This is a genomic window from Streptomyces caatingaensis, from assembly GCF_001187435.1.
Lineage (GTDB): Bacteria > Actinomycetota > Actinomycetes > Streptomycetales > Streptomycetaceae > Streptomyces > Streptomyces caatingaensis.
The window spans coordinates 288358-402907 of record NZ_LFXA01000017.1; the positions used below are offsets into that span (position 1 = coordinate 288358).

Genomic DNA, 114550 nt, shown 5'->3' on the forward strand with positions numbered 1-114550 from the left:
CGGGACTACGCGATGACGCGGGACAAGGCCATCGCCTTCTGCGAGGCGAAGGGCCTGCCGATCGCCACCACCAAGAAGTCGCCGTACTCGATCGACCAGAACGTCTTCGGCCGCGCCGTCGAGACCGGCTTCCTGGAGGACATCTGGAACGCCCCGATCGAGGACGTCTACGACTACACGGCCGACCCGGCCACCCCCCGCGACCCCGACGAGGTGGTCGTCACCTTCGAGAAGGGCGTCCCCGTCGCGATCGACGGCCGGGCCGTCACCGTCCTCCAGGCGATCCAGCAGCTCAACGAGCGGGCCGGTGCCCAGGGCGTGGGCCGGATCGACATGGTCGAGGACCGGCTGGTGGGCATCAAGTCCCGCGAGGTGTACGAGGCGCCGGGCGCCATCGCGCTGATCACCGCCCACCAGGAGCTGGAGAACGTCACCGTCGAGCGCGAACTCGCGCGCTACAAGCGGCAGGTGGAGCAGCGCTGGGGCGAACTCGTCTACGACGGCCTGTGGTTCTCCCCGCTCAAGCGGGCGCTGGACGGCTTCGTCGCCGAGGCCAACGAGCACGTCAGCGGCGACATCCGCATGACCCTGCACGGTGGCCGGGCCGTCGTCACCGGCCGGAAGTCCGCCAGTTCGCTCTACGACTTCAACCTCGCCACCTATGACACGGGTGACTCGTTCGACCAGTCGGCGGCGAAGGGCTTCATCGACATCTTCAGCCTGTCGTCGAAGATCGCCGCCAAGCGGGACCTGGCCTGACGGATCGCCCGTAGCGGCACCCCACCCACAAGGAGCACGCAAGTGAGCAACGGCACCACCGACGACGTCCGGCTCTGGGGCGGCCGCTTCGCCGACGGCCCGGCCGAGGCGCTGGCCAGGCTGTCCGCGTCCGTCCACTTCGACTGGCGCCTGGCCCCCTACGACATCGCCGGCTCCCGCGCCCACGCCCGCGTGCTCCACACGGCGGACCTGCTGACCGCCGACGAGCTGGAGCGCATGCTCGACGGCCTCGACCGGCTGGAGAAGGACGTCGCGGACGGCACCTTCACCGGCACCGTCGCCGACGAGGACGTCCACACCGCCCTGGAACGCGGCCTGCTGGAGCGCCTCGGCCCCGAGCTCGGCGGCAAGCTGCGCGCCGGCCGCTCCCGCAACGACCAGGTGGCCACGCTCTTCCGGATGTACCTGCGCGACCACGCGCGGATCATCGGCGGGCTGCTCACCGACCTCCAGGAGGCGCTGGTCGGCCTCGCCGAGGCGCACGCCGACGTGGCGATGCCCGGCCGCACCCACCTCCAGCACGCCCAGCCGGTGCTCTTCGCGCACCACGTCCTCGCGCACGTCCAGGCGCTGTCGCGGGACGCGGAGCGGCTGCGGCAGTGGGACGAGCGGACGGCCGTCTCCCCGTACGGCTCGGGCGCCCTGGCCGGCAGCAGCCTCGGCCTCGACCCCGAGGCGGTCGCCGCCGACCTCGGCTTCGAGCGCGGCTCGGCGGCCAACTCCATCGACGGCACGGCCGCGCGGGACTTCGTGGCCGAGTTCGCCTTCATCACCGCGATGATCGGCGTCGACCTGTCGAGGATCGCCGAGGAAGTGATCATCTGGAACACGAAGGAGTTCTCCTTCGTGACCCTCCACGACGCCTTCTCCACCGGCTCGTCGATCATGCCGCAGAAGAAGAACCCCGACATCGCCGAGCTGGCGCGCGGCAAGTCCGGCCGGCTGATCGGCAACCTCACCGGGCTGCTGGCCACCCTCAAGGCCCTGCCGCTCGCCTACAACCGCGACCTCCAGGAGGACAAGGAGCCCGTCTTCGACTCCTGCGACCAGCTGGAGGTCCTGCTCCCGGCCTTCACCGGGATGATGGCGACCCTCACCGTCCACCGCGAGCGCATGGAGGAGCTGGCCCCGGCCGGGTTCTCGCTGGCCACGGACGTGGCCGAGTGGCTGGTGCGGCGCGGCGTGCCGTTCCGCGTCGCCCACGAGGTGGCGGGGGAGTGCGTCAAGGAGTGCGAGCGGCACGGCATCGAGCTCGACGAGCTCACCGACGCGCAGTTCGCCGCGATCTCCCCGCACCTGGCCCCCGAGGTGCGCGGCGTCCTGGACGTGCCCGGCGCGCTCGCCTCCCGCTGCGGCCGCGGCGGCACCGCCCCCTCGGCGGTCGCGGCGCAGCTCACGGAGGTCAAGGCGGACCTGGCCGTCCAGCGGGAGTGGGCCGGGGCGCGACGGGGCTGACGCGTACGTGACATGGATGCCCCGGATGAGACATCATCGTCTCATCCGGGTTATCGTCGTCTCATGAGCCTCGACCGTGAACATGTACTGAGGGCGGCCGCGGCCCTGCTCACCCGCAAGGCGACGGCTTCCATGGACGAGATCGCGAGGGCGGCCGGCGTCAGCCGTGCCACCCTCCACCGGCACTTCGCCGGCCGGGACGCCCTGGTGCGCGCCCTGGAGGACCACGGCATCGCCGAGTTCGGGCGGGCCCTGGACGAGGCGCGCACCGAGGAGGGCGACGCGGCCGAGGCCGTGCGCCGGCTGATCGCGTGCTCCGAGCCCGTCGCCGGCTTCCTCGCCTTCCTCTTCACCGAGAACCAGCTCTACGAGGCCGGCGTCAACGAGGGCTGGAACCGCCTGGACGTCCGCGTCCAGGCGCTCTTCCGGCGCGGCCAGGAGGAGGGCGTCTTCCGGCTCGACCTGACGCCCGCCTGGCTCACCGAGGCCCTCTACGGGCTGATCGGCGCCGGCGCCTGGGCCGTGCAGGACGGCCGGGTGGCCGCCAAGGACCACACCCGGATGGTGTCCGAGCTGCTGCTCGGCGGCGCGCAACGGAGGATGGAGCGGTGAGCAGCGAGACGATCGCACCGCGGCAGGGGGCCAAGGGCCCGGGCACGCCGGGACGGGGGCGCTGGCTGGCGCTGGCCGTCCTGGTGCTGGCCGTGCTGCTGGTGGCGGTGGACGCCACCGTCCTCGGCCTGGCGACGCCGTTCCTCAGCGAGGACCTGCGCCCGTCGGGCACCCAGCTGCTGTGGATCGGTGACGTCTACTCCTTCGTCATCGCCGGCCTGCTGGTCTCGATGGGCAGCCTGGGCGACCGCATCGGGCGCAAGAAGCTGCTGCTGAGCGGCGCGGTGGCGTTCGGCGCGGTGTCGGTGCTCAACGCCTACGCCACCAGCCCGGAGATGATGATCGCGGCCCGGGCACTGCTGGGCGTGGCGGGCGCGACGCTGATGCCCTCGACGCTGGCGCTGATCCGCAACCTCTTCCACGACCCGCGCGAGCGCAGCCTCGCCATCGGCATCTGGGGTGCCATGGCGTCGGCGGGCGCGGCGGTGGGCCCGGTGGTGGGCGGGTTCCTGCTGGAGAACTTCTGGTGGGGCTCGGTCTTCCTGATCAACCTGCCGGTGATGGCCGTCCTGGTGCTGGTGGGCGCCAGGCTGCTGCCCGAGTCGCGCGACCCGGCGCCCGGCCCCTGGGACCTGCTGAGCGTCGCGCTGTCGATGGCCGGCATCGTGGCCGTCGTCTACGCGATCAAGGAGGGCGCGACGACGGGCGCCGGCCCGGACGTGGGCATCGCGGCGGCCATCGGTGTGGTGGCCCTCTTCTGGTTCGTCCGGCGCCAGCTGCGGCTGCCCGCGCCGCTGCTGAACATGCGGCTGTTCCGCAACCGGGGCTTCTCGGGGGCGGTGCTGGCCGATCTGCTGACCGTCCTGGGCCTGTCGGGGCTGGTCTTCTTCCTCTCCCAGTTCCTCCAACTGGTGCAGGACCGCACCCCGTTGGAGGCGGGGCTGGCCGAACTGCCCGCCGCCATCGGCGCGGTCACGGCCGGACTGCTCGCCGGACAGGCCGCCCGCCGCTGGTCGGTGCGGGGCGTGGTGGCCGGCGGGCTCGGGGCGATCGGCACCGCGCTGGCCGTCCTCGGCTGGCTCTCCACCGGCACGGCCTACCCGCTGCTGGGCGCGGTGCTGCTGGTCGTCGGCGTGGGCGCGGGCTTCTCCTTCACCGTCACGGCCGACGTCATCCTCTCCAGTGTGCCCAAGGAGCAGGCGGGCGCCGCCTCGGCGGTCTCCGAGACGGCGTACGAACTGGGGGCCGCGCTCGGCATCGCGCTCCTCGGCTCGATCGTCACCGGCGTCTACCGCGGCTTCGCGGTGCCGGCGGGCGTCCCGCCGGAGCAGGCGTCCGCGGCCCACGAGTCGCTGGGCGGCGCGGTCAAGGCGGCCGTGACGCTGCCGGCCGACACGGGCGCGACCCTGCTCTCCTCGGCGCAGCACGCCTTCGTGGACGGGCTGCGGATCGCCGCCGGGGTGGGCGCGGCGGTGCTGCTGAGCACGGCGGTGGCGGCGTGGTTCCTGCTGCGCGGACAGCGGCTGGAGGAGGGCGCGGCCGACCGCGCACCCGACGCCGGCGAGCAGTGAGCGGCGCGGGGCTCACATGAGCTAACCCCTCAGGGGCCGGGGCGGCAAGCCCCGGCCCCTGTGATGTTTCCCGGAAGGCCGTGCCCTTGACGGCATCCTTATGCGGACGCAAATATCGCGACTGCCGGTCGGTAATGCCGAACACGGTTCGAATTCCTCGTGCGGAAGGAACCCCCCATGCGTCTGCGCGCCAGAGTCAGGCTGCTGCTCGCCGCCGCGGCCACCGCCGCCCTCACCTTCACCGGCATGTCGGCGGCACCGGCGTCCGCCTCGATCCTCGACATCCCGCCGAAGGGCGCCAACGACTGGTCCTGCAAGCCGGATTCGGCCCACCCCGAGCCGGTCGTCCTGGTCAACGGCACCTTCAAGCTGATGGCCGAGAACTGGGCCAAGCTCTCCCCGAAGCTGAAGGAGAAGGGGTACTGCGTCTTCGCCTTCAACTACGGGCACATGGAGACGGACCCCGTCCCGCAGTCGGCGGCCGAACTGCGCGACTTCGTCGAGGCGGTGCGCGGCGCGACCGGCGCGGCCAAGGTCGACATCGTCGGCCACAGCCAGGGCGGCATGATGCCCCGCTACTACGTCAAGTTCCTCGGCGGCGCCGACAAGGTGGACGACCTCATCGGCATCGTCCCCTCCAACCACGGCACCAAGAACCCCCTCGCGATCCCGGCCGGTTACACCTTCTGCCCGTCCTGCCTGGACCAGCGGGCCGGTTCCGACCTGCTGAAGAAGCTCAACGAGGGCGAGGAGACCCCGGCCGGCCCCGACTACACCGTCGTCACGACCCGGCACGACGAGGTCGTCATCCCCTACACCAGCGCCCTGCTGTCCGGCCCGAAGGAGCGCCTGACCAACGTCGTGCTCCAGGACAAGTGCCCGCTCGACCCGTTCATGCACGACCAGGCCACCAAGGACCCGGTCGTCCACCAGTGGGTGCTGAACGCCCTGGCGCGCAAGGGCCCCGCCGACCCGGGCTTCCAGCCGCGGTGCCTCGGCGGGGCGTGACGGGCGGAACGCCGGGTCAGGCGGCCTTCGAGGCGCGCGCCTTGGTGGCGTACACGTCCACGTACTCCTGGCCCGACAGCCGCATCACGTGGCTCATCACCTCGTCGGTGACGGCGCGCAGGACGTAGCGGTCGCGGTCCATCCCCTCGTAGCGGGAGAAGTCCAGCCGCTCGCCGAAGCGCACCGTCACCGGCGCGACGCGGGGCAGGCCCTTGCCGCTCGGCTGCACCTTGTCGGTGCCGACCATGCCGAACGGGACGACCGGCGCGCCGGTCATCAGGGCGAGCCGGGCGACGCCGGTGCGGCCGCGGTAGAGGCGGCCGTCGGGGGAGCGGGTGCCCTCCGGGTAGATCGCGAAGATGTTGCCCTCGTCCAGCACCCGGCGGCCCGTCATCAGGGCCGCGACACCGCCGTGACCGCCGTCCCGGTCCACCGGGATCATCCCCGACGCGCCGAAGAACCACGCCATGAGGCGGCCCTTGAGACCCCTGCCCGTCACGTACTCGTCCTTGCCGATGAAGAACACCTGGCGCTTGACCACGAGCGCGAGGAAGAGCGAGTCGATGAACGTGACGTGGTTCCCGGCGAGGATGACGGGCCCGCTGCCGGGGATGCGCTCCATGCCCTCGACCGTGGGGCGGTACAGGACACGCATGAGCAGTCCGAGGAACGCCTTGAGCAGGATGCGGGACAACGGATCCTCCGGGTCGGTGTCAGGGTCGGGCCGGCGGCCGCTCGGGCCGGTGGCGGTCAGGACGATACTCGCGGGTACGAGAGCCTCGCACATCGGGTTAACCGAGTCGATACGCAGTGTTGACGTGAGTTTTCACTCCGTTTCGGCGCAGGTCTTCTGTACGAAAGACGGACGCCCCTACGATCTGCGCGTCCGAACAGGAGCCGGACGGACCGGTTCCGGATATTGAGGAGCACATCACATGCAGCAGGAGCAGCGGCCGGGCAGGCGGAAGGTCCTGGGGGCCGCGGCGGCCCTCGGCGCGGGAGCCGTCGCCCTCGGCGGCGGCGCCGGCACCGCGGCGGCGGCCCCCGCGGCCCCCGCCGCCGCGCGCGGACGCGGACACGGCGGTCACTTCCGCGACCTGCCGGTGCCCACCGTCGTCGGACACCGCGGCGCCAGCGGCTACCGCCCCGAACACACCCTCGGCTCCTACCAGTTCGCCCTCGACAACGGCGCGGACGTCATCGAGCAGGACGTCGTCCCCACCAAGGACGGCCACCTCGTCTGCCGCCACGAGAACGACATCACCGGCACCACCGACGTCGCCTCCCGCCCCGAGTTCGCCTCCCGCAGGACCACCAAGACGGTGGACGGCGAGGCCCACACCGGCTGGTTCACCGAGGACTTCACCCTCGCCGAGCTGAAGACCCTGCGCGCCAAGGAGCGCCTGCCGCAGGTCCGCCAGCACAACACCCTGTACGACGGCCGCTGGTCCGTGCCCACCTTCGAGGAGGTCCTCAAGTGGGCGGACGAGCAGGGCCGCAAGCGCGGACGGCGGATCTGGCTGCACGTCGAGACCAAGCACCCCACCTACTTCCGCAAGCTGGGCCTCGGCCTGGAGGAGCGGCTCGCCAAGCTGCTGCGCCGCTACGGGCGGGCCGGCCGCGACGGACACACCTTCCTCCAGTCCTTCGAGCCGAGCAGCCTCCAGCGGCTGGGCCGCCTCGGCGTCGCCGGGCCCAAGATCCTGCTCCTGGACGATCTGCCCGTCCGCCCCTGGGACTTCGTCGAGGCCAAGGACCCGCGCACCGTCCGCGACCTCATCACCCCCAAGGGCCTCGCCTGGATCGCCGGCTTCGCCGACGGCATCGGCCCCTGGCTCGACACGATCATCCCCCGGGACAAGGACGGCCGGCTCACCAAGCCCACCTCGCTGGTGCGCGACGCCCACGCCGCCGGGCTGATCCTGCACCCCTACACCATGCGCAACGAGAACAACTTCCTGCCCGCCGACTTCCGGCGCGGCACCGACCCGGCCGCGTACGGCGACGCGTTCGCCGCCTTCACGACCTACTTCGCCACCGGGATCGACGGCATCTTCTCGGACAACTGCGACACCGCGGTGCTGGCCAGGGACGCGTTCCGCGCGGGACGCAAGGGCTGACGAGTCAGCCCGCGCCGGGTGCCGACACGGAAGGGTGATGCCCCTCCGCGTCGGCAACCGGCGGATCACAGGCCCTCGTCCCGCCGGACATGACACCGAACGACCTCCTCACCTCGCTGCGCCCGCTGCTGGCCGCGGAGTGCGCCGCGGAGGCGCCGGCCGCCGGCGTGGACCCGGCCGACCTCGAACAGGCCGTCTGGGTCCGGCTGCTGAGCGAGGGCCGCGCCACCGCCCCGGTGGAGCGGGACCGGGGGCGGCGGCTGCGCGCCGCGGTGCGGGCCGAGGCCCGCGCCGCGCGCCGGCACACCCGGCGCGAGGTGCCCTACGACCCGGTCGCCGACGAGCCGGCCGATCCGCTGGACTCCGGGGTCGAACGGGCCGTGCTGGCCGCCGAGTCGGGCCGCGAACTGCGCGCCGCGGTGCGGCGGCTGCCCGGCCGCTGCCCCGGCCTGATGCGGGCCCTGCTGTCGTCCGGCGACCCGACGTACCGGGAAATCGCAGGGGAGTTGGGTATCTCACAAGGATCTCTGGGGCCCATCCGTTCCCGTTGCCTGGGATGCCTGCGCAGAATGCTCACGGCGGCGATTGCGGCTCCTGACCCCGGGGGAAAGGAGCGGTAGGCCCGTCGGGCCGGTTGGGCCGTTGGGTCGGTTGGCAACAGGCGCCACGGAAGGCGACCAGGGGAGGCATGCGCACATGGGCATGAGCGTGACCATCGCGACGGCGGGCGAGGACGACGCCGAACAGATCCTCAAGCTCCAGTACCTCTGCTACCAGGGGGAGGCGGAGCTCTACGGCGACTACTCCATCGCGCCGCTGACCCAGCCCCTGGCCGCGCTCCGGGCCGAACTGGCCGACGGCTGCGCGCTGGTGGCCCGGCTCGGGGACGAGGTCGTCGGCTCCGTCCGTGCCTCCGTCGACGCGTCCGGCGTCGCCGTCCTCGCCGCGCTCATCGTGCATCCGCGGATGCGGCGCCACGGCCTGGGCGGGCGCCTGCTCGCCGCCCTCGAGGAGCGCCTCGCGGCCGACCACGCGGCGCGGCGCTTCCGCGTCTCGGTCGGACGCCGCAGCGAGGTCGCCCTGCGCCTGTGCGCGGGCCGCGGCTACGCCCCTCTCGCGGGCGCGTCCGCCGCCCAGATCACCCTGGAGAAGCCCGCCCCGCTCCCGGCCTGCGCGACGACGGCCTGACGGCCGGGGGTTGTGCCCCGGACCGCCCTCCGGACGACATCTCGCGGCGGAGCCGCGCGAGAAACGGTGAAAGGGGGGTGCCCCTCTGGGGAAGGGTCCGGGGGGCACAACCCCCGGCGCGCCCTACCGCGCCCCCGCCCTCCGCAACCACACCATCGCCGTCACCGGCAGGATCACGGGAATGAACAGATACCCCATCCCGTAGTCCGACCACACGGTCGCGTCGGGGAACGCGGCCCGGTCCACAAGCGTCCACGTACCCACGGTCACCACCCCGGCCAACTCCAGCACGCAGCACACCAGCGCCGCCCGCCGAGCCGTCTCCCCACCCCGCACCAGCGAGTACGTGATGAAGGCGTAGACGACGGCGGCGACCGCCGACAGCACGTACGCCAGCGGCGCGTGCCCGAAGTGCAGGGCCATCTGCACGATCGACCGCGACGCCGCGGCCACCGTGAACACCCCGTACACCCACACCAGCAGCCGCCCCGGCCCCCGCCCCAGACCACTCCGCACCGACTCCGTCACGGTCACCCTCCCCAGATGTCGTAGAGCCGCACCTGCAGCACCCCGAGGACGACCGCCCCGGCCGCGACCGTGGCCGAACCCCAGCGGGTCCGCTCGGTCAGCGACACGAAGCCGGCGCCGGGGATGCAGGCCGCCGCCCCCAGCAGGTAGGCGACGAAGATGGCCGTGCCCTTGGCCGGCCGCTCGCCACGGCTCAGCTGGACGACACCGATGACGAGCTGCACGAGGGCGAGTACGGTGACGACGGCCATGCCGATGAAGTGCCAGTCCTTGGTGGACTGGTCGCGGTAGAAGGCGTGGCCGCACCAGACGGCGAGCGCGAGGGCGGCCAGACCGACCACGAGCGTCAGGACGTCGATCACCACGCCCCCCGGACACCGAGGGCGGCACGCGCGGACAAGACAGGCATGCGAAGACTCTAGACCGCCCCTCCGACACCCCCGCGCCCGGCCCGCGGCGTCCACATTCCAGCCACCGATGTCCAACATTCGGACAACCTTTACTCATTCGCTCACGCGTCTGTTTTACTTGCCCGCATGACCACGACGAGCATCCGCATCCTTGCGACCGAGGCGATGACCACGCCCGGTGCTCGTTGCATGTGTCGAATGTGTGACCGCTGAGGGCCCCCGTTCTGAGCCTCGCGCCCCGAAGCGAGACCCGAAGAGCCCGCGTCCGACGAAGGACGGCGCGCTCTCCACCCCTCCGCGACACCGGAACCCCCGAGCCGCGCCGCGACCGGCGCCCGCCGGGGCTCCCCCTGCCGCGTTTCCGCAATGAATTCCCGTGCGCCGGCACCCCACTGCCGCGCACTCGACAGTGACGGAATCCCCTGTGATCACCACAAAGGGCCTGACAAAGGTCTACCGCTCACGCGGCCGCGAGGTCACCGCCCTCGACGGCGTCGATCTGCACGTACGCGAAGGCGAGGTGTACGGCGTCGTCGGACAGAGCGGCGCCGGCAAATCGACCCTCATCCGCTGCGTGAACCTCCTGGAGCGCCCCACCTCCGGCACGGTCACCATCGCCGGCCAGGACCTCACGGCGCTCGCCGGACGCGGACCGCGCGCCGGCGCCGAACTCCGCCGGGCACGCAGCCGCATCGGCATGATCTTCCAGCACTTCAACCTGCTGTCCTCGCGGACCGTCCAGGACAACGTCGAACTGCCGCTGGAGATCCTCGGCGTCTCCGGCAAGGAACGTTCCCGCAAGGCGCGGGAGCTCCTCGACCTCGTCGGCCTCGCCGACAAGGCCACCGCCTACCCGGGCCAGCTCTCCGGCGGCCAGAAGCAGCGCGTCGGCATCGCCCGCGCCCTGGCCGGCGACCCCAAGGTGCTGCTCTCCGACGAGTCGACCTCCGCGCTCGACCCGGAGACCACCCGCTCGATCCTCCAGCTGCTGCGCGACCTCAACCGGCAGCTCGGCCTGACCGTCCTCCTCATCACGCACCAGATGGAGGTCGTCAAGACCATCTGCGACTCCGCGGCCCTGATGAAGGGCGGCCGCGTCGTCGAGTCCGGCACCGTCGCCGAGCTCCTCGCCCAGCCCGGCTCCGAGCTGGCCGCCGAACTCTTCCCCGTCGGCGGCGAGCCCTCCGGCCCCGACCGCACCGTCGTGGACGTCACCTTCCACGGCGACGCGGCCACCCAGCCGGTCATCTCGCAGCTGTCGCGCACGTACAACATCGACATCTCGATCCTGGGCGCCGCCATGGACACCGTCGCCGGCCGCCAGGTCGGCCGGATGCGCATCGAGCTGCCCGGCCGCTTCGAGGAGAACGTCGTCCCCATCGGCTTCCTGCGCGAGCAGGGCCTCCAGGTCGAGGTGGCGCCCGTGCACACCGGCGAGGCGGCCACCGCCGACGCCCTCCTGAAGGAAGGTGCCCAGTGAGCTGGAACGAGATGCAGCCCCTGCTGCGCGACGGCTGTCTCGACACCCTCTTCATGGTGTGGTGGTCGGCCGTGTGGACCGTCGTCGGCGGCCTGCCGCTCGGCGTCCTGCTCTACCTCACCGACCGCGGCGGCCTGCTGCGCAACATCGTCGTCAACAAGGTCGTCGGCACCGTCGTCAACATCGCCCGGTCCGTACCCTTCATCATCCTGATCGTCTGGCTGATCCCCTTCAGCCGCCTGGTCATCGGCACCTCCATCGGCCCCAGCGCCGCCGTGGTCGCCCTGACCGTCGGCGCGATCCCGTTCTTCGCCCGCCTGGTGGAGACCTCCCTGCGCGAGGTCGACCACGGGCTGATCGAGGCCGTGCAGGCGATGGGCGGCGGCACCTGGACCGTGATCTTCAAGGTGCTGCTCCCGCAGGCCCTGGCCTCCCTGGTCGCCGGCCTCACCACCACCGTCATCGCCCTCATCGGCTACTCCGCGATGGCCGGCGCCGTCGGCGGCGGCGGACTCGGCCAGGTCGCCATCAACTACGGCTACCAGCGCCAGGAGCACGGGCTGATGAACATCACCATCGTGCTGCTCGTCGTCATCGTCTCCGTCGTCCAGATCGCCGGCGACCTGACCGTACGCCGCCTCGCCCGCCGCACCGGCCGCCAGGCCGCGCCCGTCGGACTGCGGCGCCTGCGCCCCGCGAAGCCGGCCGCCGTGCCCGCGCAGCGGAGCGCCGACGAGCCGAAGGCGGCCGTCGAAACCCCCTGAACCCGCCGGGGCCCATGAGGTCCCGAGGAAACACCACGAGCCCGGACCCTTTGCCGGGTGGCAACACCTCGTGAGAACAAGAAAGGCACTCTTCGTGCGTACCACCGTCAAGCTCTCCGCCGCCCTCGCGGCCGCCGCCGCGCTCACCCTCGGCCTGAGCGCCTGCAGCGCCCCCTCCGACTCCTCCGCGTCCTCCACCACGAAGGGCAAGGACGCCGACCCCTCCGCCAAGCTCGTCATCGCGGCCAGCCCCACCCCGCACGCCCAGATCCTCAACTTCGTCCGCGACCAGCTCGCGGCGAAGAACGGCCTGAAGCTGGAGGTGAAGGTGCTCGACGACTACAACGTGCCCAACACCGCCACCCAGAGCGGCGAGGTCGACGGCAACTTCTTCCAGCACAAGCCGTACCTCGACGAGTTCAACAAGAAGAACAAGACCGACATCGTCCCGGTCGTCAACGTCGAGATCGAGCCGCTCGGCCTGTACTCGAAGAAGGTCACGAAGATCTCTGACCTCGGCGAGGGCTCCACGATCGCTGTGCCCAACGACGTCACCAACGAGGGCCGTGCCCTCAAGCTGCTCGCCGACAACAAGATCATCGAGCTCAAGGACGGCGTCGGCTCGTCCGCCACGCTGAAGGACGTCAAGGACGCCAAGGGCGTGAAGTTCACGGAGCTGGAGCCGGCCCAGATCCCCCCGCGCCTCGGTGACGTGGATGCCGCGATCATCAACGGCAACTACGCCATCGGCGCCAAGCTCAACCCCGCCAAGGACTCCCTCGCCCTGGAGAAGGCCGAGGGCAACCCCTACGCCAACTTCCTCGCCGTGAAGAAGGGCAACGAGCAGGACCCGCGCATCGTCAAGCTCGCCAAGCTCCTCAACTCCGACGAGGTCAAGAAGTTCATCGAGGAGAAGTTCAGCAACGGCGCCGTCATCCCGGCGTTCGGTGCCGTCAAGAGCTGACACCTTGTAACCTCAGCCGTCTCGGCGGCCGCAGGCCCCGCACTCGCCACGCGCGGTGCGGGGCCGCCGCGCTCAGACATCCATCAGTTCATACGGCATGCTGGGTGCCCGAGACGGATCCGAGCCCACCCCGCCCCCGGCGTTGGAGCAGCGCATGACTTCCACCTTTCCGGACATTTCCATCAGTACGGACCGGCTGGTGCTGCGCCCGTTCGACGCGACGGACGTCCCCGCGCTCACGGAGATGATGAACGACGAACTCATCACCGCCTGGACGTCCGCCCCCCACCCCTTCACCACCGCCGACGCCCGCGACTGGGCCCTGCGCGCCGCCCCCGCGGAGCGCCTCTCGGGACGCGGAATCGTCTTTGCGGTCACCGAGTTCCTCACCCACCGCCTCGTCGGCACCGTCCGCCTCCACAACACCGACTGGCGCACCCTCTCCACCGAGGTCGCCTACCTCACCGCCCCCTGGGCCCGCGGCGAGGGCTACGCCTGCGAATCCGTCCTGGCCGTCGCCCGCTGGCTGTTCCGCGACCAGAAGTTCGAACGCCTCGAACTGCGCACCGCCGCCGACAACACCGCCTCCCAGCAGGTCGCCCAGAAGATCGGCTGCATCAGCGAGGGGGTCCTGCGCAACGCCTGGATAGCCCGCAGCCGTACGGAGGACGGCGGCTGGACGGACATCCGCAGCGACCTCATCGTCTGGAGCCTCCTCCCCGAGGACCTCGACGAGGTGCGCGCCCCGCGGACCGACGGCAGCGGCTACGCCGCCGCGTTCCCCGGCTGGCGCTGACCACCCTCCGCGCGCCCGTGCGCCCCGCGGCCGGACGGTGGTCCGGACCTGCCGGGGTACGCTCACCATGCCCGCCGACCGGAGGGCACCACGGAGCCGGGGCACGCCCGCCCCGGGGCAGCCGGCAGACAAGCCCCTGAGAGACACCCAGGAGACAGACGACGATGGCCGACCGGGTCACGGTGATCGGATGGGACGGCTCACCGCTGACGGACGCGGCCCGCTCCGCCGTGGGCGCCGCCACCCTCGTCGCCGGAGCCGCGCACCACCTGGCACTGCCCGAGATCCCGCCCGCCGCCGAACGCATCCGGCTCGGCAGCGTCGACCTCGCCGCCCGCCGCATCGCGCGGCACCGCGGCACCGCCGTCGTCCTCGCCGACGGCGACCCCGGCTTCTTCGGCGTCGTCCGCACCCTGCGCGCCCCCGAACACGGCCTGGAGGTAGAGGTGGTGCCCGCCGTCTCCTCCGTCGCCACCGCCTTCGCCCGCGCCGGCATGCCCTGGGACGACGCCCAGGTCGTCGTCGCCCACAGCCGCGACCTGCGCCGCGCCGTCAACGTCTGCCGCGCCCACCCCAAGGTCTGCGTCCTCACCTCGCCCGGCGCCGGCCCCGCCGAACTGGCCCTGCTGCTCGGCCCCGTGCACCGCACCTTCGTCATCTGCGAGCAGCTCGGCACCGCCCGCGAACGCGTCACCGTGCTGACCTCCGACAAGGTCGCCGACCACACCTGGAACGACCCCAACGTCGTCATCGTCATCGGCGGCACCAGCCTGGACGACACGGCCGCCGTGCCCGGCCAGCGCACCGGCGGCTGGATCGCCGGCCGCGACCCCGGCCGCCTCCCCGGCCCGCGCGGCTGGGCCCTGCCCGCCGCCGCCTACGGCAGCGCCCCCGGCGAGGGCGAGGGCACCGAGCTGCGCGCCGCCCAACTCGCCCGCCTCGGGCCCCGCGTCGGCGACCTCGTCTGGGACATCGGTTCCGGCAGCGGAGCCGCCGCGGTCGAGGCCGCCCGCTTCGGCGCGGCCGTCATCGCCGTCGACCGCGACGCGGACGCCTGTGCGCGCGCCACCGCCGTCGCCCGCCACTACGGCGTCCAGCTCCAGGTCGTCCACGGCACCGCCCCCATCGTCCTGGAGGACCTCCCGCAGCCCGACGTCGTCCGCGTCGGCGGCGGCGGTGCCCCCGTCGTCGCCGCCTGCGCCGACCGCCGGCCCGAGGCGATCGTCGCGCACGCCGCCACCCGGGACGAGGCCGAGGCCGTCGGCCGCGTCCTCGCCGAGCGCGGATACGCCGTCGAATGCGCCCTGATCCAGGCCGTCGAACTCGACACCGCGGCCTGGGCGGAGCGCGAACGGTCCGTCGCCTTCCTGCTGAGCGGCCGCCGGCCGCAGCCCTGACCCGCGCCTCCGACCCGCACCCGTGATCCCGGCCGGCCGGGCGGACGGTAGGCTGGCGGATCGTTGTGCGGCGGCCCGGTGTCGGACACCACAGGCACCAATGTCCCGGACGCGCCACCTTTTTGGCGGCGCGCACGGCAGGGTGGCACCGGGACGGTACGCCAACGTGCCGCGAGACATGGACGCTCGTTCTTTTCTATGGGCGTGAGCGGTTGGAAGGAGCACTACCGATGGGCGAGGGGTACGCATGACCGACACCGGCCGGTTCCCGGGTGAGGGACAGCCGGAGAACGCAGGCGCACAACCCGGGCACCCGCTCACCGCGGACGCCGCGGCTCCTGCCGACACCGGAGTTCCGACGGTCCCGACCGTCCCGCCGCCGCCGGCGGCACCGATGACGGGGCCCTCCACCTACGCCTTCCTCGCCGACGGGGACGGCACCGACGAGGACGACCTGCTGCTGATGCCGGGCGCCCAGGGCGCCTGGATGGAGCAGCCCGCCGCGCAGAGCGGCACCCACGAGACGGGCGGCCGGGACACCGGCGCGGCCGTCTTCGAGGAGGTCCGCACCCCGCCGCCGGCCGCGCCCGTCGCGCCCCGCCGGCCCCTCCACATGGGTCCGCCCGACCCGTCCTCCAGCGGCCTCGTGCGCTCGCTCGCCGACCGCGGCCCGGCCGCGCCGCAGCAGCCCGTGGGCTCCCAGGTCCCGCAGCCGCCGACGGCCGTCCCCGGCCCCGAGTACCTCGACGCGCCGCGCGCCGAGGAGGCGCCGCGCCCCGAGACGCCGACGGACCGGCCGGGCATATGGGACGCCCAGCCGGAGACCCCCGCCGCGCCCGCGGAGGCGCCGGCCGCCGAGCCCGTCGTGGCGTTCGTCCCGCCGCAGAGCACCGGCACGCCGCCGGCCGCGACGGCCCCGGCCGACGGCGCGTCAGCCGGTACGGCGGAGGCCCCGGCCGGCGGCCCGTCGGACACGCCGCCCGCCGCCGAACCGGCGCCCGCCGTGCCGGCCCAGCTCGCCCCCCTGGACGTCGCCGCCCCGGAGGCCCCCGCCGCGCCGCAGCCGGAGACGGTGCCGCCGGCGCGTACGCCCGCGCCCGAGGAGACGCCGGCGCCCGCCGCGGTGGAGCCGGTGGCACCGGTTCCGGCGGAGGCGGCTGCCGCTGTGGCCGAGGCGGCCGTCGCCCCGGCTCCGGAGCAGGCCGCTCCGGCGGCTCCCGTCGCGGCGGGGCCTGCTGAGCCTGCTGAGCCTGCCGCCCCGGATGCTCCCGGGGCCGGGGTTCCGGCCGCTGAGGCGGTAGTTGAGCCCGCGGCGGAGGCCGGGGGAGAGGCCGGGACCGGGAGTGCGGTACCCGCGGCACCGACGGCGGCCGCGCAGGCCGCGCCGGTCGCGGCCGTCCCTGCCCCCGCCGACCCCGCCGCTGCTGTGGCCGTTGAGGCCGCCGAGGTTGCCGAGGCAGCCGTCCCGGTCGTGGCGGAGCCCCCGGCTCCGGTCGTGGCCGAGGCCGCCGTGGCCGAGCCGGTCGCCCCGGCGCCGGTGGCACAGCCCGAGGCTGCGCCCACGGCGGTGGACGCGCAGCCGTCGGCGGCGCCCGTGGACGCGCCCGTGGCTCAGGACGCGGTGGCCCCTGCTGCCGTGACCCTTGAGGCCGTTGCCCCTGAGGCCGCTGCCCCCGAGGCGGTCGCTCCCGCGCAGGCCGCCGCCGCCCCGGAGGCCGCCACTCAGACGGAGGCTGTGGTTCCGCCCGCCGAGGCCGCCGCGCCCGCCGTGGCCCAGTCGGCACCCGCCGCCGCCCCCACCGCACCCGCCCAACCCGCCCCGGCCGCGGCGCCGGCTGACGCGGTGGCAGCCGCGGACGCCGCACCGTCCGCCCCGGTGGCCGAGGCACCGGCCCCCGCGCCGGAGGCCCAGGCGGCCGCCGGCGTCGAGACCGAGACCGAGGCCACCCCTGCCGTGGAGACCCCCGTCGCCGCCGACGCGGCGCCCGCCGCCGGGCAGCAGGAGCAGTCCGTCCAGGCGCCGGCGCCGACACCGGCCCCGCAGCCGCAGGACCGGGCTCCCGAGCCGCCGGCGGTCGCGCCCGGGGCCCCCGTCGTCGAACCGGCGCCCCAGCAGGCCCCGGTGGTCGAGGCGGCGCCCGTGACGGAGGCACAGCCGCAGGCTCCGGCGCCCGCCGCGCCGGAGCAGCCGACGGCCGCGCAGCCCGCCCCGGAAACCCCCGTGGTTCCTGAGGCGCCCGAGGCCCCCGTGGCCCCGGAGACCGCCGCCGCGCCCGCCGCGGAGGCGGCCCCGCACCTCACCCTCGTCGAGGACGAGCCCCCGGCCGCCGAGCCGGAGGCCCCGGCCGAGCCCGTCGCCCCCCTGGGCCCGCCCGCCGACGGTTACGCGGCCGCCGAGCGGGAGGCCGTGCACCGGGTCATGCGCGAACGCCGCGACATCCGCAACGGCTTCCGCCCGGACCCCATCCCGCACGACGTCCTGCTGCGCGTCCTGGAGGCCGCGCACACGGCGCCGAGCGTCGGGCACTCCCAGCCCTGGGACTTCGTCGTCATCCGCTCCGCCGAGACGCGGCGGACGATGCACGAACTGGCCGAGCGTCAGCGCATCGCGTACGCGGACTCGCTGCCGAAGGGCCGGGCCAAGCAGTTCAAGGAAATGAAGATCGAGGCCATCCTCGACACGCCCGTCAACATCGTCGTCACCGCCGACCCCACGCGCGGCGGCCGGCACACGCTCGGCCGGCACACCCAGCCGCAGATGGCGCCGTACTCGTCGGCCCTCGCCGTCGAGAACCTGTGGCTCGCCGCCCGCGCCGAGGGCCTCGGCGTCGGCTGGGTCAGCTTCTTCGACGAGCGCGAGATGGTGCGTGAACTCGGCCTGCCCGAGCACCTGGACGTCGTCGCCTACCTGTGCATCGGGTACGTGGACGAGTTCCCGGACGAGCCGGAGCTGATGCAGGCCGGCTGGTCCAAGCGCCGTCCGCTGTCGTGGGTGGTCCACGAGGAGACGTACGGGCGTCGCGCGCTGCCGGGCGAGGACCCGCACGACCTCCTCGCCGAGACGCTGCGCGGCATCCGCCCGCTGGACGCCAAGGCGCTCGGCGAGGCGTGGGAGCGGCAGAAGCGGATGACCAAGCCGTCGGGCGCGCTGGGCATGCTGGAGATCATCTCCGCCCAGCTGTGCGGCCTGTCGCGCAAGTGCCCGCCGCCGATCCCCGAGCCGGCCGCCGTCGCGATCTTCGCGGGTGACCACGGGGTGCACGCCCAGGGCGTCACCGCGTGGCCCCAGGAGGTCACGTCGCAGATGGTCGCCAACTTCCTGGGCGGCGGGGCGGTGTGCAACGCGTTCGCCAACCAGGTCGGCGCGGAGGTCTGCGTCGTGGACGTGGGCGTGGCCGGCGACCTGCCGACGCGTCCCGGTCTGCTGCCGCGCAAGGTCCGCCCGGGCACGGGCGACTTCACGACCGGCCCCGCGATGACCCGCGAGGAGGCGCTGCGCGCCGTCGAGGTGGGCATCGAGACGGTCCGCGACCTCGTGACCGCCGGCAACAGGGCGCTGCTGACGGGTGAGATGGGCATCGCCAACACCACGGTGTCGGCCGCTCTCGTCTCCGTCTACACGGGCGCGGACCCGGCCGAGGTCACCGGGCGGGGCACGGGCATCAACGACGAGATGCACGCGCGGAAGGTCGACGTGGTGCGGCGGGCGCTGGAGCTGCACCGCCCGGACCCCGAGGACCCGATCGGCGTCCTCGCCGCCGTCGGCGGGCTCGAACACGCCGCGCTCGTCGGGCTGATCCTGGGCGGCGCGTCGTTGCGCACGCCGGTGATCCTGGACGGCGTGAGCGCCGGGGCCGCGGCTCTGGTGGCCCGCGCCATCGCCCCGGAGGCCCTGGCGGCGTGCATCGCCGGCCACCGCAGTGCCGAGCCCGGCCATGTCGCCGCCCTGACCAAGCTGGGCCTCCGCCCGCTCGTGGACCTCGACCTGCGCCTCGGCGAGGGCACCGGCGCGCTGCTCGCCCTGCCGGTCGTCCAGAGCGCGGCCCGGGCCATGCACGAGGTCGCCACGTTCGACACCGCGGGCGTCGCAGAGAAGGGCTAGCGTTCCCCCGGCCCCGGGCGCCGGCTGGGGATCGCCCCCCCCGGCGCCCGGCCGCCTCCGTGCGCCCCCGACTTCTCGCCCCCGCCCCGCCCTTTCACCGTTTCCCCGGGGCAAGCCCCGGCACCCCGCGCCCACGCTCCGGCGCGGGGCTGGGCGGGCTGCGCCGCGCGGGCCCGGCGGGGCTGCGCCCCTGCACTCGGTGTGGGGCGCCCGCTGCCCCCCGCTACGGGGCGCACACCTGCCTTCCGGGCAGTGGCTGCCCGCACTTCGGCAAGCCTTCGCCCTCCCGCGCTTGAACTGCCCACCCTGGCGTGCAATCCAGCCCGTCCGGCGTTTGAGGACAGCGCCCGGAGGGCGCCTCACACCGCGCACCCTTCGCACGCCGTGCGGCCCAACCGCCCGGCAGCGCCCGCGGCGCCCACCGCCCGGCAGCGCCCGCGGCGCCCACCGCCCGGCAGCGCCCGCGCCCCCGCCCGCAGCGCAATCCCCCACGACACCCGCGCCCCACGCTCACCCCCCGCGCCCCTAAGCACGGCCCAAGCACCCCCCCAAGGAGGCGCCCCGCCCCCAAGGAGGCGCCCCGCCCCCAAGGAGGCGCCCCGCCCCCAAGGCGCGCCCCCGCCCCCCGGCCGCGCCGGGTTGCGAAGGGGCGCGAGCCCCTGCGGAAACGGTGAAAGGGCGGGGCGGGGGCACAATCCCCCTACCCCCCACCGGGCACGTAGGGTATGACCAACCCCCTGACCAGCAAGGAGAAGCCGCATCCATGGCCGAGCCCCAAGCCCTCGCCGCCTACCCCGTCGGACTGCGGCTCGCCGGCCGCCGCGTCGTCGTCCTCGGCGGCGGCCAGGTCGCCCAGCGCCGCCTCCCGGCGCTGCTCGCCGCCGGTGCCGACGTCGTCCTCGTCTCGCCCTCCGCCACGCCCTCCGTCGAGGCGATGGCCGAGGCCGGCGAACTGCGCTGGGAGCGCCGCCCCTACCGCCAGGGCGACCTGGAGGGCGCCTGGTACGCCCTGATCTCGACCGACGACCCGGAGGCGAACCGCATCGCCTCCGCCGAGGCGGAGTCCCGCCGTGTCTGGGCGGTCCGCAGCGACGACGCCGAGGCCGCGACCGCGTGGACCCCGGCCACCGGCCGCAGCGAGGGCGTGACGGTCGCCGTGCTCACCGGCCAGGACCCGCGCCGCTCCGCCGCCGTGCGCGACGCGGTCGTCGAGGGCCTGCGCGACGGCACGATCGCCGCCCCGCACCACCGCGACCCCGCCGTGCGCCCCGGCAGCGTCGCCCTCGTCGGCGGCGGCCCCGGCGACCCCGACCTGATCACCGTGCGCGGCCGCAGGCTCCTCGCCGAGGCCGACGTCGTCGTCGCCGACCGGCTCGGCCCGCGCGACCTGCTCGACGAACTCCCGCCGCACGTCGAGGTCATCGACGCGGCGAAGATCCCGTACGGCCGCTTCATGGCCCAGGAGGCGATCAACGCGGCGCTGATCGAGCACGCCAAGGCCGGCAAGGCCGTGGTCCGCCTCAAGGGCGGCGACCCGTTCGTCTTCGGCCGCGGCAAGGAGGAGGCCGAGGCGCTCGCCGAGCACGGCATCCCCGTCACCGTCGTCCCCGGCGTCTCCAGCTCCATCAGCGTCCCGGCCGTCGCCGGAATCCCCGTCACCCACCGCGGCGTCGCCCACGAGTTCACCGTCCTCAGCGGCCACGTCGCCCCCGACGACCCCCGCTCCCTGGTCGACTGGGAGGCCGTCGCCCGGCTCCGCGGCACCCTCGTGCTGCTCATGGCCGTGGAGAAGATCGGCGCGATCGCCGAGGCCCTGATCCGCCACGGTCGCGACGCCGGCACCCCCGTCGCCGTGATCCAGGAAGGCACGACCGCGACCCAGCGCCGCACGGACGCCACCCTCGCGACGGTGGGGGAGCGGATACGGGAGGAGGGCATACGCCCGCCCGCCGTCATCGTCGTCGGCGACGTCGTGACCGTCGGCCGCTGACCCCACACCCCACCCCACGAGCAAGGCAGTTCACCCCATGGCCCCCCTGGCTGAGACGATCACCATCGACGACCCCGACGACCCGCGGCTGACCGACTACACCGGCCTGACCGACGTCGAGCTGCGCCGCCGCCGCGAGCCCGCCGAGGGGCTGTTCATCGCCGAGGGCGAGAAGGTGATCCGCCGCGCTCTGCAGGCCGGTTACACGATGCGCTCGATGCTGCTCACCCCCAAGTGGGCCGATGTCATGCGCGACGTCATCGACACCTCCGAGGCGCCCGTCTACGTCGTCAGCCCCGAGCTCGCCGAGCGGGTGACGGGCTATCACGTGCACCGCGGCGCCCTCGCCTCCCTGCACCGCTCCCCGCTGCCCGACGCCGCCGGCCTGCTGCGCACCGCGCGCCGCGTAGCGATCATGGAATCGGTGAACGACCACACCAACATCGGCGCCATCTTCCGCAGCGCCGCCGCTCTGGGCATGGACGCCGTCCTGCTCTCCCCGGACTGCGCCGACCCGCTGTACCGCCGCTCGGTGAAGGTGTCCATGGGCGCCGTCTTCTCCGTCCCCTACGCCCGCCTGGAGAGCTGGCCGCAGGACCTGGAGACGCTCCGGGCCGCGGGCTTCCGGGTGCTGGCCCTGACCCCGGACGAGAAGGCCGTCCCCCTGGACGAGGCCGCTCCGCACCGCATGGAACGCGTCGCGCTGATGCTCGGCGCGGAGGGCACCGGGCTGTCCGCCAAGGCCCTGCGGGCGGCGGACGAATGGGTGCGCATCCCCATGGCCCACGGCGTGGACTCGCTCAACGTCGGCGCGGCGGCCGCCGTCGCGTTCTACGCGGTGGCGTCGGGACGTCCGCAGGGCTGAGGCGCCGCCGCGGCGGCCGCGGCACAGGCCCGCGGCGTCCCCTCGGACTTCTTGGGTCCGTCGCAGCCCTGCGCCGCCGCGATGCCCAGTGCCACCAGCAGCGTCACCACGACGAAGACGATGAGCCGCTGGCGCAGCAGCCGGGGGTCGGGGCGCCGCACGCCGGTGCCCTGCCCGGGCCGGGTCCCCGGCCGTGCCGGGCCCCGCGCGGAACGCTTCCGCGCGACGGGCCGCTTGGGCCCCGCCGGGCGCGGCGGCGCGGGCTGACGGGCCGTCGGCGCCGTCCCGGCGGCGGGACGCGGCTCGGTGGACTGCTGCGCGTACTCCGCGGGACGGCGGGAGGGGGGCCGCTCCGGCTCGCGGCGCGGCGGCACCCGGCGGACGGCACCGTCCGTCCCGTGCGCCTCGCGCGCCGCGATCTCCTTGAGCCGCAGCGAGAGCTGGAGCGTGCTGGGCCGCTCCTCCGGGTCCTTGGCCAGACAGGCCAGGATCAGCGGGGCGAGCGCGTCCGGAACGCCCGTCAGCTGCGGCTCCTCGTGCACCACCCGGTAGAGCATGATCTCCGAACTGCCCTGCCCGAAGGGGGAGTCCGCGGTACAGGCGTACGAGAGGGTCGCGCCCAGCGAGAAGACGTCCGTCGCGGGCGTCACGGCCGCGCCCCGCACCTGCTCCGGCGCGAGGAACCCCGGCGAGCCGACGGCCGTGCCGACGTGCGTGAGGGTGCTCGCCCCGGTCGCCCAGGCGATGCCGAAGTCGATGATCCGCGGGCCCTTGGGGGAGAGCAGGATGTTCGAGGGCTTCAGGTCGCGGTGGACCACCCCCGCGTCGTGCACCGCCAGCAGCCCCTCGGCCAACGCCGCCCCGATGGAGGCGGTCTGAGCGGCCGACAGGGGGCCCTCCTCGGTCACCTTGTCGTGCAGGGACGGCCCGGGGACGTACTGCGTCGCGAACCACGGCCGCTCGGCCTCCAGGTCCGCGGCCACCAGCCGGGCCGTACAGCCGCCGCGGATGCGCCGGGCCGCCGACACCTCGCGGGCGAAGCGCGAGCGGAACTCCTCGTCCTCGGCGAGGTCCGGCCGGATCACCTTCAGCGCCACCCGCTGGCCGCGCTTGTCCGACCCGAGGTACACCACGCCCATGCCACCCGCGCCCAGCCGGCGGTGGAGCCGGAACGAGCCGACGACACGCGGGTCCTCGCGCCGGAGCCGCATCATCGTCATCTTCATCCCCGCTGCCGGTCCTGCTGACGAGCCACAGCTTACGGATAGACGGGCGGCCGCGCTGCGAGGCCGCGCATGCGTCGGCGAGACGGCCGCGGGCGCGGGGAGCGGCCCGGGGCGTCCCGTCGCGCACGGGCGCCGGTCCCGCGCCTCGTCCCGCGCCCGCCCCCAACGGGCGCCCGCCACAGGGGGATTGGGGGCATGGCGGGCCCCCGCACCGGAACGATCAAGCACCCGGGGCGCCGGCCCCCGGCACCTGACGCGGCGTCCGGCGGGTCCCGCCGGGGGAGTGCGGGGAGGGTGCGCGGTCCCGCGCCCGGAGTGATCGAAGTCACCCCCGGGATCCCCTCGGGGAAGTCCCCGGGATCCGGCGGGCGCTTCTCCACCCAGGGGAGTACCCGCCCCCTCCCGCCTCCTCCTGGGGAAGGCGGCCCAAGGGGTCCGCGGGCATGACGCCCGGGGGCGGCCCCGCCGCCTACCGTTGAGGACGAGCGGCGGGCGCATCACTCGTCCCCCGAGGTCGCACGCCCGCCGCCACCGGCATCGCGGCACCGGCCGGGCGGCCGGGGACGGGCGGGAGAAGGACGATGGGGCGGACGGGACGACGGACGGTCCGGGAGCGGGGCCACCGCACCACCGGCGTCTTCGGCGACCGCCCCTCCGGCACCCGCCACCCCCTGGTCGCCCTGGCCATGGTGCTGCCCGTCGCGGCCGTGCTGGCCGTGGCCTTCGGCGGTTGGGACACCGTCGTCGCACAAGCGTCGTCCGTGGCCGGAATGCTGGGGCGCTAGCGCCCCCGGAACCGGGAGAGCGGCCCGGGCCGGGGACCAGCCGGTCAACAGCCCCGTGGGGACGGGGGTGCGGCGGACGGCAGCGCGGGCCGGGCACCTGGGGAGGTGCCCGGCCCGCCGTACTGCATGCCCTGGTGAACGGCGAAGGGGCCGGAGCCGAAGCCCCGACCCCTCGGCCGAACGTGTGCGCGATACTGGGATTGAACCAGTGACCTCTTCCGTGTCAGGGAAGCGCTCTCCCGCTGAGCTAATCGCGCGGGCGAGACCTGTGAAGATCTCGAGTGGACGATACTGGGATTGAACCAGTGACCTCTTCCGTGTCAGGGAAGCGCTCTCCCGCTGAGCTAATCGTCCGGGAAGGTGCGAACACCCCGTGCGCGATACTGGGATTGAACCAGTGACCTCTTCCGTGTCAGGGAAGCGCTCTCCCGCTGAGCTAATCGCGCGGGCGAGACCTGTGAAGATCTCGAGTGGACGATACTGGGATTGAACCAGTGACCTCTTCCGTGTCAGGGAAGCGCTCTCCCGCTGAGCTAATCGTCCTTGGAGGTGGAGACGGGATTTGAACCCGTGTAGACGGCTTTGCAGGCCGTTGCCTCGCCTCTCGGCCACTCCACCAGGAGTGCGGGGGTCGGGAAGATCCCCCACTCGAGCGGACGACGAGATTCGAACTCGCGACCCTCACCTTGGCAAGGTGATGCTCTACCAACTGAGCCACGTCCGCATGCCCCCTCCGGACCGTGATCCGGAAGTTGCCCCGCCGTTTCGCTTCCGCGTCCCGGCGACGTGTTGAACTCTAGCGGATTCCGGCGCCAGCTCAAATTCCGTTTCCGCAGCGTGCTGCGCTGATCCTCCCCGCCCTCCGGCCCCGGAGCCCCCTCGCCGACCTCGCCATAGACTCGTTGACGTGCATCACCTCCCCCCGATGGCCCGCTTCGGCGGCCTCCTCGCCACCGATCTGCGCGACGTGACCAGCGACCCCGCGGCACTGGACTCCACGGGGTGGTGGGCGGTCGTCGCGGACTTCGAGGGAGGCGTCCGCTGCGCCCGCTTCGGCGACGTCCGGCCCGCCCCCGCCCCGGCCCCCGCCCGGTGGCACGGACCCGCCCCCGAGGACTGGACCACCTCCCTCGACCGCGCCGGCTACCTCGCGGGCGTCGCACGCGTCCGCGAACACATCGCCGCCGGCACCGTCTACCAGGTCAACCTCTGCCGCGTCCTGAGCGCCCGGCTCCCCGACCCGGACGCGGCGGACGTCGACGCCCTCACCGCCCGCCTCGCCGAGGGCAACCCCGCCCCCTACGCCGGCACCGTCCGCCTGCCCGCCCACGGCGTCGAGGTCGCCACCGCCTCCCCCGAGCTCTTCCTGCGCCGCCGCGGCCGCACCGTGGAGTCCGGCCCCATCAAGGGCACCGGCCGCACCACCGCCGACCTCACCGCGAAGGACCACGCCGAGAACGTGATGATCGTGGACCTGGTCCGCAACGACCTCGGCCGCGTCTGCACCACCGGCTCCGTGACCGTCCCCGGCCTCTGCGTCACCGAGGAGCACCCCGGCCTCGTCCACCTCGTCTCCACCGTCCGCGGCGACCTCGCCCCCGGCGCCGGCTGGCCCGAGCTGTTCGCCGCCACCTTCCCGCCCGGCTCCGTCACCGGCGCTCCCAAGGGCAGCGCCCTGCGCATCATCGACGAGCTGGAACGGGCGCCCCGCGGCCCGTACTGCGGCGGCATCGGCTGGGTCGACGCCGACCGCGGCACCGGCGAACTCGCCGTCGGCATCCGCACCTTCTGGATCGACCGGGCCGCCCCCGGCGGCCCCGCCCTGAAGTTCGGCACCGGCGCCGGCATCACCTGGGGCTCCGACGCCGACGACGAGTGGGCCGAGACCGAACTCAAGGCCGCCCGCCTGCTCGCGATAGCGTCGGGCACCCGCCCGCTCACCGGGAGGCAACAGTGACGATCTGGATCGACGGTTCCCTGCACGCGGACCCGGACGCCCGCGTCTCCGCGCTCGACCACGGACTCACGGTCGGCGACGGCGTCTTCGAGACCCTCAAGGCCGAGCACGGCCGCCCCTTCGCCCTCACCCGCCACCTCGACCGGCTCACCGCCTCCGCCCGCGGCCTGGGCCTGCCCGAACCCGACCACGACGAGATCCGCCGGGCCTGCGCCGCCGTCCTCGCCGACGCCCCCGCGCCCCTCGCCCTCCTGCGGATCACCTGGACCGCCGGCGTCTCCCCGCTCGGCTCCGCGCGCGGCGACGGCCGGCCCACCCTCGTCGTCGCCCTCGCCGAGGCCGCACGCCGGCCCGACGCCACCGCCGCCGTCACCGTCCCCTGGACCCGCAACGAACGCGGCGCTCTCGCCGGCCTCAAGACCACCTCGTACGCCGAGAACGTCGTCGCCCTGGCCCGCGCCCGCCGGCAGGGCGCCACCGAGGCCCTGTTCGCCAACACCACCGGCGCCCTCTGCGAGGGCACAGGCTCCAACGTCTTCGTCGTCCTGGACGGCCGGCTCCACACCCCGCCCCTCGCCTCCGGCTGCCTCGCCGGCATCACCCGCGCCCTCGTCCTCGAATGGACCGGCGCCGAGGAGACCGACCTGCCCCTGGACGTCCTCGACCGGGCCGAGGAGGTCTTCCTGACCTCCACCCTCCGCGACGTCCAGGCCCTGCACACCGTCGACGGCCGCGCCCTGCCCGGCGCGCCCGGCCCGGTCACCGCCAAGGCCATGCGGATCTTCGACGAGCGCGCCGCGGCGGACATCGACCCCTGAACCACGCGACACGCCGGGCCGGGGACGGGTAGAACACCCCCGTGACCACCACCCTGCGGCCCACCGCGCCCGAGCGGCGCGCCCACGACGGCGCCCGGTCCCGCACCTACGACATCTGCGTCAACGGCCGGCCCGTCGGCAGAGTCCTCCTCAGCACGGACCCCGGCGCCAAGGGCCCCGCCGGCCGCATAGACCGGCTGGAGGTCGACCCCCCGGACCGGCACCGCGGGCGCGGCACCGTCGCCGCGCTCGCCGCCGAGGAGGTGCTCCGCGCCTGGGGGTGCCGCTGGGTGGAGGCCGCCGTCCCGGCCGACGCCCGCCCCGCCCTCGGCCTCGCGACCGCCCTCGGCTACACCGAGCACGCCCGCTCCCTGGCCAAGCGCCTCACGCACCCGCCCGCCCTGCCGGCGGACGACTCCCCCCGCCCCCTGGACGCCACCGCCTTCCCCGCCTGGCTCGCGGCCCGGCAGGCGGCCCACGCCGAGACCTGGACCGCCCGCGGCCTCACCCCCGGCGAAGCCGCCGCCCTCAGCGCCCGCGTCCACGCCAGGGCCTTCCCGCACGGCCACGCCACCCCCGGCCCCGTCGTCCGCGTCCTCGCCCACCGGGGCACCGACGTCGGCACCCTCTGGCTCGAACGGCGCGGCGAGTCGGGCTACGTCGTCGACGTGCACGTGGCACCCGAACACCGCGGACGCGGACACGGGCGCACCCTCATGCTCACCGCCGAGCGCGAAACCCTCGCCCTCGGCCTGGGCGGGCTCGCCCTCTCCGTGGCCGCCGGCAACACCCCCGCCCGCCGGCTCCACGCCTCCCTGGGCTACCGGCCCTACGCCATCGGCCTCTCCAAACCCCTGCTCTAGGCGCCCAGCAGCCGGTCCGCGATCTCCTCGACCCGCTCCCGCAGCCCCTCCCGGGACTCCCCGCCGTCCAGCCGCTCACCACCGATCACATATGTCGGCGTGCCCGTCACCCCGATCGCCTTGCCCTCGGCCTGGTCGGCGTCCACGACCAGCATGTGCCGCCCGTCGATCAGCGCGGTGTCCACCTCCCCGGCGTCCACCCCCAGCTCCTCCGCCACCGCGACCAGCAGCTTCTCGCCGCGCCCGGCCAGCTCCTCGGCCCGGGCCAGCACGGCCTCCGCGTACGGCCAGCCCAGGCCCTGCACGGCCGCCTCCTCGGCGGCCTGCGCCGCGGCGTACGCGTGCGGATGCTTCGCCAGCGGGAAGTGCCGCAGCCGGATCTCCATCCGGTCGCCGTAACGGGCGCGCAGCGCCCGCAGGTCCTCCAGGGCGGCACGGCAGTCGGTGCACGCCAGGTCGCACCACACGTCCAGGACCACGGACGACGGGGCGGCGGCGGTGTTGGTCTCGCTCATGCGACCAGTCTCCCAGCCCGCCGGGCGGGAGGGGATCTCGGTCCCGGGGAGGAGACGCACCCCGGGACGACCCGGAGTTCTCCCCGATCCGCCGGCCCGGCCGTGGCACCCGCGCACGCCGCCGGTGCAGGATGGACGCAGAACCCACCACCGCAGGAGGACCGGATGCTGACCTCGACCGTATGCGCCGCGGTGTCCGCGGGCGGCCTGGGGATCGCCCTGCTGACGGCCTACCGCAAGCGCTTCCTCGCCGCCGCCCGCATCGCCGCCTACGCGCTGATCCCGCTCGGCCTCGTCATGACCGGGATCATCGACTGGGTCAAGGACCTCGCCCTCAAGCCGACCGTCTGGGCCGGCTTCGGCGTCCTCGCCCTGTCCGCCCTGCTCTTCCTGGTCACCAGGGCCGCCGAGCGCCGCGGCACCGGCCGCAAGGGCCGCAGGGCCGGCGCCGGCCCCGACGCCGTCGCCCCGGCCGCGTCCGCCCCCTCCCTCGGCCCCGGCCGCACCCCCAAGCCCGCCGGCACGAAGGGGCGGAAGGATACCGGGGACGACTTCTCCGACATCGAGGCAATCCTCAAAAAGCACGGGATCTGACGAACACCTCCACACGGACGCCCCGTTGACGGAGCGCGCTGCGCCATGATCTGCCGGAGATGAACGACGAACCGGCCGACCTGACCGCAGACCTGTCCGACGAGCCGAGGGGCTGTCTCTTCGCGCTCTCCCAGCCGCCCCTGATGCTCTTCCTCGCCTTCGTGGCGACCCTGATACTCGGGACCGCGGTCCACGACCTCTACCGGTGGTGAACCGCGGTGCCGCCCGCCCCGTCCCGCCCGCTCAGTCCCCCGCTCCGCGCCGCCGCGCCCGGTACGCGGCCACGTGCAGCCGGTTGCCGCACGTGCGGCCGTCGCAGTAGCGCCGCGACCGGTTGCGCGACAGATCGACGAACGCCCGCCCGCAGCCCGGCGCACCGCACCGCCGCAGCCGCTCCAGCTCACCGGCCACCAGCAGGAACGCCAGCGCCATCCCCCCGTCCGCCGCCAGGTGCTCGGCGAGCGAGGCCCCCGGCGCGAAGTAGTGCACATGCCAGTCGTAGCCGTCGTGGTCCGTCAGCCGCGGCGTCGTCCCCGCCTCCGCCACCAGCGCGTTCAGCAGCTCCGCCGCCTCCGAGGCGCCCCCCGTGTCGAAGATCCGGGCGAACCGTTCCCGCAGCGCCCGCACGGCCACCAGGTCGTCCTGCCCCAGCTCGCCGACCCCGCTGATGGCGTGCCGCTCGACGAAGGCACCCAGCGCCGCCACGTCCGCCAGGGCGTCCCCGGCCGGCTCCGCCCCGCCGGGCCCGGTGTTGAGCAGGTCGACGACGGCGTCGAGCGCACACCGGGTGTCGTGGTTGATCAGCACGGTTGTTCGCTCCCTGGCCCGGCCGGTAGGGCGGCAATTGTTCGACTGCGGGCCCGACCTTACTGGCTCCACGGGCGGCAGCGCCGTCACCACGGACGAATCCGCGGTGACGGCGCTGCCGGAACGCTCGGTGCGAAGGGGTACGGACGAGTGCGAGAACGACGGTGTCGGTGGAACGGGGTGCGCGCCGCCTCCCCGAGTGGGCGGCGCGCCGGGCCGGAACCTCGTGGCCTCAGCTCTCGGCCAGGATGTGGGAGAGCTCGGTGTCCAGATCGAAGTGCCGGTGCTCGGTGCCGGGCGGAACGGCGGCGTCCGTCCGCTTGAGGAACGACTCCAGGGCTCGCGCCGGAGCCTCCAGGAGGGCCTCGCCCTCGGGAGAACTGAGCGCGATGCACACGACGCCCTGACCGTGGCTGCGGGACGGCCAGACGCGGACGTCGCCGGTGCCGGTGGGCCGGTGCAGCCCCTCGGCGAGCAGATCCCGGGCGAAGACCCACTCGACCGTCTCTTCGGCTCCGGTGTGGAAGGTGGCGTGTACGGCATACGGATCGGAGGTGTCGTACCGCAGACCTGCGGGTACAGGCAGTGACGATTCGCTCGACACAACGAGGCGCAGGTGCAGCTCACAGCTGACCGTGGTGTTCATAAGCGCCAGGGCCTTTCGCTCAGTGTGCGCTCGGGGATTCGCACGTCGGCGAAATCGACATGCCACCTACGGTGCCGTTGTAAACCCCTCTGACCGTTTTGGGGCCCTTCGGATACCTCGTACGGCCGAGTCGGTCCCGCACCGGTACGGCCGAACCGGTGAGTTCCGTCAACGCGGCCGCCCCGCGTCCGTCACCACGGAGAGTGACGGAGGGTCGCGGGGTGCCCGCCGGCGGCCGCGACGGCCGGAAACGTGGTTCGGCGCACCCTCTGACATGCGGTAATGTTTGCGGTGCGCCCGGGCGATTAGCTCAGCGGGAGAGCGCTTCGTTCACACCGAAGAGGTCACTGGTTCGATCCCAGTATCGCCCACCACGGACCCGGGGTCCGCGAGGTACGCCTTGCGGACCCCGGGTCTTTTCCTGTCCGCTGGTCCGTATGGCCCCGCAGCGCCACCGCTACCGATTCCACGGCCACTGGGACCTCGACGCGGCACCCGACGCCGTCTACGCGACCCTCGAGGCCGTCGAGGACTACCCCGCCTGGTGGCCCCAGATCTCCTGCGCCCGCCTCGACCGGCACAGCGGCACCCTCGGCGTCCGCTCCTTCCTGCCGCACGAGCTCCGGCTGACCGCCCGCGAACGCCGCCGCGACCCCCGCGCCCGCGTCCTGGAGGCCGCCCTCGACGGCGACCTGACAGGCCGCGTCCGCTGGAGCGTCCTTCCGCACGGCACCGGCAGCCGCGCCCGCTTCGAACAGGACGTGGAGCTCCGCGACCCCGGCATGCGGCGCTGGGCGCCCCTCGCCCGTCCCGTCTTCCGTGCCGCCCACTCCTGGGTCATGCGCCGCGGCCGCCGCGGCCTGCGCCGCCGGCTGGAGCGCCCGGCGGCCGGAATTTGATGGCGGACCGCCGCGACCTGTATTGTTCAGTGCGTCGCCGGGGGAAACCCCGGGGAAATCCCGGGCGATTAGCTCAGCGGGAGAGCGCTTCGTTCACACCGAAGAGGTCACTGGTTCGATCCCAGTATCGCCCACGGCAACCGAGCCGGTCCGTCAACAGACGGACCGGCTCGCTGCGTTGGCCCCTCCTCACGCCGCCGACGGCAGCTCCGTGCGCAACGGCCACGCCGGGTCGCACTCCTCCTCCGACCCGTTGCGCGCGAACCACGCCTGCAGGCCACGCGCCTGCGCCGCGTGCCACACCGCCTGCCGCGTGTGCAGCTCCGCCGCGCTCAGCCGCTCCAGCCGCACCGCGAAACGCTGGCCTATCGCCCGCACCACCGCCATCGCCGCCGTCGCGTCCGCCGCGGCGTCGTGCGCCCCCGCCAGCTCCACCCCGTAGTGCGCGCACAGGTCCGCCAGCGTCCGCCGGCCCTTGCGGTACCGGTCCAGGTGCTTGTCCAGCACCCAGGGATCCAGTACGCACAGCGGCGCCGCGCCCAGGTACGCCGCCAGCGACGACGCCCGGTGCCGGCGCAACTCCCGGTCCAGCAGCGTCAGGTCGAACGGCGCGTTCATCACCACCAGCGGGGTGCCCGCCGCCGACTGCTCCGCCAGCGCCCGTCCCACCTCCTCCATCACCGGCGCGGGCCACCGCCCGTACCGCTGCAGATGGACGTCGGTCAGCCCGTGGATCGCCGTCGCGCCCTCCGGCACCGGCACCCCCGGGTTGACCAGCCAACGGGTGGTCACCGGCGAGGCCCCCGCCTGTGACTGCACCACGAGGGCCGCGGATACGATCCGGTCGCGCTCGACATCGACCCCGGTGGTCTCCGTGTCGAACGCCGCGAGCGGCCCCTCGAACCAGCACGGCATGTCACAACTCCTCGCGCTCGCGCGGAAAATGGCGTGATTCCCCTCCCTCCGTCGAGTGATACCCTCTCCCCTCGCGGCCCGAACCGCCCTTGTTTGCGAAGGAGTTCGGCGGGAGACAACACCCGTGTAGGGACCAACCGACGCGCTCCCCGGAAGGTGTTTCGGACATGCCGTCGCTCGCGCAGCCCGAACCGGCCGCCCCGGCCGGGGAGCTGCCCTCGGGGCCCCCGCCCCACCGCGGCGCCCTCGCCACCACCGCCTGCATGGAGACCCTCCAGATCGGCTACCTCCACGCCGTCGCCGCGGCCGCCGGCTGCACGCTCGCCCAGCCCTTCCCCGACCACGGCATCGACTGGCACGTCAGCCACAGCGCCCCCGGCCACACCACCGACGACGAGGTCACCATCAAGGTCCAGCTCAAGTGCACCTACCAACTCGGCCCCCGGCAGGGCGGCTTGACCTTCCCCTTCACCCTCGACAACGACCACCTCGCCAAACTCGCCCGCACCCCCGCCGCCGTCCACAAGATCCTCGTCGTCATGCTCGTCCCCCGGACCCCCGCCGACTGGCTGCGCGCCGGCCACGACCGCCTCGAAGTACGCCACTGCTGCTACTGGGCCAACCTCGCCGGACACCCCGTCACCGGCCGGCGCAGAACCACCGTCCGCATCCCCACCGCGCACGTCTTCGACGACCACGCCCTCTGCGAGATCATGACCCGCGTCGGGGCGGGAGGGAGACCCTGATGCGACCGCCGGCCGACACCCCCGACCCCGCGGTCCTCGGCGCGCTGCTCACCCGCCACGGCTGGCGGCGGCACGGCGGGGCGGGCGGCCGCTACGGCCGCTGGACACCCCCGGACGGCTCCGGCACCAGCCTCCTCGTCCCCGCGACCGCCGGCTTCCCCGACAGCGCCGATCTCCTCGCCGAGGCCCTCGCCGCCCTCGAACACAGCCCCGCCCCCTCCGCCCGCCTCATCCTCATCGCCCTCCGCACCCCCAGCGACGAGATCCACTGGCACCGGCACATCCCCGACCCCGGCCCGCCCGCCGCCGTCTGGGCCGCCCAGGAACGGCTGCGCTCCGGCGCCCGCGCCCTCCTGCTCGCCGGCCACCTCGCGACCCGGGAGACCGCCGGCTACCACGGCGCCCGCCACCGCCGCCCCGCCGAGGCCGCCCTCGCCCACCTCCTCGTCGGCCCCCAGCACGGCGCCCGCGACCTGACCGTCTTCGCCCCCGCCGGCCCCGACCAGCCGTACGGCAGGCCGGCCGTGGGAGCGCTGCTCAGGGCCCTGCACGCCACCCGGGACGCCACCGACTACGAACGCGCCACCGGCAGGCCCGAGGCGTTCGCCGCCGCCGTCGAGGCGGGGGTGTGCCGCGAGCTCACCGAGGCCCTCGTCGCCCTCGTCGGCGGCTCGGAGGGGATCCGCGTCCACGTCGCATGGGCTCCGGCGGCCGGCCCGCCGCCCGGATTCGCCGCCCGGCCGGAACCCGTGGAGTTCACCCCCGGCGACCTCCCCGTCCTGCGCGCGGCCGGCGCCCGCTACCTGCGCGACGAGCCGCCCCTGCCCGTACGCCTCACCGGCACCGTCGTCCACCTCCACCGCGACACCCCCGGCGGCCCCGGCGCCCTGCGGCTCAGGGTCCTCGACGGCGCCGACGTCGCCGAGGTGCGCGCCGAGGTCGGCGAGGACGACTACCGCGTCGCCGGCCACGCCCACCTCATGGGCCTGCCCGTGCGGATCGCCGGACGGCTGGAGAGCGGCGGAGGCTTCCGCAGGCTCACCGCGGCCGGGGGCGTCCGGCCCGTACGGGTGGACGAGGCCGAACGGGAACAGCTGCTCAAGTCCCTCCACACCCAGCTCGACCTCTTCGAGGAGCGGGAGGGCCAGGGGTAACTGTTTCGCGACCAGGGCACCCGGCTCGGTACGATTCACCACGCGCAGCGTCCGCTGCAGCGTCCTCTGAGTCAGGAGAGTCCGGTGTCAGACGTCCGTGTGATCATCCAACGCGATTCCGAGCGGGAAGAGCGCGTGGTGACGACGGGCACTACGGCGGCGGACCTCTTCGTCGGCGAGCGTTCCGTCGTCGCCGCGCGCGTCGCCGGCCGGCTCAAGGACCTCGCGTACGAGCTCGCCGAGGGCGACGAGGTCGAGCCCGTCGAGATCACCTCCAAGGACGGCCTCGACATCCTGCGCCACTCCACCGCGCACGTCATGGCCCAGGCCGTGCAGGAGCTCTTCCCCGAGGCCAAGCTGGGCATCGGCCCGCCCGTCAAGGACGGCTTCTACTACGACTTCGACGTCGAGAAGCCGTTCACCCCCGAGGATCTCAAGCTCATCGAGAAGCGGATGCAGGAGATCATCAAGCGGGGGCAGAAGTTCTCCCGCCGGGCGGTCACCGACGAGGCGGCCCGCGAGGAGCTCGCCGACGAGCCGTACAAGCTTGAGCTGATCGGCCTCAAGGGCTCGGCGGCCCAGGAGGAGGGCGCGAGCGTCGAGGTGGGCGCCGGCGAGCTCACCATCTACGACAACATCGACGCCAAGACCGGCGAGCTGTGCTGGCGCGATCTCTGCCGAGGTCCGCACCTGCCGACGACCCGGGTGATCCCGGCGTTCAAGCTCATGCGCCCCGCCGGTGCGTACTGGCGCGGCAGTGAGCAGAACAAAATGCTCCAGCGCATCTACGGCACCGCCTGGCCCACCAAGGACGAGCTCAAGGCGTACCTGGAGTTCCTGGCCGAGGCCGAGCGCCGCGACCACCGCAAGCTCGGCGCCGAGCTGGACCTCTTCTCCTTCCCGGACGAGCTGGGCCCGGGCCTCGCGGTCTTCCACCCCAAGGGTGGCGTGATCCGCAAGGAGATGGAGGACTACTCGCGCCGCGTGCACGAGAACTCCGGCTACGAGTTCGTCAACACCCCGCACATCACGAAGGAACACCTCTTCGAGACCTCGGGGCACCTGCCGCACTACGCGGAGGGCATGTTCCCGCCCATCGAGTTCGACGGGCAGAACTACCGCCTGAAGGCGATGAACTGCCCGATGCACAACTTGATCTTCAAGTCGCGCGGGCGCTCGTACCGTGAACTGCCGCTGCGTTTGTTCGAGTTCGGCACGGTCTACCGCTACGAGAAGTCCGGCGTCGTCCACGGCCTGACCCGTTCCCGCGGCTTCACCCAGGACGACTCGCACATCTACTGCACCAAGGAGCAGATGCCGGAGGAGCTCGACACGCTCCTCACCTTCGTGCTGGACCTGCTGCGCGACTACGGCCTGACCGACTTCGAGCTGGAGCTCTCGACCCGCGACCCCGAGTCGGACAAGTTCATCGGCTCGGACGAGGCGTGGGAGGAGGCCACCGAGGCGCTCCGCCAGGCGGCCGAGAAGCAGGGCCTTCCGCTGGTCCCGGACCCGGGCGGCGCCGCGTTCTACGGCCCGAAGATCTCGGTGCAGGCGCGCGACGCGATCGGCCGGTCCTGGCAGATGTCGACCCTCCAGGTCGACTTCAACCAGCCCGCGCGCTTCGGTCTGGAGTACACGGCGGCGGACGGCTCGCGCCAGCAGCCCGTCATGATCCACCGGGCGCTCTTTGGGAGTATCGAAAGGTTTTTCGGCGTGCTGCTGGAGCACTACGCGGGTGCGTTCCCGGCGTGGCTGGCCCCGGTGCAGGCGGTCGGCATCCCGATCGGCGACGCGCACGTCGAGTACCTGGAGGAGTTCGCGGCGGAGGCCCGGAAGAAGGGCCTGCGGGTCGAGGTCGACTCGTCCTCCGACCGCATGCAGAAGAAGATCCGCACCGCGCAGAAGTCCAAGGTGCCGTTCATGGTGATCGTCGGCGACGATGACATGAACGCGGGCACGGTGTCGTTCCGCTACCGCGATGGTTCGCAGAAGAACGGGATTCCGCGCGACCAGGCCATCGCCGAGCTCGTCGATGTGGTGGAGCGCCGCGTTCAGGTGTGACCTGTCCCCGCACGTGCGGGGGTGATCCACGCTCGATGCAGCCGAGCAGGGCTCGGTGGATGTGGCCCCCGCGTCCGCGGGGTCGGAGGGGCGGCCCGCAAGGGCCGCCCCTCACCGCGTCCCCGCCACGGAATATGCTGCTCACCATGACGAGTGAGCCGGAGCAGCAGATCGGAGTCGGGAGCCCGGACGCCTTCCAGCGACTGTGGACGCCCCACCGGATGGCGTACATCCAAGGCGAGAACAAGCCCAGCGGCCCGGGTGCCGGCGACGGCTGCCCGTTCTGCTCGATTCCGGAGAAGTCGGACGAGGACGGGCTGATCATCGCCCGGGGCGAGTGCGTCTACGCCGTGCTCAACCTCTACCCCTACAACGGCGGCCACTTGATGATCGTCCCGTTCCGGCACGTCGCCGACTACACCGAGCTGGACGAGGCCGAGACGGCCGAGCTGGCGGACTTCACCAAGCGGGCGATGCGGGCGCTCCGGGCCGCTTCCGGTGCGCACGGTTTCAACATCGGCATGAACCAGGGCTCGGTCGCGGGCGCGGGCATCGCCGCGCACCTTCACCAGCACGTCGTACCCCGCTGGGGCGGCGACACCAATTTTCTGCCGGTCGTCGGCCACACGAAGGTCCTGCCCCAACTCCTCGCCGACACGCGGAAGATGCTGGCCGACGTCTGGCCGGGGAGCGCGTGACACGCGCACAGTAAAAACTCGGAAAATCACCCCTAAATCAGACAAAACGGCTCTAATGGAGCGGTGACCTTCGTTCACCGCCGAACCGTGCTGCGCGCGGCCGCGAGCGGTGCCCTCGCCACGGTGGCGGGGGCACCGCTCGTCGGTTGTGACGACGGGCGGCCGCCCAGGTCGGCAGGGCGGCCCTCGGGGAGCCCGTCGGTGCGGCCCGTACCCGCCGGGCGCGTACCCGCCCTGCCCGCTCTGCCCGCCGGGCTGCCGGCGCAGATCGAGCACGGGCCGCGCGCCCGCAAGGCGGTGGCGCTCACCTTTCACGGCCGCGGGGACGCGGGGACGGCCACGGGCTGTCTCGCGGAGGCCGAGCGGGCGGGGGCGCGGGTGACCGTGCTGGCGGTGGGGGACTGGCTGGACGCCCAGCCGCGGCTCGCGCGCCGGGTGCTCGACGGCGGGCACGAGCTGGGCAATCACACCATGCGGCACCTGGACATCTGCGCGCTGGACGCGAAGGCGGCGTACGCGGAGATCACCCAGTGCGCGGACCGGTTGCGTCGGCTGACCGGGAGCATCGGGCGCTGGTTCCGTCCGTCGAAGGCGCGGGTGGCCACGGAGCAGGTGGTGCGTCTGGCGCGCAAGGCGGGGTATCCGCATGTTCTGTCGTACGACGTGGACTCTCTGGACTTCACCGACCCGGGCGCGGCGGCGGTGCGGCGCACGGTGCTGGACGGGGTGCGGCCGGGTTCGGTGGTGAGTCTGCACTTCGGGCACGCGGGCACGGTGGCCGCGTTGCCCGCGATCCTGGACGGCCTGCACCGGCGCGGTCTGCGTGCGGTGACGACTTCGGAGCTGCTGACCTGATGACTCGGTTCCCGTACAGACGATTCCGTCGCATGGCGTTGCTGGCCGCCGGGTGCGTGCTGCTGGCGGTGTCCGGCTGTGGTGGTGACAGTGGCAGTGAGGCGGCCGGGCCGCAGGCGCAGAAGCAGCGGCAGGGTGCGGCTCGTGGTGTGCCGCAGGGGCTGCCGGGGATGCCGCCGCTGCTGGACCCGCACGACGTGTACGCGGCGGACCGGCCGAACATGCTGTCGCCGGTGGTGAAGGACTTTCCGTCGCGGGTGTACGTGCCGAACACGGAGTCCGACACGGTGAGCGTCATCGATCCGAAGACGTACAAGGTGATCGAGACGATTCCGGTGGGGTCGCAGCCTCAGCACGTGGTGCCGTCCTGGGACTTGAAGACGCTGTGGGTGAACAACGACCGGGGGCACACGCTGACGCCGATCGATCCGGCCACCGGGAGGGCCGGCAAGACCGTTCCGGTGCACGACCCGTACAACCTGTACTTCACGCCGGACGGGAAGTACGCGGTGGTGATGGCGTCGATGGACCGGGAGTTGGTGTTCCGCGACGCGCACACGATGGCGCGGAAGAAGACGGTGCCGGTGAGCTGTCTGGGGGTGAATCACGCGGATTTCTCGCCGGACGGGCGGTACTTCATCGTCTCCTGTGAGTTCTCGGGGGAGTTGCTCAAGGTGGACACGGCGCGGATGAAGGTGATCGGGCAGCAGAAGCTGCCGTTCGACGGGGCGATGCCGCAGGACGTGAAGATCTCGTCGGACGGGAGGACGTGGTACATCGCGGACATGATGGCCGACGGGCTGTGGGTGCTGAACGGGGACAAGTTCACGGAGCCGTGGCTGATGCCGACGGGGAAGGGGGCGCATGGGCTGTATGTGAGCCGGGACTCGAAGTCGATGTACATCTCGAATCGGGGCGAGGGGTCGATTTCGGTGCTGGACCTGGCGAGCCGGAAGCTGGTGCACAAGTGGGAGCTGCCGGAGGGCGGCAGTCCGGACATGGGGGGTGTGTCGGCGGACGGCAAGGTGCTGTGGCTGTCGGGGCGTTACAACAGCGAGGTGTATGCGATCGACACGACGGACGGGCATCAGATCGCGAAGATCCCCGTGGGGGCGGGGCCGCACGGGCTGGCGGTGTATCCGCAGCCGGGGCGGTATTCGCTGGGGCACACGGGGATCTTCCGGTGACGTCCGGGGGTTACGCGTTGTAGACGTCGGCCTGGCGGGGGGCGGGGTCCTGGACGGCGCCGCTGAGGTTGCCGGCGCGGCCGGCGAAGCGTTCGGTGTTGACGTTCTTCTCGGCGAGGAACTGCAGGGCGGCCTCGTGGACGACGCGGAGGACGGGGGTGGCGGCCCGCAGGGCGTCGTCGGCCATGAAGCGGTGGCGCCAGGGCTTGTCGGCCCAGGCGTGGCGGAGGCCGAAGGGCTCGGGGAGGTTGAGCTTGCCGCCCCAGTATTCGAGGAGGGGCGGGTAGTAGGTGAGGGGGGCGCGGGCGGCGAGGCGGACGACCTCGCGGGCCTCGACGACGGGGAGCTGACGCTCCCAGGTCTCCCAGAACTTGAGGCCCTTGCGGAAGGTCTTCGTGCGGTTTTTCGGCTTGCCGTTGAAGACGGGGTGGATGGGGCCGAGGGCGTGGCCGGTGACCTCGATGCGCAGGGTCTTGTGGAGGACGGTGACGTTGACCAGGAGGGTGATGACCAACTGGCCGTCCCACAGGACGAACTGGACGCCGAGGTAGTGGCGGTTGCCGCTGCCGAAGTGCTGTTCGTCGCAGATCTTCTGGAGGGCGGCGCCCCTGAGCTGGAAGGTCTCCTCGCTGCCGGCCGGGCGGGAGACGGCGCCGGCGCCCTCGCCGACGGGGGAGACGACCCAGTGCTCGACGAACGGGGCGGGCAGGCCGCCGGTGTTGACGGGGGTGCGTTCGAGCTGGAGCAGGCGGTCGTGGACGGCGCGCATGATGTCCCAGCTGCGGAAGGGCTCGATCTCCTTGTCGGGGTCGGCGGGGGCGAGGTCCTCGGCGAGCTGCCAGCTTCCCCAGCGGGTGCCCATGCCGAGTATGCCCTTGGGGCCGGCGTAGAAGACGATGTTGCTCTTCTGCTCGGCCGAGAGGCGTTCGAGGTTCTGGCGGAGCTGTTCGGCGGCGCTCTCGCCGGGGTTCTTGGGGACGGCCTCGGGGATCTTGGCGCCGATGCCGCCGCCGTCGAGGAGGCCGGTCCAGCGGCTGCGGAGGTCCTTGGCGGTGCGTTCGCAGACGGTCTTGGCCCAGGCCCAGCCGATGACGGGGGCGACGAGCATGGCGCGCAGGTAGAGGCCGAGGAGGCCGCTGAACGGCAGCTTGATCAGGAAGATGACGGCGAAGACGCCGAGGGCGAGCAGGAGGGCGGTGCCGAGGGCGCCGGCGCGTTTGTTCTGGGCGCCGGCGATGGTGCGGCGGAGCTGGAAGACGCCGAGCCAGAGGAGGACGCCGGGGAGGAAGAGGAGGCCGAAGACGGCCATGATGACGGTGAGGCGGGCGTCGCGCTGTTTGCGGATGCGGCTGGCGGCGAGGCAGTGCTCGACGATGACCTGGGGCTCCATGCCGAAGGCCTGGATGAGGGGCTTGCGGCCGCCGCCGAGCATGCGCTGCTGGACGGCGCGGGAGAAGGCCTCGCCGAGGTTGGGTTCGAAGAGGGAGATGCGGGGGGCCTTGACGGAGGAGGTGGCCCAGTCGGAGTTGGCCTTGAGGAGCTCGTCGACGGGGCCGTCGCGGTAGGCGGCGGAGGCGAGGGCCTGGGTCGCCGCGGTCTGGCCGGCTCCGCCCGAGATGGGGATCTGGGCGCCCGGGCTGAAGTCGAACCCGTCTGTCACTGCTGCCCCCCAGGCCGCGCGCTGCTGCTGCCACGGCCCGACTCCGGTGCCCTGCCGGGGCAGTTGCCGGGGGCCGCCGGTCCAGCGTATCGGTGTGGACGGTCGTGTGGGCGGGAGATCCGAAAGCCGCCCGTCCCAAGCGAGTTGGGACGGGCGGCTTGTGAACTATGCCCCGTTCTCCGCCTGTTCGCGAATGCGGTCGGCGAGCTGCGGGGGCATGGGCTCGTGCCGCGCGTACGAGCGGCTGAACCGCCCGGTGCCGTGCGACAGGGAGCGCAGGTCCACCGCGTACCGGCCGATCTCCAGCTCGGGCACCTCGGCGCGGACCAGGGTGCGTCCGCCCGGTGACTGCTCGGTGCCCACCACCCGGCCGCGGCGGCCGGACAGGTCGCTCATGACCGGGCCCACGTACTCGTCGGCCACCAGCACCCGGAGCTCGGCGACCGGTTCGAGGAGGTGGATCCGGGCCTCGGCGGCCGCCTCGCGCAGGGCGAGGGCGCCGGCGGTCTGGAAGGCCGCGTCCGAGGAGTCCACCGAGTGCGCCTTGCCGTCGAGGAGGGTCACCCGCACGTCCACCAGCGGATGCCCGGCGACGACGCCCTTGGCCGCCTGGGCGCGGACGCCCTTCTCCACGGAGGGGATGAACTGCCGGGGCACCGCGCCGCCCACGACCTTGTCCACGAACTCGATGCCGGAGCCCTCCGGGAGCGGCTCCACCTCGATCTCGCAGATGGCGAACTGGCCGTGGCCGCCGGACTGTTTGACGTGCCGGCCGCGCCCGGACGCCTTGCCGCCGAAGGTCTCGCGCAGGGAGACCTTGTGCGGGACGACGTCGACCTGGACGCCGTAGCGGGTGCGCAGCCGCTCCAGGGCGACGTCGCGGTGGGCCTCGCCGAGGCACCACAGGACGACCTGGTGGGTGTGCTGGTTGTGCTCCAGGCGCATGGTGGGGTCCTCGGCGACGAGGCGGGCGAGGCCCTGGGAGAGCTTGTCCTCGTCGGCCTTGCTGTGGGCCGCGATGGCGACCGGCAGCAGGGGGTCGGGCATGGACCAGGGCTCCATGCGCAGCGGGTCGGCGGGGGAGGAGAGGGTGTCGCCGGTCTCGGCGCGGGAGAGCTTGGCGACGCAGACGACGTCGCCGGCGACGGCCTGGGGGATCTGGCGCTGGTGCTTGCCGAACGGGGACGAGAGGGCGCCGATCCGTTCGTCCGCCTCGTGGTCCTCGTGCCCGCGGTCGGCCAGGCCGTGGCCGGAGACGTGGACGGTCTCGTCCGGGCGGAGGGTGCCGGAGAAGACGCGGACGAGGGAGATCCTGCCGACGTAGGGGTCGGAGGAGGTCTTGACGACCTCGGCCACGAGCGGACCGGCCGGGTCGCAGGCCAGGGCGGGGCGGGGGGTGCCGTCGAGCGCGGTGACCGGCGGCGGGGTGCGTTCGGGAGGGGTCGGGAAGCCGCCGGTGACCAGCTCCAGGAGCTCGACGGTGCCCAGGCCCTGGCGGGAGCCGTCGGGCGCCGGGGCGGCGGCGAGGACGGGGTGGAAGGAGCCGCGCGCCACGGCCCGTTCGAGGTCTTCTATGAGGGTTTTGACGTCGATGTCCTCCCCCGCGAGGTAGCGGTCCATCAGGGTCTCGTCCTCGCTCTCGGCGATGATGCCCTCGATGAGCCGGTTGCGGGCGTCGTCGATCCGGCGCTGCTCCTCGGGGCCGGGGGCCGTCTCGGTGCGTTCGCCGGAGGAGTAGTCGAGGAGGCGCTGGGAGAGCAGGCCGACGAGGCCGGTGACGGGGCGGTGCCCGTCGGGGCCCTCGGGGCCGTGCAGGGGGAGGTAGAGCGGCAGCACGCTGTCGGGGGAGTCGCCGCCGAAGGCGGCGCGGCAGGTCTCCGTCATCGTGTCGAAGTCCGCCCGGGCCGCCTCCAGGTGCGTCACCACGATGGCGCGCGGCATGCCCACGGCCGCGCACTCCTCCCACAGGGTGCGGGTGGCCCCGGTGACGCCCTCGGCGCCCTCCGCCGCGGAGACGACGAAGAGCGCGGCGTCGGCCGCCCGCAGCCCGGCCCGCAGCTCACCGACGAAGTCGGCGTAGCCGGGGGTGTCGAGCAGGTTGATCTTGATGCCGGCCCACTCCACGGGGACGGCGGAGAGCTGCACCGAACGCTGCTGGCGGTGCTCGATCTCGTCGTAGTCGGAGACCGCGCCGCCGTCCTCGACCCGGCCCGCCCGGGTCACCGCCCCGGTGGCCAGGGCCAGTGCCTCCACGAGGGTCGTCTTGCCGGAGCCGCTGTGGCCGACCAGTACGACGTTGCGTATGCCGCCGGGCCGGTCGGCCGCCGCTGTTCTGCCGGCGGCTCCAGGGTGGGTGGTCTTGTCGCCCATGTGTCCCGCCTTCCGGTTGACACCTGCGTCCTTCGAGCTTTCCACCGCGGTCACGCTGCGTCCATACGTCGCACACGCAGGCGCAACCGTCCGCCCCGGCGTGCGGGGCCGCCGGGCGCCCTCCCCGGGCGCGTCCATCCGGGTGGCGGGCGCCGGTGGCGGCCGCGGGCGGGCGGCGGGCGGCCGCGGCGGAGCCGGGCGCGGGCGCGGTGCGCGGTGTGCGCGCGGCCGGTCCCCGCCGCCTGGCTACGATGGGCCAGCCGGTGGCTGATCGACCACCCGGCCCGCACACGACCCTCCGGGAAGGCCATGCTGAACAAGTACGCGCGTGCGTTCTTCACGCGTGTTCTCACGCCGTTCGCCGCCCTGCTCATCCGACTGGGCGTGAGCCCCGACGCGGTGACCCTCATCGGCACCGGTGGGGTGGTGGCGGGGGCGCTGGTCTTCTACCCCCAGGGGGAGTTCTTCTGGGGCACGGTCACCATCACGCTGTTCGTCTTCTCCGACCTGGTCGACGGCAACATGGCGCGGCAACTGGGCCGCTCCAGCCGCTGGGGGGCGTTCCTGGACTCCACGCTCGACCGGGTCGCCGACGCGGCGATCTTCGGCGGGCTGGCGCTGTGGTACGCCAGCTACGAGGGGCACAGCATCGCCCTGTGCGCCGTGGCGATCTTCTGTCTGGCGAGCGGGCAGGTGGTGTCGTACACCAAGGCGCGGGGTGAGAGCATCGGGCTGCCGGTGAAGGTCAACGGCCTGGTCGAACGGGCGGAACGCCTGGTGATCTCGCTGGTGGCCTGCGGTTTCTCCGGGCTGCACAAGTTCGGGGTGCCCGGCATCCAGGTGTTGCTGCCCATCGCCCTGTGGATCGTGGCGGCCGGCAGCCTGATCACTCTGATTCAGCGCGTGGTCACCGTGCGCCGTGAGGCGGCGGAGGCGGACGCGGCGACCCTGGCGGGAGGGGGAGACGCCCGGTGAAGGACGAGTTGACCGACGCGCTGTACGGACTGGGGTGGGGCGCGGTCAAGCGGCTTCCCGAACCGGTGGCGGCGCGGCTCGGCCGTGAGATCGCCGATGTCGCCTGGCGGCGGCGGGGCAAGGGGGTGCTGCGGCTGGAGGCCAACCTCGCCCGGGTCGTCCCCGACCCCTCCCCGCCCCGGCTCGCCCGGCTCTCCCGGCTGGGCATGCGCTCGTACATGCGCTACTGGATGGAGTCCTTCCGGCTTCCGGCCTGGAGCCGGGAGCGCATGCGGACCTCCTTCGAACCCGAGGGCCTGCACCACCTGGAGGAGGGGCTGGCCCGCGGCCGCGGCGTGGTGCTGGCCCTGCCCCACATGGGCAACTACGACATGGCGGGTGCCTGGGTGACCTCCCGGCTGGGGGTGCCGTTCACGACGGTGGCCGAGCGGCTGAAGCCGGAGTCGCTCTACGACCGCTTCGTCGCCTACCGCGAGGGGCTGGGCATGGAGGTGCTGCCGCATGCCGGCGGCTCGGCCTTCGGCACGCTCTCGCGGCGGCTGCGGGCCGGCGGGCTGGTCTGCCTGGTGGCGGACCGGGACCTGTCGGCGCACGGCATAGAGGTGAAGTTCTTCGGGGAGGCCGCCAAGATGCCGGGCGGGCCGGCCCGGCTGGCGGTGCAGACCGGTGCCGTGCTGCTGCCGGTGACCCTCTGGTACGACGACTCGCCGGTGATGAAGGGGCGGGTGCACCCGCCGGTGGAGATGCCGGAGACGGGCACCCGGCCGGAGAAGGCCGCCGTCATGACCCAGGCCCTGGCGGACGCCTTCGCCTCCGGCATCGCCGAGCACCCCCAGGACTGGCACATGCTCCAGCGCCTCTGGCTCGCCGACCTTCCCCGGCAGGGCGGCGCCCCGGCGGGACGGGGCACGGGGGTACCGACGGACACCGGGACGACGGGTACGGGGGCGACAGGCCCGGGGACGATGGACACCGGGACGACGGGTACGGGAACGACGACGGGCACGGGAACGGGGACGCCGTGAAGATCGGGATCGTCTGTCCGTACTCGTGGGACGTGCCCGGGGGCGTCCAGTTCCACATCAGGGACCTGGCCGAGCACCTGATCCGGCTGGGGCACGAGGTCTCCGTGCTCGCCCCCGCGGACGACGAGACCCCGCTGCCCCCCTTCGTCGTCTCCGCCGGCCGGGCCGTGCCCGTGCCGTACAACGGCTCGGTGGCCCGGCTCAACTTCGGCTTCCTGTCGGCCGCGCGCGTCCGCCGCTGGCTGCACGAGGGCGACTTCGACGTCATCCACATCCACGAACCCACCTCTCCCTCGCTGGGGCTGCTCGCCTGCTGGGCCGCCCAGGGCCCGATCGTCGCCACCTTCCACACCTCCAATCCGCGCTCGCGGGCCATGATCGCGGCCTATCCGATCCTCCAGCCGGCGCTGGAGAAGATCAGCGCCCGGATCGCGGTCAGCGAATACGCCCGCCGGACCCTGGTCGAGCACCTGGGCGGGGACGCGGTGGTCATCCCCAACGGCGTCGACGTGGACTTCTTCGCCCGCGCCGAGCCCCGGCCCGAGTGGACCGGCAACGGCCACGGCCCCGACGGCCCCCCGGACCCGGACCGCCCGGCGACCATCGGATTCATCGGCCGGATCGACGAGCCCCGCAAGGGCCTGCCCGTCCTGATGCGCGCCCTGCCGAAGATCCTCGCCGAGCGCCCCGGGACCCGGCTGCTGGTGGCCGGCCGCGGTGACGAGGAGGAGGCCGTCGCTGCACTGCCGCCCGAGGCCCGGGGGGCCGTGGAATTCCTCGGCATGGTCAGTGACGAGGACAAGGCCCGTCTGCTGCGCAGCGTGGACGTCTATGTGGCGCCCAACACCGGCGGCGAGTCCTTCGGCATCATCCTCGTCGAGGCCATGTCGGCGGGGGCACCCGTCCTCGCCAGCGATCTGGACGCCTTCGTCCAGGTCCTCGACCGGGGCGCGGCCGGGGAACTGTTCGCCAACGAGGACTCCGAGGCGCTGGCCGCGGCGGCCCTGCGGCTGCTCGGGGACCCGGGCCGGCGGGCCGAGCTGAGCAAGCGGGGCAGCGCCCACGTGCGGCGCTTCGACTGGGCGACGGTCGGAGCCGACATCCTCGCCGTCTACGAGACGGTGACCGCGGGAGCCGCGTCCGTCGCCACGGACGAGCGGACGGGGCTGTGGGCGCGGTGGGGGCTGGCCCGCGACTGAGCGCGGCCGGGGGCCCTCCGGCCGCGGACGGCCCGGGGCCCCGGGCCTCCAAGACCGGTGCGTGCCGGGTGCGCCCCGCCGGGTGCGCACCCTCGCCCCACCTCAACTCCGGGCTCGGGCCCGGGCCTTGACGCCGGATCCTGACGCCGGGCCCGGACCCGGGCTCTGATCCTGGGTCCTGATCCCGGGCCCTGACCCCGGGCCCTGACCCCGGGCCCCATCTCCCCCCGACCCCGCGCGCCCGCTCCGGGCCTCAACTCCGGGAGGGATCCGGCGCCGTCCCCGGCACCGGCGGCTCCCCGGTCGCCTCCGCCGTCAGGCCGAACAGCGGGACGCCGTGCCGCTCCCGGAACCGCCGGCTGCGCCGGACGGTGGCTATCACCACCAGCGCCAGGATCCCCAGCGACTGGGAGCGGCCGATCACCGGCACCACGTCCACGGGGAGGGACACCGCCTCCACCACGCTCAGCGCCGCGTCCAGCAGCTCCGCCGCGCCCCACAGCAGGGTCAGCGAGCGCAACGCCCGCCGGAACTCCGGATCGCGCCGCCAGCGCCGCTCGGCCGATTCGTCCGCCGTGGCCGAGCGCAGCTGCCGGCCGAACTGGAAGGCGAACGGCCGGGCCGCGAGCAGGGTGCCCGCGATCCACAGCCCCAGCACCGCCGGAAGCGCGGCGTCCTTGAGCAGCAGCACCCTGGGATCCCCGCTGATCAGCGAGGTGACGGCGGAGACGAGGAGCAGGACGACCACCAGCAGGTCGAAGAAGCGGGCCCGCCGGTGGCGGACGGCCTCGACCACGGCCTGTATGACGGGAGGAACGCTGCTCAGCAGCAGCGCCTGCCACTGGGCGACGCCCTGCCAGCGCAGCACGTAGTAGAGCGCCAGGGGCAGGGCCACCGCGACGCCCAGCGTCGGGATCAGCGTGGTGACGACGGTGGTGACCACGGCGCGCCGGGCGCGCGGTGCTTCGGCTTGCACGGTCGGTTGCACGGTAGGACTTCCCCTCGCCTCGCCGGTGGCCACGGGCCGTCGCTCCCCCCGTGGGAACGGCCGTGACCTGCCACCCATGACGCTACGGAGCAGGCGGGTGGAGGCGGATCGGAGCCAGGGTCGATTCTTCCGGCGGCCGTCCACCCGGCCTCCACCCGAGGGTGGACGGGGCGGGGAAACGGGGCCGGTACTGTGGCCCGGCGTGACAGGTTCTCTGTGGATCTCCTTCTGGATCGTCGCCGCCCTGGTCCTCGTCGGCGTCTACCTCAGCTGGACCGCCGGGCGGCTGGACCGGCTGCACAGCCGTATCGACGCCGCGCGGGCCGCGCTCGACGCGCAGTTGCTGCGCCGCGCCTCGGTCGCCCAGGAGGTCGCCACCGCGGGCGTCCTCGACCCGGCCGCCTCGATCGTCCTCTACCAGGCCGCGCACGCCGCCCGGCAGGCCGAGGAGGAACAACGGGAGGTCGCCGAGAGCGAGTTGAGCCAGGCGCTGCGCGCGGTGTTCGCCGAGGCCGCGCAGGCGGCGGCCGTCCGGGAGGCGCCCGGCGGCGAGGAGTCGCTGGGGGAGCTGGACCGGGCGGTGCGCCGGGTGCCGATGGCGCGGCGCTTCCACAACGACGCGGTGCGCGCGGCGCGCGCGGTGCGGCGGCACCGGGTGGTGCGCTGGTTCCGGCTGGCCGGGCACGCCCCCTTCCCGATGGCCTTCGAGATGGACGACGAGCCGCCCGCGGCCCTCGACGGCCGCGCGGCCCGCTGACGGCCGTCCCCTCACCACGGTCGGCGGATCACCACTGATCGGCGGATCACCGGGGGTCGTGGAACGCCACGGGCCGGCGGAACACCACGGGCCACCGGGACGGCCGCGAGCGGCTCCCGCACCGGCCGCGCACGGCGGGCCGCCGGGATGCGGCAGTGGGGCCCGGCCCCGGCCGGAGAGGGCCGGGACCTCCGGACCGGGCCGCCCCTGCAGGCCACCGGCCCCGAATTGGCCCTTTTCCCGCACCGGCCGGGCGGCTTTGATGACGCTGCGGCGCCACTGCCCGGACGCCGCAGCATCACCGCCCTGGATAGTGAGGTCACATCGTGTCCACCCCCAGCACGCTCCCGAACCCCGAGACCGGCACCGCACGCGTCAAGCGCGGCATGGCCGAGCAGCTCAAGGGCGGCGTGATCATGGATGTCGTCACCCCCGAGCAGGCCAAGATCGCCGAGGACGCCGGCGCGGTCGCGGTGATGGCGCTGGAGCGGGTGCCCGCCGACATCCGCAAGGACGGCGGCGTGGCCCGCATGTCCGACCCGGACATGATCGAGGGGATCATCAACGCCGTCTCCATCCCGGTCATGGCCAAGTCCCGCATCGGCCACTTCGTCGAGGCCCAGGTCCTGCAGTCGCTGGGCGTGGACTACATCGACGAGTCCGAGGTGCTCACCCCGGCCGACGAGGTCAACCACTCCGACAAGTGGGCGTTCACCACCCCCTTCGTCTGCGGTGCCACCAACCTCGGTGAGGCCCTGCGCCGCATCGCCGAGGGCGCGGCCATGATCCGTTCCAAGGGCGAGGCCGGCACCGGGAACGTCGTCGAGGCCGTCCGCCACCTGCGCCAGATCAAGAACGAGATCGCCAGGCTGCGCGGCTTCGACAACCACGAGCTCTACGCCGCGGCCAAGGAGCTGCGCGCCCCGTACGAGCTGGTCAAGGAGGTCGCCGAGCTGGGCAAGCTGCCGGTGGTCCTCTTCTCCGCCGGTGGCGTCGCGACCCCGGCCGACGCCGCGCTGATGCGCCAGCTCGGCGCCGAGGGCGTCTTCGTCGGGTCGGGCATCTTCAAGTCCGGCGACCCGGCCAAGCGGGCGGCGGCCATCGTGAAGGCGACCACCTTCTACGACGACCCCAAGATCATCGCGGACGCCTCCCGCAACCTGGGCGAGGCCATGGTCGGCATCAACTGCGACACCCTCCCCGAGACCGAGCGGTACGCCAACCGCGGCTGGTAGTCCGGCCGTTCCCCCGGTGGGCGGTCCGCGGTACGGGCGGACCGTCCACCGGGCCGTTCCACCCCTCGTACGACAAGAGAGGCAGTGACCCCGTGTCCACCCCCACCATCGGCGTCCTCGCCCTCCAGGGCGACGTCCGCGAGCACCTGGTGGCCCTGGCCGCCGCCGACGCGGTGGCCCGGCCCGTCCGGCGTCCGGAGGAGCTCGCGGAGGTCGACGGCCTGGTGATCCCCGGCGGCGAGTCCACCACCATGTCCAAGCTCGCGGTGGTCTTCGGGATGCTGGAGCCGCTGCGCGAGCGGGTGCGCTCCGGGATGCCGGTCTACGGCACCTGCGCCGGCATGATCATGCTGGCGGACAAGATCCTGGACGGCCGTGAGGACCAGGAGACGCTGGGCGGCATCGACATGATCGTGCGCCGCAACGCCTTCGGCCGGCAGAACGAGTCCTTCGAGGCGGCCGTGGAGATGGCCGGCGTCGCGGGCGGTCCCGTGGAGGGCGTCTTCATCCGGGCCCCCTGGGTCGAGTCCGTCGGTGCGCGGGCCGAGGTGCTGGCCGTCCACGACGGCCACACGGTGGCCGTGCGCCAGGACCACGTGCTGGCCACGTCCTTCCATCCGGAGCTGACCGGGGACCACCGGGTGCACGCCCTGTTCGTGGAGATGGTGCGCGCCGCGCGTACCTGAGATCCCGGTAGGATCTCAGTCGTTCGTTTCAAGATTGGGTTACGCGAAGGAGACAGGCTGATGTCCGGCCACTCTAAATGGGCTACGACGAAGCACAAGAAGGCCGTGATCGACGCCAAGCGCGGCAAGCTCTTCGCGAAGCTGATCAAGAACATCGAGGTCGCGGCCCGCATGGGCGGTGCCGACCCGGACGGTAACCCGACGCTCTACGACGCCATCCAGAAGGCCAAGAAGCAGTCGGTTCCGAACAAGAACATCGACTCCGCGGTCAAGCGCGGTGCCGGCCTGGAAGCGGGCGGCGCCGACTACGAGACGATCATGTACGAGGGCTACGGCCCCAACGGCGTCGCGGTGCTCATCGAGTGCCTCACCGACAACCGCAACCGCGCCACCGGTGACGTCCGCGTCGCCATGACCCGCAACGGCGGCTCGATGGCCGACCCGGGCTCGGTGTCCTACCTCTTCAACCGCAAGGGCGTCGTGATCGTCCCCAAGGGCGAGCTCACCGAGGACGACGTGCTCGGCGCGGTCCTGGACGCCGGTGCCGAGGAGGTCAACGACCTCGGCGAGAACTTCGAGGTCATCAGCGAGGCCACCGACCTGGTCGCGGTCCGCACCGCCCTCCAGGAGGCCGGCATCGACTACGACTCGGCCGAGGCCAACTTCGTCCCCACCATGCAGGTGCAGCTGGACGAGGACGGCGCCCGCAAGATCTTCAAGCTGATCGACGCGCTGGAGGACAGCGACGACGTGCAGAACGTCTTCGCCAACTTCGACGTCTCCGACGAGGTCATGGCCAAGGTCGACGCCTGAGCCGACCTGCGGGGACCGGCGACGGCCGGTGACGACGACGGGCCGACGGGACGCTTCCCGCCGGCCCGTCGCGCTGTCGGCCCCGCGTGCCGCGGGCCCCGGGCGCCGTCGGTCCGGGGCGTTGTCAGTGCCGGCCGATAGCCTGCCGGAACAGTTGACCGAAGGAGGGGGCGCGATGCGCGTGCTGGGCGTGGACCCGGGTCTGACGCGGTGCGGCGTCGGCGTGGTCGAGGGGACGGCGGGGCGGCCGCTGCGCATGGCCGGCGTCGGGGTCGTGCGGACGCCCGCCGACGCCGACACCCCGGAGCGGCTCGTCCTCATAGAGCGCGGCATCGAGCAGTGGCTCGACGAGCACCGGCCGGAGTACGTCGCCGTCGAGCGCGTCTTCAGCCAGCACAACGTCCGCACGGTCATGGGCACCGCCCAGGCCAGCGCGGTCGCCATGCTGTGCGCCGCCCGCCGCGGACTGCCCGTCGCCCTGCACACCCCCAGCGAGGTCAAGGCCGCCGTCACCGGCTCCGGCCGGGCCGACAAGGCCCAGGTGGGCTCCATGGTCACCCGCATCCTGCGGCTGGCCGCGCCCCCCAAGCCGGCGGACGCGGCCGACGCGCTCGCCCTGGCCATCTGCCACATCTGGCGCGCCCCGGCCACCGGCCGCCTCCAGCAGGCCGTCGCCGCCCACCGCCGCGCCACCGCTCCCGTCCGCCTCCCGAAGGGCATCCGATGATCGCCTTTGTCTCCGGTCCCGTCGCGGCCCTCGCCCCCGACACCGCCGTCGTCGAGGTCGGCGGCGTCGGCATGGCCGTCCAGTGCACCCCCGGCACCCTCGCGCGGCTCACGGTCGGCGAGCCCGCCCGCCTGGCCACCTCCCTCGTCGTCCGGGAGGACTCGCTGACCCTCTACGGCTTCGCCGACGACGACGAGCGGCAGACCTTCGAGCTGCTCCAGACCGCCAGCGGCGTCGGCCCCCGCCTCGCCCAGGCGATGCTCGCCGTCCACTCCCCGGACGCGCTGCGCCGCGCCTTCGCCGCCGGCGACGAGAAGGCGCTCACCGCCGTGCCGGGCATCGGCAAGAAGGGCGCCCAGAAGCTGCTGCTGGAGCTCAAGGACCGGCTCGGCGCGCCCGTCGGCGGCGGCACCGCGGCCGTCGCGTCCGCCGCCCCGGCCGCCGCCGCGGGCTGGCGCGACCAGCTGCACACCGCCCTCGTCGGCCTGGGGTACGCGCCCCGCGAGGCGGACGGCGCCGTCGAGGCGGTGGCCCCGCAGGCCGAGGCCGTGGCCGCCGAGGGCGGCACCCCCCAGGTGGGACAGCTGCTGCGAGCGGCGCTGCAGTCGCTCAACCGGGCCCGCTAGCCGGCCGCCCGCCCGCGCACCGGGGCGCCCGCCCGTGCACCGACGACGCAACGAACCGTGAGGACACCCGTGAACTGGAACGACGAGTCCGACCGCGTGGTCGCCGCCACCGCCGACGGCGACGACCACGCCGTCGAAGCCGCCCTGCGGCCCAAGGACCTGGGCGAGTTCGTCGGCCAGGAGCGCGTGCGCGAACAGCTCGACCTGGTGCTGCGCGCCGCCCGCGCCCGCGGCGCCACCGCCGACCACGTCCTGCTCTCCGGCGCCCCCGGCCTCGGCAAGACCACCCTCTCGATGATCATCGCGACGGAGATGGGCGCCCCGATCCGCATCACCTCCGGCCCCGCCATCCAGCACGCCGGCGACCTCGCCGCGATCCTCTCCTCCCTCACCGAGGGCGAGGTCCTCTTCCTCGACGAGATCCACCGCATGTCCCGGCCCGCCGAGGAGATGCTCTACATGGCCATGGAGGACTTCCGGGTCGACGTCGTCGTCGGCAAGGGCCCCGGCGCCACCGCCATCCCCCTCGAACTGCCGCCCTTCACCCTCGTCGGCGCCACCACCCGCGCCGGCCTGCTGCCCCCGCCGCTGCGCGACCGCTTCGGCTTCACCGGCCACATGGAGTTCTACGCCCCCGCCGAGCTCCAGCGCGTCATCCACCGCTCGGCCGGCCTGCTCGACGTGGTCATCGAGGAGGAGGGCGCGGCCGAGATCGCCGGCCGCTCCCGCGGCACGCCCCGCATCGCCAACCGCCTCCTGCGCCGCGTCCGCGACTACGCCCAGGTGAAGGCGGACGGGGTGATCACCCGCGAGATCGCCGCCCACGCCCTCCAGGTCTACGAGGTGGACGGCCGGGGGCTCGACCGGCTCGACCGGGCCGTGCTCACCGCCCTGCTCAAGCTCTTCGGCGGCGGTCCCGTCGGCCTTTCCACGCTGGCCGTGGCGGTCGGCGAGGAGCGGGAGACCGTCGAGGAGGTCGCCGAGCCCTTCCTGGTCCGCGAGGGACTGCTGGCCCGCACCCCCAGGGGCCGGATCGCGACCCCGGCGGCCTGGGAACACCTGGGGATGCAGCCGCCGCAGCAGGTCACCAGGGGTGCGGGCACGGGCGCGGGCCAGGGCGACCTGTTCGGCGAGTGACGGCGCGGAGACTGGTCGGCCCAGGAACCCGGGTGCCATGCTGGGCGTTGTTCCATAGGCGCGGACTCGCTTAGACTCCGCCGATGCCGTCCCTACCGGCGGCAGACCACCCCCGTAGACCAGGCCGCACCCCCAAGCGGTCGTGTGAAGGAAACCCCGTCCCGTGAATCTCGTGACTCTTCTGCCGTTCATCGTGCTCATCGGGGCCATGTTCCTGATGACCCGGTCGGCCAAGAACAAGCAGCGCCAGGCTGCCCAGATGCGCGACCAGATGCAGCCGGGCACCGGTGTGCGGACGATCGGCGGCATGTACGCCACCGTCAAGGAGGTCAGCGAGGACTCGGTCCTCCTCGAGGTCGCCCCCGGCGTCCACGCGATCTACGCGAAGAACGCCATTGGCGCCGTCCTCGAGGACGAGGAGTACAACCGCATCATCCACGGCATCGAGAACGCCGGCGAGGAGAGCCCGGCCGTGCCGGACGACATCTCCTCGCTGACCGAGGCCGGTGAGGCCGCCGAGGGCGAGAAGAAGATCGACCTCGGCAAGGGCGCCGCTCCCGAGGACGCCGAGCCCCGGAAGACCGCTGACGCGGACGAGGCCGAGCCCAAGGACGGCAAGAAGGACGGCGGCTCCGACGCGAAGTAGCCCCAATCGGCGGACCGTGACGCACCACCGCTCGGTGCGTCACGGTCCGCTGACGGTCTAGGCTCCGGCGGGGGGCACGTCCCCACAAACTTCGTGGCCGCCCGGCGAACACCTGACGCCCGGCGGTTGGACAGGGAGAAACGACAAGGTGGCAGCACCGAAGAAGGGCCGCAGGTCCCCGGGCGGCCAGGGCAGGCCGGGCAGAGTCCTGGCCTTCATCCTGATCGCCATGGTGGCGCTCGTCGGGGGGATGTTCGCCTCCGGGCACACGACACCGCGACTGGGCATCGACCTCGCGGGCGGGACGAGCTTCACGCTCCAGGCGAAGAACCAGCCGGGCAAGCCCAACGCGATCACGACGACCAACATGAACACGGCCGTCGGCATCATCGAGCGCCGCGTCAACGGCCTCGGCGTGTCCGAGTCCGAGGTCCAGACGCAGGGCAAGAGCCACATCATCGTGAACATCCCCAAGGGGACGAACGCGAAGCAGGCCCGCGAGCAGGTGGGCACCACCGCCCAGCTCGCCTTCCGCCCCGTGCTCATGGCGGCCCCCGCCGGCAAGCTCCCCGAGCCCACGCCCAGCGCCTCGAACGGCAAGGACAAGGGCGACAAGGACAAGGGCGACAAGGGCAAGGACAAGGACGACAAGAAGGGCAAGCCGTCCGGCACGCCCACGGCGTCCTCCCCGTCGGCCACCCCCTCGGGCAAGCACACCCAGGGCCGCGCCGTCACCGAGGCGCTGAAGGCCCCGCAGGCGCCCAAGCCCACCCCCACCCCGACGCCCTCCGGCGGCGCGGCCGCCGGCGACCTGCAGAAGCAGTTCGCCGCGCTCGACTGCGCCACGCCGAAGGGCCGCGCCGACGCGGCGAAGGCCGCCACCCTCGCCAAGCCGGGCGACGACGTCGTCGTCTGCGACAAGGACGGCCAGGAGAAGCTGCTCCTCGGCGCCGTGTCGATCGAGGGCGTGGACGTCACCGAGGCCAAGGCCGCCTTCGACACCCAGCGCGCCACCGGCTGGCAGGTCCAGCTGAAGTTCAACGGCAGCGGCGCCAAGAAGTTCGCCGACGTCACCGGCAAGCTCGCGGCCAAGCCCGAGGGCCAGAACCGCTTCGCGATCGTCATGGACGGCCAGTCCGTCTCCGCCCCGCGGGTCAGCTCGGCCATCCCCGGCGGCAGCGCCGAGATCAGCGGCAACTTCACCCAGTCCAGCGCCCAGGACCTGGCCAACATCCTGTCCTACGGCGCCCTGCCGCTCTCCTTCGACATCGTCACCGAGACGACCGTCAGCGCCGCCCTCGGCGGCGAGCAGCTGCGCGCCGGCCTGATCGCCGGTGCCATCGGCCTCGCGCTCGTGATCGTCTACCTGGTGGTCTACTACCGCGGCCTCGCGCTCGTCGCCCTCGCCAGCCTCGCGTGCTCGGCCGTCCTCACCTACACGATCATGGTCCTGCTGGGCCCGGCCATCGGCTTCGCGCTGAACCTGCCGGCCGTCTGCGGTGCCATCGTCGCGATCGGCATCACCGCCGACTCGTTCATCGTCTACTTCGAGCGCATCCGCGACGAGATCCGCGAGGGCCGCACCCTGCGCCCGTCGGTCGAGCGCGCCTGGCCGCGCGCCCGGCGGACGATCCTCGTCTCGGACTTCGTCTCCTTCCTGGCCGCCGCGGTGCTCTTCCTCGTCACCGTCGGCAAGGTCCAGGGCTTCGCGTTCACCCTCGGACTGACCACGCTGCTCGACGTCGTCGTGGTCTTCCTCTTCACCAAGCCGCTGATGACGCTCCTCGCCCGCCGGAGGTTCTTCGCCAACGGCCATCCCTGGTCCGGACTGGACCCCAAGCGGCTCGGCGCCAAGCCGCCGCTGCGGGCCTCCCGCCGTCGCCCCTCCGCCACCCGTGACCCGAAGGAGGCTTGAGATGTCACGACTCGGCACCCTCGGCGCCCGGCTCTACCGAGGCGAGGTCGGCTACGACTTCGTCGCCAAGCGGAAGATCTGGTACGGCATCTCGATCCTCATCACCATCACGGCCATCGTGGGCCTGGCGGTGCGCGGCCTGAACATGGGCATCGAGTTCTCCGGCGGCGCGATCTTCAACACGGACAAGACGTCGGTCTCGGCCGAAGCGGCCAAGCAGACCGCCCAGCAGGCGTCGGGCCACACCGCGGTGGTCCAGAAGACCGGTGAGGGCAAGCTGCGCATCCAGGTCAGCGAGCTGAGCCCGGAGCAGTCCCGCACCACCCAGCAGGCCCTGGCCAAGAAGCTGGACGTCTCGCCCGACAAGATCAACACCGATATCGTCGGCCCCAGCTGGGGCGACGAGATCGCCAACAAGGCATGGATGGGCCTCGCCATCTTCATGCTCCTCGTGGTGATCTACCTCGCCATCGCCTTCGAGTGGCGCATGGCCATCGCCGCCCTGGTCGCGCTGATCCACGACCTCACCATCACCGTGGGCATCTACGCCCTGGTCGGCTTCGAGGTCACCCCGGGCACCGTGATCGGTCTGCTCACCATCCTCGGTTACTCGCTCTACGACACCGTCGTCGTCTTCGACGGCCTGAAGGAGAGCGCCAAGGACATCACCAAGCAGACCCGCTTCACCTACAGCGAGATCGCCAACCGCAGCCTCAACGGCACCCTGGTGCGCTCCATCAACACCACGGTCGTCGCGCTGCTGCCGGTCGCCGGCCTGCTGTTCATCGGCGGCGGCTTCCTCGGCGCGGGCATGCTCAACGACATCTCCCTCGCGCTGTTCGTCGGCCTCGCCGCCGGCGCCTACTCCTCGATCTTCATCGCCACCCCGCTGGTCGCCGACCTCAAGGAGCGCGACCCGCAGATGAAGGCCCTCACCCGCCGGGTCGAGGCCAAGCGGGCCGCCCGGTCCGCCAAGGCCGACCCCTCGCAGGACGAGCAGGAGCCGGTGGACGAGGAGCCGCAGGACGCGCCCCCCGCGGGCGTCGTGGGCCAGCGCCGTCAGTCCGAGAGCCGCAAGGGGAAGCGCCGATGACCCTCCAGCACACCGAAGGCGCCGACGAGGCCCTGCGCGAGCTGCTGCTCGGCCGGATCGTCGACGTCCCCGACTACCCCAAGCCGGGCGTGGTGTTCAAGGACATCACCCCGCTGCTCGCCGACCCCGAGGCGTTCACCGCCCTCACCGAGGCGTTCGCCGCCCTGTGCGAGCGCCACCGGGTGGACAAGATCGTCGGCCTGGAGGCCCGCGGCTTCATCCTCGCCGCACCCGTCGCCGTCCGCGCCGGCATCGGCTTCGTCCCCGTCCGCAAGGCCGGCAAGCTGCCCGGCGCCACCCTGCGCCAGGCGTACGACCTGGAGTACGGCACGGCCGAGATAGAGATCCACGCCGAGGCCCTGGGCCGCGGGGAGCGCGTCCTCGTCATCGACGACGTGCTCGCCACCGGCGGCACCGCCGAGGCGTCCCTCCAGCTCATCCGCCGCGCCGGCGCCGAGGTGGCGGGCGTCGCGGTCCTGATGGAGCTGGGCTTCCTCGACGGCCGGGCGCGCCTGGCGGACGCCCTGGGCGGCGCCCCCCTCGACGCCCTGATCCGGGTCTGACGGACGCGGAGCGGCACTCGGAAGCGGGCCCCGGGAGAACCCCGGGGCCCGCTTCGCGCGTCCTTGACGCCGCCGGGCGGGAGGCACCTTCCCGGCCCGGATCGATACCATGGCAGTCCGGACCTGATCGGGGGCCGGACCCCGCATGAGGAGTGCTCTTGCCAGACAAGGCCCAGCCGCTCTCCCCCGGGCTTCGCCCGGGCGGACACCCCGCCGCACAGCCCGGCACACCCGCACCCGAGGCCGCGCCGGCCCCGGGCACGCCCGCGGCCGGCCCCGGGCGGCCGGGCACCACCGGGCAGGAGCCCGCACGCCCCACGCCCCCGCCGAGCGCCCCCGCGCGCTCCGCCTCCTCCAGCCGGGTCCGCGCCCGCCTCGCCCGCCTCGGCGTCCAGCGGCAGAGCCCGTACAACCCCGTCCTCGAACCCCTGCTGCGCATCGTCCGCGGAAACGATCCGAAGGCCGACGCCTCCACCCTCCGCCAGATCGAGCGCGCCTACCAGGTGGCCGAGCGCTGGCACCGCGGCCAGAAGCGCAAGAGCGGCGACCCGTACATCACGCACCCGCTCGCCGTCACCACCATCCTCGCCGAGCTGGGCATGGACCCCGCCACCCTGATGGCCGGGCTGCTGCACGACACCGTCGAGGACACCGAGTACGGGCTCGACACCCTGCGCCGCGACTTCGGCGACCAGGTCGCGCTGCTCGTGGACGGCGTCACCAAGCTGGACAAGGTCAAGTTCGGCGAGGCGGCCCAGGCGGAGACGGTCCGCAAGATGGTCGTCGCCATGGCCAAGGACCCCCGCGTCCTGGTCATCAAGCTCGCCGACCGCCTGCACAACATGCGCACCATGCGCTACCTCAAGCGGGAGAAGCAGGAGAAGAAGGCCCGCGAGACGCTGGAGATCTACGCCCCGCTGGCGCACCGGCTGGGCATGAACACCATCAAGTGGGAGCTGGAGGACCTCGCCTTCGCGATCCTCTACCCCAAGATGTACGACGAGATCGTCCGCCTGGTCGCCGAGCGCGCCCCCAAGCGCGACGAGTACCTGGCGATCGTCACCGACGAGGTCCAGGCCGACCTGCGCGCCGCCCGCATCAAGGCGACCGTCACCGGCCGCCCCAAGCACTACTACAGCGTCTACCAGAAGATGATCGTCCGCGGCCGGGACTTCGCGGAGATCTACGACCTGGTGGGCATCCGCGTCCTCGTCGACACCGTCCGCGACTGCTACGCCGCCCTCGGCACGGTGCACGCGCGGTGGAACCCGGTCCCCGGCCGGTTCAAGGACTACATCGCGATGCCCAAGTTCAACATGTACCAGTCGTTGCACACGACGGTCATAGGGCCCAGCGGCAAGCCCGTCGAGCTGCAGATCCGCACCTTCGACATGCACCGCCGCGCCGAGTACGGCATCGCCGCGCACTGGAAGTACAAGCAGGAGGCCGTCGCCGGCGCCTCCAAGATCCGTACGGACGTGCCGAAGAACGCCGGCAAGAACCAGGACACCGTCAACGACATGGCCTGGCTGCGGCAGTTGCTCGACTGGCAGAAGGAGACGGAGGACCCGGGCGAGTTCCTGGAGTCCCTGCGCTTCGACCTCTCGCGCAACGAGGTCTTCGTCTTCACGCCCAAGGGCGACGTCATAGCGCTCCCGGCCGGCGCGACCCCGGTCGACTTCGCCTACGCCGTGCACACCGAGGTCGGCCACCGCACCATAGGCGCCCGCGTCAACGGGCGGCTGGTGCCGCTCGAATCCACCCTGGACAACGGCGACTTGGTGGAGGTCTTCACCTCCAAGGCGCCCGGCGCCGGCCCCTCGCGCGACTGGCTGGGCTTCGTCAAGTCCCCCCGCGCCCGCAACAAGATCCGCGCCTGGTTCTCCAAGGAGCGCCGCGACGAGGCGATCGAGCAGGGCAAGGACGCCATCGCCCGCGCGATGCGCAAGCAGAACCTGCCCATCCAGCGCATCCTGACCGGCGATTCCCTGGTCACCCTCGCGCACGAGATGCGCTACCCCGACATCTCCTCGCTCTACGCGGCCATCGGCGAGGGCCACGTGGCGGCGCAGGGCGTGGTGCAGAAGCTCGTCCAGGCGCTCGGCGGGGAGGACGCGGCCACCGAGGACATCGAGGAGTCCGCGCCGATCCGCACCCGCGCCAAGCGCCGCTCCTCCGCCGACCCGGGCGTCGTCGTCAAGGGCGTGGACGACGTGTGGGTCAAGCTGGCCCGCTGCTGCACCCCCGTCCCCGGCGACCCCATCATCGGCTTCGTCACCCGCGGCAACGGCATCTCGGTCCACCGGGCCGACTGCGTCAACGTCGACTCGCTCTCCCAGCAGCCGGAGCGCATCATCGACGTCGAGTGGGCGCCCACCCAGTCGTCGGTCTTCCTCGTCGCCATCCAGGTGGAGGCGCTCGACCGCTCGCGGCTCCTGTCGGACGTCACCCGGGTCCTGTCGGACCAGCACGTCAACATCCTCTCGGCGGCCGTGCAGACCTCCCGCGACCGGGTCGCGACCTCCCGCTTCACCTTCGAGATGGGCGACCCCAAGCACCTCGGCCACGTCCTCAAGGCCGTCCGCGGGGTGGAGGGCGTCTACGACGTCTACCGCGTGACGTCGGCCCGGCGGCCGTAGAACGGACGATGGCCCCGGCGAACGCCGGGGCCATCGTCGTCAGCCGGGCGACCTCAGCCGCCGAACTCCTCCAGGCCCTTCAGCGCCTGGTCCAGCAGGGCCTGCCGGCCCTCCAGCTCCTTGGCCAGCTTGTCGGCCTTGGCGTCGTTGCCCGCCGCCCGGGCCTTGGCGATCTGGTCGCGGAGCTTGTCCACCGCGTCCTGGAGCTGCCCGGTCAGACCCGCCGCGCGGGCCCGGGCCTCCGGGTTCGTCCGCCGCCACTCGGCCTCCTCGGCCTCCTGGATGGCGCGCTCCACCGCGTGCATACGGGCCTCGATCTTCGGCCGGGCGTCCCGCGGCACATGACCGATGGCCTCCCAGCGCTCGTTGACCGAACGGAACGCCGCCCGGGCCGCCTTGAGGTCGGTGACCGGCAGCAGCTTCTCCGCCTCGGCGACCAGCTCCTCCTTCAGCGCCAGATTGCCCTGCTGCTCGGCGTCGCGCTCCGCGAACACCTCGCTGCGCGCCTGGAAGAAGACGTCCTGCGCGCCGCGGAAGCGGGCCCACAGCTCGTCCTCCGCCTCGCGCTGGGCACGGCCGGCGGCCTTCCACTCGGTCATCAGGTCCCGGTACCGCGCGGCGGTCGCACCCCAGTCCGTGGACCCCGACAGCGCCTCCGCCTCGGCGACCAGCTTCTCCTTGACCTTGCGGGCCTCCTCGCGCTGCGCGTCCAGCGACGCGAAGTGCGCCTTGCGCCGCTTGGAGAACGCCGAGCGGGCGTGCGAGAAGCGGTGCCACAGCTCGTCGTCCGTCCTGCGGTCCAGCCGCGGCAGGCCCTTCCAGGTGTCGACGAGGGCCCGCAGCCGCTCGCCGGCCGACCGCCACTGCTCACTGGCCGCCAGCTCCTCGGCCTCCGCGACGAGCGCCTCCTTGGCCGTACGGGCCTCCTCGGCCTGCTTCGCCTTGGCCGCCCTGCGCTCCTCGCGGCGCGCCTCGACGGTGGCGACCAGCTGGTCCAGCCGCTCCCGGAGCGCCTGCAGGTCGCCGACCGCGTGGTGCTCGTCCACCTGCGTGCGCAGGTGCTCGATCGCGGTCATCGCGTCCTTGGCCGACAGGTCCGTGGTCCTCACCCGGCGTTCGAGGAGGCCGATCTCCACGACCAGGCCCTCGTACTTGCGCTCGAAGTAGGCGAGGGCCTCCTCGGGGCTCCCCGCCTGCCACGAGCCGACGACCTTCTCGCCGTCGGCGGTACGCACGTACACCGTCCCCGTCTCATCGACGCGGCCCCACGGGTCGCTGCTCACAGCGCCTCCTCCACATGATGCCGGGGCCGGTTCGCGGCCCGCGCGCATCGTCCACAGTTGTCCCGGCAGGGCCGCGCCCCGCCCGGTCCGGCGGCTTGATCCATTGACTGCCGATCGGTGCTGTCCGGGTGCCCCGCAGCCGCCGGGAGCAGGCACCCCGCACAACGCCAACATAGGCGAACGGTGGCCCGGCTGTCCGTATCCCGCGACCGAAATTTCGCCCTCCGGCCGCGGGCGCGGACAGCCGTCCGCCGCTCAGGACTTGCTGACCGTCGCCTTGTCGATGACGGCCGTCGCGTTGGGCGTACCGTCGGCACCGCCGCCCTGCGCACCGGCGTCCGCGATCTTCTTGAGCGTCTTCCTGCCCTCGGCGCCGATCGTGCCGAGCGGCGTGTAGTCCGGCTTGAGCGGACTGTCCTTGTAGACGAGGAAGAACTGGCTGCCGGTGGAGTGCGGCGCGGCCGTCTTCGCCATGGCGACCGTGCCCGCGGGGTAGATCTTCATGCCGGCCTTCTTCAGCTCCGGGTCCGAAGGCTCCTTCAGCACCGGGTCCTTGAGGTTCTCCTCGGCCAGTGTGTAGCCGGGCCCGCCCTGGCCGTTGCCCTGCGGGTCGCCGCACTGCAGCACGTAGATCCCCGAGCCCTCGCCGGTGAGGCGGTGGCACCTGGTGTGGTCGAAGTACCCCTGCGCGGCGAGGAAGTTGAAGGAGTTGACCGTGTGCGGGGCCTTCGCCGCGTCCATCGTGATGTCGATGGTGCCGCAGGTGGTCTTGAGGTTCATCGCGTACGTGGCCGACTTGTCGACCGTCATCTCCGGCTCCGACTTCCACTGCTTGGTGGTGGGGGAGCCGGGGGCCGGCTTGGCGCAGGGGTCCGGGCCCTTGGTGGGGGTCGGCAGGCCGGACGGGGCGGCGTCGGCGGAGGTCCTGCCGCCGTCGTCCCCGCCGCCCAGGGCGCCGCTCGCGTAGGCGGTGGCACCGGCGGCGATCACCACGGCGAGGCCGGCCGCGATCGCCGCGTTCCGGCGCCGGGCCTTGCGGCGCGCCGCCTCGCGGCGCTGCTGCTGCCGCTCGTACTTCTCCCGGGCGAGCTGCCGCCGCCGCTGCTCGTTACTGACCACCGGGTCGTCTCCTCGTGCTTCTCGTCGTCGCTCGTCCGTGGTGGGCCGCGTGTTGCGAGTGTGCCCGTACCGTATACGGGTTCGCGGCCGCGCACCCGCCGCCGGTAGGCTCTGAACCGGCCGGGATACGGAAAGGGCGCGCCCGCCGGACCCCCGCCGCGTCGATACAGGCCGACATTTAAGGACGAACGTGCTGATTGCCGGGTTCCCCGCCGGGGCCTGGGGGACCAATTGTTATCTGGTCGCCCCCGCCGCGGGCGAGGAGTGCGTGATCATCGACCCGGGCCACCAGGCCGCGCCGGGAGTCGAGGAGACGCTCAGGAAGCATCGGCTCAAGCCCGTCGCCGTCGTCCTCACCCACGGCCACATCGACCACGTCGCGTCGGTGGTGCCCGTCTGCGGCGCCCACGACGTCCCCGCCTGGATCCACCCCGCGGACCGCTACATGATGAGCGACCCCGAGAAGGCGCTCGGCCGGTCCATCGGGGCGCAGCTCCTGGGGGAGCTGACGGTGGGGGAGCCGGACGACCTCAGGGAGCTCTCCGATGGCAGCACGCTGGAGCTGGCAGGGCTGGAGTTCTCCGTCGCGCACGCGCCGGGCCATACCAAGGGGTCGGTGACCTTCAGGATGCCCGAGAGCCCCGAGATCCCCTCGGTGTTCTTCTCGGGCGACCTGCTGTTCGCCGGCTCCATCGGACGCACCGACCTGCCGGGCGGTGACCACGCCGAGATGCTCGAATCGCTGGCCCGTGTCTGCCTGCCGCTCGACGACTCGACCGTGGTCCTCTCCGGCCACGGCCCCCAGACGACCATCGGCCGGGAGCGCGCCGCCAACCCGTATCTCCGCGAGGTGGCCGCCGGCCAGGGAGCCGGATCCCCGGCTCCGCGACGAGGAATGTGACGAAAGCTTCCGTGAGCACCTTCAAGGCCCCCAAGGGCACCTACGACCTCCTGCCCCCCGACTCGGCGACCTACCTCGCCGTGCGCGAGGCGATCTCCGCGCCGCTCAGGCGCGCCGGCTACGGCTACGTCGAGACGCCCGGCTTCGAGCAGGTCGAGCTGTTCTCCCGCGGCGTCGGCGAGTCCACCGACATCGTGACCAAGGAGATGTACACCCTCACCACGCGCGGCGGCGACCAGCTCGCGCTGCGCCCCGAGGGCACCGCCTCCGTGCTGCGCGCCGCGCTGGAGGCCAACCTCCACAAGGCCGGCAACCTGCCCGTCAAGCTCTGGTACTCCGGCTCGTACTACCGCTACGAGCGCCCGCAGGCCGGCCGTTACCGCCACTTCTCCCAGGTCGGCGCCGAGGCCATCGGTGCCGAGGACCCGGCGCTGGACGCCGAGTTGATCATCCTGGCCGTCGACGCCTACACGTCGCTGGGCCTGACCAACTTCCGCCTGCTGCTCAACTCGCTGGGCGACAAGGAGTGCCGTCCCGCCTACCGGGCCGCGCTCCAGGAGTTCCTGCGCGGGCTCGACCTGGACGAGGACACCCGCCGCCGCATCGAGATCAACCCGCTGCGGGTCCTCGACGACAAGCGCGAGTCCGTCCAGAGGCAGCTCGTCGGCGCCCCGATGCTGCGCGACCACCTCTGCGAGGCGTGCAAGGAGTACCACGAGCGGGTCCGCGAGCTGCTGACCGCCGCCGGCGTCGCCTTCGAGGACGACGAGAAGCTCGTCCGCGGCCTCGACTACTACACGCGCACCACCTTCGAGTTCGTCCACGACGGCCTGGGCTCGCAGTCCGCGGTGGGCGGCGGCGGCCGCTACGACGGGCTCTCCGAGATGATCGGCGGCCCGGCGCTGCCGTCCGTCGGCTGGGCGCTCGGTGTGGACCGCACCGTGCTGGCGCTCAAGGCCGAGGGCGTCGAGCTCCAACTCCCGGCCCCCACCCAGGTGTACGCGGTGCCGCTGGGCGAGGAGGCCCGCCGGGCGCTCTTCGGCGTGGTGACCGAGCTGCGCCGGGCCGGCGTCGCCACGGACTTCGCCTTCGGCGGCAAGGGCCTCAAGAACGCCATGAAGTCGGCCAACCGCTCGGGCGCCCGCTTCGCGCTGGTCGCCGGCGAGCGGGACCTGGCCGAGGGCGTGGTGCAGCTCAAGGACCTGGAGAGCGGTGAGCAGCGGGCCGTGGCCCTCGACACCGTTGTGGGTGAAGTCCTTTCGGCCCAGGGCTGACGCACAGGCCCCTGGTGCACAATGGGCCCGCAACGGCCTACTGATGGGATCGACACCGTTATGACGACTTCGGCACTCGACCGCTCCGACACCGACGACGCGGAGCGGGGCGTACCCGCCACCGGGGCGGTCGGTGCCGGCCGCGGGTTCGCGTGGCTGCTGGTGATCACCGGAGCGGCCGGGCTGCTGGCCTCGTGGGTCATCACGATCGACAAGTTCAAGATCCTCGAGGCCAAGGTCGACGGGAGGACCTTCACCCCCGGCTGCAGCCTCAACCCCGTCGTCGCCTGCGGCAACATCATGGAGAGCGCCCAGGCCAAGGCGTTCGGCTTCCCCAACCCGATGCTCGGGCTGGTCGCCTACGGCGTGATCGTCGCCGTGGGCATGGGGCTGCTCGCCGGGGCCCGCTTCCGCCGCTGGTACTGGCTGGGCATGGAGGCCGGCTGCCTCTTCGGCGTCGGCTTCGTCACCTGGCTCCAGTACCAGTCGCTGTACGTCATCGGCTCGTTGTGCCTGTGGTGCTGCCTGGCCTGGGTCGCGACGATCGTCATGTTCTGCTACGTGACCGTGCAGAACGTCCGGCACCGCTTCATCCCGCTGCCGGACGGGGTGCGGCGTGCGGTGCTGGAGTTCCACTGGGTGGTGCCGGTGCTGTGGATCGGGATCATCGGGCTGCTGATCCTCACCAACTGGTGGTCGTTCTGGACGGGCCAGTCCTGATCCGTTCGGCGGTTCGACCGGCTGTCAGTGGGGTGGCTTAGGGTTTCCGTGTGGAGCCCGACCTGTTCACCGCAGCCGCAGAGGACCGCCAGGAGAAGGATCCGGCGAGCAGTCCGCTGGCCGTCCGCATGCGCCCCCGCACCCTCGACGAGGTCGTGGGGCAGCAGCATCTGCTGAAGCCCGGTTCGCCCCTGCGGAGGCTGGTGGGGGAGGGCAGCGGCGGCCCGGCCGGGCCCTCCTCGGTGATCCTGTGGGGGCCGCCCGGCATCGGCAAGACGACGCTGGCGTACGTCGTCAGCCAGGCCACCAAGAAGCGCTTCGTGGAGCTGTCGGCCATCACGGCCGGGGTGAAGGAGGTGCGGGCCGTCATCGACGGCGCCCGCCGTGCCTCCGGCGGCTACGGCCAGGAGACCGTCCTCTTCCTCGACGAGATCCACCGCTTCAGCAAGGCCCAGCAGGACTCCCTGCTGCCGGCCGTGGAGAACCGCTGGGTCACCCTCGTCGCCGCCACCACGGAGAACCCGTACTTCTCCGTGATCTCCCCCCTCCTCTCCCGCTCCCTCCTGCTCACCCTCCAGGCGCTCACGGACGACGACCTGCGCGGGCTGCTGTACCGGGCGCTCACCGACGAGCGCGGCCTCGCCGGGGCCGTCACGCTCTCCGAGGACGCGGAGGCGCACCTGCTGCGGATCGCCGGCGGCGACGCGCGGCGGGCGCTGACCGCCCTGGAGGCGGGGGCCGGGGCGGCGATCGCCAAGGGCGAGACGGAGATCGGCCTCCAGACGCTGGAGGAGGCGGTCGACCGGGCCGCGGTGACCTACGACCGGGACGGCGACCAGCACTACGACGTGGCCAGCGCGCTGATCAAGTCGATCCGCGGTTCGGACGTCGACGCCACCCTGCACTACCTCGCGCGGATGATCGAGGCGGGGGAGGACCCGCGGTTCATCGCCCGGCGGCTGATGATCTCGGCCAGCGAGGACATCGGCCTGGCGGACCCGACCGCCCTGGCGACGGCGGTCGCGGGCGCGCAGGCGGTGGCGATGATCGGCTTCCCCGAGGCGCGGATCACCCTCTCCCAGGTGGCCATCGCGCTGGCGCTCGCGCCCAAGTCCAACGCGGCCTATCTCGCGATCGACGCGGCGCTGGCCGATGTGCGGGCGGGGCTGGCGGGGCCGGTGCCGGCGCACCTGCGGGACGGGCACTACAAGGGGGCGGAGAAGCTGGGGCACGGCCAGGGGTACGTCTACCCCCACGACCTGCCCGGCGGGATCGCCGCGCAGCAGTACGCGCCGGACGCGGTGCACGGGAAGCGGTATTACGAGCCGACGCGGTACGGCGCGGAGGCGCGGTACGCGGATGTGGTGGAGCGGGTGCGGGGGCGTCTGAAGGGGGAGTGAGCCCCGGACGGGCTGCTTCCGGCCCGTCCCGGGGGGAGCCCCGAGGACCGAGCGGGAGTCAATCCTCCGTCGCGTCGAAGAGGCGGTGCATGGCCCGGCGCAGGGCGACCAGGTCGTCCGCCGGCTCCGGGAATTCGAAGCGGGCGTCGAAGGAGCGGTCGGCCGGTGAGCCGGTGGCACCGCCCCGTGTGAAGCGGACGCGGAGGCCGAAGCGGTCGAGGGCCAGCGGCACGGCCCGGTCGTCGGGGCCCGGCTCGTCGCGGTGCTCGCCCAGCAGCCGCCACAGCCGGCGCACCTGGTCGCCGTGGCCGGAGTGCAGGTGCTGGAGCAGCTCCGTCTCGTACGCGGCGAGGGGATCGGGCGAGGCGGCCGCGAAGGCGTCGGGATCGACGCCCTGAGCGCCCCAGAGGTCGTCCACCGTCACCTCGTCCAGCTCCAGCCGGACGGTGGCGCGGCCGGGCTCGGCCGTACCGGGGACGACGGTGATCCACCCGGAGAGCCAGGCGCGGCCCCGGATGCGGTGCGGCACGGAGACCGGGGCCACGTCCGTGAGCTCCAGGACCGCCCGGATGTCGCCGTCCTGGGCGTGCGTCGCCGCCCGCACGGCGGGCGCGTCCGCGGGGAAGACGAGGTGGACGTCGCCGTCCCCGGCCACGCTGCGGGCCTCGGGGCAGAGCAGCTCCGGACGGGTGGCCTCCAGCCCGGGGACGAGCAGCACGGCGGAGCATGTACTCTGTACGAGAGTTCGTGTGCGCTCGGCTGCTGACGGCATCCGGGCGGTTTCAAGTCCGCTGGGACGCGGCTGACCACGATCGGATCGGACCTCCGTCACGTCGGCGCCTTCGGGAGCGCCCTTCTTCGTGCTGTCCGTGATGTGACTGGTGTTCCCCGGACGAGACATGCGATCTCCTTGAGTAAGGTGAGCCTAACCTAACCTATTTCGGAGGTCTGGAGAACGTGCCTAACCAGTCGCGTCCCAAGGTCAAGAAGTCCCGTGCGCTCGGCATCGCGCTGACGCCGAAGGCCGTCAAGTACTTCGAGGCCCGCCCCTACCCGCCGGGCGAGCACGGCCGTGGCCGCAAGCAGAACTCGGACTACAAGGTCCGTCTGCTCGAGAAGCAGCGTCTGCGCGCCCAGTACGACATCAGCGAGCGCCAGATGGTGCGTGCCTACGACCGCGCCAAGAAGGCCGAGGGCAAGACGGGCGAGGCGCTGGTCGTCGAGCTCGAGCGCCGTCTCGACGCGCTGGTCCTGCGTTCGGGCATCGCCCGCACCATCTACCAGGCCCGCCAGATGGTCGTCCACGGCCACATCGAGGTCAACGGCCACAAGGTCGACAAGCCGTCCTTCCGCGTCCGTCCCGACGACGTCGTGATGGTCCGCGAGCGCAGCCGCTCCAAGGCCCTCTTCGAGACGGCCCGCGCCGGTGGCTTCGCCGCCGAGGGCGAGACCCCGCGCTACCTCCAGGTCAACCTGGCCGCGCTGGCCTTCCGCCTGGACCGCGAGCCGAACCGCAAGGAGATCCCGGTGATCTGCGACGAGCAGCTCGTCGTCGAGTACTACGCCCGATAAGACCCGGGTGTAGCGCCTCCTTCCCCGGCTGGCCCGTCGTCTCCCCGCCTCCTGGCGGGCGAGGTGGCGGGCCGCCGTGTTTCCGGCCGCCGGGGGCGGAAGCCCGGGGCCGAAACGGAGTACGGGAGGCCACCCCCGGCGCGATAAGGTCGGTATCCGACGTTCTACGTCGGTGACCAGCTGTGTGACCAGCGACGACGAGCAGGGAGCGGTGCAGTGTCCGGTGGAGAGGTGGCCGGGATCCTCGTGGCCGTCTTCTGGGCGATCCTGGTGTCCTTCATCGCCCTGGTCCTCGTCCGGCTGGCGCAGACGCTGAAGGCCGCCACCAAGCTGGTCGCCGACGTCACCGAACAGGCCGTACCGCTCCTCGCCGACGCCTCGGCGACCGTCCGTTCCGCCCACACCCAGCTCGCCCGCGTCGACTCGATCGCCGCGGACGTCCAGGAGGTCACGGCGAACGCCTCCGCGCTCTCCTCGACCGTCTCCTCCGCCTTCGGCGGCCCCCTGGTCAAGGTCGCCGCCTTCGGCTACGGGGTGCGGCGGGCGATCGGCCGCAAGGGCGCGCCCGCGGAGCCCGAGGTGTTCCGCGGCAGGACCGTCGGCAAGAAACTGCCGTCCGCCCGGCGCGGCGGCCGCCGTACCCGTGGGAAGGGTTGACCCAGAAATGTTCCGCCGTGCTTTTTGGTTCACCACCGGTGTGGCCGCCGGTGTGTGGGCCACCACCAAGGTCAACCGCACCCTGGACAAGCTCACGCCCGAGAGCCTGGCGCTCCAGGCCGCCGATCGTGCCGTGCTCGCCGGCCGACGCGTCAAGCTCTTCGCCCTCGACATCCGCGACGGCATGGCACACCGCGAAGCGGCGCTCAAGGACGCGCTCGGCCTGACGGCCGCGCCGGACCCCGAGCCCGGGCCCCGGGCCCTCCCCGGACGCCCCCGCCTCGTGGTCGTCGAACCCCAGCACTCCCACCACTCGCTCACCCGGAAAGAGGACCACTGATGGAGTCCGCCGAAATCCGCCGCCGCTGGTTGCGCTTCTTCGAAGAGCGTGGGCACACCGTCGTGCCGTCGGCGTCGCTCATCGCGGACGACCCGACGCTGCTCCTGGTCCCCGCCGGCATGGTGCCCTTCAAGCCGTACTTCCTCGGTGAGGTCAAGCCGCCGTTCTCCCGCGCCACCAGCGTGCAGAAGTGCGTCCGCACGCCGGACATCGAGGAGGTCGGCAAGACCACCCGGCACGGCACGTTCTTCCAGATGTGCGGCAACTTCTCCTTCGGCGACTACTTCAAGGAAGGCGCCATCAAGTACGCCTGGGAGCTGCTGACGACTCCCGTGGCGGACGGTGGCTACGGCCTGGAGCCCGAGAAGCTCTGGATCACCGTCTACGAGCAGGACGACGAGGCCGAGCGCATCTGGCGCGACGTCGTCGGCGTGCCGGCCGAGCGCATCCAGCGCCTGGGCATGGGCCCGAACTTCTGGTCCATGGGCGTCCCCGGTCCCTGCGGCCCCTGCTCCGAGATCAACTACGACCGCGGCCCCGAGTTCGGCCCCGAGGGCGGCCCGGCCGTCAACGACGAGCGGTACGTGGAGATCTGGAACCTGGTCTTCATGCAGTACGAGCGGGGTGCCGGCGACGGCAAGGAGGACTTCCCGATCCTCGGCGACCTCCCCGCCAAGAACATCGACACCGGTCTCGGCCTCGAGCGCCTCGCCATGATCCTCCAGGGCGTGCGCAACATGTACGAGACCGACACCCTGCGCGTCGTCATCGACAAGGCCACCGAGCTGACCGGGGTCGCCTACGGCGCCGCCGACGCCTCCGACGTCTCGCTGCGCGTGGTCGCCGACCACATGCGCACCTCCGTGATGCTCATCGGCGACGGCGTCACCCCCGGCAACGAGGGCCGCGGCTACGTCCTGCGCCGCATCATGCGCCGCGCCATCCGCAACATGCGGATGCTGGGCGCCACCGGCCCGGTCGTCGCCGACCTGCTCGACGTGATCATCAACACGATGGGGCAGCAGTACCCGGAGCTGATCTCGGACCGCAAGCGCATCGAGACCGTCGCGCTCGCCGAGGAGGCCGCCTTCCTCAAGACCCTCAAGGCCGGCACCAACATCCTCGACACCGCCGTCACCGAGACCAAGGCCGCCGGCGGCACGGTCCTCGCCGGCGACAAGGCGTTCCTGCTCCACGACACCTGGGGCTTCCCCATCGACCTCACCCTGGAGATGGCCGCCGAGCAGGGCCTCGCGGTGGACGAGGACGGCTTCCGCCGCCTGATGAAGGAGCAGCGGGAGCGCGCCAAGGCCGACGCCAAGGCCAAGAAGACCGGTCACGCCGACCTGTCCGCCTACCGCGAGGTCGCCGACGCCTCCGGCGCCACCGACTTCACCGGCTACGTCACCACCGAGGGCGAGTCCACGGTCGTCGGCCTGCTCGTGGACGGCGTGCCCTCGCCGGCCGCCTCCGAGGGCGACGAGGTCGAGGTCGTCCTGGACCGCACCCCGTTCTACGCCGAGGGCGGCGGCCAGCAGGCCGACCAGGGCCGGATCAAGCTGGACACCGGCGCCGTGATCGAGGTCCGCGACGTGCAGAAGCCGGTCCCCGGCGTGCACGTGCACAAGGGCGTCGTCCAGGTCGGCGAGGTGACCGTGGGCGCCTCCGCCTACGCCACCATCGACGTCCGCCGCCGCCGCGCCATCGCCCGCGCCCACAGCGCCACCCACCTCACCCACCAGGCGCTGCGCGACGCCCTGGGCCCGACGGCCGCCCAGGCCGGTTCGGAGAACGCCCCGGGCCGCTTCCGCTTCGACTTCGGCTCCCCGGCCGCCGTGCCGGGCACCGTCCTCACCGACGTCGAGCAGCGGATCAACGAGGTCCTCTCCCGTGAACTCGACGTCCACGCCGAGATCATGAGCCTGGACGAGGCCAAGAAGGCCGGTGCCATCGCCGAGTTCGGCGAGAAGTACGGCGAGCGCGTACGCGTCGTGACCATCGGCGACTTCTCCAAGGAGCTGTGCGGCGGTACGCACGTCGCCAACACCGCCCAGCTGGGCCTGGTCAAGCTCCTCGGCGAGTCCTCGATCGGCTCCGGCGTGCGCCGGGTCGAGGCCCTCGTGGGCGCCGACGCGTACCACTTCCTGGCCAAGGAGCACACGGTCGTCGCCCAGCTCACCGAGCTGGTCAAGGGCCGTCCGGAGGAGCTGCCGGAGAAGATCTCCGGAATGCTCGCCAAGCTCAAGGACGCCGAGAAGGAGATCGAGCGCTTCCGCGCCGAGAAGGTGCTCCAGGCCGCCGCCGGGCTGGCCGAGGGCGCCAAGGACGTCCGCGGCGTCGCCCTGGTCACCGGCCGGGTGCCGGACGGCACCGGCGCCGACGACCTGCGCAAGCTCGTCCTCGACGTGCGCGGCCGGATCAACGGCGGCCGCCCGGCCGTCGTCGCCCTGTTCACCGTGGCCAACGGCCGTCCGCTCACCGTCATCGCCACCAACGACGCCGCCCGTGACCGCGGCCTCAAGGCCGGTGACCTGGTGCGCACCGCCGCCAAGACGCTCGGCGGCGGTGGCGGCGGCAAGCCGGACGTCGCCCAGGGCGGCGGCCAGAACCCGGAGGCCGTGGACGAGGCCATGGCCGCGGTCGAGCGGCTCGTCGGGGAAGCGGCCTGACCGTGCGACGAGGCAGACGCATCGCCGTCGACGTCGGGGACGCCCGGATCGGGGTCGCCTCGTGCGACCCCGACGGGGTCCTCGCCACCCCGGTCGAGACCGTGCCGGGCCGGGACGTCCCGGCCGCGCACAAACGGCTGGTGGCGGTGGTCGAGGAGTACGAGCCCATCGAGGTGGTCGTCGGCCTGCCCCGCTCGCTCAGCGGGCGCGAGGGGCCGGCGGCGGCCAAGGCCCGCACGTTCGCCAAGGAGCTGGCCCGGCGCGTCGCGCCGGTGCCGGTCCGGCTGGTGGACGAGCGGATGACCACGGTGACCGCGGCGCAGGGGCTGCGCGCCTCCGGGGTGAACGCGAAGAAGGGGCGGTCCGTCGTCGACCAGGCGGCAGCCGTGATCATCCTGCAGAGCGCGCTGGAGGCCGAACGGGTGTCCGGCCGCCCTCCGGGCGAAGCCGTCGAAGTGGTCATCTGATCGCGATACGGTAACCTTCCGCGCGACATGGCAGCTGTTCGAACGCCATCCTTACCGGAGCAGACGATCGGACCCGCGCCCCTCAGGGGGCGCCCGGCTGCCGCTGTGCGGCTCTAGGGGATAGATGACTGAGTACGGCCGGGGTTCCGGCTCCCAACCGTGGAATCCCGGCGACCCCCGGTACGGGGATCCGGGATACGAGGGCCGGCAGCAGTACCCGTCGCAGCAACAACCCCCCTACGGCGAGCAGCACTACCCGGAGCAGCAGCAGTACGCCTGGAACCAGAACGGGGCCGGCAACGGCGACCGGGCCGGTTACTACGAGGGCGGCGGCTATCCGCAGCAGGGCTACGACACCGGTCAGCACCCCCACGTCCAGCAGCCGTACGACACGGGCCAGCACCCTCACGTACAGGGCCATCAGGCGTACGACACCGGTCAGCATCCCCACCTCCAGGGGGGGCAGCAGTACGACACCGGGCAGCAGCCCTACGTACAGCAGCCCCATGACACGGGACAGCAGCCGTACGTCGGCGAGCAGCGGGGCCCGCAGCGGGAGGAGTGGGCGGACGACTCCTCCACGGGCACGCACGCCGTCCTCGCCCAGGACGCGCCGGCCGCGTCCTCCCCGGCCATGGACCTCCTGCCGGGCGGCGACACCGACGTCGTCGACGAGGGCGCGGACGAGCCCCGGCGCGGGCGGCGCGGCGGGAAGGGCAAGAAGGCCCCCAAGCGCCGCAGCGGGACGGCCTGTCTGGTGGTCGCCGTGGTGCTCCTCGGCGCCGTCGGCGGCGTCGGCTACCTCGGTTACGACTACTGGGAGACCCACTACGGCCCCGCGCCCGACTACGACGGCGAGGGCACGGGCCAGGTGCAGGTCGAGGTCGCCAAGGGCGCGGGCCTCACCCAGATCGGTGATGCCCTCCAGAAGAACGGCGTCGTCAAGAGCGCCCGGGCCTTCACCGAGGCCGCCAACGGCAAGCTCATCCAGCCGGGCACGTACACCCTCCACAAGGAGATGTCCGCCGCGTCCGCCGTGACGATGATGACGGACACCAAGAACCTGCTGACGCTGCGCGAGGGCATCCGCGCCTCGGCCGTCTACACCGCGATCGACCAGAAGCTGGAGCTCAAGCCGGGCACCACCAGGGAGGTCGCGCACAGCCAGGTGAAGAACCTGGGCCTGCCCGGCTGGGCCACCGCCTCCTCCGAGGTCAAGGACCCGCTGGAGGGCTTCCTCTTCCCGTCGCAGTACAACGCGGGCAAGGGCACCAAGCCGGAGGACCTCCTGAAGCAGATGGTCGCCCGCGCGGTGAAGAACTACGGCGAGCAGGACCTGGAGGGCAAGTCCCGGGAGCTGGGCCTGAAGTCCCCGCTCCAGCTGATCACCGTCGCCAGCCTCGTCCAGGTCGAGGGCAAGTACAAGCACGACTTCGACAAGATCGCCCGGGTCGTCTACAACCGCCTCAAGCCGGACAACAAGGAGACCTACGGGCTCCTGGACTTCGACTCCACGGTCAACTACGCCAAGAGCCAGAGCACCCTGGACACCGGCTCCGTCAACGACCTGCGCAAGTTCGACGACCCGTACAACACCTACAAGATCAAGGGGCTGCCGCCGGGGCCCATCAGCAACCCCGGCATGGACGCCCTGAAATCCGCCCTCGAACCCGCCTCCGGCCCCTGGTACTACTTCGTCTCCGTCAACGAGAACGAGACGCTGTTCGCGGTGACCAACGCGGAGCACAACCGGAACCGGGAGCGGTACAACCAGGAGCACAAGAAGGCCGGCCAATGACCCCACGCCAGCGCGCCGCCGTACTCGGCTCGCCCATCGCGCACTCGCTCTCCCCCGTCCTGCACCGGGCGGCCTACGCCGAACTGGGCCTGACGGAGTGGACGTACGAACGGTTCGAGGTGGACGAGGCCGGGCTGCCCGGCTTCGTCGCCGGGCTGGGCCCCGAGTGGGCCGGGCTCTCGCTGACGATGCCGCTGAAGCGGGCGGTCATCCCGCTGCTGGACGAGGTCAGCGCCACCGCGCGCTCCGTCGAGGCCGTCAACACCGTGCTGTTCACCGAGGACGGCCGCCGGGTCGGCGACAACACCGACATCCCGGGCCTGGTCGCGGCGCTGCGCGAGCGCGGCGTGGAGAAGACCCCCGCGGCCGCCGTGCTGGGCGCCGGCGCCACCGCCTCCTCGGCGCTGGCCGCCCTCGCCGGGATCTGCTCCGGCGAGGTCACCGCCTACGTCCGCAGCCCGGAGCGGGCCGCCGAGATGCGGCAGTGGGGCGAGCGGCTCGGGGTGGACGTGCGCGTGGCCGACTGGGCGCGCGCCGCCGAGGCGTTCGAGGCGCCGCTGGTGATCGCCACCACGCCCGCGGGCGCCACCGACGCCCTCACCGGGGCCGTCCCCGAGCGGCCGGGCACCCTCTTCGACGTGCTCTACGAGCCGTGGCCGACCCCGCTGGCCGCCGCCTGGTCGGCGCGGGGCGGCACCGTCCTCGGCGGCCTCGACCTGCTGGTGCACCAGGCGGTGCTCCAGGTCGAGCGGATGACCGGGGCGGTCCGCGCGCCGCTGGCCGCGATGCGGGCCGCGGGCGAGGCGGCGCTCGCGGCGCGCTGACCGCGGCCGCGCTCCGGACGGGCGCATTCCCGTCCGCCGAAGATCGGCAGGAAAGGGCCAGAAACGGACCGGCCTCCGGCGAACCGCCCGGGACGTGGGAGGATCGGGGGTGGCGGCCCGCCGCGGGTCGGCCTGTGCCGCCGCACGTTCGTAAGGCGCGAGCAGGAGGAGTTCCGTTGAGCAGGTTGCGCTGGCTGACCGCCGGGGAGTCGCACGGCCCGGCACTGGTGGCGACGCTGGAGGGGCTGCCCGCGGGGGTTCCGGTCACCACCGGGCTGGTGGCGGACGCGCTCGCGCGGCGCCGGCTCGGCTACGGCCGCGGCGCCCGCATGAAGTTCGAGAAGGACGAGGTGACCTTCCTCGGCGGCGTCCGGCACGGGCTGTCGCTGGGCTCCCCCGTCGCGGTCATGGTGGGCAACACCGAGTGGCCGAAGTGGGAGAAGGTCATGGCCGCCGACCCGGTGGACCCGGCCGAGCTCGACGGCATGGCGCGCAACGCCCCGCTGACCCGCCCCCGTCCGGGCCACGCCGACCTGGCGGGCATGCAGAAGTACGGCTTCGACGAGGCCCGTCCGGTCCTGGAGCGCGCCTCCGCCCGCGAGACGGCGGCCCGCGTGGCGCTGGGCGCGGTGGCCCGCTCCTTCCTCAAGGAGGCCGCCGGCATCGAGATCGTCTCCCACGTGGTCGAGCTCGCCTCGGCCAAGGCCCCCTACGGGCTCGTCCCGCAGCCCTCCGACGTGGAGCGGCTGGACGCCGACCCGGTGCGCTGCCTCGACGCCGACGCCAGCAAGGCGATGGTCGCCGAGATCGACCAGGCGCAGAAGAACGGCGACACCCTCGGCGGCGTCGTCGAGGTCGTCGCCCACGGCGTCCCGGTGGGCCTCGGCTCGCACGTGCACTGGGACCGCCGCCTGGACGCGCGGCTGGCCGCGGCCCTCATGGGCATCCAGGCCATCAAGGGCGTCGAGCTCGGCGACGGCTTCGAGCTGGCCCGCGTGCCCGGCTCGCGGGCGCACGACGAGATCGTGGGCACCGAGGACGGCATCCGCCGCGCGTCGGGCCGCTCCGGCGGTACCGAGGGCGGCCTGACCACGGGTGAACTCCTGCGCGTGCGCGCCGCGATGAAGCCCATCGCCACCGTGCCCCGGGCCCTGGCCACCGTGGACGTCGCCACCGGCGAGGCCGCCAAGGCGCACCACCAGCGCTCCGACGTGTGCGCCGTGCCGGCGGCCGGCATCGTCGCCGAGGCCATGGTCGCGCTCGTCCTGGCCGACGCCGTGGTGGAGAAGTTCGGCGGCGACAGCGTCGCCGAGACCCGCCGCAACGTGCGGGGCTACCTCGACAACCTGGCCATCAGGTGAGCGGTCGGGTGACCGGTCCCCGCGTCGTGCTGGTCGGCCCGCCCGGCGCGGGCAAGTCCACCATCGGCGCCCTGCTCGCCGAGCGGCTGGGCACCGGCTACCGGGACACCGACGCCGACATCGAGCGGACGGCCGGCAAGCCCATCCCGGAGATCTTCATCGACGAGGGCGAGCCGCACTTCCGCGCACTGGAGCGGCAGGCCGTCCGCGCCGCCGTGGCCGAGCACCCCGGGGTGCTCGCCCTCGGCGGCGGGGCGGTCATGGACCCGGACACCCGGGCCCTGCTCAAGGGCCTGCCCGTGGTCTTCCTCGACGTCGAACTCGCCGACGCCGTACGCCGGGTGGGCCTGGACAAGCCGCGTCCGCTGCTCGCCGTCAACCCCCGTCAGCGGTGGCGGGAGCTGATGGAGGCCCGCCGCCCGCTCTACCACGAGGTCGCCCGCGCCGTCGTGGCCACCGGCGGCCGGACGCCCGGCGAGGTCGCCGACGCCGTCCTCGACGCGCTGGAGCTGCCGCGCCCCACCACCGCACGGGACATCCCGGACACCACGCAGTGAGGAACGCATGACGGACGCCCCCACCCGTATCCAGGTCGCCGGCAGCGCGGGCACCGCGCCGTACGAGGTCCTGGTCGGCCACCGGCTGCTGGGCGAACTGCCCGGCCTCATCGGCCGCGACGCCACGCGCGTGGCCGTGCTGCACCCCGAGGCGCTCGCCGAGACCGGCGAGGTGCTGCGGGCGGACCTGGCCGCCGAGGGCTACGAGGCCATCGCCATCCAGGTGCCCAACGCCGAGGAGGCCAAGACCGCCGAGGTCGCCGCCTACTGCTGGAAGGCGCTCGGCCAGTCCGGCTTCACCCGCACCGACGTGATCGTCGGCGTCGGCGGCGGGGCCACCACCGACCTGGCCGGCTTCGTGGCCGCCACCTGGCTGCGCGGGGTGCGCTGGGTCGCGGTGCCCACCACCGTGCTGGCGATGGTGGACGCCGCGGTCGGCGGCAAGACCGGCATCAACACCGCCGAGGGCAAGAACCTCGTCGGCGCCTTCCACCCCCCGGCCGGCGTGCTGTGCGACCTGGCCGCGCTGGAGTCGCTGCCCGTCCACGACTACGTCAGCGGGCTGGCCGAGGTCATCAAGGCCGGCTTCATCTCCGACCCGGCGATCCTGGAGCTGATCGAGGCCGACCCCGAGGCCGCCCGCACCCCGGCCGGCCCGCACACGGCCGAGCTGATCGAGCGCGCGATCCGCGTCAAGGCCGAGGTCGTCTCGCAGGACCTCAAGGAGTCGGGCCTGCGCGAGATCCTCAACTACGGCCACACGCTGGCCCACGCCATCGAGAAGAACGAGCGCTACAACTGGCGGCACGGCGCGGCCGTCTCCGTCGGCATGGTCTTCGCGGCCGAACTCGGCCGGATCGCCGGGCGGCTGGACGACGCGACCGCCGACCGGCACCGCGCGGTGCTGGAGGCCGTGGGGCTGCCGGTGACCTACCGGGGCGACCAGTGGCCCAAACTGCTGGAGACGATGAAGATCGACAAGAAGAGCCGGGGCGACCGGCTGCGCTTCATCGTGCTGGACGGCCTGGCGAAGCCGGTCGTGCTGGAGGCCCCGGACCCGGCGATGCTGCTGGCCGCCCACGCGGAGATCGCGGCATGAGCGGCGCGAGCGGCATGAGCGGCGCGAGCGGCATGAGCGGTGTGAGCGCCCGCAAGGTCCTCGTGCTGAACGGGCCCAACCTGGGCCGGCTGGGCTCCCGCGAGCCCGATGTGTACGGTTCCACGTCGTATGCCGGGCTGGTGAAGGAGTGCACCGAGCTGGGGGACCGGCTCGGTTTCGCGGTCGAGGTCCGGGAGACCAACGACGAGGGCGAGATCATCCGCTGGCTGCACGAGGCGGCGGACGGGCGGATCCCCGTGGTGATCAACCCCGGGGCGTTCACGCACTATTCGTACGGGATGCGGGACGCGGCCGCGCAGCGGACGGCTCCGCTGATCGAGGTGCACATCTCCAACCCGTACGCGCGGGAGGAGTTCCGGCACACCTCGGTCATCGCGCCCGTCGCCTCCGGGACCGTGGCCGGTTTCGGGATCGGGTCGTACCGGCTGGCGTTGCGGGCGCTGGCGGAGGAACTCGGGGGCTGAGGCCGGGCGTTGGGAGTTGTGCCCCGGCCCCTCCCGCTCCGGGGGAGGGGCTGGGGCAGACTAAGCCCCCGACGGCCACCCACCCGCACGAGACGGAGTACCACCGGATGCAGCACCCACCGATCCCGGCCGTGCCGCCCCCGCCCAGCGCCCCCGCCCCGCCCGTCGGGCCGCCCCCCGTCGCCGTCCTCCTCATCGGCCCCGCCGGTGCCGGCAAGACCACCGCCGCCCGCCACTGGGCCGACCACCGCCACGCCCCCACCGCCCACATCAGCCTCGACGACGTCCGCGAGTGGGTGCGCGCGGGCTTCGCCGACCCGCAGTCGGGCTGGAACGACCACTCCGAGGCCCAGTACCGCCTCGCCCGCCGCACCTGCGGCTTCGCCGCGCGCAACTTCATCGCCAACGGCATCTCCTGCATCATCGACGACGCCGTCTTCCCCGACCAGCCCGCCGTCGGCCTCGGCGGCTGGCAGCGCCACATCGGCCCGGGCCTGCTGCCCGTCGTGCTGCTGCCGGGGCTGAACGTCGTCCTGGAGCGCAACGCCGAGCGCACCGGCAACCGCCGCCTCGGCGACGAGGAGGTCGCCCGCATCCACGGGCGGATGGCCGGCTGGTACGGCTCGGGGCTGCCCATCATCGACAACTCCCGCCAGGACGTCGCCACCACGGCCCGGCTGCTGGACGAGATCGTCGCCCGGGCGCTGGCCGCCCCGCCCCGCTGGTAGGGCCCCGCCGGACGCTCCGGAGAGGCCGGTTCCGCCCGCCGAACGTACGCTCGGAGCATGTCCGACGTGTACGCGGCGCGGCGCGCACGGCTGCTGGAGCGGTGCGTGGCCGGCGGCAGCGACGCCGCCCTGGTGACCGGCGGGGCCAATGTGCGCTATCTCGCGGGCCGGGTGCCGGCCGGGTCGGCCCTGCTGGTCGGTCCCGGTCACGACCTGCTCCTGTGCGTCTCGGACCCCTTCGAGGCCGGCTCCGGCGGCAGACCCGCGGCGGACCTGCGGGTCTTCGTGCTGCCGAGCGTCGAGGGCGACCCGGCGGTGGCGGCCGCGGAGCGCGCGGAGGCCGCCGGGGCGCGGGCCCTGGCGGTGGAGGAGCACCATCTGACCGTCCTGCGCCACCGCGCCCTGCGCTCCGTCGCCCCCGGGCTGCGGCTGGACGACCTGGGCCCGGCCGTCGAGCAGCAGCGGCTGGTCAAGGACGACGAGGAGATCTCCTGTCTGCGCATCGCCGCGGAGATCGCCGACCAGGCGCTGGGCGAGCTGCTGGAGTCGATCCTGGTGGGCCGCACCGAGCGGCACCTGGCGCTGGAGCTGGAGCGCCGCCTGGTGGACCACGGGGCGGGCGGCGCCGCGTTCGCCACCTCGGTGGGGACGGGGCCGGACTCGGGGCTGATGGGACACGTCCCTGCGACCGGCGGGTCGAGGAGGGCGACTTCCTCACCGTGTGCCTGGGCGCCGACTACCACGGCTACCACAGCGAGGTGGCCCGTACGTTCGTCATCGGCTCGTCCCCGGCGGACTGGCAGATCGAGCTGTACGAGCAGGTCTTCGCGGCCCAGCGGGCCGGGCGGGAGGCGCTCGTGCCGGGGACGCCGTACCGTGAGGTGGACCGCGCGGTACGGCGGGTGCTGGACGCCGCGGGCCACGCCGAACGGCTCGGTCCGTGGGTCGGACACGGCGTCGGACTCGAAAACGGCGAGGACCCTCGGCTGGCGCCGTCGGCCATGGGTAAACTGGACGCTTGCGTGCCGGTCACCGTAGATCCGGGGGTTCACCTCCCGGGGCGGGGCGGCGTCCGGATCGATGACACGCTCGTCGTCCGCCCCGAGGCGGACGGCGGTCCCGAGCTACTCACCATCACGACCAAGGAGCTGCTCGCGCTGTAGCGCGTGCCTCTTCGGGGTCGCAGCTTCAGTCCAGGAGATTCCGCAACCGTGGCTTCCACGAACGACCTCAAGAACGGCATGGTGCTCAAGCTCGAAGGCGGCCAGCTCTGGTCCGTCGTCGAGTTCCAGCACGTCAAGCCCGGCAAGGGCCCCGCCTTCGTGCGCACCAAGCTCAAGAACGTGCTGTCCGGCAAGGTCGTCGACAAGACCTTCAACGCCGGCGTCAAGGTCGAGACGGCCAACGTCGACAAGCGCGGTATGCAGTTCTCGTACATGGACGGCGACTACTTCGTCTTCATGGACATGGACACGTACGACCAGCTGCACATCGACCGCAAGACCGTCGGTGACGCCGCCAACTTCCTGCTCGAGGGCTTCGAGGCCGTCGTCGCGCAGAACGAGGGCCAGGTGCTCTACGTCGAGCTGCCGGCCGCCGTCGAGCTCACCATCCAGCACACCGACCCGGGCGTGCAGGGCGACCGCTCCACCGGTGGCACCAAGCCCGCCACCCTGGAGACCGGCTACGAGATCCAGGTCCCGCTGTTCATCACCACGGGCGAGAAGATCAAGGTCGACACGCGCACCGGCGATTACCTCGGCCGGGTGAACAGCTAACCGTGGCCGCCCGCAGCAACTCCCGGAAGCGCGCCTTCCAGATCCTTTTCGAGGCCGACCAGCGCGGCGCCGCCGTGCTGGACGTCCTCGCCGACTGGGTCCGGCACTCGCGCTCCGACGACCGGCAGCCGCCCGTCAACGAGTACACGATGCAGCTGGTCGAGGGGTACGCCGAGCACGTGGCCCGGATCGACGAGCTGATCGCCACCTACGCGGTCGGCTGGGACCTCGACCGGATGCCGGCCGCCGACCGGAACATCGTCCGGCTCGGCGCCTACGAGCTGATCTGGGAGGACGGCACCCCGGACGCCGTGGCGATCGACGAGGCGGTGCAGCTCGCCAAGGAGTTCTCCACGGACGAGTCGCCGGCCTTCGTCAACGGCCTGCTCGGCCGGTTCAAGGAACTGAAGCCGGGCCTGCGCCGCGCCTGAGGCGCCGCGCGAGACCCGACGCACAAACGCCGCGGGGCGGGAAACGAAGGTTTCCCGCCCCGCGGCGTTCATATGAGGCCGTATGCCGTATGAGGATGCCGTATGAGGCGTGGTATCAGGCGTCCTCGTGCTGGACCGCGCGGCGCGCGTCCGCGTCCAGCACGCCCCAGCTGATGAGCTGCTCGGTGAGCACCGAGGGCGACTGGTCGTAGATCACGGCGAGGGTGCGCAGGTCGTCCTGGCGGATCGACAGCACCTTGCCGTTGTAGTCGCCGCGCTGGCTCTGGATGGTCGCCGCATAACGCTGGAGGGGGCCCGCCTTCTCGGCCGGGACGTGGGCGAGGCGCTCCAGGTCCAGGACCAGCTTCGGCGGGGGCTCCGCCGCGCCGCCGGGCGTCGTGCCGGGCAGCAGCTCCTGCACGGGCACCCCGTAGAAGTCGGCCAGCTCGGCCAGGCGCTGCACGGTCACGGCACGGTCGCCGCGCTCGTACGACCCCACCACCACGGCCTTCCAGCGACCCTGCGACTTCTCCTCCACACCGTGGAGAGAGAGGCCCTGCTGGGTGCGGATGGCGCGGAGCTTGGCCCCGAGCTGTTTGGCGTATTCGCTGGACATAAAGCTCCCGGACGCTGTATCGACGTGCGACGGTCTTCCCGACTGCCGCGCGGCTGGTAACTCACTGTGAGGTTACGCAGCGTAATCTGACTTCGTCAAGCCGAATGGTCCACCGCTTCCGCCGTCAGGGGCGGGGGCCGGTGCGGTCCGGCGGTGCTGGTAGGGTGGATCCCGCAATTCCGACGTCCTTTAATGTCCGTCCCGTGAGGCGGAGAAGGAGGTCCGTTCCGTATGGACACGACCGTATCCGCGGCCGGTCCCGCGCGTCCCGTGCTCGAAGCACCGGACATCGCCCGGGTCCTCACCCGCATCGCCCACGAAATCGTCGAACGTGCCAAGGGCGCCGACGACGTGGTGCTCCTCGGCATTCCCACCCGGGGCATCTTCCTGGCCCGCCGACTGGCCGCCAAGCTCGCCGACATCACCGGCGCCACCGTCCCCGTGGGCTCCCTCGACATCACCATGTACCGGGACGACCTGCGCCTGCGCCCCGCCCGGGCGCTCGCCCGCACCGAGATCCCCGGCGAGGGCATCGACGGCAGGCTCGTGGTCCTCGTCGACGACGTGCTCTTCTCCGGCCGCACCATCCGGGCCGCGCTCGACGCCCTCAACGACATCGGCCGCCCGCGCGCCGTCCAGCTCGCGGTCCTCGTCGACCGCGGCCACCGCGAACTGCCGATCCGCGCCGACTACGTCGGCAAGAACCTCCCCACGTCGCTGCGCGAGACCGTCAAGGTCCAGCTCACCGAGGAGGACGGGCGCGACAGCGTCCTCCTCGGCGCGCGCCCGGCCGACGGGCAGTAGCCCCCTTCCGCGGGCCCGTCCGGCCCGGCGGCGCTCCCGCCTGCCCGGACCCGGCCTCCCGCACACCCTCAACCACGGAGCACCGGATGCTGCACCTCTCCGGGGGGAGCCCCCGTACCCGCGGCCACCTCGTCTCGGCCGCCGACCTCACCCGTGACGACGCCGTCCTGATCCTCGACACCGCCGAGGAGATGGCCCGGGTCGCGGACCGGCCGATCAAGAAGCTGCCGACGCTGCGCGGCCGCACCGTCGTCAACCTCTTCTTCGAGGACTCGACGCGGACCCGCATCTCCTTCGAGGCCGCCGCCCAGCGGCTCTCCGCCGACGTCATCAACTTCTCCGCCAAGGGCTCCTCGGTCTCCAAGGGCGAGTCCCTCAAGGACACCGCGCTGACCCTGGAGGCGATGGGCGCGGACGCCGTCGTCATCCGCCACCACGACTCCGGCGCCCCGCACCGGCTGGCCACCTCCGGCTGGATCAACGGCTCGGTGGTCAACGCCGGCGACGGCACCCACGAGCACCCCACCCAGGCGCTGCTGGACGCCTTCACCCTGCGCCGCCGCCTGGTCGGCCCCGACGCGGGCCTCGGCCAGGACCTGTCCGGACGGCGGGTCACCATCGTCGGCGACGTGCTGCACAGCCGCGTCGCCCGCTCCAACGTCCACCTGCTCCACACCCTGGGCGCCGAGGTCACCCTGGTTGCCCCGCCCACCCTGGTGCCCATCGGCGTCGAGCACTGGCCCTGCGAGGTCTCCTACGACCTCGACGCCGTGCTGCCCAAGTCGGACGCCGTGATGATGCTGCGCGTCCAGCGCGAGCGCATGAACGCCGCCTTCTTCCCCACCGAGCGCGAGTACGCCCGCCGCTACGGCCTGGACGGGGAGCGGATGGCCCGCATGCCCGAGGACGCCGTCGTCATGCACCCCGGCCCGATGAACCGCGGCATGGAGATCACCGCCGAGGTCGCCGACTCGGCCCGCTGCACCGCCGTCGAGCAGGTCGCCAACGGCGTCTCCATCCGCATGGCCGTCCTCTACCTGCTGCTGGGCGGCTCCGAGTCCGCCGTCACCAACTACCGCACCGAGGAGAGCAAGTAATGAAGACCCTGATCCGTGGTGCGCAGATCCTCGGCGGCGAACCGCAGGACGTCCTGATCGACGGCGAGACCGTCGCCGCCGTCGGCACCGGTCTCGACGCCGCCGGCGCCCAGGTGATCGAGGCCGACGGCAAGATCCTCCTGCCGGGCCTGGTCGACCTCCACACCCACCTGCGCGAACCCGGCCGCGAGGACTCCGAGACCGTCCTGACCGGCACCCGCGCCGCGGCCGCCGGCGGCTACACCGCCGTCCACGCCATGGCCAACACCTTCCCCGTCGCCGACACCGCCGGCGTCGTCGAGCAGGTCTGGCGGCTCGGCAAGGAGTCCGGCTACTGCGACGTCCAGCCCGTCGGCGCCGTCACCGTCGGCCTGGAGGGCAAGAAGCTCGCCGAGCTCGGCGCGATGCACGACTCCGCCGCCGGCGTGCGGGTCTTCTCCGACGACGGCAAGTGCGTGGACGACGCCGTGATCATGCGGCGCGCGCTGGAGTACGTGAAGGCCTTCGACGGCGTCGTCGCCCAGCACGCCCAGGAGCCCCGGCTCACCGAGGGCGCCCAGATGAACGAGGGCGTCGTCTCCGCCGAACTCGGCCTGGGCGGCTGGCCCGCCGTCGCCGAGGAGTCGATCATCGCCCGCGACGTCCTCCTCGCCGCCCACGTCGGCTCCCGGCTGCACGTCTGCCACCTCTCCACGGCCGGCTCCGTGGAGATCGTCCGCTGGGCCAAGTCCAAGGGCTGGCACGTCACCGCCGAGGTCACCCCGCACCACCTGCTGCTGACCGACGAGCTGGTGCGCTCCTACAACCCCGTCTACAAGGTCAACCCGCCGCTGCGCACCGAGGCCGACGTCATGGCCCTGCGCGCCGCCCTCGCCGACGGCACCATCGACTGCGTGGCCACCGACCACGCCCCGCACCCGCACGAGGACAAGGACTGCGAGTGGGGCGCCGCCGCCATGGGCATGGTGGGCCTGGAGACCGCGCTCTCCGTCGTCCAGCACACGATGGTCGACACCGGCCTGCTGGACTGGGCCGGCGTCGCCGACCGGATGTCCTTCGCCCCGGCCCGCATCGGCCGCCTCGCCGGCCACGGCCGGCCCGTCGCGCCCGGTGAGCCCGCCAACCTCACCCTGGTCGATTCCGCATACCGTGGACCCGTGGACCCCGCGGGCTTCGCCTCCCGCAGCCGCAACACCCCGTACGAGGGCCGCGAGCTGCCGGGTCGCGTCACCCACACCTTCCTGCGGGGCCGGGCGACGGTCGTGGACGGGAAGCTGACGTGACACCTTTCATCACCCCCCTGGCGGCGGAGCAGAAGTCGCAGGCGGTCACCGACTGGGCGGCACGCGCCGGCTGGGTCGTGGGCCTGCTGCTCTTCGTCGCGCTGCTCTACTGGCTGATGCGCGAGGGCTGGAAGTGGCGCGGCACGCTCCAGGGCGACCTGCCCGAGCTGCCCGCCGTCCCGGACGAGCCGGGGGAGACCCGGCTCTCCCTCACCGGCCGCTACCACGGCTCGACCACCGCCGGCCAGTGGCTCGACCGCATCGTCGCCCGCGGCCTCGGCACCCGCAGCCGCGCCGAGCTCACCCTGACGGACCGGGGCCTGGCCGTGGTCCGGCCCGGCGCCCAGGACTTCTTCGTCCCCGCCGCCGCCCTGCGCGGCGCCCGCCTCGACAAGGGCATCGCGGGCAAGGTCCTCACCGAGGGCGGCCTGCTGGTCGTCACCTGGCGGCACGGCGACAAGGACATCGACTCCGGTTTCCGCGCCGACCACCCGGCGGAGCACGCCGCCTGGGTCGAGGCCCTCACCACCCTGAACAGCACTACGGAAGGCGCACGATGACGACCTCCGCACCGGGGAGCAGGATCCCCGCCGTACTCGTCCTGGAGGACGGCCGCACGTTCCGCGGCCGCGCCTACGGGGCCGTGGGGGCGACCTTCGGCGAGGCGGTCTTCTCCACCGGCATGACCGGCTACCAGGAGACCCTGACCGACCCGTCGTACCACCGCCAGGTGGTCGTCATGACCGCCCCGCACGTCGGCAACACCGGCGTCAACGACGAGGACCCGGAGTCCGCGCGGATCTGGGTCTCCGGCTACGTCGTCCGCGACCCCGCCCGCGTCCCGTCCAACTGGCGCTCGCGCCGCTCCCTCGACGAGGAACTGCGCAAGCAGGGCGTCGTCGGCATCAGCGGCGTGGACACCCGGGCGCTCACCCGCCACCTGCGCGAGCGCGGCGCCATGCGCGTCGGCATCTTCTCCGGCAACGCGCTGCCCGACGAGGGCACCATGCTGGCCGAGGTCCGCCAGGCCCCCGAGATGGCCGGCGCCGACCTCTCCGCCGAGGTGGCCACCGAGGAGGCGTACGTCGTCCCGGCCATCGGGGAGAAGCGCTTCACCGTCGCCGCGATCGACCTGGGCATCAAGGGCATGACCCCGCACCGGATGGCCGAGCGCGGCATAGAGGTCCACGTGCTGCCGGCCACCGCCACCGCGGAGGACGTCTACGCGGTCGCCCCCGACGGCGTGTTCTTCTCCAACGGCCCCGGCGACCCGGCCACCGCCGACCACCCGGTCGCGGTGATGCGCGAGGTCCTCTCCCGGAGAACCCCGCTGTTCGGCATCTGCTTCGGCAACCAGATCCTCGGCCGCGCGCTGGGCTTCGGCACCTACAAGCTGAAGTACGGCCACCGGGGCATCAACCAGCCGGTGCAGGACCGCACCACCGGCAAGGTCGAGATCACCGCCCACAACCACGGCTTCGCCGTCGACGCCCCGCTCGACGGACCGGCCGAGACCCCCTACGGCCGTGTCGAGGTCTCCCACGTCTGTCTGAACGACGACGTGGTCGAGGGGCTCCGGCTGCTCGACCGGCCGGCCTTCAGCGTCCAGTACCACCCCGAGGCAGCAGCGGGACCGCACGACGCGGCGTACCTGTTCGATCGCTTCGTCTCCCTGATGGAGGGCCAGCGTGCCTAAGCGCAGCGACATCCAGTCCGTCCTGGTCATCGGCTCCGGCCCGATCGTCATCGGCCAGGCCGCCGAGTTCGACTACTCCGGCACCCAGGCCTGCCGCGTCCTGAAGTCCGAGGGCCTGCGGGTCATCCTGGTCAACTCCAACCCGGCCACGATCATGACCGACCCGGAGATCGCCGACGCCACCTACGTCGAGCCGATCACCCCCGAGTTCGTCGAGAAGATCATCGCCAAGGAGCGCCCCGACGCCCTCCTGCCCACCCTCGGCGGCCAGACCGCGCTCAACACCGCGATCTCGCTGCACGAGGCCGGCACGCTGGAGAAGTACGGCGTCGAGCTGATCGGCGCCAACGTCGAGGCCATCCACAAGGGCGAGGACCGCGACCAGTTCAAGACCGTCGTCGAGGCCGTCAACGCCCGCCTCGGGCACGGCGAGTCCGCCCGCTCGGTCATCTGCCACACCATGGACGAGGTGCTGGCCGGCGTGGAGGCGCTCGGCGGCTACCCCGTCGTCGTCCGCCCCTCCTTCACCATGGGCGGCGCCGGCTCCGGCTTCGCCCACGACGAGGAGGAGCTGCGCCGCATCGCCGGCCAGGGCCTCGCGCTCTCCCCGACCACCGAGGTGCTCCTGGAGGAGTCCATCCTCGGCTGGAAGGAGTACGAGCTGGAGCTGATGCGCGACAAGAACGACAACGTCGTCGTCGTCTGCTCCATCGAGAACTTCGACCCCATGGGCGTCCACACCGGCGACTCGATCACCGTGGCCCCGGCCATGACCCTGACCGACCGCGAGTACCAGGTGCTGCGCGACATCGGCATCGAGGTCATCCGCGAGGTCGGCGTGGACACCGGCGGCTGCAACATCCAGTTCGCCGTCAACCCCGAGGACGGCCGGGTCATCGTCATCGAGATGAACCCGCGCGTCTCGCGCTCCTCCGCGCTCGCCTCCAAGGCCACCGGCTTCCCGATCGCCAAGATCGCGGCCCGGCTGGCCGTCGGCTACACGCTCGACGAGATCCCCAACGACATCACCGAGCAGACCCCGGCGTCCTTCGAGCCCACGCTCGACTACGTCGTGGTCAAGGCCCCGCGCTTCGCATTCGAGAAGTTCCCGGCCGCCGACGCCACCCTCACCACCACGATGAAGTCGGTCGGCGAGGCCATGGCCATCGGCCGCAACTTCACCGAGGCGCTGCAGAAGGCCCTGCGGTCGCTGGAGAAGAAGGGTTCCTCCTTCGACTTCGTCTCCGAGCCCGGCGACAAGGCGGCCCTGCTGGAGAAGGCCGCGGTCCCGACGGACGGGCGGATCAACACCGTCATGGCCGCCATCCGCGCCGGCGCCACCCAGGAGGAGGTCTTCGCGGCCACCCGCATCGACCCCTGGTTCGTCGACCAGCTCTTCCTGATCCACGAGATCGCCGAGGAGCTGCGCGGCGCCGCCGAGCTGGAGCCCGGCCTGCTGGCCGAGGCCAAGCGGCACGGCTTCTCCGACGCCCAGATCGCCGCGATCCGCGGGCTCAGCGAGGAGGTCGTGCGCGAGGTCCGGCACGCCCTGGGCGTGCGCCCGGTCTACAAGACGGTGGACACCTGCGCCGCCGAGTTCGCCGCGAAGACCCCGTACTTCTACTCCTCCTACGACGAGGAGAGCGAGGTCGCCCCGCGCGAGAAGCCGGCCGTGATCATCCTGGGCTCGGGGCCCAACCGCATCGGCCAGGGCATCGAGTTCGACTACTCCTGCGTCCACGCCTCCTTCGCGCTGAGCGAGGCGGGCTTCGAGACCGTGATGGTCAACTGCAACCCGGAGACCGTCTCCACCGACTACGACACCTCCGACCGGCTCTACTTCGAGCCGCTCACGCTGGAGGACGTCCTGGAGATCGTCCACGCCGAGCAGCAGGCCGGCCCGGTCGCGGGCGTCGTCGTCCAGCTCGGCGGCCAGACCCCGCTGGGCCTGGCCCAGGCGCTCAAGGACAACGGCGTGCCGATCGTCGGCACCTCGCCCGAGGCCATCGACCTGGCCGAGGAGCGCGGCGCCTTCGGCCGGGTGCTCACCGAGGCGGGCCTGCCGGCGCCCAAGTACGGCACGGCCTTCTCCTTCGAGGAGGCGAAGGCCATCGCCGCCGAGATCGGCTACCCGGTCATGGTCCGCCCGTCCTACGTGCTCGGCGGCCGCGGCATGGAGATCGTCTACGACGAGCCCTCGCTCGCCGGCTACCTGGAGCGGCACGCGGGCCTGATCTCCGAGCACCCCGTCCTCGTCGACCGCTTCCTCGACGACGCCATAGAGATCGACGTGGACGCCCTCTACGACGGCCACGAGCTCTACCTCGGCGGCGTCATGGAGCACATCGAGGAGGCCGGCATCCACTCCGGCGACTCCGCCTGCGCGCTGCCCCCCATCACCCTGGGCGGCTTCGACATCAAGCGGCTGCGCTCCTCGACCGAGGCCATCGCCAAGGGGGTCGGCGTCCGCGGACTGATCAACATCCAGTTCGCGATGGCCGGGGACATCCTCTACGTCCTGGAGGCCAACCCGCGCGCCTCCCGCACGGTCCCCTTCACCTCCAAGGCGACCGCCGTCCCGCTGGCCAAGGCCGCCGCGCGCATCTCGCTCGGCGCCACCATCGCCGAGCTGCGCGCCGAGGGCCTGCTCCCGGCGGAGGGCGACGGCGGCACGCTGCCGATGGACGCGCCGATCTCCGTCAAGGAGGCCGTGATGCCGTGGACGCGCTTCCGCGACCCGTCCGGGCGCGGCGTGGACACCGTCCTGGGCCCGGAGATGCGCTCCACCGGCGAGGTCATGGGCATCGACAACGTCTTCGGCACGGCGTACGCCAAGTCGCAGGCCGGTGCCTACGGCGCGCTGCCCACCAAGGGACGGGCGTTCGTCTCGGTCGCCAACCGCGACAAGCGCGCGATGATCTTCCCGGCCCGCGAGCTGGCGGCCCAGGGCTTCGAGCTGCTGGCCACCTCCGGCACGGCCGAGGTCCTCAAGCGCAACGGCATCAACGCCACCGTCGTCCGCAAGCAGTCCGAGGGCCCCGGCCCCAACGGCGAGCGGACGATCGTCCAGCTCATCCACGACGGTGAGGTCGACCTCATCATCAACACCCCGTACGGCACCGGCGGCCGCCTCGACGGGTACGAGATCCGCACCGCCGCCGTCGCCCGCGCGGTGCCCTGCCTGACCACGGTCCAGGCCCTCGCCGCCGCGGTCCAGGGCATCGACGCCCTGACCCGCGACGAGGTGGGCGTCCGCTCGCTCCAGGAGCACGCGGAACAGCTCACCGCCGCCCGCCGGGCGTAACGGCGCGACGCCGCGGAGGGGGACACCGGAAGGTGTCCCCCTCTCCATGACCGGACGACCTCCCGAAGGCTGGACATGTACCGACTCTTCTTCGACCTGATCTTCAAGCGCATGGACCCCGAGAAGGCCCACCACCTGGCCTTCGGCTGGATCCGCGCCCTCGCCCGGATCCCCGTCCTGCGCACCTTCGCCGCCGCCGTCCTCGCGCCGCGCCACAAGGAGCTGCGCACCGAGGCGTTCGGCCTGCGGATGCACGGTCCCTTCGGCCTGGCCGCCGGCTTCGACAAGAACGCGGCCGCGATCGACGGCATGGCCATGCTCGGCTTCGACCACGTCGAGGTCGGCACCGTCACCGCCCAGCCGCAGCCCGGCAACCCCCGGAAGCGGCTCTTCCGGCTGGTCGCCGACCGCGCCCTGATCAACCGCATGGGCTTCAACAACGACGGCTCGGCCGCCGTCGCCGCCCGCCTCGCCGCCCGGAAGGAGGTCTTCCGGACCACCGTCGGCGTCAACATCGGCAAGACGAAGATCGTCCCCGAGGAGGGGGCCGTCGCCGACTACGTCGCCTCCACCGAGCGCCTGGCCGCCCACGCCGACTACCTGGTCGTCAACGTCTCCTCGCCCAACACGCCCGGGCTGCGCGACCTCCAGGCCGTCGACCACCTGCGTCCGCTGCTGACCGCCGTCCGCGAGGCCGCCGACCGCGCCGTCACCGGCCGCCGCGTCCCGCTCCTGGTGAAGATCGCCCCCGACCTCGCCGACGAGGACGTGGACGCCGTCGCCGACCTCGCCGTGGAGCTGGGCCTCGACGGCATCATCGCCACCAACACCACCATCGCCCGCGACGGCCTCGGGCTGCGCACCCCCCGGCGCACGGTGGAGGCCATCGGCGCCGGCGGCCTGTCGGGCGCTCCCCTCAAGGAGCGCTCGCTGGAGGTCCTGCGCCGGCTGTACGCCCGCGTCGGCGACCGCATCACCCTCGTCGGCGTGGGCGGCGTCGAGACCGCCGACGACGCCTGGGAGCGCATCCTGGCCGGCGCCACGCTCGTCCAGGGCTACAGCGCCTTCGTCTACGAGGGCCCCTTCTGGTGCCGCCGCATCCACCGCGGCCTCGCCGAGAGGCTCGCCGCCAGCCCGTACGCCACGCTCGCCGAGGCGGTGGGGGCGGGCACCCGCTGACGGCCCGGGGTGTGGGCAGCCGTTCCGCAGGGCGGAACGGGTGGGCACACCCCGGCCACCGGCCCGCACCCGCCCACCGCGCCCCAGCCCCCCGGAGGAACCCCATGACCACCCGGCCCGAACCCTTCGGCGCCCGTCTGCGCCGCGCCATGGACGAGCGCGGCCCCCTGTGCGTCGGCATCGACCCGCACGCCGCCCTCCTCGAAGCCTGGGGCCTGACCGACGACGTCGCCGGCTGCGAGCGCTTCGCCCGCACCGTCGTCGAGGCCCTCGCCGACCGCGTCGCCGTCCTCAAGCCCCAGTCCGCCTTCTTCGAGCGCTTCGGCTCGCGCGGCGTCGCCGTCCTGGAGCGCACCGTCGCCGAGGCCCGCGCCGCCGGCGCCCTGGTGCTCATGGACGCCAAGCGCGGCGACATCGGCTCCACCATGGCCGCCTACGCCGCCACCTACCTCGACCCCGCCTCCCCGCTGTTCTCCGACGCCGTGACCGTCAGCCCGTACCTCGGCTACGGCTCGCTGCGTCCCGCGCTGGACCTGGCCCGCGAGAGCGGCACCGGCGTCTTCGTCCTCGCCCTGACCTCCAACCCGGAGGGCGCCGAGGTGCAGCACGCCGTGCGCGCCGACGGCGCCTCCGTCGGCGCGACGGTCCTGCGGCACCTCAAGGAGGAGAACGCGGGCGCGGCGCCCATGGGCTCGTACGGGGCCGTGGTCGGCGCGACGCTGGGCGACCTCTCCTCGTACGACCTGGCGATCAACGGTCCGCTGCTCGCCCCCGGCATCGGCGCCCAGGGCGCCACCGCCGCCGACCTGACCGGGGTCTTCGGCGCGGCCGTCCGCGACGTCGTCCCCAACGTCAGCCGCGGCGTGCTGCGCCACGGGCCCGGCGCCGCGGCCCTGCGGGCGGCCGCGGAGCGCTTCGCCGACGAGGTGCGGGAGGCCGTCGCCGGGGCCGCCTGAGGGGCCCGAGGAGCGTTCTGCCGGAAAATTGACGGCCGGAATGTCCGGAAAAGTCCTCGTCGGGCAAGGCTGACCAGGACTTTTCCGCTGTTCTCGCTGACTGGAGCGGCATCGGCCGCTAGTCTCCGACAAGAGCGAACGTGCAAGCGCGTTGCTCGTTGCTCCCCAGGTGTGGGCCGACTAGGTTCCTCACCGGTCCGTATCCGACAGTTCGACATCCGAGGTGACGTAGGCGTGGCTCTTCCGCCCCTTACCCCTGAACAGCGCGCAGCCGCGCTCGAAAAGGCCGCCGCGGCTCGCCGGGCCCGCGCCGAGGTCAAGAATCGGCTCAAGCACTCCGGCGCCTCGCTGCACGAGGTCATCAAGCAAGGCCAGGAGGACGACGTCATCGGAAAGATGAAGGTCAGCGCCCTCCTGGAGAGCCTTCCCGGTGTGGGCAAGGTCCGTGCCAAGCAGATCATGGAGCGGCTCGGCATCTCCGAGAGCCGCCGGGTGCGTGGCCTCGGCTCCAACCAGATCGCCTCCCTGGAGCGGGAGTTCGGCAGCAGCGCGGCCTGATTTCCCAGGCACTCCCGGGAACCGGGATAATCGCTCCATGAGTACTGCAGTCTCCCGGGGGACGTCCCCCGTCCCCCCGGCCAGACGCCCGCGGCTGACCGTGCTCTCCGGCCCCTCCGGGGTCGGCAAGAGCACGGTCGTCGCCCACATGCGCAAGGCCCACCCCGAGGTATGGCTCTCGGTCTCCTGCACCACCCGCAAGCCGCGCCCCGGTGAGCGCGACGGCGTCCAGTACTTCTTCGTCAACGACGAGGAGTTCGACAAGCTGGTCGCCAACGGCGAACTGCTGGAGTGGGCCGAGTTCGCCGGCAACCGCTACGGCACCCCGCGCCGCGCCGTCCTCGAGCGCCTGGAGGCCGGCGAGCCGGTCCTCCTGGAGATCGACCTCCAGGGCGCCCGCCAGGTCCGTGCCTCCATGGAGGACGCGCAGCTGGTCTTCCTCGCCCCGCCCAGCTGGGACGAGCTGGTCCGCCGGCTGACCGGCCGCGGCACCGAGTCGCCCGAGGTCATCGAGCGGCGGCTGGCGGCGGCCCGGACGGAGCTGGCGGCGGAGTCGGAGTTCGACACCACGCTGGTCAACACCTCCGTCGAGGACGTGGCCCGTGAGCTGCTAGCCTTGCTGCGCTGAACATCTTTCTTCACCCCCATCGGAAGGCAGAGAGTGTCCTCTTCCATCACTGCGCCCGAGGGCATCATCAACCCGCCGATTGATGAGCTGCTCGAGGCGACCGACTCGAAGTACAGCCTCGTGATCTACGCCGCCAAGCGCGCGCGCCAGATCAACGCGTACTACTCGCAGCTCGGCGAGGGCCTGCTGGAGTACGTCGGCCCGCTGGTGGACACCCACGTCCACGAGAAGCCGCTCTCCATCGCGCTCCGCGAGATCAACGCGGGTCTGCTGACCTCCGAGGCCATCGAGGCCCCGGCGGCGTAAGCGGCGACCGTCTTCACCGAGGGCCCGGCAGCACGGCTGCCGGGCCCTTGGTGTGTCATAGAGCGTGTACGGAACGAGAGTGCGGGGAGCAACCGGCATGGACAAGCCGAAGGTCGTCCTGGGGGTCAGCGGCGGGATCGCCGCCTACAAGGCGTGTGAGCTGCTGCGCCGGCTGACGGAGTCCGGGCACGACGTACGGGTGGTGCCCACGGCGTCCGCCCTCAACTTCGTCGGCGAGGCGACCTGGTCCGCGCTGTCCGGCCACCCCGCCGTCACCCAGGTGTGGGAGTCCGTCCACGAGGTCCCGCACGTGCGGATCGGGCAGCAGGCCGACCTCGTCGTCGTCGCCCCGGCCACCGCCGACATGCTCGCCAAGGCCGCCCACGGGCTGGCCGACGACCTGCTGACCAACACCCTGCTCACCGCGCGCTGCCCGGTCGTCTTCGCGCCCGCCATGCACACCGAGATGTGGGAGCACCCGGCCACCCGGGAGAACGTGGCCACGCTGCGCCGCCGCGGCGCCGTGGTGATCGAGCCCGCCGTCGGCCGGCTCACCGGCGTGGACACCGGCAAGGGCCGGCTGCCCGACCCCGACGAGATCTTCGAGGTCTGCCGCCGGGTGCTGGCGCGCGGGCCGCGCGCCGCCGACCTGGCCGGACGCCACGTCGTCGTCAGCGCGGGCGGTACCCGTGAGCCCCTGGACCCGGTGCGCTACCTCGGCAACCGCTCCTCCGGGCGGCAGGGGTACGCCCTGGCCCGCACCGCCGTCGCCCGCGGCGCCCGCGTGACGCTCGTCTCGGCCAACAGCGAACTGGCCGACCCGGCCGGCGCGGACGTGGTGCGCGTCGGCACCGCCGTCCAGCTGCGGGAGGCGGTGCTGAAGGCGGCGGCGGACGCGGACGCCGTGGTCATGGCGGCCGCCGTCGCCGACTTCCGGCCCGCCCGCTACGCCACCGGCAAGATCAAGAAGAAGGACGGCGAGGAGCCCGCGCCCGTGGAGCTCGTCCGCAACCCGGACGTCCTCGCCGAGCTGTCCGCCGGGCGGGCCCGCCCCGGCCAGGTCGTCGTGGGCTTCGCCGCCGAGACCGACGACGTGCTGGCCAACGGCAGGGCGAAGCTCGCCCGCAAGGGCTGCGATCTGCTCGTGGTGAACGAGGTGGGGGAGCGGCGCACCTTCGGCTCCACCGAGAACGAGGCCGTGGTGCTCGGCGCCGACGGGAGCGCCACGGAGGTCCCGCACGGCCCGAAGGAGGCCCTCGCCGACACCGTCTGGGACCTCGTCGCCGAACGCCTGTGCTGAGGCCCTCTCCCGGATGATCGCAAGTATTCCTGGGGAAGCAGTGGCAAGTGTCACAGGCTGTGGCGCCAGTGATCGGGGACGAGAGGTTCGCCGCGAGCCCGGTGCGGATAAACTGACACCGGTCCCGCGTCGAGCGCAGCTCTCGGCCGGGCCATCAAATGATCAGCCAGCAGCCGCTGCAACCCCAGGGAGCGATGTGTCCCGCCGCCTGTTCACCTCGGAGTCCGTCACCGAGGGTCACCCTGACAAGATCGCTGACCAGATCAGCGACACGATTCTCGACGCCCTCCTGCGCGAGGACCCGAAGTCCCGCGTCGCCGTCGAGACCCTGATCACCACCGGCCTCGTCCACGTCGCCGGTGAGGTCACGACCAAGGCGTACGCGCCGATCGCGCAGCTGGTGCGCGACAAGATCCTCGAGATCGGCTACGACTCCTCCAAGAAGGGCTTCGACGGCGCCTCCTGCGGCGTTTCGGTGTCCATCGGCGCCCAGTCCCCCGACATCGCCCAGGGTGTCGACACGGCCTACGAGACCCGTGTCGAGGGCGACGAGGACGAGCTCGACAAGCAGGGCGCCGGCGACCAGGGCCTGATGTTCGGCTTCGCCTGCGACGAGACGCCCGAGCTCATGCCGCTGTCCATCAGCCTGGCGCACCGGCTCTCCCGCCGCCTGACCGAGGTCCGCAAGAACGGGACCATCCCGTACCTGCGCCCCGACGGCAAGACCCAGGTCACCATCGAGTACGACGGCAACAAGGCCGTCCGCCTCGACACCGTGGTCGTCTCCTCGCAGCACGCCTCCGACATCGACCTGGACTCGCTCCTCGCTCCCGACATCCGCGAGTTCGTCGTCGAGCACGTGCTCAAGGAGCTCGTCGAGGACGGCATCAAGCTGGACACCGACGGTTACCGGCTGCTGGTGAACCCCACCGGCCGCTTCGAGATCGGCGGCCCGATGGGCGACGCCGGCCTCACCGGCCGCAAGATCATCATCGACACCTACGGCGGCATGGCCCGCCACGGCGGCGGTGCCTTCTCCGGCAAGGACCCGTCCAAGGTCGACCGCTCGGCCGCCTACGCGATGCGCTGGGTCGCCAAGAACGTCGTCGCGGCGGGGCTGGCTGCCCGCTGCGAGGTGCAGGTCGCGTACGCCATCGGCAAGGCGGAGCCGGTGGGTCTGTTCGTCGAGACCTTCGGCACGAACACGGTCGACACGGAGAAGATCGAGCACGCCATCGCCGAGGTCTTCGACCTCCGCCCGGCCGCGATCATCCGCGACCTGGACCTGCTGCGCCCGATCTACTCCCAGACCGCCGCGTACGGCCACTTCGGCCGTGAGCTTCCCGACTTCACGTGGGAGCGCACGGACCGCGTGGACGCGCTGCGCAAGGCGGCGGGGCTGTAAGCAGCCCACGGCGAACGGCACGGCCCCGGACCGGCGAACGGTCCGGGGCCGTCCCCTGTGCGCGGCTGTCAGGCGGCCGAGGCCGCACCGGCGGCTCCGGACGGTGCCTCCTCGCCGTCTTCGGAGGATCCGGCCGGGGCGAACCGCTGCCGCAGGTCCTCGGCGGTTGCGGTCCGGTCGGCGGCCGCCGCCGCCCGCACGACGCGCTGGACGAACAGGGCGCACCGCGGGTCGTCGGCGCCGAGTCCCATGGCCCTGAGCATCTCCGCGAAGTGGTCCGCCGCCGACAGGCCGCGGTCCTCCTCCGGATCGGCCGGTGGCCGGGGCACCAGGTGCCGCAAGTGGTCGGGGATGTCCTGGTTGTTGGCCGCGGACGACAACTGGGCGAGCAGCCCCAGGTCCGCCACGGCCTTGTCGATCTTGTCGTCGTTCTTCGCCAGCCACCAGACGACCGCGCTTCCGGTGTTCTTGAGGACGTCCTCACCGAGGTAGGCGCGCTTGTTCTGCTCGTGCTTCCTCTCGTGTTCCCACACCGCCTCGTCCTTCCGGACGGCGGACAGCTTGCCGAGCCGTTCCCGGTCTTGCTCGGTGAGTGTCAGCACGACGTCCTCGGCCATGGCGTGCACACGCCCCGTACTGTCGAGGAGCATCACTCCCAGATCGCCGTTCAGCTCGTGCTGGACCAGCGTGCACCGGTTCGGTGCCCGCGTCGCCGTGATGTTCCGGGCCCGGCCGAGTACGGCGTCGACGGCGAGCGCGCCCGGGTTGACGAGAGGCGCCCCGGAGGGGACGTCGTTGGGGTACCAGCGGACCGTCGCGGAGAAGAGGAAGTCGTAGTCCTCCGTGTCGCTGGGGAGCGCCACATTCCTGACGCGCTGCTCCCTGCGCTCCAGGGGAGGAAGCGGAAGGTCAGGTTCCAGGGTCAGCTCGCGGGGGATGGGGTCGCGTCGGCGGCCCCACACCGCAGTCGCCGTCAGCGGGACCGCCACCAGGACGGCGGCCGAGGCGGCCCAGGCCCAGCGCGGCCAGTGGACCGACAGGCCCAGGATGACGAGAAGCAGTGCGCCGATGACGGTCAGGAAAGCCGTCACCGTTTTACGGCCAGAGCTCATCGTGCTTTCTCCATCGGGTGACATGGGCCCCGGGGGCCGGCCTACATGTCCTGAGCAAGGTCGATCTTCTCCAGCAGGCGGTCGGACACGGGGCCGCGCCGGGTTCGGGACGGTGCGTCGGGAGCCGCGGTGGCCCAGTCGCGGGCGATGACATAGAGCAGGCCGAGGAGATCGTTACGGCTCCCCGCGGCATCGACCAGCACGCCGAGGAGGAGATCGCCGAGTGCGGCGTCCTCCGCCGCGGTGAGCAGCCAACTCTCCACAGCCGCCTGCCAGGTGGCGCGGGGCCGGTCCAGGAGCGCGGCGTTCCAGCCCGCGGCCAGGGCGCTGCGCACGCCCGGTTCGCGCACCTGTGCGGGGGCGTGGCTGTCGGGCATGGCGAACAACGACGGCTCGTGGACGAGTTCCAGGAAGAGATCGATGTCGGCCGGCCGTCCCGGGCGGGTGGCGTCGGGAGCGAGCCGGTACAGGAGGCGCCGGCGCAGGCCGCGGTCCGCGCGGACGAGACGCAGCAGCGCCTCCCGGGCCTCCGAGCTGCCGTGTTCGCGCCTCGCCAGGTGGTGGAGGCGCACCAGGGCCTGGTTCGGGTGGCGCACCGCCATGACCTCGGCGCACACGCCCACGAGGACCTTCGCCAGGCCCGGGGACAGCTGGCGGTCGAGGGACCAGTCGTAGATCCTGGAGCGGAAGTACGGTCCCCACGCGGCGTCGTCCAGACCGTGTTCGAGGGCCTGCGCGGCGGCGCGCAGGCGCAGGCCGTCCTGTGCCGAGCCCGTCCACGTGCGCACGAGGACCGTCAGGTCTTCCGGCCGCCCCGTGCGCAGGCACTGTCCGGCGAACCTGTGGACGACCAGGTCCCGGTCGTCCGGTGACAGCTCCGGCAGGCCGACGACGCCTCCGGCCCAGGTGCGCAGGGGATCCCGCAGTCCGGGCATGTTCGTCCAGAAGTGGTCGCGCACCGAGGGCGCGTAACCGAGACCGGTGAAGTGCACCCGGCCGGACCGGTCCATGGCGGCCCGGACTTCCTTGAGGCGTTCGGTGATTCCCGCCCGCTCCAGTAACGGGGTCGCGCTGTCCGGGTGTCGCACCGTGGTGAGCAGGGCATCGGTGGCGCGGTGCACCGCGTCGGCGTGGGCGCCGTGCAGCATGGCGGTGGCCAGGAGCAGCGCGCGCCGGGGGCCTGTGTCCAGCGAGGCCACCAGGTCGGCGACGTCCCGGCCCCGGTCGGTGACGGCCGCGAGCGCCTCGCGGCACCAGGAGGCAAAGCCTTCGTGGGTGTTGGGGCCGCTCCGGGCCCGCAGGACGTAGTGGGCAAGCGTGGCGATGTCCCGCAGAGGCGGCGACTTGTCCAGATAAGCGACCAGTTCCCTGGGCAGTTCGTTTGTCGTGTCGGGACCGATGCCGTCCGGTCGGAGATGGGCCCGCAGCACTTCCGCGCCGGTCGGGCGCTTCAGTTCTGCCGTGAACGGTGCGAAGACCGGGGGGAGTTGATGGGTCAGGTGCCGGGGGAGTACCACCACCAGCCGGGCGGAGCGCTCCTCCAGCGTCTTGCGGAACCCGGAGAGTTCGTCCAGCACGTCCGCCCAGAGCGGTACGCCGCTCGTGGAGAGGTCGAGCAACAGACGGTCGCCCTCGGCGATGTACTCGGGGTCGAGCCGCGGAGTGCGCTCTTCCGGGACCAGTTCCTGGAAGGCCCCGGCGTCCCGGAGCTCGTGCAGCAGCATGAGGGCCGCGGTGTGCCGTCCGCTTCCGGGCTCCCCGCCCAGCAGTGCCGTGCCGGTCTCCAGGAGATGCCCACGTGCCGTGCCGAGTCCGGCCGGAGCGACGAAGCGCTGCCGCAGCCAGCGGAGGTGATCCCTGGCCACGCTCCGCGGCGTCCGCCCTCCGGTCTTGGTCAACAGCCCGGCCGCGGTGATGTTGATCTGGGGCCCGGTGCCGGCGTGGACGTTCCCGTGCGTCTCCGTGACGCGATAAGTGGCCCCGTCGCTCACCGCTCTTCGTCCTCGTGGCTCTCGCCCGTGCCGAAGTGCTGCCGTATTCCGCCCTCGTTGCCGCCGGACACGGAGAAGGCCCCCGCTCCCGAACCGCGTCCGGAGAAGTGCTGGGAGCCGACGTACTGGTCGCCCGTTCCCGCGTGCACGGGTCCCTGGGAGCCGTGCACCGAGACGCCCACCGTGCCGGTGAAGTCCCGCGACTGGACCACCGTTCCCTGGCTTCCGCCGCTCACCGCGTTGTGCACCGCGCCGGAGTCGGCGGGGGCGGCGTCCTCGGCCGCGAGCCGGGGAACCAGTTCGGCGACGGCGTCACCGATGCGGGCCAGGTCGGCCTGCGCGTTCTGGTGATCGAAGCGGAGGGACTGGACGTCGGCCAGCCGGGCCAGTTCCTCGGGCAGCGCCGTGGCGGACAGCCGCTTTGTCGTCCGGCCGTCGAGCACGGGAACCACCGGGATGGAGCAGGCGAACGCCTCCAGGATCTCCTCGCGGACCCAGTCGTCCGCCCGGTGCAGGCGGGGGGAGTCGCCCCAGCCGGGGCCGACGACCGCGAGGAGGACGCCGCAGCGCCGCACCGCGTTCCGCAGGGCGGGGGGAAAGGACTCGCCGGCCCTGATGGACTTGGAGGCGCGGAACACCCGGTCGTCCCCGAAACGGTGCGACAGCGCCGTGTCGAGCAGGGCGGCGGTCTTCTCCCCGTCCCCCGTGCGGTAGTTGATGAAGACGTCGGCCATGGCGGTACTTCCTCTCTCCAGTTGCTCGCTAGTGGGTGGGAACGGCGGGCAGGGCCGCGGCGAGGTCGGGTGCCAGTGCGCGTACCGAGGCGCTGCGTGGATGGCGCGCCAGAGTGCGTTCGAGACGGCGCAGGTCGGTGGCGATGGTCGCGGAGTCCACGGTGGTGGCGGGGCCGATCAACTGCCGTGCCACGTCACAGGCTTGGTCGATGTCCCCGGCGGCGGCGTGGGCGAGCGCACACCGGGCTCCGTACCGTGCACGGGTCCGCAGGGCGTGGCCGGGCACCCGCCGGAGCTGCTCGTCGATGACGGCGGCCGCCTGCCGCGGGCGGCCCAGGTCGTGCAGGCACCATCCGGTCACCATGCCGACGGGGTCCGCCAGGTTGGTGGTGCCGATGACGGGTCCAGCCGAGTCGGCGGGGTCGAGGGCGAGCAGGGCGCGGGCCCGGTCCAGAGCGCGCATGCAGGAGTCGTGGGCGCCCGCCAGGGCGTGTCCCTGGGCCTCGCGTTGGGCCGCCAGTCCCCGGATCCGCGGCGGCAGACGGCCGTCCTGGGCCTGCCGGGCCAGCTCGACGGTCTGCGCGGCGTCCTGCCGGTAGAGCGTGATCAGTGCCCGCCGGACGTATGCGTACGCCGCCAGGTCGGGGTCGCCGCCGGCGGCGGCCATGGCGACGGCCTGACGCGTCCACCACAGGGCCGCCGAGTCGTTGCCCGACTCCTGGACGAGCCAGCCGATGTACTCGGCGTAGCGGGAGGCCAGCCGCAGAATCCTGCGGCGTTCCGCCGGGCCCGTCCGGGAAGCCAGGTCCCGGAGCGTATGCGTCTGGGCTATCAGCGACGGGAGGACGACCCCGGGGCCGGCCGTCTGACCGAGCCGGCGGTACTGGTCGAACAGCGAGGTGGCGATGTCGAGCAATGCGGAGCCCTCGGCCCCGACGGGGGGCTGTGCGGCCCCGAGCCCCAGGGCGACGGCCGAAGCCGCCGCTCCGGTCACCACCTGCCGTCGGCTCACAGGCTGGAACCAGCTCTGACCACCGGCGGACAAGTGCATCGACCACACCTCGCTCTCCTGGATCTCCGGTGGAACGGAGGGCCCGGCGGGCCGGTGCCCCGGGGCGAGGGCGGCGAGCTCGCCCCGGGCCCCCAGCACCGCGTCGCAGAGCCGGGCCAGCTCCGGGCTCGGAGGCTTGTGCCCCCGTTCCACCTTGCTCAAGTGGCCCTTGCTGAAGTGCACCCGGCCGGCCAGGGCCTCAAGGGTCATTCCGGCGGTCAGCCGGCGCTTGCGGAGCTCCTGGCCGAAGCGGCGTGGCTGCTCGGACACCTGTACCTCCGTCCGTCGCCGTCCGTCCGGGCAACCCGGGAGCGCCGCGAGCCAGACTGCGGCCGGGGACCACGGACGGACAAGGTGGATACGGTTGTTTCCTGTTTCCTCTTCGCCGTGCACTGCCGTCGCCGTGCTCTGCGAGGGCAGCCGTGCTCTGCGAAGGCAACAGGACCCCGCGACCGCTGTCGACGGGGCCTCGGGCGGTCGGGGCCGGTCGCCCGGCACGCACGCCACCCGCGCCTGTCGGTCCCCTCTGCTAAGACTGAACTCGTGAGCAGCAACAACGACGCTCAGGGGGAGCAGCTCGCCCTGATCAGGGAGAGCGTGCGCAAGGCCAAGGCCAAGGCGCCCCGGGCGAAGCCGCGTACCTGGCGGGGGGCCGAGCTCGCCGGGCGGCTGCCGGTCGCGCGGGTGCTCGTGGACAAGGGGCCGGTCCACCTGGACAAGCTGTGGGACTACGCGGTTCCGGCGGAGCTGGACGAGGACGCCCGGCCCGGTGTGCGGGTGCGGGTCCGGTTCGGGGCGGGGACGCGCAACGTACGGGACGGCCGGCGGGAGGGCGGCGGGCTGCTCGACGGGTTCATCGTGGACCGGGTGGAGGAGTCCGAGTACCGGGGGCCGCTCGCGGCCATCGCCCAGGTGCTGTCGCCCGAGCCCGTGCTCGGGCCGCGGTTGCTGAGCCTGTGCCGGGCGGTGGCCGACCGGTACGCGGGGTCGCTCGCCGACGTGCTGCAGCTCGCCGTGCCGCCGCGGCACGCCCGGATCGAGGCGGAGCCCTCGCCCGCGCTGCTGCCGCCCCCAAAGGTGCCCGCGGCCGGCAGCTGGGAGCGCTATCCGACGGGCCGCGCGTATCTGGAGGCGCTCGCGCGGGGCGACGCGCCGCGGGCGGTGTGGACGGCGCTGCCCGGCCCCCACTGGGCCGAGGAGCTCGCCCGTGCCGCCGCCGCCGCGCTCGCCTCGCGGCGCGGCGCGCTCGTCGTCGTCCCCGACGGCCGGGCCGCCGCCCGGGTGGACGCCGCGCTGACCGGGCTGCTGGGCGAGGGCCGGCACGTGCTGCTCACCGCGGACACCGGGCCCGAGGAGCGGTACCGGCGCTGGCTCGCGGTGAGCCGTGGCTCCGTGCGGGCCGTGGTGGGCACGCGGGCCGCGATGTTCGCGCCGGTGCGCGACCTCGGGTTCGTCGCGATCTGGGACGACGGCGACTCCAGCCACAGCGAGCAGCACGCGCCCCAGCCGCACGCCCGGGAGGTGCTGTTGCTGCGGGCCGCGCAGGAGAAGGCCGCGTTCCTGCTCGGCGCCTTCGGATGCAGCGTGGAGGCGGCGCAGCTCGTCCGCACCGGCTGGGCGCTGCCGCTGGCCGCCGAGCGTGAGCGGATACGGGCCGTCGCGCCCCTGGTCCGCACGGTCGGCGACGGGGACCTCGCGCGGGACGAGGCGGCCCGGGCCGCCCGGCTGCCCTCACTGGCCTGGCAGACGGCGCGCGAGGGGCTGCGGCACGGGCCGGTCCTCGTCCAGGTGCCGCGCCGGGGCTACGTCCCCCGCCTCGCCTGCGAGCGCTGCCGCGAGCCCGCGCGCTGCGGGCACTGCGCGGGCCCGCTGGAGGCCCGGGACGGCGGCACGCTGCACTGCGGCTGGTGCGGCACCGAGGCGCGCGACTGGCACTGCCCCGAGTGCGGCGGTGCCCGGCTGCGCGCCCAGGTCGTGGGCGCCCGGCGCACCGCCGAGGAGCTGGGCCGGGCGTTTCCCGCCGTGCCCGTGCGCACCTCCGGGCGCGATCACGTGCTGGACACCGTGCCGGGCACCCCCGCGCTGGTCGTCGCCACGCCGGGCGCCGAGCCCGTCGCCGAGGGCGGCTACGCCGCGGCCCTGCTGCTGGACGGCTGGGCCCTGCTGAACCTGCCGGACCTGCGCGCGGGCGAGGAGGCGCTGCGCCGCTGGCTGGCGGCGGCCGCGCTGGTGCGGGGGCAGGAGGCGGGCGGCCGGGTCGTCGTCGTGGCCGAGCCCACGCTGCGGCCCGTGCAGGCGCTGGTGCGCTGGGATCCGGCGGGGCACGCGGTGCGCGAGCTGGCCGAGCGGGAGGAGCTCGGGTTCCCGCCGGTGTCGCGCATGGCGTCCGTCAGCGGCCCGCCGGAGGCCGTCGCGGAGTTCCTCGCGCTCGCGGAGCTGCCGCCGGGGGCCGACGTGCTCGGGCCCGTGCCGCTTCCCGCGGCGGTCGCGGGGCGGCCGCGCCGGCCCGGAGACGCGCCGGTGGGGGAGCGGTGGGAGCGCGCGCTGGTGCGGGTGCGCCCCGGCCGGGGGGCGGCCCTGGCCGCCGCGCTCAAGACCGCCCAGGCGGTCCGGCTGACCCGGCGGGAGGGCGCCCCGGTGCGGCTGCGGATGGATCCGCCGGACATCGGCTGACCGCCCGCTGTGGCGGCAACGGGCCGTGTACGACGGTCAGTTGGGGGCTCCCGGTGTCGGCGCCCGCCCCGTCACCCGTTGCGCGGCCCCGGGAAGGCCGGGGGCCGGGGCTCCTCGCGGTGGGAACCGGAGGGCTGGCCGGGGACCGAGCGGGCGGCCGGGACCACCGGCACCGCCCCGGCGGCGACCGTCGCGTTCTGCTCGGCCGCCGGGCTGTCCGCGGAACTCTGCCCGTTCGCCCGGCGGGCGCCGTAACGGCGGTGCACCGCCTGCTTGGTGACGCCCAGGGCCGATCCCACCGCGTCCCACGAGAAGCCGAGCGAGCGGTCGAAGTCGACCGCCGCCGTGACCAGCGTCTCCACGCTGTCCCGCAGCTCCTGGGCCAGCCGGACGGTCGGCGCCGGGGCCCGGCCGTAGACCACGAAGCCCGCGGAGGGGCCCGTACGGCGTGGACGGTAGACATTGCCCAGCTGAGCGGTCAGGGTACGCAGCGCGTCCACCTGTCGGCGGACCCGCTCGATGTCCCGGACCAGAAGATGCAGACTGGCTCGCGCCTGGGCGTCATGGGTGGCATGGTCGGGCATCAACAAGCCTCTCGGACCGGCGGTGAACGGGACGCGGGGGAAGGAGAGTTGAGGGCCGACGAGAGCGGGCCGCGGCCGCGGCCCGCTGCTGGCGGTCAATCTCTCTTGACCCAACGATTCACCCAACGCGCCAAGGCCGGACGGGTCACGGTATGGGGGCGCACATCCGCCGGAATGAGGCGTGCACCGCCCCGCGCGCCCCTCGCGCAGCAGCCCGCCCCTAGACTGGTGCGCCGTCCCGCTCGGCGCGTGAGAGGTAGTGTTCGCCACCCATGAGGCTTGTCTTCGCCGGTACTCCCGAGGTCGCCGTCCCCGCCCTCGACGCCCTGCTCGCCTCGGAGCGCCACGAGGTCGTGGCCGTCGTCACCCGGCCCGACGCCCCCGCCGGCCGTGGCCGCCGCCTGGTCGCCAGCCCCGTCGCCGAGCGCGCCGAGGAGGCCGGCATCGAGGTGCTCAAGCCGAACCGGCCGCGCGACGAGGACTTCCTCGCCCGCCTCCGCGAGATCGCGCCCGACTGCTGCCCCGTCGTCGCCTACGGCGCCCTGCTGCCCAAGGCCGCCCTGGACATCCCCGTCCACGGCTGGGTCAACCTCCACTTCTCGCTGCTCCCGGCCTGGCGCGGCGCCGCCCCCGTGCAGCACGCGGTCATGGCCGGCGACGAGGTCACCGGCGCCTCGACCTTCCGCATCGAGGAGGGGCTGGACTCCGGCCCGGTCTTCGGCGTCCTCACCGAGCAGGTCCGCCCCACCGACACCAGCGGTGACCTGCTCACGCGGCTCGCGTTCGCCGGCGCCGGGCTGCTCGCCGCCACCATGGACGGCATCGAGGACGGCACCCTGGAGGCCGTCCCGCAGCCCGCCGAGGGCGTCTCGCTCGCCCCCAAGATCGGTGTCGAGGACGCCCGGATCGACTGGTCCGCGCCCGCCCTGCGCGTCGACCGCGTCGTCCGCGGCTGCGCTCCGGCGCCCGGCGCCTGGACGCTCTTCCGCGGCGAGCGGCTGAAGGTGATGTCGGTGGCGCTCACCGCGGACCGCACCGGCCTCGCGCCCGGCGAGCTCGCGGCCGGCAAGAACTCCGTCCACGCCGGCACCGGTTCGCACGCCGTCGAGCTGCTGTGGGTGCAGCCCCAGGGCAAGAAGCCGATGAAGGCCGCCGACTGGGCCCGCGGCGTCCGCATCGCCCCGGGCGAGAAGCTGGGCGACGGGCCGGCCGCGTAGGCTGGAACCCTTCGTCATCCCAGCTCCGGAGCACCTTCAGTGAACGATCAGCCGCCTCGTCGGAAGAACGGCCGCCCCGCGAAACCGCACCGCCGGCCCAAGAAGGACCCGGTCCGGATCCTCGCCTTCGAGGCGCTGCGGGCCGTCGACGAGCGGGACGCCTACGCGAACCTGGTGCTCCCCCCGCTGCTGCGCAAGGCCCGCGAGAAGGACGGCTTCGACCACCGCGACGCCGCGCTGGCCACCGAGCTGGTCTACGGCACCCTGCGCCGCCAGGGCACCTACGACGCCGTCCTCGCCGCCTGCGTCGACCGCCCGCTGCGCGAGGTGGACCCGCCGGTGCTGGACGTGCTCAGCCTCGGTGTCCACCAGCTCCTCGGCACCCGCATCCCGCCGCACGCGGCGGTCTCCGCCACCGTCGAACTGGCCCGCTGCGTCCTCGGCGACGGCCGGGCGAAATTCGTCAACGCCGTCCTGCGCAAGGTCACCGCGCACGACCTCGACGGCTGGCTGGAGCGCGTCGCGCCCCCCTACGACGACGACCCCGAGGAGCACCTCGCCGTCGTCCACTCCCACCCGCGCTGGATCGTCTCCGCGCTGTGGGACGCGCTCGGCGGCGGCCGCGCCGGGATCGAGGACCTGCTGGAGGCGGACAACGAGCGCCCCGAGGTGACCCTCGTCGCCCGCCCCGGCCGCATCGGCGTCACCGAACTGCTGGCCGCCCTCGGCGAGGACCACGCGCTGCCCGGCCGCTGGTCGCCGCACGCCGTGCGGCTCACCGAGGGCGGCGAACCCGGCGCGATCGACGCCGTCCGCGAGGGCCGCGCCGGGGTCCAGGACGAGGGCAGCCAGCTCGTCGCCCTCGCCCTGGCCGCCGCCCCGGTGGACGGCCCGGACGCCCGCTGGCTCGACGGCTGCGCCGGCCCCGGCGGCAAGGCCGCCCTCCTCGGCGCCCTCGCCGCCGAGGAGGGCGCCGCCCTGCTGGCCGCCGAACGGCAGCCGCACCGCGCCCGCCTGGTCGGCCGCGCCCTGGCCGGCAACCCCGGCCCGTACCAGGTCGTCACCGCCGACGGCACCCGCCCGCCGTGGCGCGAGGGCACCTTCGACCGCGTCCTCGTCGACGTGCCCTGCACCGGGCTCGGCGCCCTGCGCCGCCGCCCCGAGGCCCGCTGGCGGCGGCGCCCGGAGGACGTCGCCGGGTTCGGCCCCCTCCAGCGCGACCTGCTGCGCGAGGCCCTGCGCGCCGTCCGCGTGGGCGGCGTCGTCGGCTACGCGACCTGCTCGCCGCACCCGGCGGAGACCCGGGCCGTCGTGGACGACGTCCTCAAGCGGCAGGGCGTCGAGGCCGAGTGGATCGACGCCCGCCCGCTGATGCCCGGCGTCCCGGCCCTCGGCGACGGACCCGACGTCCAGCTCTGGCCCCACCTGCACGGCACGGACGCCATGTACCTGGCCCTGCTGCGCCGTACGGCCTGACCGGCGGGCGCCCTCCCGGTCCGGGGGCCGTGCGAGGGGCGGCCCCGCGGCATGGCAGGCTTGGGGCATGACCGTCCAGATCAACCCCAGCATCCTGAGCGCGGACTTCGCCCGCCTCGCCGCCGAGGCGGAGGCCGTCAAGGGCGCCGACTGGCTCCACGTCGACGTCATGGACAACCACTTCGTCCCGAACCTCACGCTCGGGGTGCCGGTCGTCGAGTCGCTCAGCCGGGCCACCGACACCCCGCTGGACTGCCACCTGATGATCGAGGACCCGGACCGCTGGGCCCCGCAGTACGTCGAGGCGGGCGCCGGGTCCGTCACCTTCCACGCCGAGGCCGCCCACGCCCCCGTGCGGCTCGCGCGGGAGATCCGGGCCAAGGGCGCGCGGGCGTCCATGGCCCTCAAGCCGGCGACGCCGATCGAGCCCTACGAGGACCTGCTCCCCGAGCTCGACATGCTGCTGATCATGACCGTCGAGCCCGGCTTCGGCGGCCAGAAGTTCCTCGACATCATGCTGCCGAAGATCCGCCGCACCCGGCAGCTCATCGAGCGCCACGGCCTGGAACTCTGGCTCCAGGTGGACGGCGGCGTCTCCGCGGAGACCATCGAGCGCTGCGCCGACGCCGGTGCCGACGTGTTCGTGGCGGGATCGGCCGTTTACGGTACCGATGACCCGGCGGCCGCCGTACGCTCACTGCGTGAGCTCGCGGAGACGGCCACCGCGGCCGCACCCTGGGCCTGCGCCCACTGAGGCCCGCCGGCCCGGGGGCCGGGGCGGGATCGGGGGCCCGCCGTTTCTGACAGGATGACGGTCGAGTCCACAGCGGAAGACAGCAGTGAGGAGAACGCGGTGTCGACGGGCCGTTCAGTGACGCCGATGGGGCCCGCCGAGCTCGTGCAGGCGGCGGCCATGGCCCGCCGTTTCTATCTGGAGGGCAAGTCCAAGATCCAGATCGCCGAGGAGTTCGGTGTCAGCCGCTTCAAGGTGGCGCGGGTCCTGGAGACGGCGCTCGAACGCGATCTGGTGCGCATCGAGATCCGGGTGCCCGCCGAGCTGGACGCGGAGCGCTCCGACGCGCTGCGCTCCCGCTACGGGCTGCGGCACGCGGTCGTCGTCGAGTCCCCGGCCGACGCGGCCGACGACGCCCCCGACCCGGAGAACCTCGGCGAGGTGGCGGCCGGCCTCCTCGGCGAGCTGGTGAACGAGGGCGACGTGCTCGGCCTGGCCTGGGGCCGGTCCACGATCCACATGGCGGCCGCCCTGCACCGGCTGCCGCCGTGCACCGTCGTCCAGCTCACCGGCGTCTACGACGCGGGCACCGCCGAGCGCGGCTCGGTGGAGGCCGTCCGCCGGGCGGCCCAGGTCTCCGGCGGCGAGGCGCACCCGATCTACGCGCCGATGCTGCTGCCCGACCCGGCCACGGCGGCCGCGCTGCGCGGCCAGACGGGCATCGCGCGGGCCTTCGACTACTTCGACAAGGTCACCGTCGCGGCCGTCTCCATCGGCTCCTGGGAGCCGGGCATCTCCACGGTGTACGACATGCTGTCGGAGGACGAGCGGGGCCACTACGCGTCGCTGGGCGCGGCCGCCGAGATGTCCGCCCACCTCTTCGACGCGGAGGGCCGGCGGATCGGCCGTGACCTGGGGGAGCGCTGCATCACGGTCGAGGCGGACCGGCTGCGGCGGATACCGGAGGTCGTGGCGATCGCGGGTGGCCAGCGGAAGGCCGCCGCGATCGGGGCGGTGCTGCGCTCCGGTCTCGTGACCAGCCTGGTCACCGACACCGCCGCGGCGGACTTCCTCCTGAACGAGTTCGAGCCGGGCCCGCGGCCGGCTCTCGACCGGGCCGACCCGGACGTCTGATCCCCCTCGTCCCCCCGACCCCCTGATCCCCCGGCGGGGAGGCTTGCGCCTCCCCGCCCTTTCCCCGGGCCGATGTGCCGGACCGCCCGGTGTTCGAGGACACGAATCCGGGGGGAAACGGGGCAAAACCCCCTCGGCGGAAGCCACAGGCACCCGCCGCCCCCGCTGGCCGAAGCCACAGAATGCGCAGATCATTCGCCATCGGGCCGTCTCATCGTGGATGATGGGTCCAGGAACCTCAGCCCGATCCGGCGCTGGTTCGAGCTGACTCCCCACCCGCTCTGTAGATCAATTTCGCAGGTGAGAGAGCCAGTATGCGTTTCCTCAACGATCAGAAGCCGCCGTACGACCTGACGTACGACGACGTCTTCATGGTCCCCAGCCGCTCCGCGGTCGGTTCCCGCCAGGGCGTCGACCTCTCCTCGCCCGACGGCACGGGCACCACCATCCCGCTCGTCGTAGCGAACATGACCGCGATCGCCGGCCGCCGCATGGCCGAGACGGTCGCCCGGCGCGGTGGCCTCGTGGTCATCCCCCAGGACATCCCGCTCGACGTCGTCACAGAGGTCATCTCCTGGGTGAAGAGCCGCCACCACGTGCTCGACACCCCGATCGTCCTCGCCCCGACCCAGACCGTGGCCGACGCGCTCAGCCTGCTGCCCAAGCGGGCGCACGGCGCCGGCGTCGTGGTCGACGGGGACCACCGTCCCGTCGGCGTCGTCACCGAGCACGACCTGACCGGCGTGGACCGCTTCACCCAGCTGTCCGAGGTCATGTCCAAGGAGCTGCTGCTCCTCGACGCCGACATCGACCCGCGCGAGGCGTTCAACCAGCTCGACGCCGCGCACCGCAAGCTCGCCCCCGCCGTGGACGAGGACGGCCGCCTGGCCGGCATCCTCACCCGCAAGGGCGCCCTGCGCGCGACGCTCTACACCCCCGCCACCGACGCCGACGGCAAGCTGCGCATCGCCGCCGCGGTCGGCATCAACGGCGACGTGGCCGGCAAGGCCAAGGCCCTGCTGGCGGCCGGCGCGGACACCATCGTGGTGGACACCGCCCACGGCCACCAGGAGACGATGATCGCCGCGATCAAGGCCGTCCGGGCGCTCGACCCGCAGGTCCCGATCGTCGCGGGCAACATCGTCGCCGCCGAGGGCGTGCGCGACCTCATCGAGGCGGGCGCGGACATCATCAAGGTCGGCGTCGGCCCGGGCGCCATGTGCACCACCCGCATGATGACCGGTGTGGGCCGTCCGCAGTTCTCCGCGGTGCTGGAGTGTGCCGCCGAGGCGAAGAAGTACGGCAAGCACGTCTGGGCCGACGGTGGCGTCCGTCACCCGCGCGACGTCGCCATGGCGCTGGCCGCCGGTGCGTCCAACGTCATGATCGGCTCCTGGTTCGCGGGCACCTACGAGTCCCCGGGCGACCTCCAGCAGACGGCCGACGGTCGGCTGTACAAGGAGAGCTTCGGCATGGCCTCGGCCCGCGCCGTGCGCAACCGCACCAGCGAGGAGTCGGCCTACGACCGCGCCCGCAAGGGCCTGTTCGAGGAGGGCATCTCCACCTCCCGCATGTTCCTCGACCCGGCCCGCCCCGGCGTCGAGGACCTGATCGACTCGATCATCGCGGGCGTCCGTTCGTCCTGCACCTACGCGGGTGCGGGCTCCCTCGCGGAGTTCCACGAGCGGGCCGTCGTCGGCGTCCAGAGCGCCGCCGGTTACGCGGAGGGCAAGCCGCTGCACGCCAGCTGGCAGTAGTCCCGCACCAGCCCGGAAAAGGGGCGCGGCCGTCACGGCCGCGCCCCTTTTCGCGTCACTCCGGCCGGGCTGTTGTTGACGCTTACATGTACCGATTCGTAAGGTGACATGCAACGAACGCCCATTCTTGGCATGCAGACGCAATGATCGTACGGGCATGCGCAAGAATGGTGCATTACGAGCGCGGTCCCTCACCTCGTAGGGTTCCGCGCAGTACGTGGAGTGGCGGGTACCGCTTGCTCGCGGTCCCCCTCCTTCCCGGGTTGCTCACCCTGCCGACGCACCCCGCGGGTGACCGCTGCGGTACCGGTGTGTTCCACCGGCAGCGACGAACGGAGCGACCTCAGTGTTGGATCAAGGCACAGCGCCCCCCGCCGCCGGCAACGGCAAGCGAACCCCGCAGCCGCCCGCCGGACTGGGCTCCCGCCTCATGCGGCGCAAGCCGGTCGAACGCCTGGTCGCCGAGGGCGGCCAGGGTGAGGGCGGGACGCTGCGGCGGTCGCTCGGCATGTGGCAGCTGACGATGATCAGCATCGGTGCCACGCTGGGCACCGGCATCTTCGTGGTGCTCGGCGACGCCGTGCCGAAGGCGGGCCCGGCGGTCATCGTCTCGTTCGTCATCGCCGGCATCACGGCGCTGTTCTCCGCGCTGTCCTACGCCGAGCTGGCGGGCACGATCCCGGTCTCCGGCTCCTCGTACTCCTACGCCTACGCCACCATGGGCGAGCTCGTCGCCTGGGTCTGCGGCTGGTGCCTGATCCTGGAGTACGGCGTGTCGGTGGCGGCCGTCGCCGTCGGCTGGGGCCAGTACCTCAACGAGCTGCTCGACGGGACCATCGGCGTCACCATCCCGGCCTCCCTGGCCAACCCGCCCGGCGCGGGCGGCGGCATCTTCAACGTGCCGGCGCTGCTGGTGGTCCTGCTCTGCATGGCCTTCCTGCTCGGCGGCGCCAAGGAGAGCGCCCGGGCCAACACGATCATGGTCGTGGTGAAGATCGCCGCCCTGCTGCTCTTCTGCGCCGTCGCCTTCCAGGGCATCAAGGCCGGCAAGTACACGCCCTTCATGCCGCTCGGCCTCGCGGGCATGAGCCACGCGGGCGCCTCGCTCTTCTTCTCCTACATCGGTTTCGACGCCGCCTCCACGGCCGGCGAGGAGGCGAAGAACGCCCAGCGCGACCTGCCGCGGGCGATCATGCTCTCGCTGGTCATCGTCACCGCGCTGTACTGCCTGGTCGCCGCCGTCGCGGTCGGCGCCATGCCGTGGAAGCAGTTCGACGGCGCCGAGGCGGCGCTCGCCGGGATCATGAAGGACGTCACGGGGCAGGGCTTCTGGTCCGTGCTGCTGGCCGCGGGTGCGGTGATCGCCATCGCGAGCGTCGTGCTCACCGTGCTCTACGGGCAGACGCGCATCCTCTTCGCGATGTCCCGCGACGGGCTGGTGCCCAAGACCTTCGCCAAGGTGCACCCGAAGAGCGGCGTCCCGCGGTCCAACACCCTGATCGTCTCGCTCTTCTGCGGCATCCTGGCCGCCGCCGTTCCGCTGGACGAGCTCGCCGACGCCACCAGCATCGGTACGCTCTTCGCCTTCGCCCTGGTCAACGTGGCCGTCGTGGTCCTGCGGCGGACGCGCCCGGACATGCAGCGGAAGTTCCGGGTGCCGCTCGGGCCGGTCTTCCCGGTGCTGGGCTTCGCGATGTGCGCCTACAACATGTTCAACCTGCGCAGCGTGACGTGGATGGTGTTCGGCGGCTGGATGGTCGTCGGGCTCGTCATCTACTTCGCGTACGGCATGCGGTCCTCGCGGCTGGCGCGGGAGGCGGCGGACGGCACGGCCGCCGCCGAGCCGGCCGGGCAGGCCTCCGCGGAGGCCTGATCGCGCACTGCGGGTCGGAGTGACCGCCGGGTACGTGATCTACTGCTCATAGGCAGAGCAGGTACCCGAGAAAAGTGATTCACCCGCAGTGCGACTCAACGAGCTCGACGAACGTATCGTCCACGCCCTGGCCGAGGACGCCAGGCGTTCCTACGCCGACATCGGCGCCGAGGTCGGCCTGTCCGCGCCCGCGGTGAAGCGGCGCGTGGACAGGCTGCGGGCCGAGGGGGCCATCACCGGCTTCACGGTGCGGGTGGATCCGGGGGCGCTCGGCTGGGAGACCGAGGGGTTCATCGAGCTCTTCTGCCGTCGCAACACGTCGCCGGAGGCGATTCACCGGGGGCTCGCGCGGTATCCGGAGGTGGCTTCGGCCTCCACCGTGACCGGTGAGGCCGATGCGATCGTGCAGATCTTCGCTTCCGACATGCGGCACTTCGAGAGGGTGCTGGAGCGGATCGCGGGGGAGCCGTTCGTGGAGCGTACGAAGTCGGTGCTGGTGCTTTCGCCGTTGCTGCGGCGGTTCAGCTCCGGGGCGCCGTCGTGACGGCCGCCGGTTTTTCCTCCCCGCCCCGCCCTCTCCCCGTCTCCCCAGGGGCTGCGCCCCTGCGCCACCCCCGACGCGCGCGCGGCGTGTGACCGCCCGCCGCGCGAGGGTGGGGGCTGCGCCCCCTGCGCCCCGAAGCGCTGCCGCGTGGTTGTCGTCGAACTCCCCCAGGGGGGTACCCCAGGACGGGCTGGATTCGGCCGCTGCCCCGCGCTCGTCCTCGAACGCTGGACGGACGGGGTTCGGTCCCTGGCGCGCGTTCGTCCCCGAACGCCGGACCGGCTGAAAGTCGGCCCGTTCAGGGGTGCCCCCCTGGGGGGCGAGGACCTCGCGGCGGAGCCGCTATGCCCCCGCGCGGCAGTGCGTAGAAACGGTGAAAGGGCGGGGTGGGGGGTCAACAACCCCTGCGGCGGGGCGCGCGGTTACGCGCCCGTCGTTGAGCCGGGGCGGATGATCATCAGGACGGTCACGACCGCCCAGGTCAGGGAGAAGAGGCCGGTCACCATGGCGAGGCGGGGGAGGGTCGAGGAGAGGGCGGTGACCTCGGCGGGGGTGCGGTCCGGGGCGTCGAGGGCGTCGATGACGGCGTCCTGGGAGAAGACGGCGAAGGCCAGCAGGACCGCCGCGACGACGGTGAGCGCGATCGACGCGATCAGCCACGCGTCGCCCAGCACCCCCATCTTCATCGCGGTCACGAACCCGAGCAGCGGCACGGCGATGGAGACGCCCGCGTAGACGCGCGTGACGCGGTGGAGGAGGCGCAGGGCGGAGGTGCCCGCCGGTGTGCGGTCCCCGTCCGGGGCCAGGACCTGCCGCGCGTAGCGGGGGAAGAGGCTGGCGGCCACCGTGGACGGCCCTATGAGGACGATCGCTCCCAGGACGTGCAGGCTGAGCAGCAGTTTGGTCATGACGGCCCCGCTCCGGAGTTTCAGTCGGGCTTAAACAAGGTGAGGGCACGCTAGCATCCCCCCTGAGCAGAGCAGGGAGAAGGGTGAGGGGAGCGAGGGGCATGGACCGCGACGACGGGGCGACGGCGTTCCCGCCCCTGCCCCTGCTCCTCATCGGCGTGGGCCGGTTCACCCAGGACGCGGCCCACCGCGTGCTCGCGGAGCGGGGCGACTACTCGCTGCGCCTCATGGGCGCGCTCGGCCACCTCGCCCACGAACCCGGGCTGTCCTACAGTGAGTTGGCCCGCCGGGCCGGAGTGACGGCACAGAGCATGCAGGCCACCGTCGGCCGGCTCGAACGCGCCGGCGCGGTCGC

At 73.0% G+C, this 114550-nt stretch carries 105 protein-coding genes, 8 tRNA genes and 1 pseudogene (2 of these 114 running past the window's edge); 87 read left to right on the forward strand and 27 right to left on the reverse strand.

Annotation, left to right across the window (positions count from 1 at the left end; genetic code table 11):
* The 5 genes from AC230_RS23630 to AC230_RS23650 all read left to right on the forward strand — a co-directional run.
* On the forward strand, positions 1-759 hold the 3' portion of the coding sequence (locus AC230_RS23630) for an argininosuccinate synthase (protein ID WP_049718345.1). It extends 435 nt beyond the left edge of the window; the window shows 759 of its 1194 coding nt (coding positions 436-1194); its start codon lies beyond the left edge, outside the window; its stop codon occupies positions 757-759.
* 42 nt (positions 760-801) lie between these two features.
* The gene (argH, locus tag AC230_RS23635; RefSeq protein WP_049718346.1) at positions 802-2235 is read left to right on the forward strand and encodes an argininosuccinate lyase; all 1434 of its coding nucleotides are present in this window, start codon (positions 802-804) and stop codon (positions 2233-2235) included.
* 63 nt (positions 2236-2298) lie between these two features.
* Positions 2299-2847 (forward strand): TetR/AcrR family transcriptional regulator, encoded by a 549-nt coding sequence (locus tag AC230_RS23640; RefSeq protein ID WP_049718347.1) that lies wholly within the window; start codon positions 2299-2301, stop codon positions 2845-2847.
* Positions 2844-4418 (forward strand): MFS transporter, encoded by a 1575-nt coding sequence (locus AC230_RS23645; RefSeq protein ID WP_049718348.1) that lies wholly within the window; start codon positions 2844-2846, stop codon positions 4416-4418. Before AC230_RS23640 ends, AC230_RS23645 begins: the two co-directional genes overlap by 4 nt.
* Positions 4419-4595: 177 nt before the next feature.
* Entirely contained in the window at positions 4596-5426 is an 831-nt protein-coding gene (locus AC230_RS23650; protein WP_049718349.1) for an alpha/beta fold hydrolase, read from the forward strand.
* A 16-nt stretch (positions 5427-5442) separates the two neighbouring features.
* Here the strand turns inward: AC230_RS23650 and AC230_RS23655 are convergent, their stop codons facing one another.
* Entirely contained in the window at positions 5443-6120 is a 678-nt protein-coding gene (locus AC230_RS23655) for a lysophospholipid acyltransferase family protein (protein WP_049718858.1), read from the reverse strand.
* A 241-nt stretch (positions 6121-6361) separates the two neighbouring features.
* Between AC230_RS23655 and AC230_RS23660 the strand changes: the two genes are divergently transcribed.
* From AC230_RS23660 to AC230_RS23670, 3 genes are all read left to right on the forward strand, one after another.
* Positions 6362-7546 carry a glycerophosphodiester phosphodiesterase gene (locus tag AC230_RS23660; protein WP_049718350.1) on the forward strand — a complete coding sequence of 395 codons (1185 nt, stop codon included), beginning with the start codon at positions 6362-6364 and terminating at the stop codon, positions 7544-7546.
* Positions 7547-7635: 89 nt separating this feature from the next.
* Positions 7636-8166 carry an RNA polymerase sigma factor gene (locus AC230_RS23665; protein ID WP_049718351.1) on the forward strand — a complete coding sequence of 177 codons (531 nt, stop codon included), beginning with the start codon at positions 7636-7638 and terminating at the stop codon, positions 8164-8166.
* 76 nt (positions 8167-8242) lie between these two features.
* Positions 8243-8734, forward strand: a complete 492-nt coding sequence (locus AC230_RS23670) for a GNAT family N-acetyltransferase (RefSeq protein ID WP_049718352.1) — start codon at positions 8243-8245, stop codon at positions 8732-8734.
* A gap of 123 nt (positions 8735-8857) precedes the next feature.
* On the opposite strand, the gene AC230_RS23675 is transcribed toward AC230_RS23670, so the two are convergent.
* Positions 8858-9262 carry a hypothetical protein gene (locus AC230_RS23675; protein ID WP_241833355.1) on the reverse strand — a complete coding sequence of 135 codons (405 nt, stop codon included), beginning with the start codon at positions 9260-9262 and terminating at the stop codon, positions 8858-8860.
* 2 nt (positions 9263-9264) lie between these two features.
* On the reverse strand, positions 9265-9624 hold the full coding sequence (locus AC230_RS23680) for a hypothetical protein (RefSeq protein WP_049718860.1): 360 nt from the start codon (positions 9622-9624) through the stop codon (positions 9265-9267).
* Positions 9625-10096: 472 nt separating this feature from the next.
* Here AC230_RS23680 and AC230_RS23685 point away from each other — a divergent pair, with 472 nt between their 5' ends.
* The 8 genes from AC230_RS23685 to AC230_RS23720 all read left to right on the forward strand — a co-directional run bounded on the left by AC230_RS23685 (position 10097) and on the right by AC230_RS23720 (position 22030).
* Positions 10097-11152, forward strand: a complete 1056-nt coding sequence (locus tag AC230_RS23685) for a methionine ABC transporter ATP-binding protein (RefSeq protein WP_049718353.1) — start codon at positions 10097-10099, stop codon at positions 11150-11152.
* Entirely contained in the window at positions 11149-11916 is a 768-nt protein-coding gene (locus AC230_RS23690; protein ID WP_049718354.1) for a methionine ABC transporter permease, read from the forward strand. The genes AC230_RS23685 and AC230_RS23690 overlap by 4 nt, the downstream gene beginning before the upstream one ends.
* A 94-nt stretch (positions 11917-12010) precedes the next feature.
* Positions 12011-12880, forward strand: coding sequence for a MetQ/NlpA family ABC transporter substrate-binding protein (locus AC230_RS23695; protein WP_049718355.1), 870 nt, complete (start codon positions 12011-12013; stop codon positions 12878-12880).
* Between the two features lie 154 nt (positions 12881-13034).
* Complete coding sequence (locus tag AC230_RS23700; protein ID WP_049718356.1) at positions 13035-13676, forward strand: GNAT family N-acetyltransferase; 642 nt, start codon at positions 13035-13037, stop codon at positions 13674-13676.
* Between the two features lie 164 nt (positions 13677-13840).
* Positions 13841-15073: a precorrin-6y C5,15-methyltransferase (decarboxylating) subunit CbiE gene (gene cbiE, locus AC230_RS23705; protein ID WP_049718357.1), complete on the forward strand. Its 1233-nt coding sequence runs from the start codon at positions 13841-13843 to the stop codon at positions 15071-15073.
* A 247-nt stretch (positions 15074-15320) separates the two neighbouring features.
* The gene (gene cobT, locus AC230_RS23710; RefSeq protein WP_049718358.1) at positions 15321-19175 is read left to right on the forward strand and encodes a nicotinate-nucleotide--dimethylbenzimidazole phosphoribosyltransferase; all 3855 of its coding nucleotides are present in this window, start codon (positions 15321-15323) and stop codon (positions 19173-19175) included.
* 763 nt (positions 19176-19938) lie between these two features.
* Complete coding sequence (gene cobA / locus AC230_RS23715; protein ID WP_049718359.1) at positions 19939-21165, forward strand: uroporphyrinogen-III C-methyltransferase; 1227 nt, start codon at positions 19939-19941, stop codon at positions 21163-21165.
* Positions 21166-21211: 46 nt separating this feature from the next.
* Entirely contained in the window at positions 21212-22030 is an 819-nt protein-coding gene (locus tag AC230_RS23720; RefSeq protein WP_049718861.1) for a TrmH family RNA methyltransferase, read from the forward strand.
* Here the strand turns inward: AC230_RS23720 and AC230_RS23725 are convergent.
* A complete protein-coding gene (locus AC230_RS23725) occupies positions 21997-23250 on the reverse strand; it encodes a serine/threonine-protein kinase (RefSeq protein WP_049718862.1) in 1254 nt (417 codons plus the stop codon). The two genes, AC230_RS23720 and AC230_RS23725, sit on opposite strands and share 34 nt — an antisense overlap.
* A 587-nt stretch (positions 23251-23837) precedes the next feature.
* Between AC230_RS23725 and AC230_RS23730 the strand changes: the two genes are divergently transcribed.
* Positions 23838-24041, forward strand: a complete 204-nt coding sequence (locus tag AC230_RS23730; protein WP_049718360.1) for a hypothetical protein — start codon at positions 23838-23840, stop codon at positions 24039-24041.
* A 185-nt stretch (positions 24042-24226) separates the two neighbouring features.
* On the opposite strand, the gene AC230_RS23735 is transcribed toward AC230_RS23730, so the two are convergent.
* From AC230_RS23735 to AC230_RS23760, 6 genes are all read right to left on the reverse strand, one after another.
* Positions 24227-24298: transfer RNA gene (locus AC230_RS23735), tRNA-Val, on the reverse strand.
* A gap of 25 nt (positions 24299-24323) precedes the next feature.
* Positions 24324-24395: transfer RNA gene (locus AC230_RS23740), tRNA-Val, on the reverse strand.
* A 20-nt stretch (positions 24396-24415) separates the two neighbouring features.
* Positions 24416-24487, reverse strand: a tRNA-Val gene (locus AC230_RS23745).
* A 25-nt stretch (positions 24488-24512) separates the two neighbouring features.
* A tRNA-Val gene (locus AC230_RS23750) sits at positions 24513-24584 on the reverse strand.
* A 1-nt stretch (position 24585) separates the two neighbouring features.
* A tRNA-Cys gene (locus AC230_RS23755) sits at positions 24586-24659 on the reverse strand.
* Positions 24660-24692: 33 nt separating this feature from the next.
* Positions 24693-24765, reverse strand: a tRNA-Gly gene (locus AC230_RS23760).
* 183 nt (positions 24766-24948) lie between these two features.
* Between AC230_RS23760 and AC230_RS23765 the strand changes: the two genes are divergently transcribed.
* Genes AC230_RS23765 through AC230_RS23775 form a run of 3 tightly spaced genes read left to right on the forward strand, consistent with a single transcriptional unit; the run spans position 24949 to position 27679 of the window.
* Positions 24949-25998, forward strand: coding sequence for a chorismate-binding protein (locus AC230_RS23765; RefSeq protein WP_049718361.1), 1050 nt, complete (start codon positions 24949-24951; stop codon positions 25996-25998).
* Positions 25995-26816 (forward strand): aminotransferase class IV, encoded by an 822-nt coding sequence (locus AC230_RS23770; RefSeq protein WP_049718362.1) that lies wholly within the window; start codon positions 25995-25997, stop codon positions 26814-26816. Before AC230_RS23765 ends, AC230_RS23770 begins: the two co-directional genes overlap by 4 nt.
* A gap of 41 nt (positions 26817-26857) precedes the next feature.
* On the forward strand, positions 26858-27679 hold the full coding sequence (locus tag AC230_RS23775) for a GNAT family N-acetyltransferase (protein ID WP_049718363.1): 822 nt from the start codon (positions 26858-26860) through the stop codon (positions 27677-27679).
* Here the strand turns inward: AC230_RS23775 and AC230_RS23780 are convergent.
* Positions 27676-28194, reverse strand: a complete 519-nt coding sequence (locus AC230_RS23780) for a DsbA family protein (protein WP_049718364.1) — start codon at positions 28192-28194, stop codon at positions 27676-27678. The two genes, AC230_RS23775 and AC230_RS23780, sit on opposite strands and share 4 nt — an antisense overlap.
* A 165-nt stretch (positions 28195-28359) precedes the next feature.
* On the opposite strand from AC230_RS23780, the gene AC230_RS23785 reads away from it, so the two are divergent.
* Together AC230_RS23785 and AC230_RS33175 are read left to right on the forward strand one after the other, a co-directional pair.
* Positions 28360-28788, forward strand: a complete 429-nt coding sequence (locus AC230_RS23785) for a hypothetical protein (protein ID WP_049718365.1) — start codon at positions 28360-28362, stop codon at positions 28786-28788.
* A 59-nt stretch (positions 28789-28847) separates the two neighbouring features.
* Positions 28848-29000: a hypothetical protein gene (locus AC230_RS33175; RefSeq protein WP_198535596.1), complete on the forward strand. Its 153-nt coding sequence runs from the start codon at positions 28848-28850 to the stop codon at positions 28998-29000.
* A 31-nt stretch (positions 29001-29031) separates the two neighbouring features.
* Here AC230_RS33175 and AC230_RS23790 read toward each other — a convergent pair whose 3' ends face one another.
* Positions 29032-29595, reverse strand: a complete 564-nt coding sequence (locus AC230_RS23790; protein ID WP_049718366.1) for a CGNR zinc finger domain-containing protein — start codon at positions 29593-29595, stop codon at positions 29032-29034.
* A 232-nt stretch (positions 29596-29827) separates the two neighbouring features.
* Positions 29828-30241, reverse strand: coding sequence for an SsgA family sporulation/cell division regulator (locus tag AC230_RS23795; protein ID WP_004942301.1), 414 nt, complete (start codon positions 30239-30241; stop codon positions 29828-29830).
* A gap of 299 nt (positions 30242-30540) precedes the next feature.
* Here AC230_RS23795 and AC230_RS23800 point away from each other — a divergent pair.
* The 3 genes from AC230_RS23800 to AC230_RS23810 all read left to right on the forward strand — a co-directional run bounded on the left by AC230_RS23800 (position 30541) and on the right by AC230_RS23810 (position 31274).
* Positions 30541-30615 (forward strand) — tRNA-Val (locus AC230_RS23800).
* 63 nt (positions 30616-30678) lie between these two features.
* A complete protein-coding gene (locus tag AC230_RS23805; protein WP_049718367.1) occupies positions 30679-31140 on the forward strand; it encodes an SRPBCC family protein in 462 nt (153 codons plus the stop codon).
* 62 nt (positions 31141-31202) lie between these two features.
* Positions 31203-31274: transfer RNA gene (locus AC230_RS23810), tRNA-Val, on the forward strand.
* Positions 31275-31329: 55 nt separating this feature from the next.
* On the opposite strand, the gene AC230_RS23815 is transcribed toward AC230_RS23810, so the two are convergent.
* Entirely contained in the window at positions 31330-32055 is a 726-nt protein-coding gene (locus tag AC230_RS23815; protein ID WP_049718368.1) for an exonuclease domain-containing protein, read from the reverse strand.
* Between the two features lie 167 nt (positions 32056-32222).
* On the opposite strand from AC230_RS23815, the gene AC230_RS23820 reads away from it, so the two are divergent.
* The 6 genes from AC230_RS23820 to AC230_RS23845 all read left to right on the forward strand — a co-directional run bounded on the left by AC230_RS23820 (position 32223) and on the right by AC230_RS23845 (position 38759).
* Complete coding sequence (locus AC230_RS23820) at positions 32223-32801, forward strand: DUF4365 domain-containing protein (RefSeq protein ID WP_049718369.1); 579 nt, start codon at positions 32223-32225, stop codon at positions 32799-32801.
* On the forward strand, positions 32801-33955 hold the full coding sequence (locus tag AC230_RS23825) for a hypothetical protein (protein WP_049718370.1): 1155 nt from the start codon (positions 32801-32803) through the stop codon (positions 33953-33955). Before AC230_RS23820 ends, AC230_RS23825 begins: the two co-directional genes overlap by 1 nt.
* Positions 33956-34039: 84 nt before the next feature.
* On the forward strand, positions 34040-36019 hold the full coding sequence (gene thrS / locus AC230_RS23830; RefSeq protein ID WP_049718371.1) for a threonine--tRNA ligase: 1980 nt from the start codon (positions 34040-34042) through the stop codon (positions 36017-36019).
* A 134-nt stretch (positions 36020-36153) separates the two neighbouring features.
* Positions 36154-36717, forward strand: coding sequence for an HIT family protein (locus AC230_RS23835; RefSeq protein ID WP_049718372.1), 564 nt, complete (start codon positions 36154-36156; stop codon positions 36715-36717).
* A 63-nt stretch (positions 36718-36780) separates the two neighbouring features.
* Positions 36781-37572, forward strand: coding sequence for a polysaccharide deacetylase family protein (locus AC230_RS23840; RefSeq protein ID WP_049718373.1), 792 nt, complete (start codon positions 36781-36783; stop codon positions 37570-37572).
* Between the two features lie 32 nt (positions 37573-37604).
* On the forward strand, positions 37605-38759 hold the full coding sequence (locus AC230_RS23845; RefSeq protein ID WP_049718374.1) for a YncE family protein: 1155 nt from the start codon (positions 37605-37607) through the stop codon (positions 38757-38759).
* Between the two features lie 10 nt (positions 38760-38769).
* Here AC230_RS23845 and AC230_RS23850 read toward each other — a convergent pair whose 3' ends face one another.
* Complete coding sequence (locus AC230_RS23850; RefSeq protein ID WP_049718375.1) at positions 38770-40419, reverse strand: hypothetical protein; 1650 nt, start codon at positions 40417-40419, stop codon at positions 38770-38772.
* 165 nt (positions 40420-40584) lie between these two features.
* Positions 40585-42789: an elongation factor G-like protein EF-G2 gene (locus AC230_RS23855; protein WP_049718376.1), complete on the reverse strand. Its 2205-nt coding sequence runs from the start codon at positions 42787-42789 to the stop codon at positions 40585-40587.
* A 309-nt stretch (positions 42790-43098) separates the two neighbouring features.
* Here AC230_RS23855 and pgsA point away from each other — a divergent pair, with 309 nt between their 5' ends.
* From pgsA to AC230_RS23870, 3 genes are read left to right on the forward strand one after another with little or no spacing between them, the layout of a single operon-like run.
* Positions 43099-43764, forward strand: a complete 666-nt coding sequence (gene pgsA / locus AC230_RS23860) for a phosphatidylinositol phosphate synthase (RefSeq protein WP_049718377.1) — start codon at positions 43099-43101, stop codon at positions 43762-43764.
* Complete coding sequence (locus AC230_RS23865; RefSeq protein WP_078871531.1) at positions 43761-44789, forward strand: phosphatidylinositol mannoside acyltransferase; 1029 nt, start codon at positions 43761-43763, stop codon at positions 44787-44789. The genes pgsA and AC230_RS23865 overlap by 4 nt, the downstream gene beginning before the upstream one ends.
* A complete protein-coding gene (locus AC230_RS23870) occupies positions 44786-45988 on the forward strand; it encodes a glycosyltransferase family 4 protein (RefSeq protein WP_049718378.1) in 1203 nt (400 codons plus the stop codon). The genes AC230_RS23865 and AC230_RS23870 overlap by 4 nt, the downstream gene beginning before the upstream one ends.
* Before the next feature lie 253 nt (positions 45989-46241).
* Here the strand turns inward: AC230_RS23870 and AC230_RS23875 are convergent, their stop codons facing one another.
* The gene (locus AC230_RS23875; RefSeq protein WP_053161391.1) at positions 46242-46964 is read right to left on the reverse strand and encodes a VC0807 family protein; all 723 of its coding nucleotides are present in this window, start codon (positions 46962-46964) and stop codon (positions 46242-46244) included.
* Positions 46965-47178: 214 nt separating this feature from the next.
* Here AC230_RS23875 and AC230_RS23880 point away from each other — a divergent pair, with 214 nt between their 5' ends.
* The 12 genes from AC230_RS23880 to AC230_RS23935 all read left to right on the forward strand — a co-directional run bounded on the left by AC230_RS23880 (position 47179) and on the right by AC230_RS23935 (position 59813).
* The gene (locus AC230_RS23880; RefSeq protein ID WP_049718379.1) at positions 47179-47733 is read left to right on the forward strand and encodes a hypothetical protein; all 555 of its coding nucleotides are present in this window, start codon (positions 47179-47181) and stop codon (positions 47731-47733) included.
* 323 nt (positions 47734-48056) lie between these two features.
* Positions 48057-48968 carry a pyridoxal 5'-phosphate synthase lyase subunit PdxS gene (gene pdxS / locus AC230_RS23885; protein WP_049718380.1) on the forward strand — a complete coding sequence of 304 codons (912 nt, stop codon included), beginning with the start codon at positions 48057-48059 and terminating at the stop codon, positions 48966-48968.
* 92 nt (positions 48969-49060) lie between these two features.
* The gene (gene pdxT, locus AC230_RS23890; RefSeq protein WP_049718381.1) at positions 49061-49654 is read left to right on the forward strand and encodes a pyridoxal 5'-phosphate synthase glutaminase subunit PdxT; all 594 of its coding nucleotides are present in this window, start codon (positions 49061-49063) and stop codon (positions 49652-49654) included.
* Positions 49655-49714: 60 nt separating this feature from the next.
* Positions 49715-50467 (forward strand): YebC/PmpR family DNA-binding transcriptional regulator, encoded by a 753-nt coding sequence (locus AC230_RS23895; RefSeq protein WP_049718382.1) that lies wholly within the window; start codon positions 49715-49717, stop codon positions 50465-50467.
* A 175-nt stretch (positions 50468-50642) separates the two neighbouring features.
* Positions 50643-51194, forward strand: coding sequence for a crossover junction endodeoxyribonuclease RuvC (gene ruvC, locus AC230_RS23900; protein WP_049718383.1), 552 nt, complete (start codon positions 50643-50645; stop codon positions 51192-51194).
* Positions 51191-51820, forward strand: coding sequence for a Holliday junction branch migration protein RuvA (ruvA, locus tag AC230_RS23905; protein WP_049718384.1), 630 nt, complete (start codon positions 51191-51193; stop codon positions 51818-51820). The genes ruvC and ruvA overlap by 4 nt, the downstream gene beginning before the upstream one ends.
* Before the next feature lie 69 nt (positions 51821-51889).
* The gene (ruvB, locus tag AC230_RS23910; RefSeq protein ID WP_049718385.1) at positions 51890-52957 is read left to right on the forward strand and encodes a Holliday junction branch migration DNA helicase RuvB; all 1068 of its coding nucleotides are present in this window, start codon (positions 51890-51892) and stop codon (positions 52955-52957) included.
* 163 nt (positions 52958-53120) lie between these two features.
* Positions 53121-53603 (forward strand): preprotein translocase subunit YajC, encoded by a 483-nt coding sequence (gene yajC / locus AC230_RS23915; protein WP_049718386.1) that lies wholly within the window; start codon positions 53121-53123, stop codon positions 53601-53603.
* A gap of 148 nt (positions 53604-53751) precedes the next feature.
* The gene (secD, locus tag AC230_RS23920) at positions 53752-55518 is read left to right on the forward strand and encodes a protein translocase subunit SecD (protein ID WP_049718387.1); all 1767 of its coding nucleotides are present in this window, start codon (positions 53752-53754) and stop codon (positions 55516-55518) included.
* Between the two features lies 1 nt (position 55519).
* On the forward strand, positions 55520-56611 hold the full coding sequence (gene secF / locus AC230_RS23925) for a protein translocase subunit SecF (protein ID WP_049718388.1): 1092 nt from the start codon (positions 55520-55522) through the stop codon (positions 56609-56611).
* Positions 56608-57174: an adenine phosphoribosyltransferase gene (locus AC230_RS23930; protein WP_049718389.1), complete on the forward strand. Its 567-nt coding sequence runs from the start codon at positions 56608-56610 to the stop codon at positions 57172-57174. Before secF ends, AC230_RS23930 begins: the two co-directional genes overlap by 4 nt.
* Before the next feature lie 158 nt (positions 57175-57332).
* Positions 57333-59813: a RelA/SpoT family protein gene (locus AC230_RS23935; protein ID WP_049718390.1), complete on the forward strand. Its 2481-nt coding sequence runs from the start codon at positions 57333-57335 to the stop codon at positions 59811-59813.
* 53 nt (positions 59814-59866) lie between these two features.
* On the opposite strand, the gene AC230_RS23940 is transcribed toward AC230_RS23935, so the two are convergent.
* Together AC230_RS23940 and AC230_RS23945 are read right to left on the reverse strand one after the other, a co-directional pair.
* Positions 59867-61096, reverse strand: coding sequence for a DUF349 domain-containing protein (locus AC230_RS23940; RefSeq protein WP_049718391.1), 1230 nt, complete (start codon positions 61094-61096; stop codon positions 59867-59869).
* Positions 61097-61351: 255 nt separating this feature from the next.
* The gene (locus AC230_RS23945) at positions 61352-62215 is read right to left on the reverse strand and encodes a peptidylprolyl isomerase (RefSeq protein WP_049718392.1); all 864 of its coding nucleotides are present in this window, start codon (positions 62213-62215) and stop codon (positions 61352-61354) included.
* Between the two features lie 190 nt (positions 62216-62405).
* Between AC230_RS23945 and AC230_RS23950 the strand changes: the two genes are divergently transcribed.
* From AC230_RS23950 to AC230_RS23965, 4 genes are read left to right on the forward strand one after another with little or no spacing between them, the layout of a single operon-like run.
* Positions 62406-63116, forward strand: coding sequence for an MBL fold metallo-hydrolase (locus AC230_RS23950; RefSeq protein WP_049718393.1), 711 nt, complete (start codon positions 62406-62408; stop codon positions 63114-63116).
* An 11-nt stretch (positions 63117-63127) separates the two neighbouring features.
* On the forward strand, positions 63128-64390 hold the full coding sequence (gene hisS / locus AC230_RS23955) for a histidine--tRNA ligase (RefSeq protein WP_049718394.1): 1263 nt from the start codon (positions 63128-63130) through the stop codon (positions 64388-64390).
* Between the two features lie 60 nt (positions 64391-64450).
* Positions 64451-65110, forward strand: coding sequence for a vitamin K epoxide reductase family protein (locus AC230_RS23960; RefSeq protein ID WP_049718395.1), 660 nt, complete (start codon positions 64451-64453; stop codon positions 65108-65110).
* Between the two features lie 50 nt (positions 65111-65160).
* Positions 65161-66510 (forward strand): replication-associated recombination protein A, encoded by a 1350-nt coding sequence (locus tag AC230_RS23965; protein WP_049718396.1) that lies wholly within the window; start codon positions 65161-65163, stop codon positions 66508-66510.
* Positions 66511-66568: 58 nt separating this feature from the next.
* Here AC230_RS23965 and AC230_RS23970 read toward each other — a convergent pair whose 3' ends face one another.
* Positions 66569-67282: a DUF2470 domain-containing protein gene (locus tag AC230_RS23970; RefSeq protein WP_049718397.1), complete on the reverse strand. Its 714-nt coding sequence runs from the start codon at positions 67280-67282 to the stop codon at positions 66569-66571.
* A 185-nt stretch (positions 67283-67467) separates the two neighbouring features.
* On the opposite strand from AC230_RS23970, the gene rpsD reads away from it, so the two are divergent.
* The 15 genes and pseudogenes from rpsD (at position 67468) to nusB (ending at position 81276) form a co-directional block, all read left to right on the forward strand.
* A complete protein-coding gene (rpsD, locus tag AC230_RS23975; RefSeq protein ID WP_049718398.1) occupies positions 67468-68082 on the forward strand; it encodes a 30S ribosomal protein S4 in 615 nt (204 codons plus the stop codon).
* A 216-nt stretch (positions 68083-68298) separates the two neighbouring features.
* Positions 68299-68739 (forward strand): DUF948 domain-containing protein, encoded by a 441-nt coding sequence (locus AC230_RS23980; RefSeq protein ID WP_198535597.1) that lies wholly within the window; start codon positions 68299-68301, stop codon positions 68737-68739.
* A 7-nt stretch (positions 68740-68746) separates the two neighbouring features.
* Positions 68747-69079: a DUF6167 family protein gene (locus AC230_RS23985; protein WP_049718400.1), complete on the forward strand. Its 333-nt coding sequence runs from the start codon at positions 68747-68749 to the stop codon at positions 69077-69079.
* Positions 69079-71748 carry an alanine--tRNA ligase gene (alaS, locus tag AC230_RS23990; protein ID WP_049718401.1) on the forward strand — a complete coding sequence of 890 codons (2670 nt, stop codon included), beginning with the start codon at positions 69079-69081 and terminating at the stop codon, positions 71746-71748. Before AC230_RS23985 ends, alaS begins: the two co-directional genes overlap by 1 nt.
* 2 nt (positions 71749-71750) lie before the next feature.
* Positions 71751-72215, forward strand: a complete 465-nt coding sequence (gene ruvX / locus AC230_RS23995; RefSeq protein ID WP_049718402.1) for a Holliday junction resolvase RuvX — start codon at positions 71751-71753, stop codon at positions 72213-72215.
* A gap of 124 nt (positions 72216-72339) precedes the next feature.
* On the forward strand, positions 72340-74013 hold the full coding sequence (mltG, locus tag AC230_RS24000; RefSeq protein ID WP_049718403.1) for an endolytic transglycosylase MltG: 1674 nt from the start codon (positions 72340-72342) through the stop codon (positions 74011-74013).
* A complete protein-coding gene (locus tag AC230_RS24005) occupies positions 74010-74837 on the forward strand; it encodes a shikimate dehydrogenase (protein ID WP_049718404.1) in 828 nt (275 codons plus the stop codon). The genes mltG and AC230_RS24005 overlap by 4 nt, the downstream gene beginning before the upstream one ends.
* Before the next feature lie 176 nt (positions 74838-75013).
* Positions 75014-76198 carry a chorismate synthase gene (gene aroC, locus AC230_RS24010; protein WP_049718405.1) on the forward strand — a complete coding sequence of 395 codons (1185 nt, stop codon included), beginning with the start codon at positions 75014-75016 and terminating at the stop codon, positions 76196-76198.
* Positions 76199-76206: 8 nt separating this feature from the next.
* Positions 76207-76755 carry a shikimate kinase gene (locus AC230_RS24015; protein ID WP_049718406.1) on the forward strand — a complete coding sequence of 183 codons (549 nt, stop codon included), beginning with the start codon at positions 76207-76209 and terminating at the stop codon, positions 76753-76755.
* Positions 76756-76762: 7 nt separating this feature from the next.
* The gene (gene aroB / locus AC230_RS24020) at positions 76763-77854 is read left to right on the forward strand and encodes a 3-dehydroquinate synthase (RefSeq protein WP_049718407.1); all 1092 of its coding nucleotides are present in this window, start codon (positions 76763-76765) and stop codon (positions 77852-77854) included.
* A gap of 32 nt (positions 77855-77886) precedes the next feature.
* A complete protein-coding gene (aroQ, locus tag AC230_RS24025; RefSeq protein WP_049718865.1) occupies positions 77887-78339 on the forward strand; it encodes a type II 3-dehydroquinate dehydratase in 453 nt (150 codons plus the stop codon).
* Positions 78336-79067 carry an AAA family ATPase gene (locus AC230_RS24030; RefSeq protein ID WP_078871590.1) on the forward strand — a complete coding sequence of 244 codons (732 nt, stop codon included), beginning with the start codon at positions 78336-78338 and terminating at the stop codon, positions 79065-79067. The genes aroQ and AC230_RS24030 overlap by 4 nt, the downstream gene beginning before the upstream one ends.
* Positions 79068-79124: 57 nt before the next feature.
* Positions 79125-80230 (forward strand): annotated as a pseudogene (locus tag AC230_RS24035) (aminopeptidase P family protein).
* Between the two features lie 48 nt (positions 80231-80278).
* On the forward strand, positions 80279-80845 hold the full coding sequence (gene efp / locus AC230_RS24040; protein ID WP_049718409.1) for an elongation factor P: 567 nt from the start codon (positions 80279-80281) through the stop codon (positions 80843-80845).
* Between the two features lie 2 nt (positions 80846-80847).
* A complete protein-coding gene (gene nusB, locus AC230_RS24045; protein ID WP_049718410.1) occupies positions 80848-81276 on the forward strand; it encodes a transcription antitermination factor NusB in 429 nt (142 codons plus the stop codon).
* A 115-nt stretch (positions 81277-81391) separates the two neighbouring features.
* Here the strand turns inward: nusB and bldD are convergent, their stop codons facing one another.
* Positions 81392-81892, reverse strand: coding sequence for a transcriptional regulator BldD (gene bldD / locus AC230_RS24050; protein ID WP_004948690.1), 501 nt, complete (start codon positions 81890-81892; stop codon positions 81392-81394).
* Between the two features lie 231 nt (positions 81893-82123).
* On the opposite strand from bldD, the gene pyrR reads away from it, so the two are divergent.
* The 13 genes from pyrR (at position 82124) to metK (ending at position 96408) form a co-directional block, all read left to right on the forward strand.
* Entirely contained in the window at positions 82124-82696 is a 573-nt protein-coding gene (gene pyrR / locus AC230_RS24055) for a bifunctional pyr operon transcriptional regulator/uracil phosphoribosyltransferase PyrR (protein WP_049718411.1), read from the forward strand.
* A gap of 86 nt (positions 82697-82782) precedes the next feature.
* On the forward strand, positions 82783-83793 hold the full coding sequence (locus tag AC230_RS24060; RefSeq protein ID WP_049718412.1) for an aspartate carbamoyltransferase catalytic subunit: 1011 nt from the start codon (positions 82783-82785) through the stop codon (positions 83791-83793).
* Complete coding sequence (locus AC230_RS24065) at positions 83793-85076, forward strand: dihydroorotase (protein ID WP_049718413.1); 1284 nt, start codon at positions 83793-83795, stop codon at positions 85074-85076. The genes AC230_RS24060 and AC230_RS24065 overlap by 1 nt, the downstream gene beginning before the upstream one ends.
* Positions 85073-85636 carry a PH-like domain-containing protein gene (locus tag AC230_RS24070; RefSeq protein WP_049718414.1) on the forward strand — a complete coding sequence of 188 codons (564 nt, stop codon included), beginning with the start codon at positions 85073-85075 and terminating at the stop codon, positions 85634-85636. The genes AC230_RS24065 and AC230_RS24070 overlap by 4 nt, the downstream gene beginning before the upstream one ends.
* Positions 85633-86772: a glutamine-hydrolyzing carbamoyl-phosphate synthase small subunit gene (gene carA, locus AC230_RS24075; protein ID WP_049718415.1), complete on the forward strand. Its 1140-nt coding sequence runs from the start codon at positions 85633-85635 to the stop codon at positions 86770-86772. The genes AC230_RS24070 and carA overlap by 4 nt, the downstream gene beginning before the upstream one ends.
* Positions 86765-90076 (forward strand): carbamoyl-phosphate synthase large subunit, encoded by a 3312-nt coding sequence (gene carB, locus AC230_RS24080; protein ID WP_049718416.1) that lies wholly within the window; start codon positions 86765-86767, stop codon positions 90074-90076. Before carA ends, carB begins: the two co-directional genes overlap by 8 nt.
* 75 nt (positions 90077-90151) lie before the next feature.
* Positions 90152-91255, forward strand: a complete 1104-nt coding sequence (locus AC230_RS24085) for a quinone-dependent dihydroorotate dehydrogenase (protein ID WP_049718417.1) — start codon at positions 90152-90154, stop codon at positions 91253-91255.
* A gap of 104 nt (positions 91256-91359) precedes the next feature.
* Positions 91360-92211, forward strand: coding sequence for an orotidine-5'-phosphate decarboxylase (gene pyrF / locus AC230_RS24090; RefSeq protein ID WP_049718418.1), 852 nt, complete (start codon positions 91360-91362; stop codon positions 92209-92211).
* Between the two features lie 234 nt (positions 92212-92445).
* Positions 92446-92769: an integration host factor gene (locus AC230_RS24095; protein ID WP_049718419.1), complete on the forward strand. Its 324-nt coding sequence runs from the start codon at positions 92446-92448 to the stop codon at positions 92767-92769.
* A gap of 37 nt (positions 92770-92806) precedes the next feature.
* Positions 92807-93397, forward strand: coding sequence for a guanylate kinase (gene gmk / locus AC230_RS24100; RefSeq protein ID WP_078871532.1), 591 nt, complete (start codon positions 92807-92809; stop codon positions 93395-93397).
* A 33-nt stretch (positions 93398-93430) separates the two neighbouring features.
* A complete protein-coding gene (gene rpoZ, locus AC230_RS24105) occupies positions 93431-93703 on the forward strand; it encodes a DNA-directed RNA polymerase subunit omega (protein ID WP_049718421.1) in 273 nt (90 codons plus the stop codon).
* Between the two features lie 97 nt (positions 93704-93800).
* Positions 93801-95003, forward strand: coding sequence for a bifunctional phosphopantothenoylcysteine decarboxylase/phosphopantothenate--cysteine ligase CoaBC (gene coaBC / locus AC230_RS24110; protein WP_049718422.1), 1203 nt, complete (start codon positions 93801-93803; stop codon positions 95001-95003).
* 196 nt (positions 95004-95199) lie between these two features.
* Positions 95200-96408: a methionine adenosyltransferase gene (metK, locus tag AC230_RS24115; RefSeq protein ID WP_049718423.1), complete on the forward strand. Its 1209-nt coding sequence runs from the start codon at positions 95200-95202 to the stop codon at positions 96406-96408.
* A 68-nt stretch (positions 96409-96476) separates the two neighbouring features.
* Here the strand turns inward: metK and AC230_RS33180 are convergent, their stop codons facing one another.
* From AC230_RS33180 to AC230_RS24135, 4 genes are read right to left on the reverse strand one after another with little or no spacing between them, the layout of a single operon-like run.
* Complete coding sequence (locus AC230_RS33180; protein ID WP_049718424.1) at positions 96477-97520, reverse strand: hypothetical protein; 1044 nt, start codon at positions 97518-97520, stop codon at positions 96477-96479.
* A gap of 41 nt (positions 97521-97561) precedes the next feature.
* Positions 97562-99511, reverse strand: a complete 1950-nt coding sequence (locus tag AC230_RS24125; protein WP_049718425.1) for a hypothetical protein — start codon at positions 99509-99511, stop codon at positions 97562-97564.
* On the reverse strand, positions 99508-100245 hold the full coding sequence (locus AC230_RS24130; protein WP_049718426.1) for a toll/interleukin-1 receptor domain-containing protein: 738 nt from the start codon (positions 100243-100245) through the stop codon (positions 99508-99510). Before AC230_RS24130 ends, AC230_RS24125 begins: the two co-directional genes overlap by 4 nt.
* Before the next feature lie 28 nt (positions 100246-100273).
* Entirely contained in the window at positions 100274-101566 is a 1293-nt protein-coding gene (locus AC230_RS24135; protein ID WP_049718427.1) for a helix-turn-helix domain-containing protein, read from the reverse strand.
* Positions 101567-101839: 273 nt separating this feature from the next.
* Here AC230_RS24135 and AC230_RS24140 point away from each other — a divergent pair, with 273 nt between their 5' ends.
* Entirely contained in the window at positions 101840-103969 is a 2130-nt protein-coding gene (locus AC230_RS24140; RefSeq protein ID WP_049718428.1) for a primosomal protein N', read from the forward strand.
* A 71-nt stretch (positions 103970-104040) separates the two neighbouring features.
* On the opposite strand, the gene AC230_RS24145 is transcribed toward AC230_RS24140, so the two are convergent.
* On the reverse strand, positions 104041-104553 hold the full coding sequence (locus AC230_RS24145) for a hypothetical protein (protein WP_049718429.1): 513 nt from the start codon (positions 104551-104553) through the stop codon (positions 104041-104043).
* Between the two features lie 272 nt (positions 104554-104825).
* On the opposite strand from AC230_RS24145, the gene fmt reads away from it, so the two are divergent.
* The 7 genes from fmt (at position 104826) to AC230_RS24180 (ending at position 113287) form a co-directional block, all read left to right on the forward strand.
* Positions 104826-105770 (forward strand): methionyl-tRNA formyltransferase, encoded by a 945-nt coding sequence (gene fmt, locus AC230_RS24150; protein WP_049718430.1) that lies wholly within the window; start codon positions 104826-104828, stop codon positions 105768-105770.
* 39 nt (positions 105771-105809) lie between these two features.
* On the forward strand, positions 105810-107246 hold the full coding sequence (locus tag AC230_RS24155; RefSeq protein ID WP_049718431.1) for an RsmB/NOP family class I SAM-dependent RNA methyltransferase: 1437 nt from the start codon (positions 105810-105812) through the stop codon (positions 107244-107246).
* Positions 107247-107313: 67 nt separating this feature from the next.
* Positions 107314-108000: a ribulose-phosphate 3-epimerase gene (gene rpe / locus AC230_RS24160; protein ID WP_049718432.1), complete on the forward strand. Its 687-nt coding sequence runs from the start codon at positions 107314-107316 to the stop codon at positions 107998-108000.
* Positions 108001-108126: 126 nt separating this feature from the next.
* On the forward strand, positions 108127-109113 hold the full coding sequence (locus AC230_RS24165; RefSeq protein WP_049718433.1) for a sugar-binding transcriptional regulator: 987 nt from the start codon (positions 108127-108129) through the stop codon (positions 109111-109113).
* 314 nt (positions 109114-109427) lie between these two features.
* Positions 109428-110870, forward strand: a complete 1443-nt coding sequence (locus tag AC230_RS24170; protein ID WP_049718434.1) for a GuaB1 family IMP dehydrogenase-related protein — start codon at positions 109428-109430, stop codon at positions 110868-110870.
* A 346-nt stretch (positions 110871-111216) separates the two neighbouring features.
* Positions 111217-112743 carry an amino acid permease gene (locus AC230_RS24175; protein ID WP_049718435.1) on the forward strand — a complete coding sequence of 509 codons (1527 nt, stop codon included), beginning with the start codon at positions 111217-111219 and terminating at the stop codon, positions 112741-112743.
* Positions 112744-112831: 88 nt separating this feature from the next.
* Positions 112832-113287 (forward strand): Lrp/AsnC family transcriptional regulator, encoded by a 456-nt coding sequence (locus tag AC230_RS24180; protein WP_049718436.1) that lies wholly within the window; start codon positions 112832-112834, stop codon positions 113285-113287.
* Positions 113288-113709: 422 nt separating this feature from the next.
* Here the strand turns inward: AC230_RS24180 and AC230_RS24185 are convergent, their stop codons facing one another.
* Positions 113710-114195 carry a DUF2269 family protein gene (locus AC230_RS24185; protein WP_049718437.1) on the reverse strand — a complete coding sequence of 162 codons (486 nt, stop codon included), beginning with the start codon at positions 114193-114195 and terminating at the stop codon, positions 113710-113712.
* A 101-nt stretch (positions 114196-114296) separates the two neighbouring features.
* On the opposite strand from AC230_RS24185, the gene AC230_RS24190 reads away from it, so the two are divergent.
* On the forward strand, positions 114297-114550 hold the 5' portion of the coding sequence (locus tag AC230_RS24190) for a MarR family winged helix-turn-helix transcriptional regulator (RefSeq protein ID WP_049718438.1). The gene runs 202 nt beyond the window's last position; only the first 254 of its 456 coding nucleotides appear in the window; the start codon lies at positions 114297-114299; the stop codon falls past the right edge of the window.

What these genes read in the sequence shown, in the direction of transcription:
- AC230_RS23640 (WP_049718347.1), top strand. Translation starts at nt 2,299, where the DNA reads ATGAGCCTCGACCGTGAACATGTACTGAGGGCGGCCGCGGCCCTGCTC.
- AC230_RS23650 (WP_049718349.1), top strand. Translation starts at nt 4,596, where the DNA reads ATGCGTCTGCGCGCCAGAGTCAGGCTGCTGCTCGCCGCCGCGGCCACC.
- AC230_RS23660 (WP_049718350.1), top strand. Translation starts at nt 6,362, where the DNA reads ATGCAGCAGGAGCAGCGGCCGGGCAGGCGGAAGGTCCTGGGGGCCGCG.
- AC230_RS23665 (WP_049718351.1), top strand. Translation starts at nt 7,636, where the DNA reads ATGACACCGAACGACCTCCTCACCTCGCTGCGCCCGCTGCTGGCCGCG.
- AC230_RS23670 (WP_049718352.1), top strand. Translation starts at nt 8,243, where the DNA reads ATGGGCATGAGCGTGACCATCGCGACGGCGGGCGAGGACGACGCCGAA.
- AC230_RS23700 (WP_049718356.1), top strand. Translation starts at nt 13,035, where the DNA reads ATGACTTCCACCTTTCCGGACATTTCCATCAGTACGGACCGGCTGGTG.
- cbiE (WP_049718357.1), top strand. Translation starts at nt 13,841, where the DNA reads ATGGCCGACCGGGTCACGGTGATCGGATGGGACGGCTCACCGCTGACG.
- cobT (WP_049718358.1), top strand. Translation starts at nt 15,321, where the DNA reads ATGACCGACACCGGCCGGTTCCCGGGTGAGGGACAGCCGGAGAACGCA.
- cobA (WP_049718359.1), top strand. Translation starts at nt 19,939, where the DNA reads ATGGCCGAGCCCCAAGCCCTCGCCGCCTACCCCGTCGGACTGCGGCTC.
- AC230_RS23725 (WP_049718862.1), bottom strand. Translation starts at nt 23,250, where the DNA reads ATGACGATGATGCGGCTCCGGCGCGAGGACCCGCGTGTCGTCGGCTCG.
- AC230_RS23730 (WP_049718360.1), top strand. Translation starts at nt 23,838, where the DNA reads ATGGGGCGGACGGGACGACGGACGGTCCGGGAGCGGGGCCACCGCACC.
- AC230_RS23780 (WP_049718364.1), bottom strand. Translation starts at nt 28,194, where the DNA reads ATGAGCGAGACCAACACCGCCGCCGCCCCGTCGTCCGTGGTCCTGGAC.
- AC230_RS23785 (WP_049718365.1), top strand. Translation starts at nt 28,360, where the DNA reads ATGCTGACCTCGACCGTATGCGCCGCGGTGTCCGCGGGCGGCCTGGGG.
- AC230_RS33175 (WP_198535596.1), top strand. Translation starts at nt 28,848, where the DNA reads ATGAACGACGAACCGGCCGACCTGACCGCAGACCTGTCCGACGAGCCG.
- AC230_RS23795 (WP_004942301.1), bottom strand. Translation starts at nt 30,241, where the DNA reads ATGAACACCACGGTCAGCTGTGAGCTGCACCTGCGCCTCGTTGTGTCG.
- AC230_RS23805 (WP_049718367.1), top strand. Translation starts at nt 30,679, where the DNA reads ATGGCCCCGCAGCGCCACCGCTACCGATTCCACGGCCACTGGGACCTC.
- AC230_RS23815 (WP_049718368.1), bottom strand. Translation starts at nt 32,055, where the DNA reads ATGCCGTGCTGGTTCGAGGGGCCGCTCGCGGCGTTCGACACGGAGACC.
- AC230_RS23820 (WP_049718369.1), top strand. Translation starts at nt 32,223, where the DNA reads ATGCCGTCGCTCGCGCAGCCCGAACCGGCCGCCCCGGCCGGGGAGCTG.
- AC230_RS23825 (WP_049718370.1), top strand. Translation starts at nt 32,801, where the DNA reads ATGCGACCGCCGGCCGACACCCCCGACCCCGCGGTCCTCGGCGCGCTG.
- AC230_RS23835 (WP_049718372.1), top strand. Translation starts at nt 36,154, where the DNA reads ATGCTGCTCACCATGACGAGTGAGCCGGAGCAGCAGATCGGAGTCGGG.
- AC230_RS23845 (WP_049718374.1), top strand. Translation starts at nt 37,605, where the DNA reads ATGGCGTTGCTGGCCGCCGGGTGCGTGCTGCTGGCGGTGTCCGGCTGT.
- AC230_RS23855 (WP_049718376.1), bottom strand. Translation starts at nt 42,789, where the DNA reads ATGGGCGACAAGACCACCCACCCTGGAGCCGCCGGCAGAACAGCGGCG.
- pgsA (WP_049718377.1), top strand. Translation starts at nt 43,099, where the DNA reads ATGCTGAACAAGTACGCGCGTGCGTTCTTCACGCGTGTTCTCACGCCG.
- AC230_RS23895 (WP_049718382.1), top strand. Translation starts at nt 49,715, where the DNA reads ATGTCCGGCCACTCTAAATGGGCTACGACGAAGCACAAGAAGGCCGTG.
- ruvC (WP_049718383.1), top strand. Translation starts at nt 50,643, where the DNA reads ATGCGCGTGCTGGGCGTGGACCCGGGTCTGACGCGGTGCGGCGTCGGC.
- ruvA (WP_049718384.1), top strand. Translation starts at nt 51,191, where the DNA reads ATGATCGCCTTTGTCTCCGGTCCCGTCGCGGCCCTCGCCCCCGACACC.
- secF (WP_049718388.1), top strand. Translation starts at nt 55,520, where the DNA reads ATGTCACGACTCGGCACCCTCGGCGCCCGGCTCTACCGAGGCGAGGTC.
- AC230_RS23930 (WP_049718389.1), top strand. Translation starts at nt 56,608, where the DNA reads ATGACCCTCCAGCACACCGAAGGCGCCGACGAGGCCCTGCGCGAGCTG.
- AC230_RS23960 (WP_049718395.1), top strand. Translation starts at nt 64,451, where the DNA reads ATGACGACTTCGGCACTCGACCGCTCCGACACCGACGACGCGGAGCGG.
- AC230_RS23970 (WP_049718397.1), bottom strand. Translation starts at nt 67,282, where the DNA reads ATGCCGTCAGCAGCCGAGCGCACACGAACTCTCGTACAGAGTACATGC.
- AC230_RS23985 (WP_049718400.1), top strand. Translation starts at nt 68,747, where the DNA reads ATGTTCCGCCGTGCTTTTTGGTTCACCACCGGTGTGGCCGCCGGTGTG.
- alaS (WP_049718401.1), top strand. Translation starts at nt 69,079, where the DNA reads ATGGAGTCCGCCGAAATCCGCCGCCGCTGGTTGCGCTTCTTCGAAGAG.
- mltG (WP_049718403.1), top strand. Translation starts at nt 72,340, where the DNA reads ATGACTGAGTACGGCCGGGGTTCCGGCTCCCAACCGTGGAATCCCGGC.
- AC230_RS24005 (WP_049718404.1), top strand. Translation starts at nt 74,010, where the DNA reads ATGACCCCACGCCAGCGCGCCGCCGTACTCGGCTCGCCCATCGCGCAC.
- aroB (WP_049718407.1), top strand. Translation starts at nt 76,763, where the DNA reads ATGACGGACGCCCCCACCCGTATCCAGGTCGCCGGCAGCGCGGGCACC.
- aroQ (WP_049718865.1), top strand. Translation starts at nt 77,887, where the DNA reads ATGAGCGGTGTGAGCGCCCGCAAGGTCCTCGTGCTGAACGGGCCCAAC.
- bldD (WP_004948690.1), bottom strand. Translation starts at nt 81,892, where the DNA reads ATGTCCAGCGAATACGCCAAACAGCTCGGGGCCAAGCTCCGCGCCATC.
- pyrR (WP_049718411.1), top strand. Translation starts at nt 82,124, where the DNA reads ATGGACACGACCGTATCCGCGGCCGGTCCCGCGCGTCCCGTGCTCGAA.
- AC230_RS24060 (WP_049718412.1), top strand. Translation starts at nt 82,783, where the DNA reads ATGCTGCACCTCTCCGGGGGGAGCCCCCGTACCCGCGGCCACCTCGTC.
- AC230_RS24065 (WP_049718413.1), top strand. Translation starts at nt 83,793, where the DNA reads ATGAAGACCCTGATCCGTGGTGCGCAGATCCTCGGCGGCGAACCGCAG.
- carA (WP_049718415.1), top strand. Translation starts at nt 85,633, where the DNA reads ATGACGACCTCCGCACCGGGGAGCAGGATCCCCGCCGTACTCGTCCTG.
- AC230_RS24085 (WP_049718417.1), top strand. Translation starts at nt 90,152, where the DNA reads ATGTACCGACTCTTCTTCGACCTGATCTTCAAGCGCATGGACCCCGAG.
- pyrF (WP_049718418.1), top strand. Translation starts at nt 91,360, where the DNA reads ATGACCACCCGGCCCGAACCCTTCGGCGCCCGTCTGCGCCGCGCCATG.
- gmk (WP_078871532.1), top strand. Translation starts at nt 92,807, where the DNA reads ATGAGTACTGCAGTCTCCCGGGGGACGTCCCCCGTCCCCCCGGCCAGA.
- coaBC (WP_049718422.1), top strand. Translation starts at nt 93,801, where the DNA reads ATGGACAAGCCGAAGGTCGTCCTGGGGGTCAGCGGCGGGATCGCCGCC.
- AC230_RS33180 (WP_049718424.1), bottom strand. Translation starts at nt 97,520, where the DNA reads ATGAGCTCTGGCCGTAAAACGGTGACGGCTTTCCTGACCGTCATCGGC.
- AC230_RS24130 (WP_049718426.1), bottom strand. Translation starts at nt 100,245, where the DNA reads ATGGCCGACGTCTTCATCAACTACCGCACGGGGGACGGGGAGAAGACC.
- AC230_RS24145 (WP_049718429.1), bottom strand. Translation starts at nt 104,553, where the DNA reads ATGCCCGACCATGCCACCCATGACGCCCAGGCGCGAGCCAGTCTGCAT.
- fmt (WP_049718430.1), top strand. Translation starts at nt 104,826, where the DNA reads ATGAGGCTTGTCTTCGCCGGTACTCCCGAGGTCGCCGTCCCCGCCCTC.
- rpe (WP_049718432.1), top strand. Translation starts at nt 107,314, where the DNA reads ATGACCGTCCAGATCAACCCCAGCATCCTGAGCGCGGACTTCGCCCGC.
- AC230_RS24165 (WP_049718433.1), top strand. Translation starts at nt 108,127, where the DNA reads ATGGGGCCCGCCGAGCTCGTGCAGGCGGCGGCCATGGCCCGCCGTTTC.
- AC230_RS24170 (WP_049718434.1), top strand. Translation starts at nt 109,428, where the DNA reads ATGCGTTTCCTCAACGATCAGAAGCCGCCGTACGACCTGACGTACGAC.
- AC230_RS24185 (WP_049718437.1), bottom strand. Translation starts at nt 114,195, where the DNA reads ATGACCAAACTGCTGCTCAGCCTGCACGTCCTGGGAGCGATCGTCCTC.